The 115343-nt window shown below is 59.2% G+C and carries 88 protein-coding genes and 10 pseudogenes (2 of these 98 cut by a window edge); 62 read left to right on the forward strand and 36 right to left on the reverse strand.

From position 1 onward, the window contains the following. Together ACLBW8_RS04480 and ACLBW8_RS04485 are read left to right on the forward strand one after the other, a co-directional pair. Positions 1 to 404: the 3' portion of an autotransporter assembly complex protein TamA gene (locus ACLBW8_RS04480; RefSeq protein ID WP_447804686.1), read on the forward strand. The gene continues 1324 nt to the left of window position 1, outside the view; only the last 404 of its 1728 coding nucleotides appear in the window; its start codon lies off the left edge, out of view; it ends in the stop codon at positions 402 to 404. Then, the gene (locus ACLBW8_RS04485) at positions 404 to 4090 is read left to right on the forward strand and encodes a translocation/assembly module TamB domain-containing protein (protein WP_447804687.1); all 3687 of its coding nucleotides are present in this window, start codon (positions 404 to 406) and stop codon (positions 4088 to 4090) included. Before ACLBW8_RS04480 ends, ACLBW8_RS04485 begins: the two co-directional genes overlap by 1 nt. A 1324-nt stretch (positions 4091 to 5414) precedes the next feature. On the opposite strand, the gene ACLBW8_RS04490 is transcribed toward ACLBW8_RS04485, so the two are convergent. Further along, the gene (locus tag ACLBW8_RS04490; RefSeq protein ID WP_447804688.1) at positions 5415 to 6062 is read right to left on the reverse strand and encodes a TetR/AcrR family transcriptional regulator; all 648 of its coding nucleotides are present in this window, start codon (positions 6060 to 6062) and stop codon (positions 5415 to 5417) included. A gap of 159 nt (positions 6063 to 6221) precedes the next feature. Between ACLBW8_RS04490 and ggt the strand changes: the two genes are divergently transcribed. Beyond that, on the forward strand, positions 6222 to 7946 hold the full coding sequence (gene ggt, locus ACLBW8_RS04495; protein WP_447804689.1) for a gamma-glutamyltransferase: 1725 nt from the start codon (positions 6222 to 6224) through the stop codon (positions 7944 to 7946). A 10-nt stretch (positions 7947 to 7956) separates the two neighbouring features. Here the strand turns inward: ggt and ACLBW8_RS04500 are convergent, their stop codons facing one another. The 3 genes from ACLBW8_RS04500 to ACLBW8_RS04510 all read right to left on the reverse strand — a co-directional run bounded on the left by ACLBW8_RS04500 (position 7957) and on the right by ACLBW8_RS04510 (position 10798). Continuing rightward, positions 7957 to 8502 carry an AAA family ATPase gene (locus tag ACLBW8_RS04500; protein ID WP_447804690.1) on the reverse strand — a complete coding sequence of 182 codons (546 nt, stop codon included), beginning with the start codon at positions 8500 to 8502 and terminating at the stop codon, positions 7957 to 7959. Beyond that, positions 8499 to 9062 carry a nicotinamide riboside transporter PnuC gene (gene pnuC, locus ACLBW8_RS04505; protein WP_064452266.1) on the reverse strand — a complete coding sequence of 188 codons (564 nt, stop codon included), beginning with the start codon at positions 9060 to 9062 and terminating at the stop codon, positions 8499 to 8501. Before pnuC ends, ACLBW8_RS04500 begins: the two co-directional genes overlap by 4 nt. Before the next feature lie 101 nt (positions 9063 to 9163). Next, on the reverse strand, positions 9164 to 10798 hold the full coding sequence (locus ACLBW8_RS04510; protein ID WP_262667860.1) for a methyl-accepting chemotaxis protein: 1635 nt from the start codon (positions 10796 to 10798) through the stop codon (positions 9164 to 9166). 229 nt (positions 10799 to 11027) lie between these two features. Between ACLBW8_RS04510 and ACLBW8_RS04515 the strand changes: the two genes are divergently transcribed. From ACLBW8_RS04515 to ACLBW8_RS04525, 3 genes are all read left to right on the forward strand, one after another. After that, positions 11028 to 11858 (forward strand): undecaprenyl-diphosphate phosphatase, encoded by an 831-nt coding sequence (locus tag ACLBW8_RS04515; RefSeq protein WP_064454929.1) that lies wholly within the window; start codon positions 11028 to 11030, stop codon positions 11856 to 11858. Further along, positions 11855 to 12238: a DUF1294 domain-containing protein gene (locus ACLBW8_RS04520; RefSeq protein ID WP_221294641.1), complete on the forward strand. Its 384-nt coding sequence runs from the start codon at positions 11855 to 11857 to the stop codon at positions 12236 to 12238. Before ACLBW8_RS04515 ends, ACLBW8_RS04520 begins: the two co-directional genes overlap by 4 nt. A 120-nt stretch (positions 12239 to 12358) precedes the next feature. Further along, positions 12359 to 13645, forward strand: a complete 1287-nt coding sequence (locus ACLBW8_RS04525; RefSeq protein WP_447804691.1) for an amidase — start codon at positions 12359 to 12361, stop codon at positions 13643 to 13645. A gap of 4 nt (positions 13646 to 13649) precedes the next feature. Here ACLBW8_RS04525 and ACLBW8_RS04530 read toward each other — a convergent pair whose 3' ends face one another. The 3 genes from ACLBW8_RS04530 to ACLBW8_RS04540 all read right to left on the reverse strand — a co-directional run bounded on the left by ACLBW8_RS04530 (position 13650) and on the right by ACLBW8_RS04540 (position 16217). Beyond that, a complete protein-coding gene (locus ACLBW8_RS04530; protein ID WP_064452270.1) occupies positions 13650 to 14003 on the reverse strand; it encodes an MmcQ/YjbR family DNA-binding protein in 354 nt (117 codons plus the stop codon). Beyond that, entirely contained in the window at positions 14000 to 14908 is a 909-nt protein-coding gene (locus ACLBW8_RS04535) for a LysR substrate-binding domain-containing protein (RefSeq protein ID WP_064452271.1), read from the reverse strand. Before ACLBW8_RS04535 ends, ACLBW8_RS04530 begins: the two co-directional genes overlap by 4 nt. Before the next feature lie 136 nt (positions 14909 to 15044). Then, complete coding sequence (locus tag ACLBW8_RS04540) at positions 15045 to 16217, reverse strand: MFS transporter (RefSeq protein ID WP_447804692.1); 1173 nt, start codon at positions 16215 to 16217, stop codon at positions 15045 to 15047. A gap of 232 nt (positions 16218 to 16449) precedes the next feature. Between ACLBW8_RS04540 and ACLBW8_RS04545 the strand changes: the two genes are divergently transcribed. Both ACLBW8_RS04545 and ACLBW8_RS04550 read left to right on the forward strand, forming a co-directional pair. Continuing rightward, the gene (locus ACLBW8_RS04545) at positions 16450 to 17061 is read left to right on the forward strand and encodes an FMN-dependent NADH-azoreductase (RefSeq protein WP_447804693.1); all 612 of its coding nucleotides are present in this window, start codon (positions 16450 to 16452) and stop codon (positions 17059 to 17061) included. A gap of 241 nt (positions 17062 to 17302) precedes the next feature. Next, the gene (locus tag ACLBW8_RS04550) at positions 17303 to 18340 is read left to right on the forward strand and encodes an alpha/beta hydrolase family protein (RefSeq protein ID WP_064452274.1); all 1038 of its coding nucleotides are present in this window, start codon (positions 17303 to 17305) and stop codon (positions 18338 to 18340) included. Here the strand turns inward: ACLBW8_RS04550 and ACLBW8_RS04555 are convergent. The 3 genes and pseudogenes from ACLBW8_RS04555 to ACLBW8_RS04565 form a co-directional block, all read right to left on the reverse strand. Continuing rightward, positions 18334 to 19511 (reverse strand): annotated as a pseudogene (locus ACLBW8_RS04555) (MFS transporter). The gene ACLBW8_RS04550 and the pseudogene ACLBW8_RS04555 overlap by 7 nt on opposite strands. 264 nt (positions 19512 to 19775) lie before the next feature. Then, positions 19776 to 21362: an ABC-F family ATPase gene (locus tag ACLBW8_RS04560; RefSeq protein ID WP_074851754.1), complete on the reverse strand. Its 1587-nt coding sequence runs from the start codon at positions 21360 to 21362 to the stop codon at positions 19776 to 19778. A 142-nt stretch (positions 21363 to 21504) separates the two neighbouring features. Continuing rightward, positions 21505 to 22743 carry an MFS transporter gene (locus tag ACLBW8_RS04565; RefSeq protein ID WP_064454930.1) on the reverse strand — a complete coding sequence of 413 codons (1239 nt, stop codon included), beginning with the start codon at positions 22741 to 22743 and terminating at the stop codon, positions 21505 to 21507. 154 nt (positions 22744 to 22897) lie between these two features. Between ACLBW8_RS04565 and ACLBW8_RS04570 the strand changes: the two genes are divergently transcribed. Beyond that, positions 22898 to 23710 carry a class I SAM-dependent methyltransferase gene (locus ACLBW8_RS04570; protein ID WP_447804694.1) on the forward strand — a complete coding sequence of 271 codons (813 nt, stop codon included), beginning with the start codon at positions 22898 to 22900 and terminating at the stop codon, positions 23708 to 23710. A 137-nt stretch (positions 23711 to 23847) separates the two neighbouring features. Here the strand turns inward: ACLBW8_RS04570 and ACLBW8_RS04575 are convergent, their stop codons facing one another. Further along, on the reverse strand, positions 23848 to 24234 hold the full coding sequence (locus tag ACLBW8_RS04575) for a TIGR03067 domain-containing protein (RefSeq protein ID WP_447804695.1): 387 nt from the start codon (positions 24232 to 24234) through the stop codon (positions 23848 to 23850). A 238-nt stretch (positions 24235 to 24472) separates the two neighbouring features. Between ACLBW8_RS04575 and ACLBW8_RS04580 the strand changes: the two genes are divergently transcribed. The 3 genes and pseudogenes from ACLBW8_RS04580 to lpxO all read left to right on the forward strand — a co-directional run bounded on the left by ACLBW8_RS04580 (position 24473) and on the right by lpxO (position 26171). Beyond that, positions 24473 to 24619, forward strand: coding sequence for a Wzz/FepE/Etk N-terminal domain-containing protein (locus tag ACLBW8_RS04580; protein WP_447804696.1), 147 nt, complete (start codon positions 24473 to 24475; stop codon positions 24617 to 24619). Then, positions 24577 to 25019: pseudogene (locus ACLBW8_RS04585) on the forward strand (hypothetical protein); the annotation flags it as partial. The gene ACLBW8_RS04580 and the pseudogene ACLBW8_RS04585, both read left to right, overlap by 43 nt. A 252-nt stretch (positions 25020 to 25271) precedes the next feature. Further along, positions 25272 to 26171, forward strand: a complete 900-nt coding sequence (gene lpxO / locus ACLBW8_RS04590) for a lipid A hydroxylase LpxO (RefSeq protein ID WP_447804697.1) — start codon at positions 25272 to 25274, stop codon at positions 26169 to 26171. A gap of 19 nt (positions 26172 to 26190) precedes the next feature. Here the strand turns inward: lpxO and ligD are convergent, their stop codons facing one another. Both ligD and ku read right to left on the reverse strand, forming a co-directional pair. Then, entirely contained in the window at positions 26191 to 28665 is a 2475-nt protein-coding gene (ligD, locus tag ACLBW8_RS04595; RefSeq protein WP_447804698.1) for a DNA ligase D, read from the reverse strand. 18 nt (positions 28666 to 28683) lie between these two features. Next, complete coding sequence (gene ku / locus ACLBW8_RS04600; RefSeq protein WP_447804699.1) at positions 28684 to 29556, reverse strand: non-homologous end joining protein Ku; 873 nt, start codon at positions 29554 to 29556, stop codon at positions 28684 to 28686. Positions 29557 to 29739: 183 nt separating this feature from the next. On the opposite strand from ku, the gene ACLBW8_RS04605 reads away from it, so the two are divergent. Next, positions 29740 to 30054: a hypothetical protein gene (locus tag ACLBW8_RS04605; RefSeq protein WP_447804700.1), complete on the forward strand. Its 315-nt coding sequence runs from the start codon at positions 29740 to 29742 to the stop codon at positions 30052 to 30054. A 12-nt stretch (positions 30055 to 30066) separates the two neighbouring features. Beyond that, complete coding sequence (locus tag ACLBW8_RS04610; protein WP_447804701.1) at positions 30067 to 31224, forward strand: PQQ-dependent sugar dehydrogenase; 1158 nt, start codon at positions 30067 to 30069, stop codon at positions 31222 to 31224. 115 nt (positions 31225 to 31339) lie between these two features. On the opposite strand, the gene ACLBW8_RS04615 is transcribed toward ACLBW8_RS04610, so the two are convergent. Together ACLBW8_RS04615 and ACLBW8_RS04620 are read right to left on the reverse strand one after the other, a co-directional pair. After that, positions 31340 to 31819 (reverse strand): nuclear transport factor 2 family protein, encoded by a 480-nt coding sequence (locus tag ACLBW8_RS04615; protein ID WP_221294649.1) that lies wholly within the window; start codon positions 31817 to 31819, stop codon positions 31340 to 31342. A 53-nt stretch (positions 31820 to 31872) separates the two neighbouring features. After that, positions 31873 to 32436 (reverse strand): TetR/AcrR family transcriptional regulator, encoded by a 564-nt coding sequence (locus ACLBW8_RS04620; protein WP_447805017.1) that lies wholly within the window; start codon positions 32434 to 32436, stop codon positions 31873 to 31875. A gap of 124 nt (positions 32437 to 32560) precedes the next feature. Between ACLBW8_RS04620 and pssA the strand changes: the two genes are divergently transcribed. Both pssA and ACLBW8_RS04630 read left to right on the forward strand, forming a co-directional pair. Beyond that, entirely contained in the window at positions 32561 to 33904 is a 1344-nt protein-coding gene (gene pssA, locus ACLBW8_RS04625) for a CDP-diacylglycerol--serine O-phosphatidyltransferase (protein ID WP_447804702.1), read from the forward strand. Positions 33905 to 34053: 149 nt separating this feature from the next. Further along, on the forward strand, positions 34054 to 37926 hold the full coding sequence (locus tag ACLBW8_RS04630; protein WP_447804703.1) for a hypothetical protein: 3873 nt from the start codon (positions 34054 to 34056) through the stop codon (positions 37924 to 37926). Positions 37927 to 37992: 66 nt separating this feature from the next. Here ACLBW8_RS04630 and efeO (ACLBW8_RS04635) read toward each other — a convergent pair whose 3' ends face one another. From efeO (ACLBW8_RS04635) to efeU, 4 genes are read right to left on the reverse strand one after another with little or no spacing between them, the layout of a single operon-like run. Beyond that, the gene (gene efeO / locus ACLBW8_RS04635) at positions 37993 to 38811 is read right to left on the reverse strand and encodes an iron uptake system protein EfeO (RefSeq protein WP_447804704.1); all 819 of its coding nucleotides are present in this window, start codon (positions 38809 to 38811) and stop codon (positions 37993 to 37995) included. Positions 38812 to 38836: 25 nt separating this feature from the next. Beyond that, complete coding sequence (efeB, locus tag ACLBW8_RS04640) at positions 38837 to 40144, reverse strand: iron uptake transporter deferrochelatase/peroxidase subunit (protein ID WP_447804705.1); 1308 nt, start codon at positions 40142 to 40144, stop codon at positions 38837 to 38839. A 14-nt stretch (positions 40145 to 40158) separates the two neighbouring features. Further along, on the reverse strand, positions 40159 to 41361 hold the full coding sequence (gene efeO, locus ACLBW8_RS04645; RefSeq protein WP_447804706.1) for an iron uptake system protein EfeO: 1203 nt from the start codon (positions 41359 to 41361) through the stop codon (positions 40159 to 40161). A 10-nt stretch (positions 41362 to 41371) separates the two neighbouring features. Further along, positions 41372 to 42217 (reverse strand): iron uptake transporter permease EfeU, encoded by an 846-nt coding sequence (gene efeU / locus ACLBW8_RS04650; RefSeq protein ID WP_447804707.1) that lies wholly within the window; start codon positions 42215 to 42217, stop codon positions 41372 to 41374. Positions 42218 to 42384: 167 nt separating this feature from the next. Between efeU and ACLBW8_RS04655 the strand changes: the two genes are divergently transcribed. From ACLBW8_RS04655 to ACLBW8_RS04665, 3 genes are all read left to right on the forward strand, one after another. Next, positions 42385 to 43407, forward strand: a complete 1023-nt coding sequence (locus tag ACLBW8_RS04655) for an AraC family transcriptional regulator (protein WP_064452293.1) — start codon at positions 42385 to 42387, stop codon at positions 43405 to 43407. Positions 43408 to 43594: 187 nt separating this feature from the next. Beyond that, the gene (locus ACLBW8_RS04660; protein ID WP_447804708.1) at positions 43595 to 45025 is read left to right on the forward strand and encodes a glutamate decarboxylase; all 1431 of its coding nucleotides are present in this window, start codon (positions 43595 to 43597) and stop codon (positions 45023 to 45025) included. A gap of 68 nt (positions 45026 to 45093) precedes the next feature. After that, a complete protein-coding gene (locus ACLBW8_RS04665) occupies positions 45094 to 46794 on the forward strand; it encodes an aspartate:alanine exchanger family transporter (protein ID WP_262667880.1) in 1701 nt (566 codons plus the stop codon). A gap of 7 nt (positions 46795 to 46801) precedes the next feature. Here the strand turns inward: ACLBW8_RS04665 and ACLBW8_RS04670 are convergent, their stop codons facing one another. The 5 genes from ACLBW8_RS04670 to ACLBW8_RS04690 all read right to left on the reverse strand — a co-directional run bounded on the left by ACLBW8_RS04670 (position 46802) and on the right by ACLBW8_RS04690 (position 55241). Next, positions 46802 to 47704, reverse strand: coding sequence for a lipase family protein (locus ACLBW8_RS04670; RefSeq protein ID WP_447804709.1), 903 nt, complete (start codon positions 47702 to 47704; stop codon positions 46802 to 46804). 153 nt (positions 47705 to 47857) lie between these two features. Beyond that, complete coding sequence (locus ACLBW8_RS04675) at positions 47858 to 49273, reverse strand: efflux transporter outer membrane subunit (protein WP_447804710.1); 1416 nt, start codon at positions 49271 to 49273, stop codon at positions 47858 to 47860. Then, the gene (locus ACLBW8_RS04680; protein ID WP_447804711.1) at positions 49270 to 52449 is read right to left on the reverse strand and encodes an efflux RND transporter permease subunit; all 3180 of its coding nucleotides are present in this window, start codon (positions 52447 to 52449) and stop codon (positions 49270 to 49272) included. Before ACLBW8_RS04680 ends, ACLBW8_RS04675 begins: the two co-directional genes overlap by 4 nt. A 15-nt stretch (positions 52450 to 52464) precedes the next feature. Further along, entirely contained in the window at positions 52465 to 53706 is a 1242-nt protein-coding gene (gene mexE / locus ACLBW8_RS04685) for a multidrug efflux RND transporter periplasmic adaptor subunit MexE (protein WP_447804712.1), read from the reverse strand. 329 nt (positions 53707 to 54035) lie between these two features. After that, on the reverse strand, positions 54036 to 55241 hold the full coding sequence (locus ACLBW8_RS04690) for an MFS transporter (protein ID WP_447804713.1): 1206 nt from the start codon (positions 55239 to 55241) through the stop codon (positions 54036 to 54038). 141 nt (positions 55242 to 55382) lie between these two features. Here ACLBW8_RS04690 and ACLBW8_RS04695 point away from each other — a divergent pair, with 141 nt between their 5' ends. The 7 genes and pseudogenes from ACLBW8_RS04695 to ACLBW8_RS04725 form a co-directional block, all read left to right on the forward strand. Further along, entirely contained in the window at positions 55383 to 56294 is a 912-nt protein-coding gene (locus ACLBW8_RS04695) for a LysR family transcriptional regulator (protein ID WP_447804714.1), read from the forward strand. Positions 56295 to 56523: 229 nt separating this feature from the next. Further along, positions 56524 to 57177 (forward strand): cysteine hydrolase family protein, encoded by a 654-nt coding sequence (locus ACLBW8_RS04700; protein WP_447805018.1) that lies wholly within the window; start codon positions 56524 to 56526, stop codon positions 57175 to 57177. A gap of 36 nt (positions 57178 to 57213) precedes the next feature. Further along, positions 57214 to 58125 (forward strand): LysR substrate-binding domain-containing protein, encoded by a 912-nt coding sequence (locus ACLBW8_RS04705; RefSeq protein ID WP_447804715.1) that lies wholly within the window; start codon positions 57214 to 57216, stop codon positions 58123 to 58125. A 31-nt stretch (positions 58126 to 58156) separates the two neighbouring features. After that, positions 58157 to 60226, forward strand: coding sequence for a prolyl oligopeptidase family serine peptidase (locus ACLBW8_RS04710; protein ID WP_447804716.1), 2070 nt, complete (start codon positions 58157 to 58159; stop codon positions 60224 to 60226). A gap of 522 nt (positions 60227 to 60748) precedes the next feature. Further along, entirely contained in the window at positions 60749 to 62005 is a 1257-nt protein-coding gene (locus ACLBW8_RS04715; protein ID WP_447805019.1) for an HlyD family type I secretion periplasmic adaptor subunit, read from the forward strand. Between the two features lies 1 nt (position 62006). Beyond that, complete coding sequence (locus tag ACLBW8_RS04720) at positions 62007 to 62564, forward strand: hypothetical protein (RefSeq protein ID WP_447804717.1); 558 nt, start codon at positions 62007 to 62009, stop codon at positions 62562 to 62564. Between the two features lie 249 nt (positions 62565 to 62813). Continuing rightward, positions 62814 to 63023: pseudogene (locus ACLBW8_RS04725) on the forward strand (ADP-ribosylglycohydrolase family protein); the annotation flags it as partial. Positions 63024 to 63044: 21 nt separating this feature from the next. On the opposite strand, the pseudogene ACLBW8_RS04730 reads toward ACLBW8_RS04725, so the two are convergent. The 5 pseudogenes from ACLBW8_RS04730 to ACLBW8_RS04750 form a co-directional block, all read right to left on the reverse strand. Continuing rightward, positions 63045 to 63586, reverse strand: a pseudogene (locus ACLBW8_RS04730) (hypothetical protein); the annotation flags it as partial. Further along, positions 63583 to 64143: pseudogene (locus tag ACLBW8_RS04735) on the reverse strand (tyrosine-type recombinase/integrase); the annotation flags it as partial. The pseudogenes ACLBW8_RS04735 and ACLBW8_RS04730, both read right to left, overlap by 4 nt. A 746-nt stretch (positions 64144 to 64889) precedes the next feature. Further along, positions 64890 to 65033, reverse strand: a pseudogene (locus ACLBW8_RS04740) (type II toxin-antitoxin system RelE/ParE family toxin); the annotation flags it as partial. Beyond that, positions 65033 to 65209: pseudogene (locus tag ACLBW8_RS04745) on the reverse strand (type II toxin-antitoxin system ParD family antitoxin); the annotation flags it as partial. The pseudogenes ACLBW8_RS04740 and ACLBW8_RS04745, both read right to left, overlap by 1 nt. After that, positions 65199 to 65888: pseudogene (locus ACLBW8_RS04750) on the reverse strand (aminotransferase class I/II-fold pyridoxal phosphate-dependent enzyme); the annotation flags it as partial. The pseudogenes ACLBW8_RS04750 and ACLBW8_RS04745, both read right to left, overlap by 11 nt. A 58-nt stretch (positions 65889 to 65946) precedes the next feature. On the opposite strand from ACLBW8_RS04750, the pseudogene ACLBW8_RS04755 reads away from it, so the two are divergent. After that, a pseudogene (locus tag ACLBW8_RS04755) lies at positions 65947 to 66030 on the forward strand (DUF4113 domain-containing protein); the annotation flags it as partial. A 25-nt stretch (positions 66031 to 66055) separates the two neighbouring features. On the opposite strand, the gene ACLBW8_RS04760 reads toward ACLBW8_RS04755, so the two are convergent. The 3 genes from ACLBW8_RS04760 to ACLBW8_RS04770 are packed head-to-tail and all read right to left on the reverse strand — an operon-like array spanning position 66056 to position 68186. Further along, entirely contained in the window at positions 66056 to 66427 is a 372-nt protein-coding gene (locus ACLBW8_RS04760; RefSeq protein ID WP_447804718.1) for a hypothetical protein, read from the reverse strand. A gap of 2 nt (positions 66428 to 66429) precedes the next feature. Beyond that, positions 66430 to 66975, reverse strand: coding sequence for a tetratricopeptide repeat protein (locus tag ACLBW8_RS04765; protein WP_447804719.1), 546 nt, complete (start codon positions 66973 to 66975; stop codon positions 66430 to 66432). A gap of 26 nt (positions 66976 to 67001) precedes the next feature. Then, positions 67002 to 68186 carry a tetratricopeptide repeat protein gene (locus ACLBW8_RS04770; RefSeq protein ID WP_447804720.1) on the reverse strand — a complete coding sequence of 395 codons (1185 nt, stop codon included), beginning with the start codon at positions 68184 to 68186 and terminating at the stop codon, positions 67002 to 67004. A gap of 238 nt (positions 68187 to 68424) precedes the next feature. Between ACLBW8_RS04770 and ACLBW8_RS04775 the strand changes: the two genes are divergently transcribed. From ACLBW8_RS04775 to ACLBW8_RS04915, 29 genes are all read left to right on the forward strand, one after another. Then, positions 68425 to 79440 carry a LysM peptidoglycan-binding domain-containing protein gene (locus ACLBW8_RS04775; protein WP_447804721.1) on the forward strand — a complete coding sequence of 3672 codons (11016 nt, stop codon included), beginning with the start codon at positions 68425 to 68427 and terminating at the stop codon, positions 79438 to 79440. Positions 79441 to 79442: 2 nt separating this feature from the next. Next, the gene (locus ACLBW8_RS04780; protein WP_447804722.1) at positions 79443 to 80156 is read left to right on the forward strand and encodes a hypothetical protein; all 714 of its coding nucleotides are present in this window, start codon (positions 79443 to 79445) and stop codon (positions 80154 to 80156) included. Positions 80157 to 80683: 527 nt separating this feature from the next. Beyond that, positions 80684 to 81403 (forward strand): ankyrin repeat domain-containing protein, encoded by a 720-nt coding sequence (locus ACLBW8_RS04785; protein WP_447804723.1) that lies wholly within the window; start codon positions 80684 to 80686, stop codon positions 81401 to 81403. Between the two features lie 324 nt (positions 81404 to 81727). Further along, on the forward strand, positions 81728 to 82390 hold the full coding sequence (locus ACLBW8_RS04790; protein WP_447804724.1) for an ankyrin repeat domain-containing protein: 663 nt from the start codon (positions 81728 to 81730) through the stop codon (positions 82388 to 82390). A 243-nt stretch (positions 82391 to 82633) separates the two neighbouring features. Beyond that, complete coding sequence (locus ACLBW8_RS04795; protein ID WP_200624685.1) at positions 82634 to 82897, forward strand: flagellar biosynthetic protein FliQ; 264 nt, start codon at positions 82634 to 82636, stop codon at positions 82895 to 82897. A 2-nt stretch (positions 82898 to 82899) separates the two neighbouring features. Continuing rightward, positions 82900 to 83643, forward strand: a complete 744-nt coding sequence (locus tag ACLBW8_RS04800) for a flagellar biosynthetic protein FliR (RefSeq protein WP_447804725.1) — start codon at positions 82900 to 82902, stop codon at positions 83641 to 83643. Continuing rightward, positions 83640 to 84713, forward strand: a complete 1074-nt coding sequence (locus tag ACLBW8_RS04805; protein ID WP_447804726.1) for an EscU/YscU/HrcU family type III secretion system export apparatus switch protein — start codon at positions 83640 to 83642, stop codon at positions 84711 to 84713. The genes ACLBW8_RS04800 and ACLBW8_RS04805 overlap by 4 nt, the downstream gene beginning before the upstream one ends. Next, complete coding sequence (locus tag ACLBW8_RS04810) at positions 84710 to 86791, forward strand: FHIPEP family type III secretion protein (RefSeq protein WP_447804727.1); 2082 nt, start codon at positions 84710 to 84712, stop codon at positions 86789 to 86791. The genes ACLBW8_RS04805 and ACLBW8_RS04810 overlap by 4 nt, the downstream gene beginning before the upstream one ends. Next, positions 86788 to 87498 (forward strand): flagellar hook-basal body protein, encoded by a 711-nt coding sequence (locus tag ACLBW8_RS04815; RefSeq protein WP_447804728.1) that lies wholly within the window; start codon positions 86788 to 86790, stop codon positions 87496 to 87498. Before ACLBW8_RS04810 ends, ACLBW8_RS04815 begins: the two co-directional genes overlap by 4 nt. Positions 87499 to 87513: 15 nt before the next feature. Next, a complete protein-coding gene (locus ACLBW8_RS04820; protein ID WP_447804729.1) occupies positions 87514 to 88287 on the forward strand; it encodes a flagellar hook-basal body protein in 774 nt (257 codons plus the stop codon). Continuing rightward, positions 88287 to 88985, forward strand: a complete 699-nt coding sequence (gene flgA, locus ACLBW8_RS04825) for a flagellar basal body P-ring formation chaperone FlgA (RefSeq protein ID WP_447804730.1) — start codon at positions 88287 to 88289, stop codon at positions 88983 to 88985. Before ACLBW8_RS04820 ends, flgA begins: the two co-directional genes overlap by 1 nt. After that, positions 88972 to 89541 carry a flagellar basal body L-ring protein FlgH gene (locus ACLBW8_RS04830; protein WP_447804731.1) on the forward strand — a complete coding sequence of 190 codons (570 nt, stop codon included), beginning with the start codon at positions 88972 to 88974 and terminating at the stop codon, positions 89539 to 89541. The genes flgA and ACLBW8_RS04830 overlap by 14 nt, the downstream gene beginning before the upstream one ends. Next, positions 89523 to 90647: a flagellar basal body P-ring protein FlgI gene (locus ACLBW8_RS04835; RefSeq protein WP_447804732.1), complete on the forward strand. Its 1125-nt coding sequence runs from the start codon at positions 89523 to 89525 to the stop codon at positions 90645 to 90647. The genes ACLBW8_RS04830 and ACLBW8_RS04835 overlap by 19 nt, the downstream gene beginning before the upstream one ends. Before the next feature lie 9 nt (positions 90648 to 90656). Next, complete coding sequence (locus ACLBW8_RS04840; protein ID WP_200624694.1) at positions 90657 to 91034, forward strand: hypothetical protein; 378 nt, start codon at positions 90657 to 90659, stop codon at positions 91032 to 91034. Between the two features lie 2 nt (positions 91035 to 91036). Further along, complete coding sequence (locus ACLBW8_RS04845; RefSeq protein ID WP_200624695.1) at positions 91037 to 91432, forward strand: flagellar basal body rod protein FlgC; 396 nt, start codon at positions 91037 to 91039, stop codon at positions 91430 to 91432. Position 91433: 1 nt separating this feature from the next. Then, on the forward strand, positions 91434 to 91739 hold the full coding sequence (fliE, locus tag ACLBW8_RS04850; protein WP_447804733.1) for a flagellar hook-basal body complex protein FliE: 306 nt from the start codon (positions 91434 to 91436) through the stop codon (positions 91737 to 91739). Between the two features lie 3 nt (positions 91740 to 91742). After that, entirely contained in the window at positions 91743 to 93119 is a 1377-nt protein-coding gene (gene fliF, locus ACLBW8_RS04855; protein WP_447804734.1) for a flagellar basal-body MS-ring/collar protein FliF, read from the forward strand. Positions 93120 to 93122: 3 nt separating this feature from the next. Further along, positions 93123 to 93569: a hypothetical protein gene (locus ACLBW8_RS04860; protein ID WP_200624698.1), complete on the forward strand. Its 447-nt coding sequence runs from the start codon at positions 93123 to 93125 to the stop codon at positions 93567 to 93569. Continuing rightward, positions 93559 to 94269, forward strand: a complete 711-nt coding sequence (locus ACLBW8_RS04865) for a FliH/SctL family protein (RefSeq protein ID WP_200624699.1) — start codon at positions 93559 to 93561, stop codon at positions 94267 to 94269. Before ACLBW8_RS04860 ends, ACLBW8_RS04865 begins: the two co-directional genes overlap by 11 nt. Next, positions 94253 to 95599: a FliI/YscN family ATPase gene (locus tag ACLBW8_RS04870; protein WP_447804735.1), complete on the forward strand. Its 1347-nt coding sequence runs from the start codon at positions 94253 to 94255 to the stop codon at positions 95597 to 95599. The genes ACLBW8_RS04865 and ACLBW8_RS04870 overlap by 17 nt, the downstream gene beginning before the upstream one ends. Positions 95600 to 95604: 5 nt before the next feature. Then, complete coding sequence (locus tag ACLBW8_RS04875) at positions 95605 to 96066, forward strand: hypothetical protein (RefSeq protein ID WP_447804736.1); 462 nt, start codon at positions 95605 to 95607, stop codon at positions 96064 to 96066. Further along, positions 96056 to 96787, forward strand: coding sequence for a hypothetical protein (locus ACLBW8_RS04880; RefSeq protein WP_447804737.1), 732 nt, complete (start codon positions 96056 to 96058; stop codon positions 96785 to 96787). Before ACLBW8_RS04875 ends, ACLBW8_RS04880 begins: the two co-directional genes overlap by 11 nt. Beyond that, the gene (locus tag ACLBW8_RS04885; RefSeq protein ID WP_447804738.1) at positions 96777 to 97199 is read left to right on the forward strand and encodes a flagellar hook assembly protein FlgD; all 423 of its coding nucleotides are present in this window, start codon (positions 96777 to 96779) and stop codon (positions 97197 to 97199) included. Before ACLBW8_RS04880 ends, ACLBW8_RS04885 begins: the two co-directional genes overlap by 11 nt. After that, positions 97199 to 98377 carry a flagellar basal-body rod protein FlgF gene (flgF, locus tag ACLBW8_RS04890; RefSeq protein ID WP_447805020.1) on the forward strand — a complete coding sequence of 393 codons (1179 nt, stop codon included), beginning with the start codon at positions 97199 to 97201 and terminating at the stop codon, positions 98375 to 98377. Before ACLBW8_RS04885 ends, flgF begins: the two co-directional genes overlap by 1 nt. Before the next feature lie 3 nt (positions 98378 to 98380). After that, positions 98381 to 99121, forward strand: coding sequence for a FliM/FliN family flagellar motor C-terminal domain-containing protein (locus ACLBW8_RS04895; protein WP_447804739.1), 741 nt, complete (start codon positions 98381 to 98383; stop codon positions 99119 to 99121). Between the two features lie 16 nt (positions 99122 to 99137). Next, positions 99138 to 99443: a FliM/FliN family flagellar motor switch protein gene (locus tag ACLBW8_RS04900; RefSeq protein WP_200624706.1), complete on the forward strand. Its 306-nt coding sequence runs from the start codon at positions 99138 to 99140 to the stop codon at positions 99441 to 99443. After that, a complete protein-coding gene (locus ACLBW8_RS04905) occupies positions 99440 to 99790 on the forward strand; it encodes a hypothetical protein (protein ID WP_447804740.1) in 351 nt (116 codons plus the stop codon). The genes ACLBW8_RS04900 and ACLBW8_RS04905 overlap by 4 nt, the downstream gene beginning before the upstream one ends. Continuing rightward, entirely contained in the window at positions 99787 to 100512 is a 726-nt protein-coding gene (gene fliP, locus ACLBW8_RS04910; protein WP_447804741.1) for a flagellar type III secretion system pore protein FliP, read from the forward strand. The genes ACLBW8_RS04905 and fliP overlap by 4 nt, the downstream gene beginning before the upstream one ends. Before the next feature lie 18 nt (positions 100513 to 100530). Continuing rightward, positions 100531 to 101235, forward strand: coding sequence for a sigma-70 family RNA polymerase sigma factor (locus tag ACLBW8_RS04915; protein ID WP_447804742.1), 705 nt, complete (start codon positions 100531 to 100533; stop codon positions 101233 to 101235). Positions 101236 to 101287: 52 nt separating this feature from the next. Here the strand turns inward: ACLBW8_RS04915 and ACLBW8_RS04920 are convergent, their stop codons facing one another. Both ACLBW8_RS04920 and ACLBW8_RS04925 read right to left on the reverse strand, forming a co-directional pair. Beyond that, positions 101288 to 102064: a hypothetical protein gene (locus ACLBW8_RS04920; protein ID WP_447804743.1), complete on the reverse strand. Its 777-nt coding sequence runs from the start codon at positions 102062 to 102064 to the stop codon at positions 101288 to 101290. Positions 102065 to 102288: 224 nt separating this feature from the next. Continuing rightward, positions 102289 to 102606: pseudogene (locus tag ACLBW8_RS04925) on the reverse strand (Arm DNA-binding domain-containing protein); the annotation flags it as partial. 776 nt (positions 102607 to 103382) lie between these two features. Here ACLBW8_RS04925 and ACLBW8_RS04930 point away from each other — a divergent pair. Next, positions 103383 to 104882 carry a DUF6622 family protein gene (locus ACLBW8_RS04930; protein WP_447804744.1) on the forward strand — a complete coding sequence of 500 codons (1500 nt, stop codon included), beginning with the start codon at positions 103383 to 103385 and terminating at the stop codon, positions 104880 to 104882. Between the two features lie 33 nt (positions 104883 to 104915). Here the strand turns inward: ACLBW8_RS04930 and ACLBW8_RS04935 are convergent, their stop codons facing one another. After that, positions 104916 to 105830, reverse strand: a complete 915-nt coding sequence (locus tag ACLBW8_RS04935; protein ID WP_259745962.1) for a LysR family transcriptional regulator — start codon at positions 105828 to 105830, stop codon at positions 104916 to 104918. 268 nt (positions 105831 to 106098) lie between these two features. Between ACLBW8_RS04935 and ACLBW8_RS04940 the strand changes: the two genes are divergently transcribed. The 4 genes from ACLBW8_RS04940 to pgm all read left to right on the forward strand — a co-directional run bounded on the left by ACLBW8_RS04940 (position 106099) and on the right by pgm (position 112421). Beyond that, positions 106099 to 107121, forward strand: coding sequence for a zinc-dependent alcohol dehydrogenase family protein (locus ACLBW8_RS04940; protein WP_064452306.1), 1023 nt, complete (start codon positions 106099 to 106101; stop codon positions 107119 to 107121). Between the two features lie 716 nt (positions 107122 to 107837). Then, complete coding sequence (locus ACLBW8_RS04945) at positions 107838 to 109268, forward strand: hypothetical protein (RefSeq protein ID WP_447804745.1); 1431 nt, start codon at positions 107838 to 107840, stop codon at positions 109266 to 109268. Continuing rightward, the gene (locus ACLBW8_RS04950) at positions 109265 to 110671 is read left to right on the forward strand and encodes an aminotransferase-like domain-containing protein (RefSeq protein WP_447804746.1); all 1407 of its coding nucleotides are present in this window, start codon (positions 109265 to 109267) and stop codon (positions 110669 to 110671) included. The genes ACLBW8_RS04945 and ACLBW8_RS04950 overlap by 4 nt, the downstream gene beginning before the upstream one ends. A 106-nt stretch (positions 110672 to 110777) precedes the next feature. Next, positions 110778 to 112421: a phosphoglucomutase (alpha-D-glucose-1,6-bisphosphate-dependent) gene (gene pgm / locus ACLBW8_RS04955; protein ID WP_447804747.1), complete on the forward strand. Its 1644-nt coding sequence runs from the start codon at positions 110778 to 110780 to the stop codon at positions 112419 to 112421. Between the two features lie 67 nt (positions 112422 to 112488). Here the strand turns inward: pgm and ACLBW8_RS04960 are convergent, their stop codons facing one another. Next, positions 112489 to 113184, reverse strand: a complete 696-nt coding sequence (locus ACLBW8_RS04960) for a pirin family protein (protein WP_447804748.1) — start codon at positions 113182 to 113184, stop codon at positions 112489 to 112491. A gap of 218 nt (positions 113185 to 113402) precedes the next feature. Between ACLBW8_RS04960 and ACLBW8_RS04965 the strand changes: the two genes are divergently transcribed. Continuing rightward, positions 113403 to 115343, forward strand: the 5' portion of a protein-coding gene (locus ACLBW8_RS04965; protein ID WP_447804749.1) for a UvrD-helicase domain-containing protein. Its footprint extends 510 nt past the window's final position; only the first 1941 of its 2451 coding nucleotides appear in the window; it begins with the start codon at positions 113403 to 113405; its stop codon lies beyond the right edge, outside the window.

Here is a 115343-nt window from a genome sequence, read left to right on the forward strand (position 1 = left end):
ACCATCGTTTCCTGGGCCGTGCGCAGTTCGGCGGCAGCGCCACCAATGGCTACCAGTCCGTGCCCCCGTCGTTGCGCTTTTTTGCCGGTGGTGACCAGAGCGTGCGGGGCTATGAGTACCAGACGCTGTCGCCGGAAAATGACCGTGGCGACCGTATTGGCGGCCGCTACATGGTGGCGTTGAGCGCTGAGTATCAATATTCAATCGCCGAAAAATGGCGGATCGCGACCTTTATCGACCAGGGCAACTCCTTCAATACCCTGGAAATACCAAGCCTGAAAACCGGTGTCGGCGTGGGCATACGTTGGGTCTCGCCCGTCGGCCCGATTCGCCTTGACCTGGCCCATGCCCTGGAAGACCCGGGCGGTATTCGTTTGCACTTTTCCATGGGGCCTGAGCTGTGATGCGTGGTTTGAAAATAGCAGGGCTGGCCATCGTGGCTGTCCTCGTCTTAGCGTTGTTGGCGCTGTGGACCGTGCTCGGCACCCAGGCGGGCAGCCGCTGGGTCCTGAACCAAGTGCCGGGTTTGACGGTGGAGAATTTCCAGGGCCACTTGGGTGGCCAATGGAGTGCCGATCATCTGCTGTGGCAGCAGGACGCCAGCCGGGTCGAGCTCAATGCACCGAAGTTTGACTGGTCGCCGGCGTGCTTGCTGCGCATGACCTTGTGCATTAATCAGCTGGACGTGGAGCAGGTCAGCCTGCAGTTTCCACCCAGCGCAGAAGAAAGTAGCAGCGGGCCGATCCAATTGCCGGAGCTGAAACTGCCGGTAGCGATTCAGTTGGGCGACGTTCGCGTCGGCAGCCTGCTGTTTAATGGCAGCGAAGAGCTCAAAGGCCTGCAATTGGCCGCGCACTGGACGGCTGCCGGTATGCAGATCGACTCGGTGCACGTGCAGCGCGACGACCTGGTGCTGGACCTCGCCGGTCTGTTGCAACCCACCGGCAATTGGCCGCTGAATGCCACCGGCAACCTGAGCCTGCCTTACGCCCCCGGCGGCGCGCCGTGGAAGGTGGCCCTCAAGGTGGACGGCGACCTGCTCAAGACCCTCAAGCTCGATGCCGACAGCAGTGGCTACTTGCCCGCCAAACTCAGTGGCGAGCTGCAACCGCTGGCGGAGAACCTGCCCGCGCAGTTGCACATCACCGCCGACGGCTTCAAGCCCAGCGCCGAGTTGCCTGACACCCTGCAACTCAATCAACTGGACCTCACCGCCAAGGGCGACCTGAGCAACGGCTACCAACTGTTGGGCAAAGCCGTGCTGCCGGCGGACAAAGGTCCGGTGGACTTGCTGTTGCAAGGCAAAGTCGACGCCAAGGGCGCGCAGATCGCTGGCCTGGACTTGAGTGCCGGGGACAAGCAAAGCCTCAAACTCAGCGCCAATCTGGACTGGCAGCAAGGCTTCAGTGCCGACGCCAAGATCGACTGGCTGGATTTCCCCTGGCACCGCCTCTACCCCTTGATTGATGAACCGCAGGTTGCGTTACGCACCTTCAATGGCGAGATCGCCTATAAGGACGGCAACTACCTCGGCAACCTCAAGGCCGACCTCGACGGTCCGGCCGGTAAATTCAATGTGGTGACGCCGTTCAGTGGCGACCTCAAGCAGGTCTTCCTGCCCGAGTTGAAATTGACCGCAGGCCAAGGCAAAGCCGAAGGCCATCTGAACCTGCAATTTGCCGACGGCATTGCCTGGGACACGGCGCTGGACCTGTCGGCGCTGAACCCGGCGTACTGGGTGGCGGAATTACCCGGCACCTTGGCCGGTCCGCTGCGCAGCAAGGGCGAGTTCAAAAATGAACAACTCAAGCTGAACGCCGACCTCGACCTCAAGGGCCGTTTGCGCGGCCAAACCGCTGTGCTGGCGGCCAAGGCCGAAGGCGCGGGTGAGCAATGGACCCTCGCCAATCTGGATATCCGCCTGGGCGACAACCGCATCAATGGCAGCGGCAGCTTGCAACAACGCCTGGCCGGTCAGATCGATATCAAACTGGCGCGCCTGGCCCAGTTGTGGCCGCAGTTGCGTGGGCAAATCAATGGGCGGGTCGATGTGGCCGGGACGCTGAAGGCACCCCAAGGCAAGCTCGACCTTAAAGGTCAGCAACTGGCCTTCGCCGACAATCACCTGCAAAACCTCAACCTCGACGCAACGCTCGACAACGCCCAGCGCGCGAAGATCGACCTCAAGGGCACTGGCATCCAAGCCGGCGATACCCAGGTCGGCACCCTGACCGCCAGTGCCCAAGGCGATATTAAGAGCCAGAAGGTCCAGCTGGATCTGGCGGGGCCGCTGCTCAAGCTGGCCCTGGCGTTGGACGGCAATTTCGACAAAGGCAACTGGCGCGGGCGCCTGGCCAGCGGCGAGGTGCAAGCCGGTGGACAGGACTGGAAACTACAGGCCCCGGCGAAGATCGAGCGCCTGGCCGACGGCAAGCTGACTTTTGCAGCGCATTGCTGGGTGTCTGGCCCTGCCAGCTTGTGCGGCGAAGATCAGCGGCTGATGCCTGAGCCGAAACTGCGTTACCACCTCAAGCAATTCCCCATCGACAGCCTGGCGGCCTTCTTGCCTAAAGATTTCGCCTGGCAGGGCAAGCTCAACGCCGATGTGCAGCTCGACCTGCCCGCCAGCGGGCCTAAAGGCGTGGTGTCGGTAGACGCCAGCGGCGGCACGTTGCGCGTGAAAGACAAGGACCAGTGGCTGGATTTCCCCTACGACACCTTGAAGCTGGAAACCACCCTCAACCCCAAGCGCATCGACACTCAGCTCAACTTCCGCGGCGGCAAGCTCGGTGAATTACTGTTGCAGGCGCAGATCAATCCGCTGCCGAAGAACAAGCCGATTACCGGTAACTTCAGCCTCAACGGGCTGGATCTCGCAGTGGCGCGGCCGTTTGTGCCGATGGTGGAAAAACTCAACGGCAAGCTCAACGGCAACGGCCGCATCTCCGGTGGTTTGCTGGCGCCGCAGGTCAATGGCAGCGTGAACCTCGTCGGCGGGGAGATCGCCGGGCCTGAATTACCGATCAGCCTTGAAGGCTTGAACGTACAGGCGTTGATTGCCGGCGAAAGCGTGCAGTTGAACGGCGCCTGGCACAGTGGCAAAGCCGGGCAGGGTAGCCTCAAGGGGCAGGTCGACTGGGGCCAGGCCCTGGTGGTGGACCTCAGCCTGCAAGGCTCGCAACTGCCGGTTACGGTAGAGCCTTATGCCACGCTGGAAGTGGCACCCGACCTGAAGATCAGCCTCAAAAACGACAAGTTGGCGATTGCCGGCAAGGTGCACATCCCACGGGGCGACATCACCGTGCGCGAATTGCCGCCGTCGACAGTCAAGGTCTCGGATGACACGCTGATCGTCGGCAGCCAGACCGAGGAGGGCAAGCCGCCATTGGCGATGGCCATGGATATCGATGTGGAGGTGGGCGAAGACCAGCTTAACTTCGCGGGCTTTGGCCTGACTGCCAAAGTGCAGGGCCATGTGCATATCGGCGACAACATGGACACCCGTGGCGAGCTATGGCTCAACGACGGCCGCTACCGCGCCTATGGCCAAAGGCTCAACGTGCGCCGTGCGCGGCTGTTGTTCGCCGGGCCGCTGGACCAACCGTTCCTGGATATCGAAGCCGTGCGTGTCGTTACCGAACCTTCCAGAACAGTCACGGCCGGGATTCGCCTGAGCGGCAGCGCTGAACAGCCGACCACGCAGATTTTCTCCGAGCCGGCCATGCCCCAGGAGGATGCATTGTCGTACCTGGTGCTGGGGCGTTCGCGTAACAACACCGGTGAGGACAACAACATGCTCGCCGAAGCGGCCTTGGGCCTGGGCTTGATGGGCAGCGCCGGGGTGACCTCGGATATTGCCAACAAGCTGGGTATCCAGGACTTCGACCTCGATACCCAAGGCAGTGGTAACACCACCGCCGTGGTGGCCAGCGGCAAGATCACCGAAAAACTCAGCCTGCGTTACGGGGTAGGCGTGTTCGAGCCGGCCAGCACCATTGCCTTGCGCTACTTGTTGAGTAAGAAGGTCTACCTGGAAGTGGCCAGTGGCGTGGCCAGCTCGTTGGATATCTTCTACAAGCGGGATTTCTAAGCCCTCTACCCGGTAAACAATGTGGGAGCTGGGTTGCCTGCGATAGCCATAGGTATCTACACAGCTCTTTGTGTCGCTTTAGGCCTGTGAGGGGGTTAGGTAGATTGAGTACATATCCGTTGCTGCGGTAACGGCTGCTTAGGGTTCCGCCCTTACGGCGGGTCACTTTTGGCAACGCCCGGAATGCCGGCCCAGCCAAAAGTAACCAAAAGGTCTTTGCCCCACCACTCGGTGCCTCGCCAAGGCTTGGCATGCCCTCACTCCGGCTTGAATCCGTGGGCCGCCGCAATGGGCCATCCTTGGCCCAGTGCGGCTAACCCGGCGTCCTGCCGGGTTACCCACGGATTCAAGCCTGCGTTCGGCCATCGTGGTTAACGGGGCCTGTCAGATCAAGATCAACAGCAGATCAAGATCAAAAGCAGAGCACGGCGGCCTGACAGCCGGCCTGAGTGGTTGAAGCAAAAGCAGGGCAACAGCACAGCAACACCACTTTTACCGGATGAAATGAGTTTTAAATGTGGGAGCGGGCTTGCTCGCGAAGGCGGTGGGTCAGTCGGCTCATTTGTAACTGACCCACCGCCTTCGCGAGCAAGCCCGCTCCCACAATTTTGACCGAGTTTAGCTGCCTGCACCGCAGTGCTCTGCTTTTCTGTGGGAACTGGCTTGTCGGACCGCCGAACCGCTGCGATGCAGACACCTCGGTACATCAGGCAAACCCAGTCGCAGACCCCATGCCAGCTCCCAGATTGACCCAATACAGTCTGAAGAGCAGCCCACCCTTTGCCTGATGTACCCAGTTCCAAATGTGGGAGCGGGCTTGCTCGCGAATGCGGTGCACCATTCACCCACTCCATCAACTGGCACACCACTTCGCTTGCGCTTTTGATCTAACCACTCAGGTCGGCTGTCAGGCCGCCGTGCTCTGCTTTTGACTGTGATCTGTTTTTGATTTTGATCTTAGGCGCCCCGTTAACCACGCTGGCCGAACGCAGGCTTTGGAGCGTGGGTAACCCGGCAGGACGCCGGGTTAGCCGCGATGGGCCAAGGATGGCCCATGGCGGCGGCCCACGGTCCAAAGCCGGAGTGAGGGCACACCGAGCCCTGGCGAGGTGCCGAGTGGTGGGGCATGAGCCTTTTGGTTACTTTTGGGCTCTTTTCAAAAGTGACCCGCCGTAAGGGCGGAACCCATGTCAGCCGTGACCCAAACAACGGATATGCACTCAGCGCCCCCCCCCGACAACCACAGCACTCAACCCGTAAAAAAAGATGTGTAGATACCTATGGCTATCGCAGGCAACCCAGCTCCCACTGTTTGAGCCGGTTTCTACAGCGAGGTCGGCGTGACCCCACGCACTACCAAATCACTGATAAACCCCAGCCAATCCTGCTGCGGCCCTTTAGCCGACAGGTCTTCACCGAGGAAGGAACTGAGGGTGTGGCGATTGGAGTTATAGAAGTAGCACAGCGAGGCGATCATCAAGTACACGTGCTTGAGGTCGATGTCCTGACGGAACACGCCCTGGGCCTGGCCGGCTTCTATGATCGGCCGCAATACGCCGACGGCTTCTCCCGACAGCCGGCGCATCTCGCCGGACTGCTGGGCATGCTTGCCCTGGTGCAGATTCTCGATGCTCAGGATCGCCACGAACTCGGGGTGTTTGACGTAGTAATTCCAGATAAACGCCACCAAGTCGCGCAGCGCCTGCACCGGCGCATCCAGGTTCAGCTTGAGTTTGCTTTCGGCTTTATTGAACTGCTCGTAGATGTGCTCCAGCACGCAGATAAACAGGTGTTCCTTGCTGCCGAAATAGTAATAAAGCATGCGGTCGTTGGAGTCGGCCGCCTTGGAGATGGTATCGACGCGCCCACCGGAATAGCCGTCGCGGGTGAACACCTGGACCGCCGCCTGCAGAATGCGCGCACGTGTCTGGTCGGCCTGTTGGGCGCGAATACCGGTCTTCTTGATCACCATTAAAAAGCGCCTTACCGACAGTCAAGGCGCGAAATATAGCATGGGCATTTTTGCGGCCGTTCTGTGACCGACAAGTTCTGTAATAAAAACGCCATTGCGCTGGGGATTGGAATCCAGTCGGGCTATTTTGGTGCGTCTCAATAACTAGAGTAGCCATGGATGAAATACCAACCCTTCAGCTGTACCCTGATTGCCACCGCACTGGTGTTGACCGTCAGCGGTGTGCAAGCCGCTTCCCAGGCCCCGGTGGCCGGTGAAAATGGCATGGTGGTCACGGCCCAGCATTTGGCAACTCACGTGGGCGTCGATGTGCTCAAGGCCGGCGGTAACGCGGTCGATGCGGCTGTGGCCGTGGGCTACGCCCTGGCCGTGGTCTACCCGGCGGCGGGCAACCTGGGCGGCGGCGGCTTCATGACCGTGCAACTGGCGGATGGGCGCAAGACCTTCCTCGACTTCCGCGAAAAAGCCCCGTTGGCGGCGACGGCCGACATGTACCTGGACAAAGACGGCAAGGTCATCGACGGCCTGAGCGCCAAGGGCCATTTGGCGGTCGGCGTACCCGGCACGGTGTCCGGGATGGAAACGGCGCTGAGCCAATACGGCACCCTCAAGCGCGCCCAGGTGATTGCCCCGGCGATCAAGCTGGCGGAAAACGGTTTCGAACTGGAGCAGGGTGATATCGACCTGCTGCACACCGCCACCGGCGAGTTCGAAAAAGATCAGGACCTGCGCGCAATCTTCCTGCACAACGGCCAGCCGATGCAGGTCGGCCAGAAGCTGGTGCAGAAAGACCTGGCCAAGACCCTCAAGGAAATCTCCGCCAAGGGCGCCGACGGTTTCTATAAAGGCTGGGTCGCCAAGGCGCTGGTGGATTCCAGCCAGGCCGGCAAAGGCATCATCACCCAGGCTGACCTCGACAAGTACAAGACCCGTGAACTGGCGCCCATCGAGTGCGACTACCGAGGCTACCACGTGGTCTCGGCACCGCCGCCGAGCTCGGGTGGCGTGGTGATCTGCCAGATCATGAACATCCTTGAAGGCTACCCGATGGCCGACCTCGGCTATCACTCGGCCCAAGGCCTGCACTACCAGATCGAAGCGATGCGCCACGCCTACGTGGACCGTAACAGCTACCTGGGCGACCCGGACTTCGTGAAGAACCCGGTCGCTCATTTGCTGGACAAGGACTACGCCGCCAAGCTGCGCGCAGCTATCGAGCCGCAGAAAGCCGGGGATTCCCAGGCGATCAAGCCGGGTGTGTCGCCCCATGAAGGCAACAACACCACGCATTACTCCATCGTCGACAAGTGGGGCAACGCCGTTTCGGTGACCTACACCCTGAACGACTGGTTTGGTGCCGGCGTCATGGCGAGCAAGACCGGGGTGATTCTCAACGATGAAATGGACGACTTCACCGTCAAGGTCGGCGTACCGAACATGTACGGGCTGGTCCAGGGTGAGGCCAATGCCATCGCTCCGGGCAAGGCGCCTTTGTCGTCGATGAGCCCGACCATCGTGACCAAAGACGGCAAGGCCGTGATGGTGGTGGGTACGCCAGGAGGCAGCCGGATTATCACGGCGACCTTGCTGACCATCCTGAATGTCATCGACTACAAGATGAACATCCAGGAGGCCGTCGACGCCCCGCGTTTCCACCAGCAGTGGATGCCTGAGACCACCAACCTCGAGGCCTTCGCCGTCAGCCCGGACACCCAGAAGATCCTGGAAAGCTGGGGCCACAAGTTTGCCGGCCCACAGGACGCCAACCATTTGGCCGCGATCCTAGTGGGCGCGCCGTCACTGGGTGGCAAGCCGGTAGGCAACAACCGTTTCTACGGGGCTAACGACCCGCGTCGCAACACCGGCCTGTCTTTGGGCTACTAAACGCCGTCAATTACTGCAGGAGCGAGCCAGCTTGCTCCTGCAGTAGTTGTTCGACTGCGGCGAAGGCCTGGTCGCGGCGTGCCTGCCAACCCCCACGAATCACTACCACGGGCTGCCGGTGCTGTTGCAGCCAGTCCAGGCTGCCCTGGAAAAACGCCCGGCGGTCTGCCAGTTCCGGTTGGCAACGCTGGCCGTCGGCGGTCCATTCCACATCCTCGGGCGAAAGCAGAATGTGCAGGTCGTAATGCCGCGCCAGCAACTCGCTGTCGAGCCACGCCGGGCAGTCGCCGAACAGGGTCTGGCTCCACAGCGTGTTGGTCAGCAGGTGCGTGTCGAGGATCAGCAACCCGGGTTGCTCGGCGCGCGCGGCGTCCTCCCAGGCCAGTTGGCCCCGGGCGATGGCGGGGATATCCGCCAGGGTGGTGTCACGCTGATAGTGGTCGATGAAGTACCGCACGTATTCACCGACCATCAGCCCGCCGAAGTGTGCATGCAGTTCAGCCGCCAGCCAGCTTTTGCCGCTGGATTCAGGACCGGCCAGTACCACAACTTTCATGCGTGCAACGCCGGGTCGGCGCGCCATTCACGCCAGCCTTGCACGGCAATCACGGTGAACAGCGCGTAAAGCGCGGCCGTCAGGTACAGGCCTTTATAGAGGAACAGCCCGACGAAGATCACGTCCACCGCAATCCACAGCGGCCAGCATTGCACGCGTTTTTGCGCCATCCACATTTGTGCCACCAGGCTGAAGCCGGTGAGGGCGGCGTCAAGCCAGGGTTGGGCGGCATCGGTCCAGTGGGCCATGGCGGCGCCGAGCAGCAGGCTGAAGACTGCGCCGACGGCCAGGCTGGTCATGATCGAAGGCCAACCGAGGCTGCTGACCTGGCGCCCTTGCTTGACGTCACCGGCGCGGGTCCATTGCCACCAGCCGTAGAGTTGCAGGGCGGCGTAGACCACCTGCAGCAGCATGTCGGAATAGAGTTTCACGTCGAAGAACACCCAGGTGTAAAGCAGCACCATCACCAGCCCGATGGGCCAGCACCAGGGGTTCTGTTTGACCGTCAACCAGACAGCGATCACCCCCAGGGCGGCGGCGAACAGTTCAAGCCCGGACATGGCGGTTCCTTGGGGACGTGGGAGAGGGCGGGGATTGTAACTTCAAAATGTCGAAGGACCAAAGTGGGAGGGGCGAGCCGCCTCCCACCTGTTGAACGGTGCTAGACCTTGAATTGGCGCAGCAGCCCATTGAGCTGTTCACTCAACTCGCGCAGATGTGCACTCGCCACGCTGGACTGTTCCGCCGCCAGCGCTGTGCTGTGAGACAAACCGGCTGCCTGGGTGACGTTCTGGTTGATGTCTTCCACCACATGCGCCTGTTGCAAGGTCGCGCTGGCAATCGAGGCGTTCAAACCATTTAGGTTATGTAACGCCTGGCCGATGGCAGTCAGGCTGGCACCGGCCTGGCCGGCTTGCGCGATGGTGAGTTGCGAGGCGCTATGGCTGTCGCTGATCACCTTGACGGCCGCTTCCGAGTGACCTTGCAGGCGCTCGATCATCGCCTGGATCTCTGCGGTGGATTTTTGCGTGCGCTGGGCCAACAGCCGCACTTCATCGGCCACCACGGCAAACCCACGGCCTTGCTCACCGGCGCGTGCGGCTTCGATGGCGGCGTTGAGGGCCAACAGGTTGGTCTGGTCGGCGATGGAGCGAATCACTTCGAGCACGCCGCCGATCTGCGTGCTTTCACTGGACAGCGTGCGAATCACCTCCACGGCCTGGCTGATGGTGCCGGAGAGCTGGTCGATCTGCTGCAAGCTGCCGTCGATATTCACTTGGCCCTGCTGAGCCTGCGCCTGGGCATCACGCATTTCGCTGGCGGCGTGCTCGGCGTTTTTCGCCACGTCCTGCACGCCATACGTCACTTCATTGATCGCCGTCGCCACCAGCTCCATCTGTTGCGATTGTTGCTGGCTGCGGTCATGGGCCTGCTGGGCGTTGGTGCCCAGCTCCGTGGAGGACTGCCCCAGGGCGTTGGCGCACACCTGCAACTGGCTGACCACCTGGCGCAACTTGGCCGTAAAGCTGTTGAAGTGCTGCGACAGCTGGGTGACTTCATCGCGCCCGTGGGTATCGAGACTGCGGGTCAGGTCGCTTTCGCCACTGGCAATATTGGCCATCGCGTTCACCGCCGCCTGCAACGGCTGCACGATACTGCGGGCAATCAACGTGACCAGCACCGCCATCATCAGCGCAATGACCAGGCCAATCAGCGAGGTTTTCCACACCTGGCCTTTGAATTCGGCCTGCACATCATCCACGTACACGCCGGAGCCGATAATCCAGCCCCAGGGTTCGAACAGCTGGATATAGGAGGTCTTTTCCACCGGCGCTTCAGCGCCCGGTTTCGGCCAGCGGTAGTTAACGATGCCGGCGCCCTTGGCCTTGGCCAGGCTCACGAACTCGTTGAACACCGCAAAACCGTCCGGGTCGCGGATCGCCGAGAGGTTCTGGCCATCCAGCTTGGGGTTGGCCGCGTGCATGATCATCACGGGCGTCAGGTCGTTGATCCAGAAATAATCGTCGTGGTCGTAGCGCAGGCCGCGCACCGCGCTCAGGGCCTGCTTTTGCGCCGCTTCGCGGGTCAATACGCCGGTTTTCTCGAGGTTCTGGTAATAAGCCAATACACCGCTGGCCGTCTGCACCACGTGTTGTGTCTGCTGGCTTTTGGCTTGGTAGAGGTCACCATGGATCTGTTTGAGCATCAGCAACCCGAGGGTCAGCAGCATCAACACGGCGACTATCAGGATCAGCCAAAGACGGCGGCTGATCGACATGCTGCGCAAACTGTTCATCGTCCTGTCACTCCGTGCTTTTTATAATAATGGGCGCTGCATCGACATTTCCGGCTTGTCTGATAGGCTTTCGGCCTGTAATCGAAAAACCTGAGTACTCCCTGATTTTTCACGAAATTTTTGCGGCCCGATGGTGAAAATCCACACCGGGCCTTGAGTGTGCTCGTCGTCAGTGAACTATTAAAAAGACAGACAAGGCATGCCGCCGCGCATGACCTTTGGGGGAAATATGGACTTTTGGACCGCCATACAGGCATTGATTCTTGGCGTTGTGGAGGGGCTGACTGAGTTCCTGCCGATTTCCAGCACCGGGCACCAGATCATCGTCGCCGACTTGATCGGCTTCGGCGGCGAACGTTTTGAAGCGTTCAACATCATCATCCAGTTGGGTGCGATCCTGGCTGTGGTGTGGGAGTTTCGGCGCAAGATCCTCGACGTGGTGATCGGCTTGCCGACCCAGCGCAACGCGCAGCGCTTCACCGTCAACCTGATCATCGCGGTACTGCCGGCCGTGGTGTTGGGGGTGATTTTTGCCGACCTGATCAAGCACTACCTGTTCAACCCGATCACCGTTGCCACCGCCCTGGTGGTGGGTGGCGTGATCATGTTGTGGGCCGAGCGCCGCCAACATGCGGTCCACGCTGAAACAGTGGACGAAATCACCTGGAAAGACGCGCTCAAAGTCGGCGTTGCTCAATGCCTGGCGATGATTCCGGGCACCTCGCGCTCCGGCGCCACCATCATTGGCGGCCTGCTGTTCGGTCTGTCGCGCAAAACCGCTACCGAATTCTCGTTCTTCCTGGCCATGCCAACCATGGTCGGTGCGGCGGTGTACTCGGGCTACAAGTACCGTCATCTGTTCCAGCCCGATGATTTGCCGGTGTTTGCCATCGGTTTTGTCACTTCATTCATCTTCGCGATGATTGCGGTCAAGGCCTTGCTCAAGTTTATTGCCAGCCACAGCTATGCGGCCTTTGCCTGGTATCGGATCGCGTTCGGCCTGGTGATCCTGGCGACCTGGCAGTTTGGCTGGATCGACTGGACGGCGGTCAAGCCATGAACATTCAGCACCCGCGCCTGAAGGCGCTGATCTTTGTGTTGTTGTGCGCCGCGCCGCTGATTGGGGCGGCGTTGGTGTGGTATCGCGGCGAGACGGTGATTCCGCTGGCGGCCTACGGCGTCGTCAGTGTGGTGGCGTTTTTTCTGTACTGGGGTGACAAGCGCAAGGCGCAATCGGAGGGCCCGCGCGTTCGGGAAAATATCCTGCACGCCGTGGAGCTCGCGGGCGGATGGCCGGGGGCGCTGATTGCCCAGCAGGTGTTTCGCCACAAAACGCGCAAGGTGTCTTACCAGGTGCTGTTCTGGGTGATTGTGTTGCTGCACGAGGTGTTCTGGCTCGATCAGCTATTCCTGGGCGGCACGTTGCTGGCGGTTTTATAGGGTTGAGGCGCTTGGGATATACCCTACAAGCCTGCGGGAAGCGCCTCACTCAATCGACCATATGAATGGGCGGTACACCGGCGTTATGCTCAAAGCACTGAACGCAGTGGGGTAATACGGATGTCTTTATCGGATTCATTGCTACGCCATTCTGCTACCGAACTTGGCGCATTGATTCAACAGCGCAAGCTCTCATCTACCGCCATTGTTTGCGCCTACCTCGCACGTATCGAGGCGCTCAACCCTTCGGTTAACGCCTTGGTTCAAGTGTGTGCCGAGGCGGCGCTGGCCAGTGCGTGGGCGGCGGATCATGCAGTCGCCAACGGTGAGTATTGGGGCGCGTTACACGGCGTTCCCTTTACGGTCAAAGATGTTATCGACACGCGTGGCGTGGTGTCGGCGGTGGGTTTGACTGAGCGGGCTCACTACCTGCCGGAACAGGACGCCGTGGTGGTGACGCGCATGAAAGCCGCCGGCGGCATTTTGCTTGGCAAAAGCAACTGCCCGCCGGGTGGCGGCGGCGGTGTCACCCACAATCCTGTCTACGGCGCCACGCGCAACCCGCATGCGCTTGCCTATAGCCCCGGAGGGAGCAGTGGTGGCGAAGCGGCGGCGATTGCTGCTGGGCTTTCACCGTTGGGGCTGGGCAGCGACTCCGGTGGCAGCTTGCGCGTCCCCGCACATTTTTGTGGTGTCTGTACGTTGAAACCCACCAGCGGCCGTGTGCCTAACACTGGTGTTTTCGATCACCCGGGCGGGTTGAGTGACTATCGCAGTCAGATTGGCCCGATGGCCCGGCATGTCGAAGACCTGGCCCTGGTGCTGCAGGTCATTGCCGGTGAAGATGGGCGCGATGCCGGGGTGATTCCGATGCCGTTGGGCGGTATGCAGACTCAAGCGCTGAATGGTTTGCGAGTCGCCTGGTACAGCGATGGCGGCATTGAGCCCGTCGACGCAATCACGCAAGAAACACTGCAAGTGGTCGCCGCTCTGTTGGAACGCGCGGGCGCCTTGATCCGTCCGGCCTTTCCATCGGCGTTGAGCAATGCCCGCGACATTACCGAACGCTACTGGGCAATGAGTAAAGGCACCGGCGCGCAGGCGATACAGTTGCTTTCAGATTGGGATCAGTTTCGCACGGCCATGCTGGGGTTCATGGCCGACTACGACCTTATCCTGTGCCCTGTCGACGCGGCGCCGGCAACCCGCCTGGGAGAGACTCGGCCAGGGCTGTTCAGTCACACGTTGCCTTACAGCCTGGCGGGTTGGCCTTGTGTGGTGGTGCGCGCAGGAACTGATCACGCGGGTTTGCCGGTTGGCGTGCAGATTGTCGCGCGACCCTGGCACGAGCATGTCGCGTTGGCGGCGGCAGCGGCCATTGAGCGCGCGCTGCCGTTCCCGCTTTGAGCGGTCACTCCAGCTTGAGTCCCACTTGCGTGCGCTTGGGCAGCTTGCTCACCACTAACTGGTGCGAGCGTTGCAACAGGCCACGCAGTTCCTCGGCGTTCAGCGGGTAGGGCGTGTTCATGATGATCCATTGCGCCCGTGCCAGGTACGGCGCCGGGTGGATGCCGGGGCGGTCCACATGGCCCAGGAACAGTTCTTTGTCGACCTTGAACGCCAATGAATCGCCCCGCAGGTGCTGCACGGCGAACATCTTGTTGCCGGCGATGGAAAACACCCGCACGCCGCCCCATTTGTAGTCTTCCCGCGCGCCGGGCAGGCTCAGGCAGAAGGTGGCAACTTGTTCTTCGGTCATTTTCATAGCAAACGGTCTCCGCAACCCTTGAAGGCTTCTTCCAGGTAGTCGATCCAGGCTCGGATGGCCGGCAGTACGCCACGGCGGTGCGGGTAGACCGCCTGCAGCCAGCCGCCGGGTGACGACCACTGCGGCAACAATTGCACCAATTGACCGCTGGCCAATTCCTCTTCGCAATACATCATCGGCAGCACGGTAAAGCCCAGGCTCTTCATGGCGCAGGCTTTGCGCACGATGAAATCGTCGATGCCCAGGCGGGCTTCCAGCGCCAGGTCTTCGCTATTGCCTTGCGGGTCGATCAGGCGCAGGTGCACCAGGCGGTCAGCTTCAAGTGCGCCGAGCACCGGCAGTTGCTTGAGGTCTTCGAGGCTGTTGATTTGCCGTCCCTGGATGAATTCAGGGCTGGCGACGAGGATAGTCTGGGCCTGGCGCAGGCGCTTGGTCACCAGCAGTGGGTCTTCATCGCCTAACTCGCGCACGCGCAGGGCGACGTCGATGCCTTCGGCCACCAGGTCGACACGGCGGTTAACCAGGGTCATTTCCAGTTGCACAAGCGGGTGAGCCGCAAGGAAACCGGCGACCATGTCCGGCAGCATGTGCTGGGCCATGCCCACCGGGCAACTGACGCGTAAGCGCCCGCGCGGTTCGCTGGACATGCTCGCCACGGCTTCGTCGGCCATTTCCGCCTCCAGCAGCATGGCCTGGCAATGGCGCAGGTAGCGCTCGCCGACGGCGGTGAGGGTCAATTGGCGAGTGGTGCGCTGCAACAGGCGTGCACCGAGGCGTTCTTCCAGCTCGGCAATCCGTCGCGACAACCGTGACTTGGGAATCCCGAGCAGCCGCCCGGCGGCCGCAAAGCCGCCGGCTTCGACGACTTTGGCAAAATAGTAGAGGTCGTTGAGGTCTTGCATGGTCAACCTGTTGTCCTGTCAGTGGGACGAACTATCCGCGTCTGACGAGGGCAAATCCACTACAAAAAAGCCAGCGCCTTGTGGACGCTGGCTATGAAAGGCATGCAAGGCTCAGAACTGCAAGCCGGTCACAGGCTTATTCGCTTGTCCTGAACACCGTGAGCAACAGGGCCAGCCCGGCAAACGCCGCACCGGTGAGTGCCTGGCCCTGCCAGCCGTAGAGTTCCGAGGCGAAAGCACCGGCTGCGGAACCCAAGGCGCCACCGATAAAATAAACCACCATGAACACCGTGTTGAGGCGGCTGGTGGCTGACGGCTCCAGCGCCAATACGCGGGTCTGGTTAGCCAGTTGGTTGGTCCGGTTTCCCAAGTCGAGAAACGTCGCCGCGATCAGGATCGGCCACCACCAGCCTTGGGGGCCCAGGGTGTAAATCAGGATAAACGCCACGAGCACCGTGGTGATGCCGACGCGCTCCAGCAGACGGCCATGGCGGCGGGTTTGTTGGCCGATGGTCGAGGCGCAGAGAATGCCGACGATAGCTGATAGGCCCAGCAGCCCAGCCTGCGCGCTGGAAAACCCATACGGCGGCAAAGCCAGCAGCGCGGCCATAGAGCCCCAAAACACATTCAATGCGCCAAATACCAGGGCGCCCTTGATCGCCGATTGGCGCAGGGTCGGGTATTGCCTGGCCAGGCCCCACAGGGATTTGAGCAAGGCGCCATACGCAAGTTTGCTGGTGGACATCGACACGGGCATGCGCGTCAGGATCGCCAGGAACAGCACCACATCCAATGCCGCCGCCATCGCGAACATGCCGCGCCAGCCCAGCCAGCCGCTGACCGCACCGCTGACGGTCCTGGCCAGCAAACCACCCGCGGACAGGCCGCTGACCATCAGGCCCAGCACCGCGCCTTTCTGCTCGGGCGCGCTCAGGTCCGAGGCGGCGGGAATGATCACCTGCGCGCTGATGCCCGACAGCCCCAACAGCAAGCTCGCTATCAGCAGCCAGGTATAAGACGGCGCTGTGGCCGAGGCCAGCAGGCTGATGAAGTTGATGCACAGCACCGCCAGGATCAAGGTGCGCCGGCTGATGCGATCGCCCAGCGGTACAAACAGCAGCAGGCCGCAGGCGTAACCGATTTGCGTGAGCATGGCGATCTGCCCGACATGCGCGGTGGACACCTCGAAGGTGTTGGCAATCAGCGGCAGCATGGCCTGGTTGTAGTAGATCGTGGCGACCGAAAACCCGCAGCAGATGGCGAGAAGAAGGGTCAGCCCTTTGGTCAGGGTGGGGGAGTGTGCGTGCATGGCGTGCCCGGTGGCTGTCGAATCTGCGGCGAGAATGAAGTGAAGCGCGCGTTAAATCCAGCGTCGCAGAGGTTTGGGCAGCGACGGTGTGGGATTGGGTTTTTGCTGAATTTGGATTGTCCTGCTGGCAGGACAAACAATCGCATTTCAGCCCTCTAATCGAACATTGGGTTCATGTGTAGCATCAACCTCACTCGGTCGCCTCGTCGCGATCCTCACTTGGAGATCCCACATGAAACTGTTGCATATCGATTCCAGCATCCTCGGCGACAACTCGGCTTCCCGTCAGCTCAGCGCTGGTGTGGTCAAGGCCTGGCAAGCGGCTGAGCCGGGTGTGGAAGTGACTTACCGCGACCTGGCCAGCGAAGGCATCAGCCACTTTTCCGGCGTGACCCTCGGCGCACTGGGCACCGCTGCCGAGTTGCGTGACGCCGTACAAAAGCACGAAGCCGAGCTGAGCGCTTCGTCGCTGGCTGAATTCATCGCTGCCGACGCTGTGGTGATTGGCGCGCCGATGTACAACTTTTCGGTGCCTTCGCAGCTCAAGGCCTGGATCGACCGCATCGCGGTGGCCGGCCAGACGTTCCGTTACACCGAAGCCGGCCCTGAAGGCCTGTGCGGTGGCAAGAAACTGATCATTGTGTCCACAGCAGGTGGCCTGCACGCCGGTCAGGCGAGCAATGTCGGCCACGAAGACTACTTGAAGCTGGTGTTTGGCTTCCTCGGCATCACCGACATTGAGTTTGTCCAAGCCCAAGGCCTGGCCTACGGTGAGGAAGTGCGCAGCAAAGCGCTGAGCGACGCTAACGTCGTCATCAACGAACAATTGTTCGCCGCCGCGTAAGGCTTGTGTAAATTTCGCCTTTGCTCGGTTCCAATCTGAGCCCAGGCGCCTAAACTCTGTATTCTGATCGCCTCAAAACGATCGGAGTACGGAGTTTTTTCGTTTACCCGCTGTCACTACTTTGGCCCAGGTTATGCAGGTATGGGTTTATCACCCGGTGCGAGTGCCTTGAACCATGGACTTTTCAAATCGATATGCCGCGGGTGTTGATCGTGGTCGCGCAGCAAAGGTGGACATCCCCATGATGCGTCTTTGTGCCGTTTTGGTTCTTTCCCTGCTCGGTAGCCTGATTTCAGTGCACGCCGCGCCAGCACCGCACCCGCATTGGAGTGTGGGCTTCCACCGCATGAGTTTTCTCGACCCGCTGGATCAGCAGCCGATGAAAGCCATCGCGTTCTACCCGTCTACCGACGATGACCACAGCACGCAGATGGGGCCTTATCACGTCGCCGCCACGGAAGACTCCAAGGTCGCCATTGGCCGTTTCCCCATGCTGATGTTGTCCCACGGCAACACAGGCACACCGCTGGCGCTGCATGACCTGGCCACCTCGCTGGCGCGCAAAGGCTTTGTGGTGGTGGCTGTTTTGCACCCTGGCGACAACTACAAGGACCACAGCCGACTGGGCACGGTGAGCAACCTGTATGGGCGGCCGATCCAGATTTCCGCAGCGATCACGGCCACCCTCGGCGACCCGATGCTGTCGCCGTTCGTGAACGTTGATCAGGTAGGTGTTATCGGTTATTCCGCCGGCGGAGAAACTGCATTGATCCTCGCGGGTGCCAAGCCGGATTTTGACCGTCTGCGTCGCTATTGCCACGAACGCCCGGAAGACCGCGACGCCTGCACCACCAACGGCGAGTTAGTGGTCGACCGCGATGACTTGCAGCCGCAGGCCGATCCTCGGATCCACGCCTTGATGCTGATGGCGCCGTTAAGCCTGATGTTTGGCCGCCATACCCTGGCCGATGTGCATGTGCCAGTGCTGCTCTACAGTGGCGATGGCGACAAGTTGGTGGCGGTGGACAAGAATGCCGCCGCCCTGGCGCGCAAACTGCCGCAGCCGCCGGATTTCAAACTGTTGGCCGGAGCAGGGCACTTCGTGTTCATGGCGCCGTGTGACAGCGATCAATTGGCGACCATGCCGGCCATCTGTACAGATGCCGACGGTGTAGACCGCGAAGGCATCCACCGCGACCTTATTTCAGAGGCGGGGCGCTTCTTCGTCCACACCCTCGGGCAATCGACCCGCGCCGGTTTGCAGACGGCTGATCAGTAAGCTCGACGCTTGAGCAGTACGGTCAGGCCCAGCGCTGTGACGGACAATAGCGCCGCGCAAAAGAAGATCCAGCCGTAGCCGAGGTTCAGCGCTACGGCGCCCATCAATGGCCCGGCGATCGCCAGGGCCAAATCAAAAAACACGGCATAGGCACTCAACCCGGCGCCACGGCTGCTGTTGGGCACCTGTTTGATGGCTTCCACGCCCAACGCCGGGTAGACCAGCGACAAGCCGAAACCGGTCAGGCCGGCACCGATCAGAGCGACGCCTGTGGAGGGCGCCAGCCACAACAGGGTCAGGCCCATGGTTTCTATGGTCATGCAGGCAATCGCCGCCGTAAATCCACCAAAGCGGCTGATGGCCGAGATAAACACCAGGCGCGAGAGGATAAAACACACGCCAAACACTGTGAGGCAGTACGCCGCGCCGGCCCAGCCGCGATTGAGGTAATACAGGGTGATAAAGGTGGTCAGCGTGCCGTAGCCGATTGAGGCCAGGCACAGGCTGGCGCCAAACGGGGCGATGCGCCCGAACACCGCCCAGAATGGCAGCCGCTCGCCGCGCACCACCGGCACCGACGGTTTATTGCGGATCAGCACCAGGCCCACTGCCGCCAATACTGACAGGGCGATTCCGAGGCTGGTGTAGCCGTAGTCAGCCACCATCACCACGCCCAGCGGCGCGCCAATCGCAATGGCGCCGTAGGACGCGATGCCATTCCAGGAAATCGAGCGTGCTGTGTGTTCGACGCCTACCGCACCCATGCACCAACTGATGGTGCCCACGCCGATCAGGCCCTGGGCTACGCCGAGCAGCAACCGGGCGACGATCAGAATGCCCAGGCTCAAGGCAGGCAGGCTCTCGAGCAGTGTCGCGAAAAACGTCAGCGCGCCGCTGGCCAGGAGATGCCCGACAGGCCCAGCACAATCGCGCGTTTGGTGCCGACGTTGTCCGACATCCGCCCGGCCATTGGGCGGCTGAGCAGGGTCGCCAGGTATTGCGAGCCGATGGTAAGCCCGGCCACTACGGCGCTGAAGCCCAATTGCTCATGCACATAGCCCGGGATGACCGCGATCGGCAGGCCGATGCAGAGAAAGGCGATGAAGGTGTAGAGGACGATGGAGACAATCTGCCGGGTGATCGACAGGGACGTGGGGGCGGCGGCAGGCATGGTCACTCGTTCGCGGGCGGGCGGTGACGGCATGATGGCAAGGGCTTGGGGGAAAAGGAAGCAGGCTAACTAGTTTGTTTGATTCGCAGGGGAGTGTGCCCGGTCGGATTTTTGTGGCGAGCAGGCTTGCCCAGCGTTGGGCCGCGCAGCAGCCGCCATAAAAAACACCGCGTTCTGCCTGGCAGAACGCGGTGTCTGGTTTTAGGGCCGCTTCGCAACCCAACGCGGGGCAAGCCCGCTTGCCACAATGGCGCTCTAAGTGACTTAGAACACCACGCCTTGGCTACGCAGGTAGTCGTCGTAGGTGCCGCTGAAGTCGATCACGCCGCTTGGGCTCAACTCGATGATGCGGGTGGCCAGGGACGATACGAACTCACGGTCGTGGCTGACGAAGATCAGCGTGCCCGGGTAGTTTTCCAGCGCCAGGTTCAGCGCTTCGATGGATTCCATGTCCAAGTGGTTGGTCGGTTCGTCCATGATCAGCACGTTCGGCTTTTGCAGGATCAGCTTGCCGAACAGCATGCGACCTTGCTCACCACCGGAAATCACCTTGACCGACTTGAGGATCTCATCGTTGGAGAACAGCATGCGGCCCAGGGTGCCACGGATCACTTGCTCGCCTTGGGTCCATTGGCCCATCCAGTCGAACAGGCTCATGTCGTCTTCAAAGTCCGAAGCGTGGTCTTGGGCGTAGTAGCCCAATTCTGCGGCGTCGGTCCACTTGATGCTACCCGCATCCGGCGTCAGTTCGTTGACCAGGGTGCGCAGCAGGGTGGTCTTGCCGATGCCGTTCGGGCCGATGATCGCCACGCGCTCGCCGGCTTCAACCTGGAAGCTGAAGTCCTTGAACAGCGGCTTGCCATCGAAGCCTTTGGCCATACGATCGACGATGACCGCCTGGCGGTGCAGTTTCTTGGTTTGTTCGAAACGGATGAACGGGCTCACGCGGCTCGAAGGCTTGACCTCGGCCAGTTGGATCTTGTCGATCGCCTTGGCGCGGGAAGTGGCCTGCTTGGCTTTCGAGGCGTTGGCCGAGAAGCGGCTGACGAACGATTGCAGTTCGGAGATCTGCGCTTTCTTCTTGGCGTTGTCCGACAGCAGTTGCTCGCGGGACTGGGTCGCCACGGTCATGTACTCGTCGTAGTTGCCCGGGAACAGGCGCAGCTCGCCGTAGTCCAGGTCAGCCATGTGGGTGCACACGCTGTTCAGGAAGTGACGGTCGTGAGAGATGATGATCATCAGGCTGGAGCGCTGGGTCAGGATGTTTTCCAGCCAGCGGATGGTGTTGATGTCCAAGTGGTTGGTCGGTTCGTCGAGCAACAGCACTTCAGGGTCGGAGAACAACGCCTGGGCCAGCAATACGCGCAGTTTCCAGCCTGGCGACACTTCGCTCATCGGGCCGAAGTGTTGTTCCAGGGGAATACCCAGGCCCAGCAGCAGCTCACCGGCACGGGATTCGGCGGTGTAGCCGTCCATTTCGGCGAATTCGGTTTCCAGCTCGGCCACGGCCATGCCGTCGTCTTCGCTCATTTCCGGCAGCGAGTAGATGCGGTCGCGCTCGGCCTTGACCTTCCACAGTTCCTCGTGACCCATGATCACGGTGTCGAGTACGGTGAATTCTTCGTAGGCGAACTGGTCCTGGCGCAGTTTACCCAGGCGTACGTTCGGCTCCAGCATGACCTGGCCGCCGGACGGATCGAGGTCGCCGCCGAGGATTTTCATGAAGGTCGACTTGCCGCAACCGTTGGCACCGATCAAACCATAACGGTTGCCGGCGCCGAACTTGACCGAGACGTTCTCGAAGAGCGGCTTGGCGCCGAACTGCATGGTGATGTTAGCTGTGGAGATCAATTACTTTACCTATCAATGGGTTGCGAGCGTGGCGGCAGGAGCCTTCAGGCATGCGTCAACAGCGACATCAAGGCGCGAAACCCGGTCGCTGAGCAGAAAATTTTGGATGTGTGTTGGAATTTGGCGCGCATTGTCGCATATGTCAGGCGACAGTTGTATGGCGAGCGAGGGATGGTTTCATCAGCGTCTCCGGCATGGCCAGCCATAACAAGGCTAACGCCACCGCAGCGACGCCCGCCAGGGTCAGGAACGCCGCGTTATAGCCGGCCTGTTGCACGACGAAACCGGCCAGGCTGCTGCTCAGTGCGGCGCCCAGCCCAAACACAGTGGACAGCGCGCCGAGACTGACGTTGAAACGGCCAGTGCCCTGGGTCAGGTCTTTGACGATGACCGGGAACAGCGCGCCGAAAATCCCCGCGCCGATGCCATCGAGCATCTGCACGGCGACCAACCAATAGGGGTCGCTGGACAACGTATACAGCACGCCGCGCAGCGGCAAAATCATGAAACCGGCCAGCAGCAGCGGCTTGCGCCCCCACAGGTCTGCCTTGAGCCCAACCAGCCACGCCATCGGCACCATCACCAATTGTGCGGCGACGATGCACGCCGAGGTCAGCGGCGTGGCCATTTGCAGGTTGATCTGTGACAGCTTCTGGCTGACCAGCGGCAGCATGGCGGCATTGGCCAGGTGGAAAAGGGCGCAACAGATGGCGAACAGCAGCAGCGGGCGATTGCCCAGTAATACCTTCATGCCGGAGGGTTGTTCGTGATCGCGGGTGTGGGCCGGGTCAAAGCCCCGAGCGACCTCATGGTCTATCGCCTTGGCCGAGACGCAACTGACCGCCACAATACTGGCCAACGCCATAAAGGCCATCAGGTAGAACACCACCACCGGGCCGAACAGGTACGCCAACCCGCCGGCCAACAGCGCCGCCACGGCGTTGCCGGCGTGGTTGAAGGTTTCATTGCGCCCGGTACGGCGGGTGAAGGCGCGCGGCCCGGTAATCCCCAACGAAATCGCCGAAATCGCCGGGGCGAACACCGAGGCGGCGACGGCACTGGCGGCCTGGGTCAAGGCTACCCAACTGAAAGCGCTGACAAACGGCAGCGTCAGGCAACTGACCGTAACGAGGATAGCGGCCACGGCTATCACCGCACGTTTGCTGCGTGTGCGGTCAATCAGTGCGCCCGCCGGGCCCTGAGTAAGCAAGCCGGCGATGCCCGCGAGCGTCATCACCACACCGATGCTGGCCGGGTCCCATTTGTGGACGGCCAGCAGGTAGATCGCCAGGTAAGGTCCCAGCCCGTCGCGGACGTCGGCCAGGAAGAAATTCAGGCTGTCCAGGGATAAGGTATTACGCAGGTCAGCGTGATTGGCCACGGCGAACTCTTCGGGAGGGGCGTTCAAGGGCTGAACACTCATTGGCTTAGTGACCTGTTGGCTTGTGTAGAAGTTTCGCTTCCGCGGAGGGTTTCGTCCGACAGGTAATTGGCTTATTTTCCGCAGATTGCTTTAACAACTATCTGGAGACGCAATGGACATGCCCTCAGCCCAACAGGCCATCGCCAGCAACAAAGACGCCTGGGATGCATCCGCCACGCTGCACAAAGACAGCCCTCACTGGAACGCCCTGCTGGCCTCGATTGCCCACGCGGACTTTTCCTGCCTCGACCCGACCATCACTGCACTGCTGCAGGACGTCGGCGTTGCCGGCAAGGACGTGGTGCAATTGTGCTGCAACAACGGTCGCGAAAGCCTGTCGTTGTTCGCCTTGGGCGCGCGCGCCGTGGTGGGCATCGATCAATCCCGAGCCTTTCTCCTGCAAGCGCGGGAACTGGCCGATGTTTCGCCCCACAGCCCGGAGTTTATTGAAGCCGATATCCATCATCTGCCTGAGGGCTTGCAGGGGCGTTTCGATGTGGCCCTGGTGACGATTGGCGTACTGAACTGGATGCCGGATGTGGCGCTGTTTATGCGGCATGCGGCCAGTACGCTCAAACCCGGTGGCACCCTGGTGATCTACGAGACTCACCCGTTCCTCGAAGTGTTCGACCCGCGGGCCGCCAATCCGCTGTTGCCCACCAGTTCGTACTTCCAGCGCGATCCGTTCGTGTTACAGCAGTCGATTGTCTATGAAGGGCTGGACGAGGTTCCCGGACCGACGTCCTATTGGTACGTGCATACCCTGGGCAGCATCGTAAGCGGGTTGATCTCGGCGCAGTTGCAGGTTGACCATCTGCGAGAGTATCCGCATTCAAATCGTGAAGAGTTGTATGACCAATACGAGCACCAACCGGCCCAGCTGCCCCTGTGCTTCACCTTGACCGCCAGCAAACGTCCCGTCTGAGCCGGTTGGCCGCGCAAAAAAAAAGCCCGCGAGAAGAGGCGGGCCAAGTGATTCACTGGAGTAGGTAGGCCTCACCCTATAGGCCGGAAAGTGAAGGTCATGTGAAAACCGTGTCGCAAGTTCGGATGGCGCGCGGTTCAGGCTCGACGCACAAAAGTGCGCATGGTTTGCCCGGGCCCGGTGCTGAATACAGCCGGGCGCGGCATGCCTTCGTCCGCGGCGATAAACACAAAGTCATCCTTTTCCAGACGATAGCTGGCGGGCAAGGGCTTGCCGGCGTCATCGCCCATCGAGTCAACCCAGGTAATGCTTTTGGGTTGAGTGCTGCTGTCCAGAGAAAAGCTGCCGGCGAGCAATATTTCGCCACTGACGGTTCTCACTTCGAATTGATCCCCGCTAATCGTGGTAATCGCCCCTGGTGCGCTATGCGCATCAACAGGGTTGACCACGCCATTGTCTTCCAGGGATGTCTGCTCCCAAGCGCCCTGAAGCATTTGATAGTCCGGGTCTGACAGAGATTGCATGCAAATTCCTTATTGCTGAAGGTTGAGGTGCCGTGTAAGCACAACATTACGGGGAATGAATCGGCCAATGTGTAACTGTAACGCTACTGACAGGCGGCGCAAACGGCCTTTTTGCGTGGGCTGACTGCCATAGGTCATTCGTATTCAGGGCGTTGTCTCCGAGTTTTCATGCCTCTCGGGCTTCAAGTCCGAATTTCGGGAGGTGGCTTTCTATTGTCAACGTTAGAGTGTTCTCATTGTGAACCAAACTTCTCCGCGCAATTCGCCGGCAACGCCAGATGAAATTGACCTGTTTGAATTGTTCCATGCCCTGTGGCGGCAAAAAAAGCTGATAATGGGTTGTACGCCATTGCCGCGCAGCGTGAGCAAGTCGGCGCTGATCTGAAGGTGATCGTTAATAACCGCCTGAGTGAGCTCAAGGGGAAAAGTCGACGCCGCCCGTGCCAATTATGAAACGGAAAAGGAATCAAAAATCGCCACCTAGCGATGACTTCACCAATAGCCGTGTCGCTGAAATTGGCAAAGAGCTTCAACTGCTGGAATCCAACCGTGAAGTTGAAATTCTGCAAAAACGTGGGAACGAAGATATCTTCTTGCGGGATGTCGAACCGCTTCGGGCGGAAGCCACCAGGGTACGCGGCCTCAACATCGATATGAGCCATTTGAACCTGGTGGCGCTGATCCGTCACTTTACACTCGTGCACCACCAGGCTGAACCGTACGCCTTTGTTGGGAGTGGCCGTTTCCAACGTGGCGAGTGCACAGACGGTCAGCCGCCGCGGTAAACACGCCTGCAATGGGCCGGTAACCAGGCCGGTCCATACTTGCTTATGACGTTTAGTAGACAGCTTTTCACAATTCTTAGTTAACCTTTGGTTACAAACTGTGGCTAAATAACCACCAATGGCATTGGTCCGGACAGTAAACCCGCGACTCACCGCCAATGTGTAATCGTGATTTCAGGTGCTGCTTACTTATCCTCGGCCGTTGTGGGCATGCAGGAGCAGCCTGTTCTCTTCTGACTTGTGACGAATCCCTTGAAACTCATCATTGTTGTTCTCTACGTTGCCTCCATTGCGTATGTTCACCTGCGTGGCAGGGTGCGACACAAGCTGGGCCGCCAGCTTAGCGACCACTCGACGTTCCTCGCGCCGGTCAACTGCTTCCTCTACATGTTTTCCAAGCAGCCAAGCCGTCCCTTTCTGTCGCCCAGCGATTTTCCGGACCTGAGCCCGCTACAGGAGCATTGGGAGGAAATCCGCCAGGAAGGCCAGAACCTGATGCGGGCAGGCGAGATCAAGCGCTCTGACCAGTACAACGACGTGGGTTTCAACTCGTTCTTCAAGTCCGGCTGGAAGCGCTTTTACCTCAAGTGGTATGGCGACAGTCACCCGTCGGCGATGAAGCTGTGCCCGCGCACCACTGAACTGGTGCAAAGCATCGGCTCGATCAAGGCGGCGATGTTTGCCGAGTTGCCGCCGGGCTCCAAGCTGGTACGCCACCGTGATCCGTACGCCGGTTCCTACCGCTATCACTTGGGCCTGGATACACCCAACGACCCTGGCTGCTACATCAATGTGGATGGCGAAAGCTATTACTGGCGCGACGGCGAGCCGGTGATGTTTGATGAGACCTACATTCACTACGCGGAAAACACCACGGCGCACAACCGCATCATTTTGTTTTGCGACATCGAACGTCCAATGAAGTACCGCTGGGCGGCGGCGTTCAACCGCTGGTTCAGCCGTAACGTGATGGCGGCTGCCGGTTCGCCCAATGATGATGGCGACAAGACCGGCGGCTTGAACCGCGCGTTCACGCGCCTGTACAAGGTCCGTCTGCGTGGTAAAGAGCTCAAAAAGCGCAATCGTGCACGCTACTACCTGGAAAAATGGGCAATCTTCGCCGGTTTGGCGCTGATCTTTATCCTGATCTAAATCGCCCTGCGGGCGCGAATCACTGCGGTGGTTTCGCGCCCAGCTTGTCCCACATCGTCTTGCTGATCTTCTGCCGGTGCGCATAACCGGTCCACGGATCGCCCTTGAGGTTGTTCAACCGCAGGTGAAGGTTGGCGATCGTCCACTGTTGGGCTCCGCGTAACCCTTTCAATTCCTCTCGACTCACCGGTACCGATACCGGCAAGCCAGGTCGTGCCCTGACCGAATAGGCGGCGACGGTGCTCGCGCCACGCGCGTTGCGCAGGTAGTCGATAAAGATCTTGCCGATCCGGTTCTTTGGGCCCGAGGTAGCGCTAAAGCGTTCGGGCAATTGCAGCGCCATGAACTGCGCGATGGCTTTGGCAAACGCCTTCACGGTCTCCCAGCCATCCCGGCGCGCGAGCGGTACAACCAGGTGCAGACCTTTACCGCCGCTGGTCTTGACGAAGGCCTGGAGCCCAAGCTCATCCAATACCGACAGTGTCAGTTGCGCTGCCTCCAGCATGGTTTTCCAAGGCAGTGCCGGGTCCGGGTCCAGGTCAAGTACAAACAGGTCGGGGGTTTCGATGTGGTCCGAGGTGGCGCCCCAGGTATGCAGCTCGACCGTGCCCATCTGCACGGCGCCGATCAGGGCGCTCTCCGTGTCGATTTCCATCAGGCGTGCATGGCCCGGGTCGAGCTTCTGGTCCAGCTGTTTGATATGTGCAATGGCGAGTCGCTCAGAGTGCTTTTGGAAGAACTGCTCGCCCTCGATGCCTTGCGGTGCACGCAGCAGCGAGACGGGCCGGTGGCGCAGGAAGGGCAGGATCCATTCACTGATGCTCTCGTAGTAGGCGGCCAATTGCTGTTTTTGTGTACCACTTTGCGGGTCAATCACGCGGTCGGGGTGGGTGATGTTCACAGCGCTGCTGGCGCTTCTCGCCGGCGTAGCCTTCGTGAGGGACTTGGCCTTACGTGGCTGCTCACGAATGATCTGCGTCACCGGCTTATCGGTGCGCAACGCAACGAATGACGCCTGGCGCACCACGCCTTCGCGCGTCCATTCGGTGAAATTCACTTCGCCGACGAGCGAGGGTTCAACCCAGTGCACACCGCGTGCCTGAGTGCTGGTCAAGGGCTGTTCCAGCGGTGAGGTTGTGCGCTCCAGGGGTTTGAGCTGCGCATAGATCGACTTCAGCGCTGCCTGATCAAAGCCGGTGCCCACGCGTCCGGCATAGACCAGCCCGGCGTCGTCATTGACCGCCAGCAGCAGCGCGCCAAACCCGCTGCGTGAGCCTTGGGGTCGCGTGTAGCCGACAATCACGAACTCCTGGCGCAAGCGGCACTTGAGTTTGATCCAGTCGGCACTGCGGCTGGAAACATAAGGGCTGCCTGCGCGCTTGCCGATTACGCCTTCCAGTGCCAGGTCGCAAGCGCTTTCGAAGATGTCGCGCTGGTTGGCGGCAAAGGCTTCGGAGAACCGCAGCAATTTGCTGCGGCTGCCGGACAGTGCGGATTTGAGCGCGGCACGGCGCTCCTCCAAGGGGGTTTCGCGCAGATCTTGCCCTTGCAGAAAAGGCGCGTCGAACAGGTAATAGACGATGTCCAGGCTGCGGCCGATATCGAACGCATTTTGCAGCGCCTGGAAGTCTGGCAAGCCGTCGGCATTGAGGCTGACCACTTCGCCGTCCAGCCAGCTGTCCTTGAGCTTGAGGGCTTGCAGCGCTTTGACTTGACGCGGCAAGCGGTCGGTCCAGTCATTGCCGTTGCGGGTAAGCAGGCGCACCTCACCGTCGCGGATGCGTGTCAGCATGCGGTAACCGTCGAATTTGATTTCATACCGCCAGTCGCCGGGCGGTGCGCGGTCAACCAGGGTCGCCAATTGCGGGGTGAGTTGTTCGGGCAGGGCAGTGGGCGCTTTCTCGCGCTTCTTTGGCGGCTTGGGTGTACCGACCACGGCGCCGCTGAGCACACTTTTCGGCTGGTCCAGGACGATGTCGTAGTCAGCGGACGGCCTGGCCTGCGGGTCCTTTTCCTTGATCAGCAACCACTGTTCCTTATCGCCGCTGCCCTTGAGCCGAGTGCGGACCAGCGCCCAATCGCCGGAAAGTTTTTCACCGACCAGGGTGAACTTGAGTTTGCCGGCCGCATACGCCTTGTGCGGCTCGTCATGGGGTTGCCAGACACCGCGATCCCACACAATCACATCCCCGGCACCATATTGGCCGGGCGCAATACTGCCTTCAAAGGTGCCGTAGCTCAGAGGGTGGTCTTCGACGTGGACTGCCAGGCGTTTCTGGCTGGGGTCGAGGCTCGGCCCCTTCGGCACCGCCCAACTTTTAAGTACGCCATCGAGCTCCAGGCGAAAGTCGTAGTGCAGGTTGCGGGCGTCATGTTTTTGAATCACGAATGACAGGGCCGAAGCCTTGCGTTTACCCGCAGGCGCGTCGCCTGCGGGCTCTGCGGTGATCTCAAAATCGCGCTTGCGGTTGTATTCACTCAGGGGCTTCGCCATGACGTTCTCCGGCGGGTGTCAGGCTCTTGAGGCCTTTTTGGAGGACGTTTTCGCGGCAGGCTTTTTCGGCGCGGCCTTTTTCGTCGCGGGCTTGGCGGTGGCTTTGCCGGCAAGACTGCGTTTGAGCAGCTCTGTCAGGTCGATGACATCGGCCGATTTACGTTCCTCGCTGCCTTCCTGGCTTTCCACATCTTCGATCTTGCCGGCCTTGGCCTTTTTCGCGACCAGCGCCATGATCTTTTCCTGGAAGCTGTCGCGGTATTCGTCGGGCTGCCAGTCGGCACTCATGTCTTCCACCAGGCGCTTGGCCATGTCCAGCTCGCCCTTGGTCAAACTGGCTTTGGTCACGTCGCTGCCCAGCTCCAGTTCGTCCAGGCTGCGTACCTCGGCGGGCCAACGCAGCATCACCAGTACCAGCGCCGAGTCCAGTGGCATCAGCGCCGCCAGGTGCTGCTTGGTGTGCAGGACCACATTGGCCAGTGCCACCCTGGCGGTTTTCTTCAGCGTTTCGCGCAGCAGGGCGTAGACCTTGCCGCCGCGTTTGTCCGGGGCCAGGAAGTAGGGCGTGTCGATGTTTTGCAGAGGGATCTGGTCGGCGGCGACGAAGGCGATGATTTCTATGGTTTGGGTCGACTTAGGGTGAGCGGAGCGAATTTCTTCTTCGCTGAGCACCACATAGCGGCCTTTCTCGTAGGCCACGCCCTTGACGATATTGTCCTTGGTGATTTCCTTGCCGGTGGCCTTGTTGATGCGCTTGTAGCCCACCGGGTCCATGCTGCGCTTGTCCAGCCAGTCAAAATCGACGCCCTCGGAGGACGTCGCCGAGACCAGCGAGACCGGGATATGGACCAAGCCGAAACTGATGGCGCCTTTCCAGATTGCCCTTGGCATGGCTGCGTTCCTTGAGAAGAGTCAGTGTTCTGGTGACTCGCAGACGTTGGCAAAAGTTTCGACGGGCAGATGCGCGGACAGATTGTGTTACATCTGATGAGAAACTATTTAATGTCGAAAGCCGAACCCAAGGCGTAGCGTGTTATCGAAAGCAGGTATCACTCGCCCCAAAGAGGCTTTGTCATGAACAGCTGTGTGCGTCATCTCGCAGTGCTCGCGTTGGGCCTGGCGCTCGCGCCATTCACCCAGGCGCAGAACCTGCCCGGCAGCAACGATTCCAACAACAGCCCCATTCATCGGGCCAACCCCAACAGCATGCAGGGCACCCAGCCCAATACGCCGGCCGTTCGCGGTATCCAGACCGGGCCGACCAGCCCCGCGCCGACCGTGGAAAACGGTGGTATCGGCAATCGCTACCCGAAACGGGATGCCGCCCCGAGCCGTCCCGCGACCGACACCAAAGCGCCCACTTACGATGCCAACGGCAATCGCCGGTAAGGACTCTGTCTTATGTTTCTACGCAAAACCCTTCTAGCCGCGCTTTGCGCCACCACGCTGCTGCCCATGACGACCGTTTGGGCGGCGGATGCCCAGCAGTTCCCGAGCGAGCAAGGCAGCATCACGGCGACCCCGATCGCCAAAGGCCTGGACCACCCGTGGGCGGTGGCGTTTCTGCCGGACAAACAAGGCTTCCTGGTGACCGAGCGCCCGGGGCATCTGCGGTTTGTCAGCCCGGACGGCCAGCTTTCAGCGCCACTGACCGGTGTGCCGCAGGTGTGGGCCAAAGGGCAGGGCGGTTTGCTCGATGTGGTGCTCTCGCCGGACTTCAAGCAGGACCGTATGGTCTACCTGTCGTACGCCGAAGGCGGCGGCGAGGGTGGCAAAGCCGGCACCGCCGTCGGGCGCGGGCGTCTGGCCGACGACTTGAGCGGTTTGAAAGACTTCAAGGTGATCCTGCGCCAGGAGCCCAAGCTCTCGACCGGAAACCACTTCGGCTCACGTCTGGCTTTCGACCGCGATGGCTACCTGTTCGTGACGCTCGGTGAAAACAACGACCGGCCGACGGCCCAGGACCTGGACAAGTTGCAAGGCAAGGTGGTGCGGATCTTCCCGGATGGCCGCGTGCCGGATGACAACCCTTTCGTCGGTCAGGAGGGCGTACGCCCCGAAATCTGGTCCTATGGCCAGCGCAACCCGCAAGGGCTGGCGATGAACCCGTGGAGCGGCACGATCTGGGAAAATGAACATGGGCCGCGCGGAGGGGATGAAATCAATATCATTGAGCGTGGCAAGAATTACGGTTGGCCATTGGCAACCCATGGCATCAACTATTCTCTCACGCCAATTCCCGAGGCCAAGGGCAAGACCGTGGAGGGTACAGTGGCGCCCCATCACGTCTGGGAAAAATCGCCGGGCATCAGTGGCATGGCGTTTTATGACGCCGATCGTTTCAAGGCGTGGCAGCACAACCTGTTTATTGGCGCGTTATCCAGCCAGGAGCTGATCCGCCTGCAGTTCGATGGCGACAAGGTGATCCATGAGGAGCGCCTGCTGGGCGGGTTGCACGCGCGGATTCGCGATGTGCGCCAGGGCCCGGACGGCTACCTGTATGTGCTGACCGATGAGGACAAGGGCGTGCTGTATCGGGTAGGCCTGAATCAGGACTGAACAACCTCGGCATGTGGGAGCAGGCTTGCCTGCAATAACATCGCTTCGGTGAACCTGGTGCACCGAGTCGTCTGAATCGCAGGCAAGCCAGCTCCCACAGGTTGACAGCGTGGGTCTATAAACCCAGGTCAGACAAGCCTGGGTGATCATCCGGGCGCCGGCCCAGCGGCCAGTGGAACTTGCGCTCGCTTTCCTTGATCGGCAGGTCGTTGATGCAGGCAAAACGATTCGCCATCAAGCCGTTCTCGTCGAATTCCCAGTTCTCATTGCCATAGGACCGGAACCAGTTGCCGGAGTCGTCGTGCCACTCATAGGCATAACGCACGGCGATGCGGTTGCCGGTAAACGCCCACAACTCCTTGATCAGTCGATAGTCCAGCTCCTTGGCCCATTTACGGGTGAGGAAACCTTTGGCCTCTTCGCGGTTGTGCGCAAACTCGGCGCGGTTTCGCCACTGCGTGTCCGGCGTATAAGCCAGCGACACCCGCTGTGGGTCCCGGGAATTCCAGCCGTCTTCGGCCAGGCGGACTTTCTCGATGGCGGACTCACGGGTAAATGGAGGCAGCGGCGGACGTACTTCGGCGTTGGATGACATGGGGCAGCTCCTGAACACAAAAAGGGTTATCGAAAGTTGCAACGCATGTGCGTTCAAAGCCCCAATAACGTTCGCGCCATGCATTGCGCGTTATCAGCAGACGTTGAATCGCCCATCACCAAGGCAACGGTAATGGCGCCGTCGATCAGGATCAGCAGTTGCGCGGCCTGCTGTTCGGGGGCTGAGGTGCCATGGGCTTCACACAGTTCACGTGCGTACTCGAACAGTTTCTGTTTATGCGCCTTGGCCAGCAGGCGCACCGGGTCTTGCGCGTTGCCGGTTTCGCCACTGGTATTGATAAAGGCGCAACCGCGAAAGTCCGCCGAGCCGAACCAGGCCTTGAGGGCGCTGAACAGTGCCAGCAGGCGTTCGCCACTGCCTTCGCTGCGTTGCACTTCATCGCGCAGCCACTGCATCCAGCGTGCGTCGCGGCGTTGCAGCGCGGCGATCACCAGCTCATCTTTGTTGGCGAAGTAACGGTAAATACTGTTGCGCGAAACACCGGCCGTTTTCACCAGCAACTCCATGCCCGTGGCGGCGATGCCGTGGCGATAGATCAGCTTTTCGGTAACGTCGAGGATAATGTCGCGGGTTTCACTCAGGGTCATATCGTTCATGCCGGCTACAGTAGAACGATCGTTCTTCTTGGTCAATTACATTTTTCCCCTGTGTGACAGCGAGACCTGAGCACCCCCATGGTGTAAGCTCGGGGCCTCTTCGGATTCGACCATTGCGAGCCTTATGCCGTCGTTCTTCAAACGCTCCCTGTTGCCCAAGCTGCGCGGTTTCCCACTGTCTCCCGATGCCATCGACGTGCTGTCCGGTGCCGACGCATTTCGCCGTTGCCTGCTGGAAAAAATCTCCCAGGCCACGCAGCGTATCTACATTGTTGCGCTGTACTTGCAGCAGGACGAAGCAGGTCAGGAAATCTACGACGCCTTGCACGCCGCCAAGGCTGCGCGGCCCGCGCTGGACGTTGTGGTGGTGGTCGATTCACTGCGTGCCCAGCGCGGCTTGATCGGTGCCGGCAAGCAGCCGGGCAACAGCGCCTGGTACCAGGCCATGACCCAAACCCACGCCAGCGAAGTGCCGGTTTACGGCGTGCCGGTGCAAACCCGCGAACTGTTCGGCGTGTTGCACCTCAAGGGCTTTGTGATCGACGACAGTGTGCTGTACAGCGGCGCCAGCCTGAACAACGTGTACCTGCACAAGTTCGACAAGTACCGTTTTGACCGCTATCACCTGATCCACAACGCGCCGTTGGCTGACTCGATGCAACACCTGGTGGAGCACGGTCTGGTAGCGTCCAAGGCCGTACACCGCCTGGACTTGCCGAACCCGCCGACTACCCGCAGCCTGCGCAACGATATCGGCGACCTGCGCAGCCGTTTGAAGCACGCGGCCTATGACACCACCACGGGGCTGTTGCCCAATGGCCATTTGTCGGTGAGCCCATTGCTCGGTGTCGGCAAGAACAACCCGTTGAACCGGGTGATCCTCGAGCTGATCGCCAGTGCCCAGCATCAACTGACCATTTGCACGCCGTACTTCAACCTGCCGCTGCCGGTGACCCGGGAAATTAACCGGGCCCTGGCGCGCGGGGTGAAGGTCGACATCATCGTCGGCGACAAAACCGCCAACGATTTCTACATACCGCCCAGCGAGCCATTCAAGGTGATCTCGGCACTGCCTTACCTGTATGAAATCAGCCTGCGCCGCTTCGCCAAACGTCATCAGCCAATGATCGACAGCGGCCAGTTGAACCTGCACTTGTGGCGCGACGGTGACAACACCTACCACCTCAAGGGGATGTGGGTCGACCAGCGTTACACCTTGCTCACGGGCAATAACCTCAACCCGCGTGCGTTCCGCCTCGATCTGGAAAACGCCTTGCTGATTGATGACCCGAAAGGCCAGTGGCTGGCGCCGAGGCGTACGGAGCTGGCAGAGATTTTTCAGCACACCACGCGCATCGAACGTTACCAACAATTGCAGACGCTGTTGGAGTACCCGCCGGCCGTGGGCAAGTTCCTGCGGCGGGTCAGTCGGGTGCGGATCGAGCGGTTGCTTTACCGAATCTTGTAAAACAGCAGGAGTCCTACCACAAACTCTCTGACTGCCTTCGCAGTCTTGAGAGTTTGCTGGCACCCATATTGGGCGCACGTTCGTACATTTCTTCTCGACAGTTCTTAGGGACAAGAACTCTTACGATCTGAACCGTAAAGAGAACTTGAATGTCGACAGTGACTTTAAATCGTATGGGGACGCCTCCTTCAGTTGCCGCAAGAAGCACTGGCCACGTTGAACCCCATAATCCCCCGGTTGCGCCAAGGGGTCAGGACAAGACGGGCGAGATTGAAAGCTCGTCGCTGGCAGGCGCACCACGCCGCTTGGATGGACAGCTGACGCAACTCAAATTTGAGCAGCCTTCGGCGCGTGGTAAACGCCAGGTTTCGTCAGAAACTGGTGGCATGCCAACGTATGCCGAGCGCAAAACTGCGTTTTATCCAGCGTCGGTTGATGCAAAAAAAGCCGATAAGAGTCTGCAGCAAAACTTCACGCACTGGCTGATTACCGGCAAGCTCAAAGCCCACCCCTTTCCTCCAAGCGCGTCAATCACCCCTTTCATTGAGGCCTTCAGCCAGGCTGTGCGGGAACCACAGGTTCAAGCGTGGCTCAAGGCCAAAGGCTTGGATTTGTCGACTGTGCGTGTTTTCAGCGACGGGGTAGAAGGCACGGTGGTTGTCGACGGCAAGAAGGTCACACAAAGGTTCACCGCTACCGACGGGTCCGGCTGGTGGGAGGTCGGCGCTAAAGTGGCCGAAGCTGTGAACACGTTGTGCTCTGACTATCATGGGATTTTGCTGCCCGACGAAAAAACAGGTGATTTTCGTGATGTATACACAGTCCTTGAATTTTATGGTTTGAAGCCACACGGCAACCCAAAAGAAGGAGCGCAGCTTGGCAAACTGCTTAAGAAGAATGGCTGGCCGCTGATACCCGACGAAAAACGCAGCCACTGGCAACAGCAGTTCCAGCAGGTCGCACAGAAAAGCAGTGACAACGATGTTCGCGCGGCGCTGGCGTCGCACCTGCAGGCGATGGTTAACGATAAGTCCCCGGACGACACGATCAATCTGAGCGCCCAGCGCGCAGTCGTTTACCCTGAGTCGACACTGGCGCAAAAAAGCCAACTGCCCCGCGATCGCTTTATTGAATGGCTGGCGATGCCTGCTTTCAAGACCTTAATTGAAAAGGCGGGGCTTGGCGGCGCGGATAACGTTTACAGGATCTCTGATGGGAGCCTCGAAGTGCGCGACGCCGCTAATCAATGGGTGTCTTTACAAGTGTTTCTGGATGATGAGATCAGCAAGGTTTGGTCCGCCGGCAGTCCGGCTGAGCGAACTGCCATCAAGACGCTAAATGCGGGCTTCAATAAACTTGTAGAGATGAGCAAGGCGACCGGGAATACCCTGTATTCGAGCCCCCTGTATGACGTGCGCCAGCTTCTGGTGTTTTCCGGGTTGGGCTGCCCCGAAACGGTTGCGCAAGTGAACTCGGCTATCGGCTGGCTCACCACCAAGCTGCCACCATCGCCTGCGGCCGGTGATTATGCTGCCTTGACGCCTTATACCTGGACCCCTGGGGCGTTGTCACCAAGTGATTGGCCCGTGTTGAAGGCGCAGTCCACCGGCCCTGGCTCGGTCACTCAACTGTTGCTCAGTCATTTGGCCAGGAAAGACCTGCCGAACAACCCGGACCTGCAACTTCAACTGTTTTTCGATTCGCCCCACGCAATCACGAAGGCCCAGGAACTGGCACAGTTGCTAAATATGGCTGATGTGGCCGGCGACAAACCCATTTCAAGGGCTACCCGTCATCAACTCTTGGCAGCGGCCATCAAGGCCGGCGTCGAGGTTGCGGTTCCTGGCACGCCCGGGGTGGTTGCCGGCTACGACATTTATCAGCCCAACAATCTTGGCCGCACGTTGGACGAGGTACGCGGCGATATTGAAACCCAATTGGAAAGTAAAGTTGCCGACGCCAAGATGGCACCTCTGATCGCCCATCTGTTGTTGGCACAGGCGGCCCCCGAGTTTCTGGTTAAACCCGACCCCGGCGTGTCGGCACAGGTGCCTGAGTCGCTCAAGTTGTCACCCGGGCAAGTCAGCATGGGTTCGACCGCTTGGATGAACCTGCGCCTTGGTTGTGCCATGGCGGAAAAACTGGGTGGGGCGGGTAGTTCACGATCGTTGAATATCACCCAGGTTCAGGCCCTTACCCGGCGCAATCCCATGGGGCCGGAACACGAGACGTTGATAAAATGCCTCGGGGTACCGACGCTGCTGGATTGGGCCGTGATGAGTGGTGTATTTCCCAAGAGGTCCGATGGGTTTTACTCTGCTGGGGATTACAGCGCCGCCGCGCAGGCGTTCGCCGACCGAGAAAACAGTACTCACACAGCTTTCCAGAGCCTGACCAGTGAGCCGCCCAGCCAGACGAGCCTGTTGATCGATCAATTGGCGCTGCTGTTTCCTGAAATGACCCAAGAAGAAATCGCCAGCTTCAAACTCGAACTTGATACCGACACGCCGTACAACCCTAGAAATGAAGGGCACCTGGAGCCACGCCAGCTGCGCTTGACCGATGTGATCCTTACACAACAAGCGAGTCTGGACCCTCTGACGCTCCTGGGCGAGGTGTTGAACAAGGTATTTGCCCAAGACAAAAAATACAGATTCATCCACCCCAAGGTTTCTCAGGAAACCTTTGACGATAGGATCAGGAAGCTTGCGTCAATTGCATCGCTGGTGACGCCTGCTGTGGATCAATACCTGGCCGACAGTCGTCGTGCAGAAGAAACCGTGATCAAGCTGATGATCGCCAACGCACCGCTGGATGTGCGCCAGGGGTTGGAGTCCGATGATGTGGAGATCTTCACATTGCGTGAAGAGACCGGGGAGTCCCTGGAACGGGATCAGGGGAAGGACTCGAAGGTTGCCGACAAGAGGGCCAAGCGCGGCGTTCTGCTGCGTTACAAGAACAAAGGGGAGGAGGGGGGATACACCTATCTCGAAATGTTCCCAGGCTCAATGAAGGTGTCCAAACGCCACCTGCTGTTCTCTGAGCTCAAGTTGGACGGTGTGGTTGAAAAAAATTCGGTACCCTACGGTCCTTTCGCACACATATCTGTGGACTTTCGTAAGGCGGCACCGGTTGACTTTGACTTCCAGGCCTACCAGACGGGGAGCGAGCTGCGCCCCGGGGTGCGAACCAAGGCCATTATCGAAAAGTTCGGGCAAACGTTGCCGGGTCAGGCTGCGCCGAGGCGGTCCAACGTCACACCTGTTTATGTGCCCAACAGTTGGGCTTCGAGAAAAACCAACGATATAGCCAAGGCTATCGTCGCCGCCACGTTCGATGGCAAACGCCAGGCGTTGCTCGATTACGCCAACGAGCCGACAAAGCTGCGGAAAAGACGCACCTATCCGTTTGATTCCGGGAAAGTCTTTACCCATGAAAACCTGAGAACGGTGTTAAGCCTTATCCCGTTTGTGGGGGCTGTTGCCGATATCGGCGACGGCAACATTGGCGCAGGGTTCAAAGGGTTGTTGATCGACTTCGCTTCATTCGCATTTACTGGAGGGTTGGCCGTGGCAAGAAACTTTTTCAAGGGGCTCAAGGCGATTGTTCCGTTCAGCGGCACTGCATTCACCCTGCGGGCGGTGAAAGGCGTTGCGCCATTCTTTCGCAGTCTGTTCAATCCGCTCGACGGAGTTTCTGATGTCTTGAGGATCGGCCCCAAAGCAATCGGTGCAACCCGACAAGTACTGGCAGGTAAGTTGGTGCCTGTCGGGAAGGGTTTCTATCTGACGACCACGGCCTTTGAAAAGTGCCGATGGGGGCTTGGGGTCTATGACACGTTGTACCCTCAGCCCGTGGGGCAGGAGACCAGTATGTACCCGTCAAGCCAACTGGGAGTGAGTCAAAATTGCGCATTGCGCGCGGTGCAAATAGACACACTGTGGTACGCGATTGACCCGGTCACGCATCGGCCCACCGGGGCTCCACTGGAAGACTTCACGCCGGACTCGCCGGTGAGTTAAGCGTTCACAGGCCCCCGTACCATGCACTCTACGACTCGTCCAGGTGCATGGCGCGGGAGTTTGCTATCAGTTCAGACCCAGCTTGCCACGCAGGGTCGAAAGGTCTTCAGCCAAGGTATTGACCGGACCCACCAGGGCCTTGCGGTCGGTTTCCTTGACCTTGTCGTAGGTCTCATAGCAGCCATCCTTGGTCTTGTACTTGGCCAGGATTTTGTCCACGGTGGCGAAGTTCTTGTCGACCTTGGCCAGGAAGGCCTTGTCTTGCTTCTCGAGCTGGCCACGGAACAGGTCGACGATTTTCTTCGCGCCGTCGATGTTGCCCTGGAAGTCATACAGGTCGGTGTGGCTGTAGCGGTCTTCTTCACCGGAGATCTTGGTGGCGGCGACTTCTTCCAGCAATGCTGCGGCACCGCCGACGACTTTTTCGGGCGGGAAGGTCAGGCCATCGACCCGGGTTTTCAGGTCGTTGACGTCGGTGTTGAGCTTGGCGGTCAGCGTTTCCAGGCCTTTGGTGGTGTTCTGGGAGAACAGCACGTACTCGATGCGGTGGAAGCCGGTGAAGTCTTCGGCGGTCACGCCTTTTTCGTGGTCATCAACGCGTGAGTCGATCGAGGCATCGAGGTCGCTGAACAGCTCGGCTATCGGCTCGATGGACTCATAGTGCACGCGGGTTGGCGCGTAGAGCTTCTTTGCGGTGGCCAGGTCGCCTTGGTTGATAGCATCGGTGAACGCTTTGGTCTGGGTGACCAGCTCACCGATTTCTTCGGTGACGTAGATCTTGTAGTCCGATACCGGGCCTACCAGGTCCAGCGGCGCAGTCGCGGCGAACGCTGCCAGCGGCGAAAGGGTCATTAACAACGACAACGCGATAATCGACTTCTTCATGTGACGTATCCGCTCTGAGTTTGTTTTAAGTGTTGGCAGTGGTTTGAGGGTGCGTTGCAGCAAGTAGCGTGCGCCCAATGAAATCCTTGGGGCCCGCCACCCCCGGCAAGGTGAAGAAGTACCCGCCGCCGACCGGCTTGAGGTATTCCTCCAGGGGCTCGCCGTTGAGGCGGGTTTGCACGCTGATAAAGCCTTTCTCCAGGTCAGCCTGGTAGCAGATGAACAACAGCCCCATGTCCAGCTGACCGTTTTTGTTGACGCCGTTGGAGTAGTTGAACGGCCGACGCAGAATCAGGTTGGCCTGAGTCTGCGGGGTGCGTGGGTTGGCCAGGCGGATGTGGGCATCGAGCTTGGTCAACTTGCCTTCCGGGTCCTTGCTGTAGTCGGGGACCTGGGTTTCTTTGTCGCCATCCATCGGCGCGCCTGTGGGTTTGACGCGGCCGATGATGCTTTCCTGTTCTTGCAGCGGAGTACGGTCCCAGCGCTCGACAAAGTTGCGGATGATCCGCACGGCCTGATAGCTGCCGTTGGCGGCCCAGGCGGGTTCGTCGCTGCCGGGCTGCACCCAGACAATCTGGTCCATGGCCTTGTTGTCGTTGGAGTTCGGGTTGGCCGAACCGTCACGAAAGCCCAGGAAGTTACGCGCGCTCTGCGCAGGCTCACCCGGTTTGGCGGGGGCCTGGGGCGGTACGCTGCCTTCCTGCTTCCAGCGCACCAGCAGCAGGTCCGGCAGGTTCTTCACGATGTCGCGCAGGGCGTGGATATTGGTGTCCGGCGTGTTGGAGGAAAATTGCAGGCTCAGGTCGCCGTGGCACTGCGCCGGTTCCAACGCATCATTGGGGAAGCCGACCATGCGGATCAGGCGCTTGGGTTTGACGGCGGTGAGGCCGAAGCGCTCATCGAAGAGTGACTCGCCGACGGAGACGGTGATGGTCAGGTTATCCGGTGTCACGACCGGGCCGAGGATGCCGGAGTCGGTGGGCGGCAGTTTCGGGTCGACTTGCGGCACGGTGCCGCCGGTCATCAGGAAGCTGATGCGCTCATTCAACGTGCGGAACAGGCGCTCCAGGTCTTCGCGGTCGCTGGCCAGCACATCAAACGCTACCAGCATGCCGCAGGCCGGGCGCGGAGTGACGATGCCGCTCTGGTGCTTGCCGAAAAAGTCCTGATGGTCCTGGGTCTTGTCACTGCGCGGTGCGGTAGTGACCTGTTCGGCGGCGGCGGCCGCCATGGCCGGGCAGGTCAGGGTGCTGCCGGCAATCGCTGCGCCGGTGGCGGCCATGCCGAGCAGGACCCGGCGGCGTTGCGCGGAAAATTGTTCTGAATCACTCATGTGTTAGGTCGTCTTCACTGCAGGCCGGAAAGGCCAAGGGCGGGGTCGATTCCATCGAGTGCAACGGCCAGAGCCTTGGCCTTGTCGGCGATCTGCTTGCGCTGATCGGCGGTAACGCTGTCATACGCGCTGTAGCCGTTGTTGACCTTGAACCCATTGAGTTCGGCATCGAACGCTTCGAGGGCGCTGTCGATTTTCGGCAGCACGTCAGCAGCGGACTTGGTCAACAACGGTCGCATCAACTCCACCACCTTGTGGGCGGCTTCAAGGTTGGCGGCAAAGCCGTTCAAGTCGATATGGCTGTAGCGTTCCTCTTCACCGCTGGCGGCACGAACATCCGCCAGGCTATTGAGGTTGCGCACCACAATGCTCACCAGTTGCTCGGGTGGCAGCGACTGGGCCAGCAGTTGTTGCTTGAGCGCGGTGACGTCGCTGACCAGGCGTTGAGCAACCGGCGCCAGGCCATCCAGGCTGCGCTGCTTGAACAGGCTGTATTCAAGGCGGTGGAAGCCGCTGAAGGCAGGGTCTTGCTCGCGCTTTTCAAAGTAGTCGGCGCGGGCGTTGATCGCGTTATCCAATTCGGCCAGGCGTTGCGAGGCCGGCGCCAGTCGCTGATACGCCTCGCGGGCCGGCACATACAGTGCCTGGGCCTGGGCCAGGTCGCCGGCCTCAATGGCTTGCTGCAGCGCGGTCACCGCCTTGATCAGTGCACTGCCTTGGCTGCTCAGGTACACGCGGAACTCCGACAGCGGGCCGATAAAGGCCACCATCGACGGCTTGGCCTTGGCCTGGGCATCGGACGCCGCCGTCGGTGTGACGTGCAAGGTACCGCGCGGGTTGCTCAGCAAACCGCACGTGATCGCATAGTCGCCGGGCAGCAGGTTGGCGTTGATGATCTGGCTTAAACCCGGGGCGATATTTTCGCGCTCTTCTATCACCAGCACACCGTCGAGGATTTCCCATTCCACCGCGCGGTCGGAGCGGTTGATGATGCGAAAACTCGCGCGCCCGGCGGGCACGGTCAGTTCGTTGGGTTCGCAGGCGTGTCCATGGATGGTCACGGCAATTTCATCGTGGTTGGTCTGGCGTTTGGCCGCGGCCAACTGTGAGGCGTAATAGAACAGCGCGCCGGCGGCGATCATCACCACCACCGAGCCGGCCACCGCCCAGCGCAGGGCGCGGGAAGGCGGTACCGATTGAGGGGTTTGGTTGGACAAAAGGCGGTCCTTACTGGCTGGAAACGGAAGAGGGGTTGGCGACGGGCCTGGCGGGGGGCGAGGGCAGGAAGAACATCACCAGCGCCACCACCAGATAAATCAGATAGGCACCCAGGGTGCTGACCGTTGGCGCTTCCTGGTAACCGAACATACCGGCCAGGACTGAGCCCAGCGGGCTGTCCATCGGCAGCGCGGCACTGAAGTCGAACAGCACGGATTGCAGGTGGTTCCACACACCGGCTTCGTGCAGGGCCTGCACCGAATTGGCCAGAATGCCGGCGGCTACCACCAGGATGAACAGGCCGGTCCAGCGGAAAAACGCGCCGAGGTTCAGGCGCATGCTGCCGCTGTAGATCAGGAACCCAACGATGATCGCCAGGATCAGGCCGAGCAGGGCGCCAATCGGTGCGCCCGGGCCTTCGCTCTGCTGGAACACCGCCAGCAGGAAGAACACCGTCTCCAGGCCTTCGCGGGCCACGGCGAAAAACACCATGGCGATCAGCGCAATCACCTGATGCCTGGAGCCTGTGAGCGCGTGGTCCAGGGATGCATGCAGGGAATGTTTGATCGAGCGCGCTACTTTGCGCATCCAGAACACCATGGAACTGAGAATGCCCACGGCGACCAGGCCTACGACACCTTCGAACAGTTCCTGTTGTTTTTGCGGGAATTCAGCGCTGACCAACTCCAGGCCACCGCCTACCAGCAAGGCGAGGGCGGCGGCAAGGAACACGCCGATCCACACGGCGGGCATCCACTGGCCGCGACCGGTTTGTTGCAGGTAGCTGGCGATGATGCCAACGATCAATGCGGCTTCAATGCCTTCGCGCAGCATGATTAAAAAGGGAACGAGCATTCGGCACCGCATCAAGACTGTAGAAGATGCTAATTTGTAACATAATGATACTCATTACTAAACACTGAATGTCGACCTTTGCTGAACTGCGGCTGAACGGTGGTGGCGAATCGCAACCGCCTTTATGATGCTCATCCTCTTTTGTAGCGTTGAATAGCCCAACCCCCATGGCGGAAAAAGACACCATCTCCATCCATCTTGTCCGTGAGGCCTTACTGCAAAGTTGCGCCCCCGGCGCGGCCACGGTTGAAGCGTTGAGCAAGGTCGGGATCGCCCCGGCATGGCTGCAGCAGCCCAATGCTCGGGTGCCGGCAACGGCGTACGCGCGCCTGTGGCGCTTGTTGGCGCGGCGCCTGGATGATGAGTTCTTCGGCATGGACCCGCGCAAGCTCAAGTCCGGCAGCCTGGCGTTCCTGTGCCGCGCCGCAATGGCGCAGCCCAGTTTGGACACAAGTCTGGAAACCGGCCTGGGTTTTCTGTCGCTGATGCTTGAGCAGATGCCCGCTCAACTGGTGCGCCAGCAAAGCCTGGCAGAAATTGTGTTGCTGGAGCCCGAGTTGGAGCCCAAGCGGGCGTTTACCTATTTCACTTATTGGATGATCGTCCATGGCGTCGCCTGCTGGCTGGCGGGGCGACGCATTCCGATCCTGGCCATTGAGCTGCGTTGCTCGCAGCCCGACTTCTGTGACGATTATCGGGTGATGTTCTCCGACAACCTGCGGTTTGACCGGCCGCGCACGCGCATGATCTTTTCTGCCGACTGCCTGGACCTGCCGATCAAGCGCAGCCCGGAGGACCTCAAGCGTTTTCTCGCGCATGCGCCGGCCAACATCCTGGTCAAATACCGTGATCCGGATAGCCTGGCTACTCGCATCAAGAACGACCTGCGCCAGATGCCGCCTGACATGTGGCCGGAAACCGACGGCCTGGCCGCCAGCCTGTGTATCTCGGCGTCGACCCTGCGCCGCCGCCTGGCGGATGAAGGCCAGACCTATCAGGGCCTTAAAGACAGCGTGCGCAAGGAACTGGCGATTGTCTGGCTGGCTGAGCCACAGGTCAGTTTTGCCGAAATCGCCGGGCGGTTGGGGTTTGCCGACACCAGTTCGTTCTACAAGGCGTTTCGCAAGTGGTCGGGGTCCAACCCCGGGCATTACCGCAGTTTGATATTGAACGAAGCGATAAGCCAATAGGTCACTTGCAAGCGACCGACCCTCTCTGACCGCAGACCCATGGTTTCAATGATCTGGGGCACTTTCCGGCGCCGGATTATGTGTGATAGTCGGCGCGACCGTTCCATCGCTTGCCCCTGACGCAGCCTGATCGGCACTTGTCGCGATCAACGTCTACGCCATTTCCCTCATTCAAGAGCAGGATTTCATGGCACTTCACAAAACCGTAGAAACTCAAGACCAAGCCATCGAAGATGTGTATTCGAGCGGCTCGTCCCAGCACACCTTGCCCAAGTACCGTTTGCCTGATCACTCGACTACGCCGTCGGCGGCCTACAACCTGGTGCGCGATGAGCTGTTGCTTGACGGCAACTCGCGGCAGAACCTGGCGACCTTCTGCACCACGTGGGTCGAGCCCGAAGTGAAGCAGTTGATGGCCGATGCCCTCGACAAGAACATGATCGACAAGGACGAGTACCCGCAAACCGCCGAGATTGAAAACCGTTGCGTGCACATCATTGCCGACCTCTGGCATGCCCCCAAATCCTGGCAAACCGTTGGCTGTTCGACCACAGGTTCCAGCGAAGCCGCCATGCTCGGTGGCCTGGCCCTGAAGTGGAGCTGGAAGAAGCGTCGTGAATCCGCTGGCCTGCCGACCGACAAACCGAACTTCGTGTGCGGCCCGGTGCAGATTTGCTGGAAAAAATTCGCGCGTTATTTTGATGTGGAAATTCGTGAAGTGCCCTTGCGCGGTGACGCCTTGGGCCTGCTCCCGGCCGACCTGCGAGAATATTGCGACGAGAACACCATCGGCGTGGTCGCGACCTTGGGCGTGACCTTCACGGGTATCTACGAGCCTGTCGCCGCGTTGGCCGCCGAGCTGGATTCGATGCAGCGCGATCTCGGCCTGGATATCCCGATACATGTTGATGCGGCGAGTGGCGGGTTTATCGCCCCGTTCATCCAGCAGACGCTGCAATGGGACTTTGTGATCGAACGGGTCAAATCGATCAACGCGTCGGGCCACAAGTACGGGCTGGCGCCGCTTGGCGTGGGCTGGGTCATTTGGCGTTCCACCGCCGACTTGCCGGAAGAGCTGATCTTCTACGTGGATTATCTGGGCGGCAATATGGCGACCTTCGCCCTGAATTTCAGCCGGCCGGGCGGTGAAATCATTGCCCAGTACTACAACTTCCTGCGGCTCGGGCGTGATGGCTATACGCGTATTCAGCAGGCCTGCTCCGACACGGCGCAATGGCTCGCCTCGGAAATCGTCAAATTCGCCCCGCTGGAGTTGGTGTACGACGGCAAAGACGGGCTGCCGGCGGTCTGTTACAAACTCAAGGACGGCATTGACCATGGATTCAGCCTGTATGACCTGTCCGAGCGCGTGCGCATGCGCGGTTGGCAGATCGCGTCGTACCCGCTGCCATCAGATCGCCAAAGCGTCGTGGTGCAGCGCATCCTGGTTCGCCATGGCGTGAGCCGTGACCTGGTGGCGCTGTTGCTTGAAGACCTGCGCAAGGCCATTGCCTACTTGCAGAAAAACCCGGTGTTGAATTCCGACGCCGGGCCGAGCTTCAGCCACGGTGCGATTGCTGAGCCGGTCATCCCGGCCGACACCCCGAACCTCGCCTGAACGCACTGCATCTTCGCCGGGCCTGAGGCCCGGTGCCTTTAGCGTTTCATCGCAAGGTACGAATCATCGTGACAGCCTTCTTCAATTTCCTGCACGACAACCCCTATATTCTGCTGTTCCTGGTGGTCGGCCTGTCCGTCTGGGTCGGGCGCGGCACCATCAAAGGTTACGGCTTGGGGGCGGTGGCCGGGGCTATCGTCATAGGCTGCGCCATTGCGACGTGGGCGTCTTACTACGGCGTGCATTTCGAGCTCGATAACTTCACCAAGAGCCTGTTTTATTACCTGTTCATGTACGGCGTAGGGTTGCGGGTCGGTCCCTCGTTTATCAATAGCCTGAAGGGCGATGGGCTGAAATTCACCTTTCTGGCGATTCTTTCGTCGTTCCTCGGCTTGGGCATCGTGGTGTTGGGGGTGAAGCTGTTGTCGCTGCCGGTGGGTGCGGCCGGCGGTATTCTTGCCGGTTCTCAAACCATGTCGGCGGCCATCGGTTCGGCGGAGCAAGCCATCACTTCCGGCGTCGTGCCGCTGCCACCGGGCACCACCGCCGCAGCGGCGACGGCCATGATCGCGCTGTCCTATGGCATCACTTACATCTGGGGCACGGTCGGCATCATCCTGATCTGCAAATACCTGCCGCGCTGGTGGGGAGTGGATGCACGCAAGGCGGCCAAGGCGTATGAGGTGGAGCATGGCGTGCCGAACGTTGACGACGCGGGGCTCAGTGGCTATCGGCCTTTTGACCTGCGCGCCTATCGATTGGTAAACAGTGAATGGGTGGGGCAAACCATCGCGCAGTTTCGCCAACAATTTGAGCTGTACCAGATCGAGAATGTCGAGCGCGGCGACCAGTTGCTCGGGGCCGATCCGGCACTGGTGCTGCAACTGGGCGATATCATTGCGCTGGGGGGCAGTCTTGATGCGCTGACGGATCACATGGGCCTGATCGGGCCAGAAGTGCCGGATGCCCGGGCGCTTAATATCCCGTTGGATGAGGCGGTGATTCTGGTGACCCACCGCGACGCGATCGGCAAGCAGCTCAAGCAGTTCAGCCAGTCGTCGATTGCCGGACAAGTGCAACTGGTGGGTATCGAGCGCGGCGGCGCGCCCATTCCCGTGGGGCTGGAAACACGCCTGCAACGCTTGGATGTGATGCACCTGATCGGCCTGCGTACGGCCATCGACAAAGCCACGGCGTTACTGGGCAAGGCAGGGCGGCCGAGTACCGCGACCGATTTGCTGACGCTATCGCTGGGCATGGTATTGGGCTTGCTGATCGGTCTGATCCAAGTGCCGGCGTTCGGTGCAGCGGTGGGCTTGGGCAACGCGGGCGGCTTACTGGTGTCGGGGATTATCGTGTCGTCACTGGTGTCGCGAGTACGCTTCTTTGGCAATACACCCAACGCGGCACGCAACATTCTTGAGGACATGGGGCTGATTTTCTTTGTCGCGATCGTAGGGGTGAATGCCGGGGCTAATCTGGTTTCACAAATCAGCCCGATCATCGCGTTGAAAATCTTTGTGCTGGGCTTTGTGGCCTGCACCATTCCGCCGTTTATCGTATGGGCGGTGGGGTTTCACGTGTTCAAGATCAACCCGGCGATCCTCATGGGCGGTGTGGCGGGGGCACGTAGCCATTCCGGGCCGGCACGTGAAGCCGCCAAGGAGATTGATAGCAGCGTGCCCTGGATCGGTTTTCCAGTGGCGTATGCGGTGTCGGGGATTTTGCTGACGGTGTTTGGCTACTTCGCGATGGTTCTCGCACGCTGACGCCGGTTCAGGAGGCTCCAGGCACAACACACTGTGCGCACTGTCGGTCGTCGGCGGTGCAGCCGGGGTCCGCCATGGCTTGCTTATAGGCCAAAGGATCAAGCAGCGCCGTATAGCAAATCAGGTGGTGATTGCACAGGGGGTTGTCTTTAATCCCGAGACTTGAAGCACCGGCGGGAATTGTCTTGGCCTGCAACAACGCGTAGTAGGCGGAGAAATGCAATATGTCACTCTTTGGGACGGTCGGCACAACATCGCGTGCATAGTTGAAGAGGTCGTAGTTGCCGACTTGAGTCTCGAAGAAGTCCACGAACGTCTTGTTACCGGTTTTTGGCGAGGCAAACAGGCAGGCACTCGCCTTACAGCCTTGCAGGTTCAGGTCGAGGGTCAAGTAGGTTGCGAGGGCCGACCCCAGGCTGTGTCCCAACACCATCGGCGGGTTGGCCGTCGTCAGTTGGCTGATGCCGAGCGCGAGCGGCACCGGCGACGCACCGTCCGCACCGTGGAATTGCATCGTCCGGTAGATGTCCCAAAAACCCTGATCCACCAGCCCGGCTTTCGGGTTGGGGTGGTTCATCATCAGGAAGTCGAGGTCGTCACCCCATTCCTGCGCACCGTCGGTGCCGCGTATCGCCACCACGTACTGGTCCTGGCCCTGGACGTTACGCTGGGCGACATAGCCGTAGCAGACGCGACTGCGCTGGTCGTCAGAGGCGCCGAGCATGGTCGACCTCAAGCCAAGGCCAGATATCAGGATGTCGTCCGAGCCTGAGATAAATCCCACTACGTTCCATCCCGTTTCATTGATGCGTGGGTCGATTCGTGGCGGAATCTGGCGAGGGTTGATGTCGCACAGGTCCCAGGCGTACATCACCAGTAATGCGTAGGGGGCAGCAGAAAGTCGATCCATCTCGGGCTCCTTGTGAAGTCATCACTGTGAATGAGTGAAGCACAAGATCCGTGTTAAACCTGCTGAATCCGCTATAAAAAAAAGCCCCGCGACCGAATGGACCGCAGGGCTAAAAAATTGGCTGGATGCGACCAACCAAAGGAGCTCTTTACCTCACTTGCTGCTGGCGACGACGGTGTCCGGCTGCCAGCCACCACCGAGGGCTTTGTAGATCGCGACAATCCCGCGATACAAATCCACTTCGGCCTGTGCCTGTGAGTCTTCCGCCGCCAGGCGCTCACGTTGCGCGTCGAGCAGCACCAGGAAGTCCACCGTCCCTTCGCGATAACGGATCGCGGCAAGGTCGGCGGCGGCGCGGCTGGATTCACTTTGACGAATCAGCGAGACCAGACGCTGCTGGCGTTTGCCGTAATCACTGAATGCATTTTCCGATTCTTCCAGCGCCAGCAATACTTGCTGCTCATACGTCGCCAGGGCGCCATCGGCCTCGGCATTCGCGCCGCGCAAACGGGCGCGCACGCTGCCCAGGTCAAACGCCGCCCAGGTGATGCTCGGGCCGAGGGACCAGGCATTCGCGGCCGCCGAGCCGATCTGCGAACCGCGCCCGGCGGTAAAGCCGAGGAAGCCGCTGAGGCTGACCCGCGGGAACAGGTCCGCCTTGGCCACGCCGATACGGGCAGTAGCGGCGGCCAGTTTGCGTTCGGCACTGAGAATGTCCGGGCGACGTTGCAGCAGTTGCCCCGGGTCACCGATTGGCAACGCCTTGGCAATCGCCGGCAGGTCTTTCGGGCTCAGGTCCACGGTCAGCTTGTCGGGGCGCTGGCCGAGGAGGGTGGCGATGCGGTTACGCTCGCGCACTTGCTCGGCTTGCAGTTGCGGCACGCTGGCTTCAACCGCCGCCAGGCGGGCATCGGCGCGTTCCACGTCGAGCTGGTCGCCGACGCCGGCATCACGCAGGCTGACGGTGATGGTGCGCGATTCCTGCTGGTTCTTCAGGTTGTCCAGGGCGATGCGTTCGCGCAGTTGAGCGCCGCGCAGTTGGCCGTAGGCGTCCACCAACTCGGCAATCATGGTGACTTGCAGTTGGTACAGGTCGGCTTCTGCCACCTGTTGGTCAGCGTCGCTGGCTTCGAGGTTGCGGCGGATGCGGCCGAACAAATCGACTTCCCAGGCCATGTCCAGGCCCAGGTCGTAGCGTTCGCTGTTGACACGCTTGGTGGTCTGGCCGGGAATCTGACCTTTACCCACGTCGCTGCTGCCACGGCTGGTCACCACCGGCATGATGTCGTTGGCCGCGTCATCGCGAATCGCGCGGGCGGCTCGCAGACGGGCGAACGCTACACGCAGGTCGCGGTTACCGCTCAGCGACTGGGTCACCAGTTGGTTGAGGGTAGGGTCCTCGAACTGCTGCCACCAGATGCCTTCGTACTGGGCATGGTCGTAGCTTTTGGTGTCGGCGGCGGCCGTGATATTGGCAGCCGCAAGTTTCTCGGTTTTGTAGTCCGGGCCCACGGCACAGGCGCTCAGCGCCAATACCAGCAAGCTCGGCAGGAATACTTTCACGCTCATTGCTGTGTCTCCAGCTTCAAGGCCTTGGCCGCTTTGCGCGCTTCGCTGCGCTCTACATAGCGACGGATCAGTACGTAGAACACTGGCGTCAACAACAGACCGAAGAAGGTCACACCGATCATCCCGGAGAACACCGCCACACCCATGGCATGACGCATCTCGGCACCGGCACCGCTGGACAACACCAGCGGCACCACACCCATGATGAAGGCGAACGAGGTCATCAGGATCGGCCGCAGACGCAAGCGGCAGGCTTCCAAGACCGCAGCCAGCGGATCGAGCCCCTCGGCCTGTTTATCCTTGGCAAACTCGACGATCAGAATCGCGTTCTTACAGGCCAGGCCCACCAGTACGATCAAGCCGATCTGGGTGAAGATGTTGTTGTCGCCGCCCGAGATGATCACCCCGGTAATGGCCGACAGCAGCGTCATCGGTACGATCAGGATCACCGCCAATGGCAGGCTCCAGCTTTCGTACTGGGCCGCCAGTACCAGGAACGCCAGCAGTACGCAGAGCGGGAACACGAACAGTGCAGTGTTGCCCGAGAGGATTTGCTGATAAGTCAGGTCGGTCCACTCGTAGGTCATGCCGTTGGGCAGTTCCTCTTTGAGCAGCTTTTCAATCGCCGCCTGGGCCTGGCCGGAGCTGTAGCCCGGTGCGGCGTTGCCGTTGATTTCGGCGGTGATAAAGCCGTTGTAGTGCATCACGCGGTCCGGGCCCGAGGTGTCGCTGACCTTGATGAAGGTCGCCAGCGGAATCATCTCGCCTTTGTTGTTACGCACTTTCAACTGGCCGATCTGGTCTTCATCCTGGCGGAACTGTTGCTCAGCCTGCACGTTGACTTGATAGGTACGGCCGAAGCGGTTGAAGTCGTTGGCATACAACGAACCCAGGTAGATCTGCATGGTGTCGAAGATGTCGCTGACCGCCACGCCGTGGGTCTTGGCCTTTTCGCGGTCGATGGCGGCATCGACCTGGGGCACGTTGACCGTGTAGCTGGTGAACAGGCCGAACAACTCCGGCGTGGTGCGGCTCTTGGTGATGATGTTCTGTACTTCTTTGTACAACTCGTCATACCCCAGGTTGCCACGGTCTTCGATTTGCAGGCGGAACCCGCCAATCGTGCCCAGGCCCTGTACCGGCGGCGGTGGGAAGATCGCCATGTAGGCTTCTTCGATGCCGCTGTACTTGCCGTTCAGTGCACCGGCAATCGCACCTGCAGACATGCTCGGGTCTTTACGTTCGTCGAACGGCTTCAAGGTCACGAACACGATGCCGCTGTTCGGGCTGTTGGTGAAACCGTTGATCGACAGGCCCGGGAACGCTACGGCGCTTTCCACGCCCGGTTGCTTCAGCGCGATGTCGGACATGCGCTTGATCACATCTTCAGTGCGGTCCAGGCTCGCCGCGTCCGGCAATTGCGCGAAGGCCACCAGGTATTGCTTGTCCTGGGCCGGCACGAAACCGGTCGGGGTGTGGGCAAAACCGAACCAGGTCAGCACCATCAAACCGGCGTAAAGGAACAACGCGATACCGCTGCCACGAATCACCCGGCGTACGGTGCCGACGTAACCGTTGCTGGCCTTGACGAAGAAGCGGTTGAAGGGCCGGAACAACCAGCCGCCGAAAATCTTGTCGAGCACCTTGGAGAAGCGATCCTTCGGCGCATCATGACCGCGCAGCAACACGGCAGCGAGGGCAGGGGACAAGGTCAGCGAGTTGAAGGCCGAAATCACCGTCGAGATCGCAATGGTCAACGCGAACTGCTTATAGAACTGCCCGGTCAAGCCGCTGATAAAGGCTGCTGGAATGAACACCGCACACAGCACTAACGCGGTGGCGATGATCGGGCCGGTCACTTCGCTCATGGCTTTTTCAGTGGCCTGGAACGGTTCCAATCCCAACTCGATATTACGCTCGACGTTCTCCACCACCACGATGGCGTCGTCCACCACGATACCGATCGCCAGTACCAGGCCAAACAGCGACAGCGCGTTAAGCGAGAAGCCAAACAGGTGCATCACCGCAAACGTACCGATCAACGAGACCGGCACCGCCACCAATGGAATGATCGAGGCGCGCCAGGTTTGCAGGAACAGAATCACCACCAGCACCACGAGGATCAGTGCTTCGAACAGGGTGTGCACCACCGCTTCGATGGAGCCACGCACGAAGATGGTCGGGTCATAGACGATGCTGTAGTCCATCCCTTGCGGGAAGTTCTTTTTCAGCTCTTCCATCTTGCCGCGCACTTCGTTGGAGATCTCGATGGCGTTGGAGCCTGGGCGCTGGAAGATCGGGATCGCCACGGCCGGCTGGTTGTTGAGCAATGAACGCAGGGCGTATTGGCTGGAACCCAGCTCGACCCGTGCGATGTCCTTCAGGCGCGTGATTTCACCGTTATCGCCTGCGCGAATGATGATGTTCTCGAACTCTTCTTCCGTCACCAGACGGCCCTGAGTGTTCACCGACAACTGGAAGCTGGTGGCATTCGGCGCAGGTTGCGCACCCAGGGCACCGGCGGCCACTTGACGGTTCTGTTCGCGGATCGCATTCACGACATCAGTGGCGGTCAGGTTGCGCGACGCGGTCTTGTTCGGGTCCAGCCATACACGCAGGGAGTAGTCGCCCATGCCGAACAGTTGCACATCACCCACACCGCCCAGGCGTGCCAGCTCATCCTTCACATTGAGCAAGGCGTAGTTGGACAGGTACAGCATGTCGTAACGCTGATCCGGTGAGGTCAAGTGCACCACCATGGTCAGGTCGGGGGAGGCCTTGTCCACGGTAATACCGATGCGGGTCACTTCCTCAGGCAGTTTCGGCTGAGTCCGCGTCACACGGTTTTGCACCTGCACCTGCGCGTTGTCCAGGTCGGTGCCCAGGGCGAAGGTGATGGTCAGGGTCAGCTTGCCGTCGGCGGTGGACTGCGAGGACATGTACAGCATGTTCTCGACGCCGGTGATGGCTTGCTCCAGGGGAGCGGCCACGGTTTCACCGATGACTTTGGGGTTGGCACCCGGGAAGTTGGCACGGACCACGACGGTCGGTGGCACCACTTCCGGGTATTCGCTGATCGGCAGTTGGAACAGCGAGATTGCACCGGCGATCAGGATCAACAGCGACAGCACCGCTGCGAAGATCGGCCGTGAAATGAAGAACTTGGAAAAATTCATCTTGAGTTGTATCCCTTAACCGCGTGGAGTCGCGACGCTGGCAACTTTGGGCGCGGCTTTATCCGGCGCCACTTGCTCCAGGTTGCTGGCTTCAAGCGCTTGTCGTTGTTGTGCCAAGGCGGCGAGGGTTTCCTTGCTGGCCATCGGGATCGTTTCCGGTGCAACCGGCGACCCCGGACGAATGCGCTGCAAGCCCTTCACGACGATGGTGTCGTCCTTGTTCAAACCGCTGCGTACGATGCGCAAGCCTTCGATCTTCGGCCCCAGTTCCACCGAGCGATAAGCCGGTTTGTCGCCGTCCATCACCAGCACGAACTTCTTGCCCAGGTCGGTGCCGACCGCTTCGTCGTTGATCAACACAGCGGAGTAGGTGCCGCTGCCAACCAGCTTCAAGCGGGCATACAGACCAGGGGTGTATTCGTCCTTGCTGTTATCGAACACGGCGCGGCCACGGATGGTGCCGGTGGCCGGGTTGACCTGGTTGTCGACGAAGTTCATCTGGCCCAGGTGCGGGTTGCCGGTTTCGTTGGACAGGCCCAGGTACACAGGCGTTGTTGCGCCACGACGGCCTTGGCGGGCCAGCTCGGTGTACTTGAGGTACACGCGCTCATCGGCGTCGAAGTAGGCGTAGACCTTGTCGGTGGAGACCACGCTGGTCAGCGCGGTGACGTCGGCGGTCACCAGGTTGCCGGCGGTAATTTCGGCACGGCTGACGCGGCCACTGATCGGCGAGGTGACGCGGGTAAAGCTCAGGTTGAGCTTGGCCAGGTCCAGCTGCGCCTGAATCCCGGCGACAGCGGCGCGGGCTTCCTGGGCAGCGGTGGTGCGCGAGTCGGCCAGTTCGGCGGAAATCGCGTTGCTCTGACGCAGGCGTTCGCCCCGTTGCGCTTCATTATCGCTACGGCTGGCGGCGGCTTTGGTTTGGGCAAGCTGGGCTTCGAGGCGGCGCACTTCGGCCTGGAACGGACGGGGGTCGATCTGGAACAGCACATCGCCTTTCTTCACCAGGGCGCCTTCGATGAACGCCACTTGGTCGATCTGGCCGGACACGCGCGGACGAATCTGCACGGTTTCCGGCGCTTCCAGGCGACCGGTGAATTCATCCCACTCGTTGACCGGTTGTTCGAGCACCTTGGCCACACTGATTTTTGCAGGGGGCATGGCGGCCGCTTGTTCCGGCGTTTTGCCGCACGCGCTCATCACCACCACGGCCAAAATCGCCAAGGGGAAGCGCAAATGTTTGAGTGACTGTTCCATGAGGTGCATCCGCCAATGTATTTGAGATGGGCGGATCATGCGCGGCGAGGTGCTATGTCACGAATCGAATGAAGCAAAGGTAACTATCATTCGGAATGATATAAGCGCGATATTAGCCCTCTAGGATGCGGGTTTCGTTAGGGAGCTATCAATGGGCTTGATGACAAAGGTGTATTGCGCAGCTTGCAAGGAACACGGCCAACGTCGCGCTGTCGCTGGCCAGCTTGCGTTGCAAGCCGCTTGAACAGTATCAACCTGGCCTCAGGCGTCAGCCTAGGTGGTAATTTGACGCAACCGATCGTATACCCCGCCAGGACGCTCGAAGGCGCTCACTTCACCGGTTTGGCGGTGAGGGCACCTGACAGGGAAACGCCCAGCAGATACAGCATCCCACCGCCGATTATAAAAAGTACCAGCATGTAGAAAATGTAGTGAGCCGGCTGCGTTGCCAGCACCCATCCGCACAGCACGGGGCCCAATGCTGCGCCGACGTTGCTGAGGTTCTGCGCGGCGTAATACATGCCGCGCAGATGATTCGGCGCAATGTTGTCGATGAACATGTATTCGGCGGGGAACACGATAATTTCACCCAGGGTGAAAATGGCCATGGACAGCACCCACATCAACAGTGTGGTGGACAGCGCGAACCCGCCCAGCCCGACGATAAACAGGCTGAGGCCGGCCGCCAGCCACACGTTCAAGTACCGATGGGTAATCCGTTTGCCCAGGCCGTATTGCAAGCTGATCACCATCAGGGCATTGGTTGCCACAACCGTGCTGATAATCCGGTAGGTCGCCTGGGGCGTGGAGGTGACTATCAGGTACTGCGAGAGATAGGCAGTGAATTGGCCGAACACCACCGCACTCAATAGCCCGCCCAAGGTAAAGCACACCAGGCGGTAATCACGCAGCAGCAGTTTGCCGACTGCCAGGAACGGCGTGGGCGGCTGGTTTGCCTCGACCGTTACCAGGCACCTGTCGCCCCACACGAAATAGATAAAAAAGAACCCGGCGCCAAGCCCTGCTGACATCAGAAAGGGCAGGCTGGTATCCACGGCGGCCAACCCCGCGCCCAGAAATGGCCCGACGGCATAACCGATATTGGTCAGCGTGTATTTGATCGAAAACACTTCGCTGCGCTGATCGACGGGGAGCAGGCTGCCAAATCCGGCCTTCACTGCAATATCAATCACGGCATAGGCCAGGTTGACTGACACCAGGCACAGGTAAAACAGCCAGAGCGCGGGCGCGACATACGCGCCGAGAAAGCTCAGCGTGAACACGCCGCAGAACGTGAGAATAAGCCGGTAACTGGACATTCTGTCCACTAGAAAACCGCCATACAGGCTCAGCAGCGAGCCAATGATGAGCGTGCTGCCAATGACCAGGCCGATGTCGGCGATGCTCAATTCAAAGTGGCCCGATAAATAGATGACCAGGTAGGGCAGCGTAATTGCGCGGGCGAGGGTTAATACCAGCGAGGCACACAGCAGCAGGTTGAGGGTGAGCGGGTAGTTTTTCAGCGTTGCCAGCATTCGAGCCTCATCGTCCACTTATAAGGTGCGAGTGTCATGGTTCGCTCGCTCGGAAAGGTGCAGCTTACTTTTGATCCTGGTTCTGATTTAGGATGCTTTTTATCAATATATTGGAAATGAATTCATGAATAAGGAACGTCTGTGTATTCCTCCGAACGCTTGAAGGGCATCGATGTGTTTGTCTGTGTCGCGCAGTACGGCAGCTTCACGGCAGCGGCCGAGAAAATGCACCTGACGGCCTCTGCCATCAGTAAAAACATCGCGCGCCTGGAAACGCGCCTGGGCGCCAGACTGTTCGAGCGCACCACGCGCACGTTATCGCTGACGGATGCCGGTGTTGCGTTTCTGCGCACCTGCACCGGCGTACTGGCCGACCTGGAAGAAGCGGAGTTATCACTTCAGGCAGAAAACACCGAGCCTCGCGGGCGTGTGCGCATTGACCTGCCCAGCGCATTTGGCCGCGCACAGGTGTTACCGATCCTTCTGCAGTGGGTGAAGGATCATCCATTGCTGATACCGCATATCTCTTTCTCAGATGGCTTTATCGACCCGCTCAAGGAAGGCGTGGACATCGTGGTGCGCATTGGCGATGCACACGCCTGGCCGGAGACGGTGGAACACCGGCTGCTCAGCCGTGAACGGCATGTTTTGTGTGCATCCCCTGCGTATCTGGCTCGCCATGGCACCCCACACGCGGAGCGCGACCTTGAGCACCATCGGTGCATTGCCTATGGCTGGATTGACGGGAGCATCAGCCCGTGGCGTTACGCCGGCGAGCAGGGCGAAACACGCCACAGGCAAATCGCTGCGCACCTGGTGATGGGGAATGGTGACGGATTGCTGATGGCCGCACTGGCAGGCTGCGGTATCGCACAGTTGCCGTCATGGCTGATCGAGCAACCATTGCGGGACGGGACGCTGGTTGAGGTGTTGCCGAAACTGGCAATCACGGGAATGGAGATCAATGTGGCCTGGGTTAAAAATCGCCAGGCGCTGCCCAAGATTCGCGCGGTAGTTGATGCGCTCGTGACAGGGCTGGGCGCGCGTAAGTGAGCGCCCGCTTGGCTTCAAATATGTGCGGAAATAGCACAGGTATTGTTTGCTTATGTGCGTGGATCAAACAGTAGGGCCTGCTTAAGCTAACCTCGTCAACCCGACGACTGCTTAAGGAAACCCGCTCATGTCCCACGCCATTGCTACTTCTCAATTGACCCTGCGCGCCGCAAACGCCGTCGCCGTGCCGCACGTGCTTAAATCCGTCATCGCCGGCCTTGGCCTGCTGATGAGCCTCGGCCAATGTGCCGTGGCCGCTGAGGCTCAGGCCAATCCGCAGCCGACCATCCGCGCCATGTTCGGTGCCAAACCGACCGACCAGTTGGACCCGAAAACCACCGCGCTGCTGGTGATCGACTTCCAGAACGAATACTTCACGGGCCGCATGCCGATCCCGGATGGCATGAAAGCCCTGGACAACGCCCAGCGCCTGATTGCGTTTGCCGACAAGCAACATATCCCGGTGATCCACGTGCAACACGTGGCTCCGGAGGGCGCAGCGGTGTTTGCCAAGGACGGTAAAACGGTGAACTTCCACCCGTTGATGCAGCCGCGTCCACAGGACAAAGTCATTCAAAAAACCACCGTGAGTGTGTTCGCCAGCACCGATATCGACGCCCAGTTGAAGAAAGCCGGAATCAAGACACTGATCATTTCCGGCCTGATGACCCACGCCTGTGTCGCCGGTGCCGCGCGTGACGCGGTGCCGTTGGGTTACGACGTTGTGGTAGCATCCGATGCCACTGCAACCCGCGCAATCACTCGCGCCAATGGGGATTCGGTGTCCAAGGACGCGTTGCACAATGCGGCGCTGGCGGAAATCGAAGACACCTTCGGTTCGGTGCTGACCACCGCGCAAATCGTTGCCTTGCCCGTGCACTGATCCACCGGACTGCTCGCCTGGAGTCATATTCGCTTCATGAACCAGTTATCTGCCATGCGCGCCTTTCGGTGCATCGTCGAGGCCAAGGGCTTTTCTGCGGCGGCAGAGCGGCTCGACACAACCCACTCGACGATTTCCCGGCAATTGCAGCAACTGGAAGTTGAACTGGGCGTTCAGTTGATCAACCGCAACACCCGGCGTTTCAGCCTGACCCGCCCCGGAGAGCACTACTTCGCAGCGTGCGTCGATATTCTCGATCGCCTTGATGCGGCCGCCATGGCCATGGCGCAGGGGCATCAGCAACCCAACGGCCTGTTGCGGGTCAGCGTGCCCCTGGTGGTCGGCACGCTGGACCTGCCGCACTGGCTGCCGGGTTTCCAGAAGCGCTACCCCGATATCGAACTTGAGCTGTGCTGCGACGATCAGTTCGTTGATCTGGTCGCCGAAGGGTTCGATGTGGCTATCCGTATCGCCAGTGCACTGGCTGACACCACGCTGGTCGCGCGCACCCTGACGGTTTCAAAGCTGGTCCTGGTGGCTTCTCCGGCCTATGTAAACAGCCACGGTTTGCCACGCACAGCCCAGGAACTCGACGGCCATCGCTTGCTGGCGTTTATCGGCGCCTCATCCGACTGGGAGCTGTGCCCGCCACGTGGTGCACCGGTCAAGGTCACGCCAACGGGGCAGTTCAAGACCAACACCCTCAGCGCCTTGCACGCCGCCGCACTGGCCGGCGCCGGCATCGCGTGTTTTACCCAGGCCACCGTGCGCGCTAATTTTGCGCAAGGGCAACTCGTCTCCATTCTGCCCAACTATTCGCTGGGCCAACGGCATTACTTCGCGCTCTATCCGCAATCGCGGTATCTGGCGCCCAACGTCAGGGCGTTTGTCGATTACATGGCCGACTTCTACGCGTCCCAAGGGCAAGCCGTAAGCGGTCACGGATAATTTTCAATACAGCTTTCGACAGGATTCGACCATGTCAAACCTCCCAACAGAACCCACCACGCTCCACGATCGGTACCTATGGCTTGAAGAGGTCGACAGTGCCAGGGCGCTGGACTGGGTGCGGGCGCAGAACCTGAAAACCGATACGCGCCTCGCGCAATCGGACACCTTCAAGGCGCTGCAGGCCGACCTGCTGGCGGTGCTGGATAGCGACAGCAATATCCCTTTCGTGGAAAAAATCGGCGCGCACTATTACAACTTCTGGATTGACGCCGCGCACCCACGTGGCCTTTGGCGTCGCACCACGCTGGAGGAGTACCGCAAGGCCCAACCCGCCTGGGAAACCGTGCTGGATATCGATGCCTTGAACACCCTTGAGGGCGAGAACTGGGTATGGCATGGCGCCAACTGTCTGCGACCGGGCCATTCGCAACCGGGCTATCAGCGCTGCCTGATCGAACTGTCCCGTGGCGGGGCGGATGCCAGCGTGACGCGCGAATTTGATCTGGTCTGCAAAGCCTGGGTCGAAGACGGCTTCCAACTGCCCGAGTCCAAGGGTGGAATGGACTGGATCGACCAGGACAGCGTGTACGTGTTCACCGATTTCGGTGCGGCCAGCATGACGCGCTCGGGCTACCCGCGCATCGTCAAGCAGTGGCAGCGCGGAACGCCGCTGAGCGCGGCCAGTGTTGTGTACGAAGGCCAGCACGACGATATGTATATCGCGGCAATGCACGACAGTACGCCAGGCTACGAACGTGATTTCGTCAGCCGTACGCTGGCGTTCTACAACGATGAGCTGTACCTGCGGGTCGGCGACGGCAAACTGAGCAAAATCGACGCGCCTAACTCGGCCGAAAAATCGCTGCACAAAGACTGGCTGCTGCTGAAACTACGTGACGACTGGCCAGTGGGTGACGGCTATGTGGCCGGCTCGTTGTTGGCAATCAAGTTTGAACATTTCATGGCCGGCGCGCGCGATTTCGACGTGTTGTTCGTGCCGTCTGACAGCACCTCGCTGGCAGACATGGACTGGACGCGCAACCACTTGGTGCTGAACGTGCTGGATGACGTCAGGAACCGTCTCAGCGTGCTGACGCCTGGCGCCGAAGGTTGGACGCGCAGTGCATTTATCGGTGCGCCGCCGATGGCGACTGTGGACGTGAGTGCGGTCGACAGCGATGACAGCGACGCGGTTTGGCTGATCACGCGGGACTACCTCACGCCGGTCACGCTTTCACTGGCTCAAATCGGCGCTCAACCGCTCGTGCTGAAAGCCATGCCGGCGTTCTTCGATTCGAGTCGTCACGTGGTGCAACAGCATTTTGCAGCGTCCAGGGATGGCACCCGTGTGCCGTATTTCCTGGTGCATGAGCAAGGGTTGCAGTACGACGGCAGTGCGCCAACCTTGCTGTATGGCTACGGCGGTTTCGAGTATTCGCTGTGCCCGGAGTACTCCGGCGGGCTTGGCCGCGCCTGGCTTGCCAAAGGCGGGGTGTATGCCGTCGCCAACATTCGCGGCGGTGGCGAATACGGCCCGCGTTGGCATCAGGCCGCACTCAAGCACAATCGCGCGCGCGCCTACGAAGATTTTGCTGCGGTCGCGCAAGACCTGATCAGCCGAAAAATCACCGCGCCCCGGCATTTGGGCGTGCAAGGTGGCAGCAATGGCGGCCTGTTGGTCGGCAATATGCTGACCCAGTACCCTGAACTGTTAGGCGCCGTTGTCGTGCAGGTGCCATTGCTCGATATGCAGCGCTATCACCACTTACTGGCCGGGGCTTCCTGGATGGAGGAGTACGGCAACCCGGACGTGCCCGAAGAGTGGGCCTACATCCAGACCTTTTCGCCTTACCACCTGTTCGACCCGGCGCAGACCTACCCGCCGGTGCTGTTCACCACCTCCACCCGTGATGACCGTGTACACCCGGCCCACGCCCGCAAGCTGGCGGCCAGGATGATCGAGGCCAACCAGGACGTGACCTATTACGAGAACATCGAAGGGGGCCATGGTGGAGCGGCGGATAACGCGCAGAGTGCGTACATGAAAGCGTTGGTGTACAGCTTTTTGTGGGAGCAGTTGAGCGTCGGCGGGGATTGACCGAGGCCGGCGGGTCAGAGGCTGTCAGGGTCGTTCGCCTGCTGGGTGCTCTCAAAAAAAACGGTAGCCTCGCTTCGATTTGCTCACAGATCACTACATACCGAGCCCAAAGATGCACTCTCGTATGCTGAGAGGCCTCGCATCACGCACCCGAGGCAGGAGCCGTATGCGGTAGTTTCGCACCGGGGGAGGGAACTGCCATTCCTACCGCGACCGATTGATCAACACTGACTTCATTCGAAATTGGCTATTGTTCTGCCTGCGGTACATGACGCTATGAGGTTTCGTTCCTGAGGAAACTCGCTATGTTTTGGCGTCTTTATTTTAATAAAGTATTCCGGGGATAGCATTTTGATCTATAAAAAAGGCGGCCGCCTGAAATTCCTCGTCTACGCTCGCTTCAACGGCCCTTAAACCTTGGGTTAACCCGCTCAGTATTCATATGGAAATGATGATGGGTGTAAAGGAAGACACGGTCGTAGAACAGTCACTTGGGGTCATGCCTGGGGGCAGCGCAAGCTACTGGATACACCACGGCGCCTGCGGCACGAAGTCCAGTTTTTGCCCGCTGCCCTGGCGTTGCAGGAGCAACCAGTACACCCGGCCCCGCGCTACATTCTCTTTTCAATCATGCTATTCGCAGCTCTAGCCTTCCTCTGGGCCTGCCTGGGTGAGATTGATGTCGTGGCGACCGCCACCGGCAAAGTTGTCGCAAGTGGCAAGAGCAAAACCATCCAGCCCAGCGAGGTGGCGGTAGTCAAAGCGATCCATGTATACGACGGTGAACAAGTAAAGGTCGGGGATGTATTGATAGAGCTGGATGCCAGCGTGACCGGTGCGGATGTCAGGCGTTTGAACAGCGATTTGATGGCCGCCAAGGTCGACAGCACCCGGGCTGGAGCCATGCTTGAAGCAATCCAGAACCATAAAGAACCAGGATCGCTACAGGGCAAAATTAATGATGCCGGCCCTGTTCAACAACTCGCTGCTGAGCGTTGGTTGCAGGGGCAATATTTCGAACTTAAAAGTGCCCTGTACCAAGCGGAAGCGGAGATCGATCAACGCACGGCAGAAATCGCTTCAGCCAATATCAACGTCGGTACTTTGCAGAAAACATTACCCATCTCTCGAAGACTTGCAGAGGACTACGAGACGCTGTTAGAGCAACAGTATGTTCCGCGTCATGCCTACCTGGAGAAAGAACAAGCGCTGCTGGATCTAGAACGTGAGCTGGCATTGCAGCGTGGGCGAGTGAACGAACTCAAGGCTGCGAAGAAGGAGGCTGAAGGACGCTGGGTAGGCATCCTCGCCCAGACCCGTCGGGCCATGCTGGATTTGCAGCAGCAGTCGGAACAGAAAGTTGCCTCGCTCACTCAAGAGGTCAGCAAAGCTGAGCAGCGTGATCATCTGATGCGATTGACTGCGCCGGTAGATGGGATGGTGCAGCAGTTGGCTGTTCACACAATCGGCGGAGTTGTCACCGCCGCTCAACCCTTGATGGTTGTCGTGCCGACTGACCGGCCAGTAGAAGTTGAGGCAATGCTGGAGAATGAGGTAATTAGCGTCTCCAATGATGCCATTGAAGATGAGAAACGAGGTTTGCTTTACAGTGTCAGAGTTCGCTTGTTTAGCGATTTTGTGACTGTAAAGGGCAAGGATATTAGTTTGGTGTCCGGTATGTCAGTGAGTTCTAACGTAAAGACTGATCATCGACGAATAATTGACTACTTGCTGAGCCCGCTAGAGCGCCATATCGCTGAAAGTATGATGGAGTATTAATATGAAAGGTGTTTTATTGTTTTTGGCTATTTGTGTAGTTAGTTGCGGTGCTGTTATGGCATGGGCAGAGCGGATTATGTATTTTAAAGTGGGGGAGTCGAAGTATTATGTGAATTCATCGGTTTCAGAAAGAGGTGTCATGACTGATGGTGAAAATCAAATTTTAATCATTCATGATCTGGATGTCGTAAATATGGGGAAGGTCTCCGTATATGTAGAGCGAAATCAGGCCAAAAAAAACGATACGGGGCGCCTTGCTTATGAATTTGTAAAGCCGACGTTGACGGTGGCGGAGTCTAACTCAAAGTTTGTAGTGTATAAGTCGAGCGATGAGGTAAGGAGTAATGATTTAATATTTAACGACTTGATTTCGGGTGAGTATATTTATTTTGATTGTCGACTTCAAAGTCTTTGTACTATTAGAGGTACTTATAAAGGAGAGCTTGGGGTTAGAGTCGACTTTAGACCGTCAGAAAAAAAATTGACCTATAGCGAAATACTGAAAGGGTACTGGGATGTAAAACGGCTAATTTTTATAGGTCAACGTGATGGAAACTAACGTGGTTTTGTCCGCTGATCAAAGAGTCGCTGTCCAAAACCTTGTGTCTCAAAAAAATTACGCTTCAGGTTATCTTTATGTGGCTAATATCGTCTCTGGTCAGGCAGGAGGGGATCCTAGGACTGCTAGATGGTTGGAAACGGCCGCGAGTATTAACTCTAATGATGGTAGTTGGCATAGTGACTTCGTGCATTATGCAACTTATCAGGCGCTGCGAGATCAGGGTTTGCCTGTGAGTCCGGATGTATTTTCCACAAGACGGATAGCTTTGCCGAGGCCGTGCTAATGGCTGCGAATCTGGGGGATGACGCGGACACTACCGCGGCAATCGTTGGCCAGGTTGCCGGTGCATATTATGGCGTGCAAAGTATTCCAGAGGATTGGTTAGGCAAGTTGTGGATGCGTGAGCGGATCCAGGCCACTGCCGATGCGTTGATGCAGATGGGCGAGCCTCACTAAGACACGCGCCATCGCCCGGGATTAATCCTCGATCACTAAGCCGATGGCAGGAACAATCAACAGCGTACTGATCGTCATCGACAGCACATTGCCAATATACGGATGCAGGTAACTCGGCAACCGGCCGACAATCGCGCACGCCAACGGCGGCGCAATCAGCGCGCCCAGCACCGAGCTGAGCACAATAACCGTCACGCTACCGCCATAAGTCAGCACAGCGGCCGGCACCACCGACACTAGTGGCACATAGGTCGGGTACCAACCCCGTATTCGCCATTGCTGTCGCCATAGGAGGATGCCCAGCAGTGAGGTCAGCGCCTGGCCTGCCACCAGATGCAGTACCCAGCCCGACCCATCGGCGGGGCTCAGAGGATTAAAGGGTAGGCCAGCAACACGCGTGCGAGCAAACCCAGGCTGGCCCACTCATTGCCAAAAAACGGCGCTTCGGAAAAGTCTGCCAGCACATGACGTAGCGTCCAGCGTAGGCCGTAATTGGGTGTTTTCAGAGGCGCGGTGGGAGGGTCGTTGGCCTTGGCTTCAGGCGCACGGCTTACCAGTATCGGCACTGCGTGCGTACACGGCTTGCCATAGCCAGAATGCGCTGGCGGCGCATCATCGGTGATGATCGTGGTGATGTACTCGAGCTTGATTTCGCTGACCTGTTTTTTGCCAATGACAGGGAAGATGTCGTTGTTCAGGGTGCCGCGAAACCCCGCAACAGATTTGCTCACCAGATCGGGGGACTTGAAAGCCAACCTTCGCTCAGCCACGTATACGAAAGTTCGTTCTTCGTTAAGTAGCTGCGCTTCTACCTTGGCGGTCTTGGCCTTGAGCGGGGCTATGTGGTTGGGCACGTCGCGGCGTGCACCGCGAGCAATGTGGCTTGCCTCTCTCAGGCTGATGTCGGGGTAAGTCCCAATCGTGAAACAGTTTTCCTTGCCAAGCAGCCGATATTTCAGGCGCCACGATTTGGAAGGGTGGTTCCGAGCATGCTCGACAGCCTGACCTGCAAGTAAAGGCCTGGGACTTCGCCGTCGACGTACTTGCCGGGTTCGGTCAGCGAACGGATGAAGGCATTGCTGAGTTTTCGTCTGAAAACAGGGGCGTTTTCTGGAGGCATCGGTGGGGGTGGGCAATTTTTATTAGCCGGAATTTACCCCCAGTTTTGTCCCCCATCAGCCCAAGAATTCAGTGGAAATAGACGGACGGCCATAGACTAATAATGTTCATAACACGATGTTTAAAAAGCTTTTTTGGATGTCAATGGAATTTTGTTACAGACTGTCCGGGCCCCAAAAAACATTTTGACTAGGCTCTAGGACGGTGTTTACAGCCCCAAAAAAAATAATTGTGCCCCCAATTGTGCCCCCAATTTTGCCCCCATTCGCACCGGGTTCGCGAGCGATCGCGAATGGCGATTTCTGATGCGGATCTGGGTGGTCGTGGCTGGTATTCAATGCTCCCCCGTATACTCGATGACCAAATCCGGCAAATCCTTGGTGGTTCGATGAGTCGATATCCTTAATCGGAGTTGTCCGGGATGTCTTTCAGCACCTGTCCTGAAATTGGCATCGCCAAATACTCATGCTCTGCGCGATGTTGCAACGGCGCTGGTCGCCAGAGGGGTCAATCCACGTGCCCATCGGAAGTTGAGGCCCAATGCCAGGCGTCTAGATACGCAATCGGCGTTAAAAGTGCGGGGCAAAGTTGAGCATCGTGTTTGTGGTCGTGGATCTCGATAGTCCAGTCGGGCCTAAAACCTCGTGCTTCAATCGGCCGTCGAGTCGGCTGGCAGCGTTGGGGGCTAGAGGGAGCGTCTGTCCTACGTTATTCCTGGCCGGTCATGTCTGTGTCCTGAGTCGCTGATCAGTCATCAGGCAAGTGCAACTGCACTTCCATGGCGTCATGAAGAAGTCGGACAACCTCGATCAGATCGTCGTTTACCATACGATAGAAGACGATATGGCGTGGGCTTTTGACCGTCCCATTGGGATGTTTGGCCTGCTGCCGAACTGCTCTAGATTACCTTCGTTCAGCTGAGTAAAGCGCCCGTGTTCAAGATCCATGATGCCGATCGAGGTTGCCTGACGCAGCACCTCAATTTTGGCAGTGTCTTCGGCGACGCGCTGCTCCAGTAAACGCAAACCTTCTCGCATCACTATGGGAAGGGACTGATTAACGTAGCGAGGTGCAGAAGGTACGGATCGCCTCGCACGCCCGGCGCAATGAAGCGTCATCCAGGGCGTAGGCGATCCGAATGTAAGGGCCAAGACCAAAGGCGCTACCATGCACTACGGCCACATCCGCTTCTTCGAGCAGTGCATGCGCGACATCTTCGTCGGTGTGCAGTACCCGGCCACCCGCTGAGGTACGCCCGATCAATCCGGCACAGGACGCAAACGCGCAGAACGCCCCGGCTGGACTGACGCATTCAAGGCCTGGGGTATCGTTCAGCAGCGCCACCATCAAATAGCGACGACTCTGGAATGCTACCCGGCTTTCACGGATGAAACCCTTGGGACCTTCAAGTGCCGCGAGCGCGGCCTGTTGCGACACAGGGCTGGCGCCAGAGGTTTGCTGACCTTGCAGTTTTTCCATGGCGTCCAGCAACCAGCGCGGCCCTGTGGCGAAACCGATTCGCCAGCCGGTCATGGCATAGGCCTTGGACACCCAGTTCATGGTCAGGGTGCGCGGTGCCAGTCGTGGTTCAACCTGGGGCAGGGTATGGAACGCTTGATCATCAAAAATCAGATGCTCGTAGATGTCATCGGCCAGAATCAGCACGTGAGGGTGAGCCAACAACACCTCGGCCAGGGCGTGCAGTTCTTCCTGGCTGTACACCGCGCCGGTCGGGTTGGACGGCGCCCATTGCTGCTGGGAAGCCTGGTGCTGTACGGGCTGGGGACGCTGGGCTGTCCTACTGAACCTGGACTGGGGCATGCGACGAGAGATGATGAGTCAAAGCTATACGACCAGACTGAATGAACTGTGGACGGTGTCTTGCTAGTAGTCGGTCACTTCAAAAAACGGTCTTATTTTTCAGATAGGGCCTGATCAACAATGGCATGAATCGCTTTTTCCACTTTTGGGTCACCCATCATTGTCTCCGTTACCTTCTGCGCAATTTGCTTGAATTCGCCATGCCCAAGAATCCCATCCCCAAACTCCCAGCACAGAATCTCCTGAACTGTGACGACAGGCGCAGCGTCACGAAAGCCTTCTGCGTGTTGATTCAAACTATTCAGGCGGCTGTGCAGGCGGGTGCGCAGCGTCTCCATGTTTTTGCCGGACTTTTGGTTTTTGCTGGGAGACGCTGGGTTGCTTGCGCTCGATGTCACTCGCTCTTTGGGTTTGGCCAAAGCAGCCAGGACGTGGGAGAGGCGAGTGGGATCGATCTTGCTCATTGTTACGGAGTCTCGAGATTGTCACGGTAGGCGCCAAGAAATACGCTGGGCTTGGTGATGGTATCGTCTTTTGCGGGAACGGCTGTATTCGTCAGACTGGCCAGCACGCGAGTCATGTCGGCCTTCAAGGCAGGATTCACGCATTCGGCCAGGCCACGTGACAGCTTATCAATGGCGCCCTCAGGCTGTTCATTGAGCAAGTCCAGGTAGGCGGTGGCAAACCATTTGAGGCCAGGGTCTTGTGCATGGCTCTGCAGTTGGTCGAATGCAGCGCGAGCCTCTTCGAGTTTTTGCAGTTGCAGGTTCAAGAGGCCCAGTTGGAAGCGAGCGATATCCATGCGCGGATCCAGCTCTAATGCTTGGGTCATACCTGCATGGGCACGATCCATTAACCCAAGTTCGGCGTGTTCGGCTGCCAGGAAGTAGCGAACGGCCGCATTGTCCGGCTGTTGTTCCAATGCGGTATTGAGATAGTTCAGGGCGGCGTGGTGATTACCGTCCTGGCTGGCGTGAATTGCCAAGTGCAGGTATTCAGTTGCATCCAGCATAGTGTGGGTCTCCTGGGGCTATGACTTCAATGTTGGCCGGGGTTGGGAGGCGCGGTACCTTGCTGGTGAAGCTGTAGCCATTGATTGACCAGCATGCGCCCGGTGATGTTGGTGCCCGGACGATTGTTCTCCAGAAGCCCGCTGATCAGTCGCTGAGCTTCCTCGGCTCGACCGGCCTGTTGCAGTAGTAGTGCTTGTGCGTAATGAGCGGCCAAGCTGTCGGGCTTGAGCATGAGCGCTCGACGGATACCCTTGCGAGCCAGGTCTGAATGCCCCTCCATGATATCGATGACCGCCAACCCACCATGGGTATCTCCAAAACTGCGGTCCAGCGCGTAGGACTTATCCAGCGCAGCACGTGCTTGAGCGCTGTCTTTGCGCAAGATGTAAATCCAAGCCAACAGATGCCAAGTCCCGATATGGTTGGGCATCCATTGGACGGCAGTCTTCAGATGACTTTCTGCCAATTCGAATTCGAGTTCGCTGAACTCTAATAGGCCCAGTCCCGACCACGCTCGACCGCAGTCCGGATAGACCTTGAGGGTGTGGTGCCAAGCTTTGCGGGCGGCAGCTACGTTGTGCTGTTCAAACTGAACCGTAGCGCATGCAATCAGTGCATCCCTCTGGTCCGGGTCAACGGCCAGGGTGTCATGCGCCGTACTCAACGCCTGAGGAAGCTTGTCGTTTTCATAGCGTAAAAGTGCCAGCAGGCCGCGAATGTCGAGGTTGTCGGGTTCGAGCTGTTGAGCACGAATAACCAGGGCTTCTGCTTCTTCAGTCTGCTCCAGTTGGTGCAAGGCACGAGCGTGCATCAGCAGCGTTACGGCGGGGCAATCGTCGTGCTGGGTCAGATGCGTCAGTAGGGTGGTCGCAGCTTCGAAATCAGCGCTATAGAAGTGACCGAGCGCGGTGTTGTACATCACTGCGGGATCGCTGATTCCCGCTGTTATGGCCCTATCTCCAAAGGCGCCTGCTGCCGAATAGTCGCCTGCCTGGAGCAATAGGTGGGCGCCATGGGCGAAGACTCTCGGGTCTTCTATACGGTGGTTGTTCACATGCTCGATCAACTTTCGCCCCGAAACCTGGTCGCCCAACTCGATGGCTAGGCCCATGGCATCGCAGAGCAAGGTCAGGTTGCCTGGGTCGTGCCCCAGAAACGTCAATAGACGTACCAAGCGTTGTTGCTCGGCGAGTGCGCTGTCTGTGCTCATCGATCAATTCTTCCCTGGGACATGCGTGGTATTACCCCGGATTATTGCCTCAGCGTTCACTCAATGTCATGGGTTAAAAGGCGATTTTGGATTGAAATAAAAATAATTCCATTAGCCCTAAACATTTCTCGAAATCGACGCATAAGTACTGACAGAGGGGCTGATTTACCGCGTTCGCGGACAGCCAAATTGTCTTGGAACCGCCACGTCGGTTCAGTTGGGTCGGGGAGTCAGGGAAATGGTAGCGATCGTTGCTGGCAATGGATTGGGTCTGTTCAACACCTCGCTCAACTTGCTGGGCGGCGGTTCGCTGGGTCAGGGCAGCCTCGGTCAGGCGAGTGGACAGGCACTTGTCAATATCAGCAACGGTAACTTGGTCCTGCGATTTACCGATGAGCAATTATCCGGCCTTGGCCAGGATCTGCTGCATACCCGGACCTACAACACCCGAGGCGATTTCAGCGACGGAGATGGCGATGGCTGGCGGTGGGATGCCGAGCGCAGCGTGAAGTTGGTCGGCGCGTTGAACACGGCCGGTAGTCAAATGGTCCGCGTCACCGGCGATGGCCACAAAACGCTCTATCGCTGGGACGGGACGCGTTATCAGTCGGCCGAGGGTGATGGTGCGCATGACACCCTCACGTGGGACGACCCAGCAGGGCAGGTGGTATGGACCGATGGTTCACGGCGCACCACTGAACGTTACAACTGGAACGGCCAACTGGTATCCACCACCGATGCAAATGGCACCCGCATCAGTTACAGCTATGACCCCCAGGGACGTTTGAACAACGTCGAGGACAGCTCCGGTCAGGAGCTGGTGCTCAACTATAACGCCGCCGGCAAGCTGGAGCGCCTGGACACGCGGCGTTCGACCGGTGAGGCATTGACGCGCCAGGTGTATTACACCTATGACGGCCTGGGCCGTCTGACCAGTGTCAGCACCGACCTTAGCCCGCAAGACAACAGCATCGCCGATGGCAATGTCTATACCACGTCGTATACGTACTTTGAGTCGAGTTTCTACATTGCTGGTATCACACAGAGCGATGGAACCACTGTTAACTTCGGCTATGAACAAGTGGGTTCTGATTACCGCGTCAGCATCGTCAGTGACGCTTCCGGCATTACACGTTTGAGCTATGACACGGCCAATCGTCGCACCGATGTGCTCAACGGGCTGGGGCAGCAGTGGAGCTATTACTACGACTCTGAGGACCAACTGATCGAGGTACGCACGCCGGCCATCAATGGCCAGCGTCTGTCCACGCGCTACAGCTACGACGCCGACGGCAATGTCACCCAGGTCGTCGATGGGCGTGGCAACTCGGTGAGCTATGGCTACGACGCCAATGGCAACCGGATCCTGGAGCGCGACAGCGCAGGTAACACCCTCACGCGCAGCTACAGCGCCGACAACCAACTGCTCAACGAGGTGCGCTATCGCGTGCCGGCCATCTGGAATGGCAGCGGCTGGACCGAACCGCCAGCGAGCAGCGCCCAGGTCACGCGTTACGCCTATGACAGCAGCAACCGTCTGCGCTTTACCGTGAATGGCGCGGGCCAAGTGGTGGAATACCGCTATAACGCCAATGGTCTGCGTACCCAGGAAATCAGCTACGCGGATGCGTCGTTCGTGCTGTCGGGGCTGGCGCCCACCGATGGGCTGTCCGAGTCTGCGTTGAACACCTGGGCGGCGGCACGCGATAAAACCCGTTCGACGCTGACCGAACTCAGTTACGACTATCGCGGCAACCTCAGCCGCCGCGTGGTGTATGCCGCTGTCGCCGCCAATGGCGCGGGCCTGCTCGATGGTGCCGCGAACGTGACCGAGTTCATTTACAGCGAATACGGCCAATTACTGCAGACGCTGGCGGTGCGTGGGGCGGATCGAAACGCCAAGGCACTGCTCACCTCGCTGGTGTATGACGGCATGGGCCGTGTGCTCAGCCAGACCGATGCAACCGGTACGCGTACCACGGTGTATAACGGCCTCAATCGCACGGTCACCACTACTAACAGCGCAGGGCTGACCGTCAGCCAGTCCTACGACACCCTGGGCCGGCTGATCACCCAAAACGAGACCGCCGCCGATGCGACGCCGCGTTCGACGCTGTATGTGTACGACGCAGCGGGCCGGCAAACCATGGTCCAGGACGCCACGGGCGTACGCTCTTACGTGCTGTACGACGAAGCGGGGCGGGTCAGCGCACAGATCAATGGCCTGGGGGCCGTCACCGAGTTTGTCTACAACGAAGCCGGGCAGCGGATTCAGGAAAAACGCTACGCTACTTTGATCGACACCACCGGCGGGTACGACGGTACGTACGTCTTTGTGACCCTGGTGGCGCAAGTGCGGCCTGCGGCCCATGGTGATGATCGAATCACCACATTCACCTACGACTCCGCCGGGCGTTTGAGCACCACCACCGCGCCGTCGGGCTTGGTGACAACTCTGAGCTACGACGGCCTTGGCCAGTTGGTGAAGCAGCAGAGCGCGGATCGCATCACGCGGTTTTTCTATGATGCCGGCGGGCGCCAGACCGGGCAGTTGGATGCCGAAGGCTACCTGCGGGAGAACCGCTATGACGCCGCTGGCCGGCTGGTTCAGACCGTTCGTTACGCCACCGCCACCGCTGCCGCCAGCCGCGACACCGGCACGCTCGACCAACTAAGGCCGGGTGACGGTGGCGGCCTGTCGAGCTGGTATTTCTATGATGCGGCTGGCCGGCAGATCGGCAGCCTCGATGAACAGCAGTTCGTCACCGAAACAGTCTTCGACGAAGCCGCCAATACCCAGCAAACCGTCCGCTATGCGGCCGTCTATACCGCGACGGTCACCGGCAACACCGGGTTCTCCACGCTCAAGGCCGCCGTGTCGGGCAGCGCGCGGCAAACCACTACCACCGCGTTTGACGGCCAGGGGCGCGTGGCCCAGCGCACGGCCACCGACGGCACGGTAACGGCCTATGAGTATGACGCCGCCGGGCGCCTGGTGCGCGAAACCCAGGCGCAGGGTACACCTGAAGCGCGCAGCACGCTCACGCGTTATGACGCCTTTGGGCAAACCCTTGGCAAGCTGCTGGGCGAGGCGTCTGGCCGTATCACAGTCGGCATGACCGATGCCCAAGTGACTGCGGTTTACGCGCAATACGGCCTCACCTATCGCTATGACGCTGCCGGCCGGGTGGCCAGCGCCAGTGATGCATTGGGCAACCGCACGCTGTCCTATTACGACGCGGCGGGGCGCCTGACCCACGTGATCAACGCTTTGGGCGAAGTCAGTGAAACCCGCTACACCGCCTTCGGCGATGCCAGCGAACGCTCGACCCTCACCAGCCGGCTCAGTGCGGCCACCACTGCGTCACTGTCGGGAGGCTTGTTGACGCTGCAAGTGAATGCACTGGTGCAGGCCATTCGCGATGCCAACAACGATAACCGCAGCTTTTACGCCTACACCACCTCCGGTTCGCTGGCAGGCAGCATCGATGCGCTGGGCAATGCCGTTGGCTACGGCTACAACCTGTTTGGCGAACAGACCGGCAGCCTGCGCATCAGCGCCAGCGGCGCGACGATCGTTGAAAACCGCTCCTACAACAAGCGCGGTGAAATGATCTGGCGTGCAGAAGATGTCGACGGCTTATCGCGCGGCACCGGCAGCGTCTACGACGCCTTTGGGCACGTCATCCACCGCATGGATGCGCGAGGGCAGATCAGCAGCACCGACTACCTCGACAATGGCCGTGTGATCGTTGAACGCGACCCTCTCGGCCAGACCCAGGGCCGTGAATATGACGCCTTTGGGCGAGTGCTGCGCGAGCAGGACGCGCGCGGGCTGATCACCACTTACAGCTACAACGACAGCACCCGCACACTGGTGGTGACCACGCCGGACGGCCTGGCCATGACCACCGTGCGCAATCGTCATGGCCAAACCCTGACCGTCACCGACAGCCAAGGCATCACCCAGGCCTTCAGCTACGACAAAAACGGCCAACAGCTCACCAGTACCGACGGCCTCGGTCGTACCACCAGCAGTGCTTACGATGGTGTCGGGCATTTGTTGAGCGTGACGGATGCGGCGGGCCGGGTGACGTCCTACGGCTACGACGCGGCGAACCGCATGATCAGCCGCACCGATGCCGCTGGGGTGGCGACGCAGTATGTGTTTGATGGCCAGGGGCGCAAAGTGCGCATGACCGAGGCCGGTCAACGTATCACCGACTATGCCTACGACCGCAAGGGGCAGTTGCTGACGGTGGTGCAAGACCCCAACGGCCTCAAACTGACCACCACCTATACCTATGACGGCTTTGGTCGGCAGGTCCAGGTGGCACGCGGCACCACTGCCAATTCGTACCAGCAAGTCATCCTGTATGTGTTCGATAACCTCGGCCGCCGCACGGCCGAGCGCATCGATCCCAACGGCTACAACCTCACCACGCAATACCTCTACAACGCCAATGACCAAGTCACGCGCAAGCTGGATGCCGGTGGCAACAGCACCTGGTATGTGTATGACAGTGCCGGGCATTTGACAGACACCGTGGATGCCCTTGGCGGCGTCACCCGCAACACTTATGACCCCGATGGCCGGCTGGCCAGCACCACCCGCTTCGCCACCGCGCTGAGCCCTGCCACCTTGGCCGCCCTGGGCAACGCGCCGGCCAGTATTCCAGTCGGCGCCAGTGCCAAGGACCAGGTCACCAGCTATCTCTATGACCAGATGGGCCGGGTGCGGGCTACCATTGACGCGCTCAACCAGGTCACCGAAACCCTGTATGACCAACAGGGGCGTATCACCGAAAGCCGCATTTACGACAAGGCCATGCCCACTGGCACGCCCCGCACCTTCGACGGCGTGACAGCGGCGCTGACCAGCCTCGGGGCGCTGGCCTACGCGACACGTTCGGTCTACGACGCCGCCGGGCAACTGAGCAGCGTGACCGATGTGGCCGGCAAGACCGAGTCCTACACCTACGATGCGGTGGGCAATCGGGCCACCTTGACCAACAAGAATGGCGCGGTGTGGAACTATCGCTACGACAGCGTGAACCGTCTGATCGAGGAAATAACCCCGGCCGTTGCGGTGTCGAGCATCGATATCAACGGAGTGGTCAGCACCCGCTCGGTACTGCAAGTCACGCGTATCACCTATGACGCGTTGAGTAATGTCACCAGTCGCACCGTAGGGCGCTTGCGCGGTGCATTGGCGGCCGACCCGGCGGCGGATGACCTGAGCCAGGCCAGGACCACCGGGTATGCCTACGACGCGGTCGGCCACCAGGTGCAGGTCACCGCGCCGGGCTGGTACAACAAAGTCACCGGGGCCTATCAGCAAGCCTGGGACGGCACCGGCAATACACTGCAGGTCACCACGGACGTGACCTACGATGCCTTGGGCAATGCCGTGCGCAATCGCGTGCGGGTCAACAACACCGGCGCGCCGGGCACTGACTTTGTGGACAGCTACAAGGTCTACGACAGCCTCGGGCGGCTGACCCATGACGTTGATCCGCTCAAGGGCGTGACGGCCTACACCTACGACGCCCAAGGCAATCGCTTGACCACTAAACGCTATGCCAATGCCCTGGCAGCCGCGGTGCCGGCGGTCGGGTTTTACACGGCCAGCGACCTCACCAGCGCCACCCTGACAGCCAGCCCCGCGCAAGACCGCACGCTGACCACCACCTACGACGCCTTGGGGCGCAAAACAGCGGTGCAGCAGGATGCGGTAGGTATTTACACCTTCACCGGCAACAGTGCCACGTCGAGCCTGATCACCGCATCGCCCACCACGCTGTACAGCTACAACGCCCTGGGCCAATTGGTGCGCGAAACCCTGATCGCGCGCAACGCCAACGGCGTGACCGTACAGATCGGCGCCAGCAATGTGTACTACTATGACCAGGCCGGCCAACGCATCGGCAGCATCGATGGCCAAGGCAACTACACCCGCCTGGAATACAACATCCTGGGCAAGGTCAGCCGCCAGGTCGAGTACGCCAACGGCCTGAGCGGCTGGGACGACACCACCCCGCCAAGCCCGCCGCCGGCCAGCGCCAACGACCGCAGCACACGTTTTGAATACGACGCCATGGGCCGCTTGAACCAAGTGACCCAGGAAGGCGTGCGGTACTGGCAGCAGATCATCAATGGCCAGTCCGGCGCGGCGTCGGCCGTGGCGGTGGTGGGCAACCTGATGGTCAGCCAGATGCACTACGACGGCGTGGGCAACGTACGTGCAGTGGTGGACGCGGCAGGCAACGTCACTTCCACGGAATACAACGCCCTGGGGCAAACCGTGCGGCTGGTCGAACCCGCCCGCGCCACGGCGAAAAACGGCGCAGTGGACCCTTTTGCGGCCGGGATCGTCTATGCGTCACCCACCACCACCTACGCCCTCAATGCGTTCGGCCAGGTCGTGAGCGAAACCGAAAGTGCCGGTGTGGATTCGACGGGCAACCAGCAAGCCGGTGCCACCCGTGTCACCCGCACACGCTTTGACGCGGCGGGTTACGAGGTGCAAAACATCGATGCCAGCGGCTCGGCGCAGTCCTACAAGGTCGACGCGGCGGGCCGGCGCGTGGAAGAAAGCCGCCAGATCAACATCACACTCAGTGGCTGGACGGTGGGCGGCGCGGCCGTCACGCGCATCCAGACCATTCGCCGTGGCTACACCTACGATGCGCTGGGCCAGCAACTGTCCACCACCGACTGGTACACCGCCGCCGACAACAACCAGAAAACCACCAACAACTCAGCGGTGTACAACCGTTTTGGCGAGGTTACCAGCCAGTTGTTGAATGGCTACCTGCAAGCGGCCTATTACTACGACCAGGCCGGGCGCGTGACCCAGCAGCAAAATGCCCAGGGCATCACCCAAGTCGACTACGACCTCAATGCCAAGGCCAGCCGCAGCAACCAACTCGGCGACGTCAATACCGCCGCCGATGATCGCATTACCTACACCCGCTACGACGTGCTCGGTCGTGCACTGGAACAACACCTGCCGGCGTTTGAAGCCAACATCAACGCCGACACCCTCAACAACATCAACCTCACACTGGCCACGCCGATCATTCGCCAGAGCTACGACCGCTGGGGCAACCTGCTGACCCGCACCGACGCGCGCGGCTACGTCACCACCTACACCTACGATCACAACAACAAGCAACTGACGGAAACCTTGCCGGTCACCGACATCCTGCGTGAAAACGGCACCAGCTACCGCGCCAGTCTGATCCATGAAAAGCGCTACGACGTGCAGGGGCTGTTGATCCAGGAGGTGGACTTGGTGGGGCCTTATGCCGGTGTGCCTGCCAGCACCGTCTTGCGCACACGCCAGCATCAGTACAACCAAGTCGGCGAGTTGCTGCGCGATTTCGACGCACTGGGGTACATGCGCACCTACCTGATGGACGTACACGGCAACCGTGTGGCCACCCAGGATGCACTGGGCGTGGTGCTGGTGGACGGTTATGACGCGATGAATCGTCAGGTCAGCCATGGGATTGTGCGCGATGGTGCCGCCGTGACGTTGTTGACTAATCAGTATGACCAGGCGGGGCGGTTGGTTGGGGAGATCAGTGGGAGCAGTGCGGTTGAGGAGACGTTGGCGAGTGCCAGTGGGTCCGGTGTGACGACGGGTGTGGCGGGGAATGTGCGGTATACGTTGTTTGATGAACGGGGGAATACGGTTAGAACTCGAAACGAGTCTAAAATCGAAAAAGTGTATGAGTACAGTGAGAGCAATCGTAAAACCAAAGAGATAGATGGGCTGGGCAACGCTCTGTCTTGGGTGTTTGATGAAGGTGCCTATGGCCGCCTGGTCAGTCGGAAAAATTTGGCGGGGGCTAATTATAACTATACGTACAATTTATTCGGTCAGGTTGTTAGAGAAGTCACTCCTTGGCTACTCGAAATAAGTCCAGGCGTTTATCAAGATACGGGGCTTTCGCAGATCGTAAACTATAAATATTACGCTAACGGTCTGTCGAAATCGGTGGAGGATACATCCGAGGGGTGGGGGCCAAACGAAATTGATTCTTCGGTTTCAACCAGCGAATATAATTTGGCTGGAGAGAAAGTTCGCGCTATAGAGACTCGCAGGTCGAAAAGTGCAATGGTATTTGTTTGGGATTACAGTGCAAGCACAGAGACACGCTATTTTATTGATGAACGATCCAGGCTGAAAGAAACACGGTCGCCAGTCGGTACGACTTTGTATGGTGTGATGCCGTCACCGGCCTATACCGCACGTATTGATTCTCTGCGCTACGACTTTGATGAGTACGGCAATCGTCGTCGTACGTACATGGATGCAACCAACCAGGCAGGGGGTCGGACAGTCATTGATAATTGGAATAGATTCGATCTTGAAGATCGGGTCTTGGTGGGCGATGGTTTTCTATCCGGCGGGCAAATAGTTGCTGGTAAGCAAGGTGTAAAAGCCAAGGGCTACGCCAATATATATGACGGTGGCGGGCGTCGGATTGCCTCCGAGCAGTGGAGCAGTACCAGTGGTGCCAATGAGGTCTTTCGTCGTGATGAATATGCCTACAACGATGTAGGTCAGGTAAATAGTTCGAGTAGTAGAAGCCTCTATCGTGCGGCGGCAGCGGACACGTCCAAGGCTATTATTTCTCAAGGGAATGCGACGCTTGATTTTTCGAATCTTTATGACCTGCAACAAAATCGCACCAACCAAATTGCTTTTGCGGGCGGCGCGGTTTCAACTGTGATCTCTTACACCTATCGTGGCGATGGGAAGATTTTGGCGCAGACCAATTACAAGGTCTCAGGGGGCGTGCAAAGGTTATCCCAAGCGACCTATTATGGTGAAGCCGCCATGATGGATGCTGCGGGTAATCAAAGATCCTATCGTTACGTAGTTTATAATGGTGACGGTGCAAGTGTGAGTTATACGGGCGCTTATACCAAGTCCTATTACCTGGCTGACTCATATAAAGAGCGTGAAACAGTCGCGACATGGAGCTTGGGCGGGCAGCCAGGCACTAACTCGTTCCTTTACACCCAGCGAGGTACGCTGGACAGTATATTTAACGGTGTGGGGTATCGTACGTTTACGTCAAATCGTGATGGCCAAATTATAGCGCGGTATGAGCCAGGCTATGAGAACAATAAAATTGGCCAGAATTACTATTATTATGATGGAAAGGCACTGGCTAACGTAGGCACTGCAAGCGTTGCAGAAGTCAGTGATACGTTTACGCCAATATCTACCGACTACCCAGGTTTGAACCCAACCGTTTATATCGTCAATCAGGGCGATACCCTTGAACGTATCGCCCAAACGGTATGGGGTGATCCAGGGATGTGGTATCTCATTGCAGATGCCAACGGCTTGGATTTAAATAAGACTTTGCTGACAGGAGACACCCTAAGAATACCTAACGTCGTCGGCAGTACGCATAATAATTCACAAACATTTAAACCCTATAGTGTTGACGATATTATTGGCAATACTACGCCAAACCCCACACTTCCGCCGCCGCCGAAGCCCAAGAAAAAGAAAAGTAGCGGCTTGGCGAGTGTTGTCATGGTTGTGGTGGCAGTCGTAGCCACTGTCCTAACCGCTGGTGCAGCCGCCCCTGTGGCCGCTGCCGTTGCAAGTTCAACCACTGTCGGCAGCCTTGCGTTGACCGGCGCGGCAGTACTTTCGGGCGCTGCTGGATGGGCGGGTTTAGGGGCGGCAGTGCTTGGTGGCGTTGTCGGAAGCGCTGCATCGCAATTGGCCGGCAAAGCCTTGGGAGTAGTCGATGAGTTTTCCTGGAAGCAAGTCGCTGTTGGTGGGTTGACATCGGGGTTAACTGCAGGGTTTGGCACGTTGGCGCAGGCTGGCACTCTGGGCTCATGGGCTGGCACTGCGGCAGAAGCCATGAAGTCTGGAGGTGCCTACGGCACTGGCTACGCGGCACTGGGAACGTTCAACTATGCCAACAGCCAGATCGCCAGCCGGGTGGTGGGGCTGGATAACTCGTTCAGTTGGCGCAATGTTGCGGCGTCTGCGGTCGGAGCTGCCGTTGCCGGGTACGTCGGTGGTAACGGCCCGGCATTAGTGAGTTCAACGGTGCGTGGGCAAATCAGTGCTTATGCTTCAGCGGTTTTGAAAGATAAGTGGTTTGGTGGCGGGCGAGTTGATTTCGGGCAAGTGGCCGCTGATGCGTTTGGGAACACACTCGGCGGCTATATGCTAAATCAGGTTGGCGTCACTCAGAAACCTACTGCTTTAACGGCGTCACTGGCGACTAACCAATTCCAACAAATGCTAGACAGGGGAGAACTTCCCGACACACTTACAAGCGCGGAACTAAAATACCTGTCTCGTAAGGCTGATGAAAATGGTGGAGTGTTGCCCAGTGACTTGCGGCGACTCGTATTCAAAGAATCTCAGCCCTTATTTTCGGCCGGTATATATGCGGATACTGACCTGATGAGTACATACACTACTCATTTCGATACAGGTGATGCTATACGCGATTCGGCCTATGGTCTGAATGCAATCATTCATAATAGCGTCGCGTTGGGTGTGAATACGCTGTGGGCAGGGTTGAATGTGGCGCCGATCTCATTGGCTGAGATCGGCGACCGTAGCTTCGACCAAGCGGCTACCGATATCATGGTTATGGGAATGCAGATGTTTGGCAATGCCGGCCGGGTTGGAGGAGGCCTCGCCACGCTGGGTGCATTCACTTCTCGAGCCGACCTGCTGGCCTCGCGCGCACAAACCCTTGCGCGGTTTGCCTTTAAGATTGACGATGAAGTCCCCGTTGTTGTTACCGATATGCGGCGGGAAATTTTGCTAAAACAGGTTTCTGCGACGCAAACCTTAAGCGAGGCCAAAGGCGTGGTTTTCGCAACAAAGGAGATGAGGCGGCTAGGCTATGAATTGGAAGACGTCTCACTTCATTACAAGGGCAACCAAGGTGTCGATTTGGTGTTCTCTCAAGAGGATAAATTTGCGATAGTAGAGGCCAAGGCGAGTAAGTACCTATCCAGCTTGAAAACTGATGCGGGCGGGTTGCGTCAGGGAAGCATGGATTATAATCTAAGCCGATTAAGTCGTTATCTGCGCTATGGTGATGGTGGGCATGATGCGTTTGTTAACAAGCTGATCATCGACGGGTCGAAGGGGCAGCTTGAAAGCTTTACATCACTTTATAAATCCCGTTCTACCTATGAGTTACCTGTCGGGTGGCCGGATCCAAGTGTTCCAGCAATTAAGAGATGAAAATGAATTCTACAGAAAGTGTTCAGTTTTTCGCTAAGCAAACCGCTACTTTTGAAGACGGATTTGCGCACGCCAGAAAAAGTGGTAATTACCACTTGCTTTCGCTTAATGCTCGGCAAGTTTTTCTGAATCGACTCATGCAGGCGTTAATAACATGGCGAATGCGGGAGAACCCTCATGCGCTCATTGAGGAAGTCGTAGACCGAGGTCTAGAAAGTCTGAACGCTTTGTGTGAGCTAAAACCTGAAGCTAATGTAGCGAACGCTTTTCCTATCGAGAAATTACGGATGGTTGCATTTTTGATTGATCGAGAAGTGAAAACAAAGAAAGAGTGGCAGCCGATTGAATCCCCAGATCGAAATTTAGATTACCTGTTGGGGATGATTTTGACGGGGCATCCGTTGAACTCACTGAATAATGCTATCGATGTTGATCTGGGTAAGTTGTTCGCAACGAATAGATCGGTACTTGCTGCGAAAAGCTACCAACTCTACTTGGATATATTGAGCGTTGGCGAGGTGACGGAAGAGGTGGGTGGTTTAGTCGACGAGGCTGACGATCTTTATCGGCAGCGCGCAGGGGATGCATTTTATACCAGTGGGTATGAGGTTGAAGGCGGAGGGCTGGATAACGGACTTATAGTTGATTATAGGCTGGGTGCTGTTTTGAAATACCTTAATTATTCAGGCTCTAGCGCTCATGCGTGGCGGTGGTAGAGGGAGCGGATATGTTAGGGTCGGTGGCGCGCAAGACCATAAAGGGTAGTTATAAGTACTTTGAATAGATAAATATATTTAATTGAGTATTAAAGAGTTGAGCGGTTAATGGAGTTTGGAACTGGTGCTTCCGAATACGATCTTCAGGGGTTAGAGCGGCAGTTAGGCAAAAAGCATTCCATATAAGTATAGGTTGCTTTTGCATCAGTCTAATGGTCTGCGGCACAAAAATGGACTGGTTGTTTATGCTGTTGAGGACGTTTTTGAAGGAAGTGAAACTATGGGGGCGATAAAGTATGCGACAGGGTATCTCGCTGTCGGAAATGATAGTGGGGGCAGAGCTGTTTTGATTCCGTATGAGGGAGTGGGTGTGTATATAGTCAATCAAGGAAGCATGGATCCAGATGATGTTGATCGCGTGGGTGCTTCTCTAACAGATTGGGTTGATAATGGTTGTGTTCTTCCTTGATTTTAGGGTGTTGTAGCTACTGACATAATGTTTTCATAAAAATACAGTCAGGTGGCAAATGAAAGTCATCAGCCTTGTCTACGTAATGTGTTTTCCGTTGCTTTTTTTGGATTCCATTGCCTATGCCGGATTGCAGTTGGCAGGGAAAACTGTGGAACAGGTCTACGAGGACCCTAAGGTCGCGAGCTTGGTCAACGCTGCAATTGATGGTCGCGTGGCCGAAGTTGAAAGGCTCGTCGCCTCAGGAGCAAACCCGAATACTGTGGGTAAGGACGGCACAACACCACTCTTTTGGGCCTTGAATTCAAAGAGTGCTTCTGGTGTTGAAGCGTTGCTCAAAGCTGGCGCCGATACAGAAAAAGTAACGCCACAATCACGAGGTTTTTCTCCAATGGCTCTCGTTTCGGGGGGCAATAATCCCGACTTATTAGCGCTGATGCTGCGCTACAAATCTGACGCTAATGGCGTTAATGCCGCCACAATAAAGACAAAACCTCTGTACCTGGCGGCGGCGCAGGGTCGTTTACAGAATGTTAAATTGATTCTGGATGCGGGGGCGGATGTTAATGTCCATGATGACACCGGATTGTCTGCTGCGACAGTTGCAGCAGCCATGGGTAACTTTGAAATTGTCGCTTTTCTTTTAGATCGGGGATATACCTACGACTTGAGTGGCCTTGCTAAAGATACCCATATTGTTAAAGCATTCTCAATAGCTGAAGGCCCGGCTTGGAAGGCGAAAGTCATTGATAAGCTGAAGGCCAAGGGTGTGAATTAACTCGTAATGTCAAACGCGCTTCATCGATTGAGCTTTATGTCGTCGAATTGAATATGCGAAAGAGAAAATAGGGCGCGCTAGAGTTATTATGAAAACTTGTCTGCCGGGAAGGGTTGAGCAGTGATTAAGGTGCGCGCAATCATTGTTGAGCTATTGTGATAGGCGTGCGGTTACTTTAAGAGAGGGTGTTTTTATAACGATATGCTCATTGTTTAGATTTTGCTTTTTATTGGGTGCGTATTGGTTGGTAGGGGTTGGAGGTGATAGTTGAGTATGTATAGAAAGATAAGCCTATTTATTTTTACTATAGTAATGAGTGTGTCAATGGCGCAAGCAGCGGTGACGATGGCGGGGCGTACTGTTGAGCAGGTGTATGAGGACCCCAAGGTGATTAGTTTGATAAACGCCGCTATGGAAGGAAAGGCTGACGATGTGAAAAAATTAGCTGCAAGTGGTGTTGATGTGAATGCAGTGGGGCGAGACGGTAGCCTACCGTTGTTTTGGGCACTTAAGTCACGAAATAGTGTGGGGGTTGAGTCGTTGTTGAAAGCGGGAGCTGACACTGAGAAAATGACTCCGCAATTCGACCCATTCTCACCCATGGCACTGGTTTCTGAAGGCGATAATAGTGGTTTGTCAAGCTTACTATTACGCTATGGAGGTGATGCTAAAGGAGTTAAAGCGACTAGTATAGATGGAAATCCCTTATATCTTGCTGCAACTGAGGGGCGCTTAGAGAACGTAAAACTGTTGGTAGAAGCAGGTGCAGACATAAACTTTCATGACGAGTACGGTTCGTCGGCGGCAGGGGGAGCAGCTACCACAGGAAATTTCGAAGTGGTTTTTTGGCTGTTGGAACGCGGTTATAACTACGATCTTCAAAATCTCGCGAAAACCGTAAATGTAATCAAGGCATATCCTAATCCGGATGGAGCGCAATGGAAGGCTAAAGTCATCGATAAATTGAAGGCCAAGGGTGTGAATTAACCATGCTGTCAAGCGCGCCATTAACTGCTAAAACAAGGCGCGCAACGCCTTAATCTAAATCCCCCCCAACGCCTCGTCCTATCCGGTGTGTTCAAAAATATTTTTTATTTTCCAGTTCACCCCCTTGCCGCCCGGTTTCCGATCTGGCTATGATCCGCCGACAAAACAATAGTGGCCACTAGCCACGGACGCCGAGTGACACACTCATTCCGGTAGATCCATACGCATCACCTGGGGACATGGATGACACAGGACTTCATGCTGTACGCGCTCAAGGAAGCGCTGCTCACTGCAGCCATGGTTGCCGCGCCTTTGCTCTTGGCGATCCTGATCGTTGGCCTGTTGGTCAGCATTCTTCAGGTGGCCACGCAGATCCAGGAAATGACCCTCACCTTCATTCCTAAACTGATCATCACCGTGGTGATGCTGTTGGTGCTGGGCAGTTGGATGCTGACGATGCTCAAGCAGTTCGCGCTCAGTGCCCTTACTCAAGCCGCTGGTTTCTAGCTGTGTTGACGCCGTACCTGGCCAGCCTGTTCCTCATCTCCATGAGGCTGGCGCCGTTGGTGGTTGTTGCCCCGATTATCTTTTTCTCACGCTTGCCCATGACGGTTCGGGTGTTGCTTGCATTGGTGTTGTCAGCCGTCCTGGCCAGTTCCTTGACTGGGGGGGGCATGCCGCTCCTGAGCCTGTCGTCAGTGCTGGGTGAGCTGATGCTGGGCACGTTGATGGCCTTTGCTTTTCACGCGGCCCATGCCGGGCTGGACATGGCCGGCAAGCTTATCGACACGCAGATCGGCTTGAACGCCGCCGGCGTTTTCGACCCGGGTACTTCGAACATGACCGGCCTGGTCGCCGAAGTGCTGGTGTGGACCCTGGGCATTCTGTTTGTGACCTTGAACCTGCATCACGACTTGCTGCGTGTGTTCAGCCTGATCCTGGTCGCGGTGCCACCGGGCAGTGTCTCGCTGTTGAATTTTTCCGGCCCGGTGATGGGCGTGCTCACCCAGCAATTTTTACTGGCGTTCATGATTGTGGTGCCCGTGATCCTTGGGTTGTGGTTGATCGACATGGCGTTTGCGCTGCTCTCACGTTCTATGCCGCAGGCGAATGTGTATTTCCTGTCGCTGCCGATCAAACTTGGCGTTGGCATTTTTATCCTGATCCTGACCTTGCCGATCATTGTCCAGCGCGTGCCGCTGTTGGTCGAAAACGCCTTGCACTTTGCGCTGTCACCCGCAGGTGCGCCATGAGCGATCAACAGGACAAGAGTGAAGAGGCCACGCCCTACAAACTCGAAGAGGCGCGCAAGAAAGGCCAGGTGCCGCGCAGCCCCGACCTGTTGTCGTTTGCCATGATCATGACCTTTCTGATGGTGTTCTCGGCCATCGCCGCGCCGCTTGCCGGCGTGATTGCGGCCCACACCCATTGGTGGCTGGGCAACGCCGGGCAGATGGGCACAAGCTTTGGTTACCTGGGCGAGCAGGGTGGCTACAGCGTGCGGCAAGTGCTGTACGCCTTTTTGCCACTGATCGGCGCGCTGTTACTGGTGGCGGTGTTGACCAATCTGTTGTTCAGCGGGCCAGTGTTTTCGGCGTTTGCGATCAAGCCCGACTTCAAGCGGCTTAACCCTATCCAGGGGCTCAAGCGCATTTTTTCGCGGCGTATGTTTGTCGAACTGCTCAAGGTGCTGGTCAAGGGCGGGCTGTTTGCGCTGGTGCTGTATTACCTGTTCCAGAGCCTGCTGCCGCGCCTGTTGAGTATGGCCAGCGTTTCACCGATGGAGCTGCCCCTGGCCGGCAAGCAATTGCTGATGCAGTTGGGCTTTACCGTGCTGTCGATCATGGCCGCCGCCGCGCTGTTTGATGTGTGGTATTCGCGGCGCGAGTTCGGCCGGCAAATGCGCATGAGCAAGCGTGAAACCAAGGATGAGCACAAGCGTCGCGAAGGCGACCCCGAGGTGCGAGCCAAGCGCAAAGGCATTCAGCAGGCGCTGCTGAAAAAGGCCTCTGCCCTGGGGCAGGTCCAGGACGCCGATGTGATCATCACCAACCCGGCGCACTACGCCGTGGCCCTGCAGTACCGTCCGGCAAGCATGCTGGCGCCCAAGGTGTTGGCCATCGGGCGCGGCTTGCATGCCTGGCGCATCTGCCAGATGGCGCGCAAGCACCGGGTGCCGATCCTGCGCCGGCCGCCACTGGCGCGTACCCTGCACGCACTGGCGCGGGTTGACTCGGCGATTCCGGACAGCACGCAAACCGATGTGGCGCGGGTCTATCGTTGGGTGATTGCGCTGCCCGGCAACAAGGTGCTGAGCCCATGAAGCCGTTCTTCACGCGCGCCTTGGCGGAAAGTAGCGACCTGCTGTTGGCCGTCGCCGTCATCGGCGTTTTGCTGGTGCTGTTCACGCCTATTCCAACCTGGTTGCTCGACCTGTTGCTGCTGACCAACTTTGCCGTCGCACTGTTGGTGTTGCTGGTGACTTTTGATATCGACAAGCCCTTGAGCTTCTCGACGTTTCCTTCGCTGCTGCTGATGACCACCTTGTTTCGCCTGGCGCTGAACATCTCCGCGACACGCCTGATTCTGGCGGACGGCGATGCCGGCCAGGTGATCGCCGCGATCGGCACGCACGTGGTGGGCGGCAATTATGTAATCGGTTTTGTGGTGTTCCTGATTCTGGTGGTGGTGCAATACGTGGTGGTCACCAGCGGAGCGCAACGGGTCGCGGAGGTGGCCGCGCGTTTTACCCTGGACTCGCTGCCGGGCAAGCAGATGAGCATCGATGCCGATCTGAACATGGGCATCATCGATCAGGACGAGGCCAAGCGCCGGCGCAGCCAGTTGGAGCGCGAATCAAATTTTTACGGCGCCATGGACGGCGCCTCCAAATTCGTCAAAGGCGATGCGATTGCAGGGATTGTGATCATTGCGATCAACATCATCGGCGGCCTGTCGGTGGGCATTTTGCAAAAGGGCCAGAGCTGGGGCGATGCATTGCATCACTACACCTTGCTGACCGTGGGCGACGGTATCGTCACGCAGATCCCGTCGCTGATAATTGCGGTGGCCGCCGGCATCATCATTACCCGCGCGGCCACTGATGCGCGCCTGGGGCCGGAGCTGGGCCGGCAAGTCTCGGCTTACCCCAAGACGCTGGTGGTGGTGGCGCTCGTAACGTTGCTGCTGGCCATGCTGCCGGGCTTGCCCCTGGTGCCGTTGTTGATGCTGTTTCTGGCCTTTGCCGCCGCGGCCGCCTATTCGTTTCGCCAGTTGCAGCGCAAAGCCAAGGGCGAATCAGTGCCTGGCGACACGCCGGCCAAAGCCGAGACGGCCTCGGATGATATCTACGCATTGATGAACAATGACGCCTTTGAACTGCGCCTGAGCAATGACTTGGCCGCGCAGGTGTTGGCCGCCACCAGCACCTTGAGCCTGCGGATCGACAACTTGCGCAAACAGTTCGCCCGCGATTACGGTTTTGCCTTGCCGCAACTCAGTGTGCACGCAGACAAAAAACTTTCAGCCGGCACTTATCAGGTGTGCGTCCAAGGCGCGGTGGTGGCCAACGGCGAGCTGGAGTTTGACAAGTTACTGGCCATCAACCCCGGCGGAGGGGCGGTGACGCTTGAAGGGCGTGAGACCAAAGAACCGACCTATGGCCTCAAGGCGCTCTGGATCGATCAAGCCTTGCGCAACCCGGCGCGCATGGGCGGCTACACCCTGGTTGAGCCGGACACTGTGTTGCTCACTCACCTTTCCGAACTGGCCCGCCGCTACGCGCCGGACTTTCTGACCCGCGCCGAGACCGAGCGGTTGGTCGAGAGCAAGCGTGCCGGGCTGGGCAGCCTGGTGGATGAGTTGATTCCCCAAGTACTCAGCTATTCCGATATTCAGCGCGTGCTGCAGTTGCTCCTGCGCGAGCAAGTGCCGGTGCGCAACCTGGAAACCATCCTCGAGGTGCTGGTGGACGCCGGGCGCACGCAAAAAAACGCCGAAGACTTGGCCGAGCGCGTCCGTGAGCGACTGGGCGCTGCGTTGTACGAGCGGTTGGTGGATAAGAATGGCGAGCTCAATGTGCTCACGATCGCCCCGCAACTGGAAGGCTATATGCTTGCCGCCTCCCGCCCGCGTGAGGGCCAGCAGAGCGCATTGCTGCCGGCCCAGGAACTGGAGCGCTTTGTGACCACGGTAGCCCGCGAAGCCGAGCGCCAACTGAGCGACAACCAGCAGCCGGTGTTGCTGTGTGCCGCGCCATTACGACGCGTGTTGCGCGCCTTCATGTCACGGGCGGTGCCGCACATGGCGGTGCTGTCGGTGAATGAAGTCGGCCAGCATGCGCGTGTGACCTCGGCCGGCATGATTGATTTGCCTGGGTTCCCCAGCCTGGAGACGGCATGAGCGACATGATCATGCAACTGGCCGGAGTGATCCAGCGCGATATTGATACCTTGAAAGAGGTGTCGCAAAACGTCGCCAATGCCAACACCACCGGCTACAAGGCCGGGCGCGCGTTCAGCGTCCAGGCCTTGGAACAACCGGCCTCGGGTGTGGCCGTCGGGCTGGATGGCCTGCACACCCAGACCTCGATCAACACCGACGGTGGTGCGTTGCAGTACACCGGGCGGGTCACGGACCTGGCGTTGTCGGGCGACGCCTGGTTCGCCGTGAATACCCCGCAAGGCGCGGCGCTCACCCGTGACGGCCGTTTTTGCGTGGATAACCAGGGCTTGCTGGTGAGCAATGCGGGCTTCCAGGTGCTCGGCCAGGGCGGCCCCATCCAGGTGGGCGGCGGCGTGATCAAGGTGAGCAGCCAGGGGGAAGTGAGCGTGGATGACGCGCCGGTAGGGCAGCTCAACCTGGTGCATATTGCGCGCGCGGGTGATCTGGTTTCGCGTGGCGCCGGGCTCTATTCGGCAGACGGCGCCTGGCAACCGGCCACGCAGTATGTGGTGCACCAAGGCTCGCTGGAGCGTTCCAACGCGGCCATGGGTACCGATATGGTGAAGATGATGGAAGTGTCGCGACACGTCGAAACCCTGCAGCGCGCCTTGTCGGCCTACGACGGGTTGCTGAACAGCGGGATCAATCAATTGGGCAAGGACTGACCAGGGAGTGCGGGTGTGATTGATGCATTGAGTATTGCCAGTTCCGGCTTATCCGCGAACCAGGCCTGGATCGACAGCATTTCCAATAACGTGGCCAATATGCAGACCATCGGCTACAAGCGCAGCCAGGTCAATTTTCACGACCAGGTGCGTGAAGTCGGCACGCGCGATGATGGCGGCGGCATGACCGAAAGGCTGCTTTCCGGTGCGGGCATCCAGGCGTCCGAGCCGACTCAGGTGTTCAGCCCAGGCACGGTGCGTGAGACCGGCAATGAGCTGGACCTGGCAATCCAGGGCGACGGCTTTTTTGAGGTTGAGTTGCCCACCGGCGAGTTGGCCTATAGCCGCGCCGGGCGCTTTCATTTGAACACCGACGGCCAGTTGGCGATGAGCACGGGCCAGGTGCTGACCGCCGATCTTCGCGTGCCGCCGGATGCGCGCAATCTGGTGATCAAACAGGACGGCTCAGTGCAGGCCAAGATCGTCGAGACCGGCGAAGTCATCACGGTCGGCCAGGTGCAACTGGCCAAGTTTGCCAGCGCCGAGGGCCTGAAAAAACTCAGTGATGGCCTGTACCGGCCTTCTCAAGTCAGTGGTGAAGCGATCTATGCCGAGCCCGGCCGTGATGGCCAGGGCGTGCTGTTGCAGGGGTATGTCGAGATGTCCAACGTCAACCTGATCGATGAGATGAGCAACCTGGTACTGGCCCAGCGTGCCTACCAAATGAACGCGCGCTTGCTGCAGGCCGGCGATCAGATCCTTGAAACCATCAATAACCTGCGCCGCTGATGAGTATCAAGAGCGCTTGTGTCGGCCTGCTTGTCAGCGGCGTTTGGTGCGCCCAGGCGAGTGCGCTTGAGTGTGCCGCAGCGCCAACGCCCAGCCAGTTGGCCCAGACCATCGCCGAGCGCGTGCGCCCGGCCTTGGCCAACGATCAATTGGATATCCAGCTGACGCCCATCGGTGAACTGCCGGCCATGGCCTCACCCCAGGTGCGACTGTTGTCGACCCAACTGCGCAGCCGCGTGGCGGTTGAGCTTAAAGGCACGTTGTGTGGGCAGGCACACGCCAGCCAGGTCACGGTATGGTTCAAGGTTCAAGCCTGGGGCGAGGTGTGGGTGTATGGCCGCAATGGGCGCACAGACCAGGCGCTGGGCGATACCCAGCCACGCCGTGAGCGCCTGGACCTGGCCGCCGCGCAAGTCTCGCCGGACGATTTGGCCAGTCACCTGGAGGGTGCGTGGCTAGGGCAAAGGGTCAACGCGGGCATGCCGATCCTTACTCGGCACTTGAAAGCCGAACCGCTGGTGCTGCGTGATGCCACCGTGACGGTGGTGGTCTTTGGCCCAGGCTTGATGCTACGTACCGAAGGCAAGGCGATGCGCCCCGGTGTAATGGGCGAACAGGTGCCGGTATTGGTCAACGGCGCGCAGTCGAGTCTGTTGGCGGTGGTGGCCGGTAAAGGGGAAGTGCATGTGCAACGTTAAGGCGCTGTGGCTGGTTGCACTGCTGCCCCTGTGCGCCAGTGCGCAAAGCCTGATCAACCCCGATGGCTACCGCTCGCTCACGGGGGATCGGCGCGGCTACCACGTGGGCGACACCTTGACGATTCTGGTAGTGGAATCCACCACCGCGCAAAGCGCTGCCGGCACCGGTGCCGACAGCAGCACGGATATTTCCGCGCGCCTGGGCTGGGACCGCGACAGCCATCAAGGCCGCCTCGGCCTGCAAGGTGATACCAGCGGCAAAGGCCAGACCAACCGCAGCGGGCAGATCCGCACCAATGTGTCGGTGCGCATCATTGACCAGTTGCCTGAAGGCTTGCTGCGGGTCAGCGGTGAGCAACTGGTGACTGTCAATGATGAGAAGCAGCAGGTGCGTATCAGCGGCCTGGTGCGCCCCGATGATATTGCCTACAACAACACCGTGCTGTCCTACCGCCTGGCCGATGCACAAATCGACATCGTGGGCGATGGGGTGATCACCGATGCGCAAAAGCAAAATATCGTGTTTAGAACCCTCAAATGGCTGCGGATCCTATGAAGCGGCTGACGGTGGCATTAGTCGGCCTGTTGCTCAGCCTCGGGTTGCCAGCGGCGTGGGCCGATGTACGCATCAAGGAACTGACACGCATCCAGGGGGTGCGTGACTACGCCATGATCGGCTACGGGCTGGTGGTGGGCCTGGCCGGTACCGGGGACACCGACCGAAACCGGGCCACGCGCCAGTCGCTGGTCAATACCCTGAAAAATTTCAACGTGAACGTGGCGGACACCGACCTCAATGCCCGCAACACGGCGGCGGTGATGGTCACCGGCAACTTGCGCTCGTTCAGTGAGACGGGTGACAAGGTGGACGTCGAGGTGTCGTCCTTGGGGGATGCACGCAGCCTGTTGGGCGGCACCTTGCTGATGACGCCGCTGTATGGCCCCGATGAGAAACTCTACGCCTTGGCCCAAGGCCCGATGTCGGTGGGTGGGTATGTGTTTGAAGCCAACCAGAACTCGGTGCAGAAAAACCATCCTACGGTCGGCCGCATTCCACGTGGCGCCAGCGTCGAGCGCTCGGCCTTCACCGAAAATGATGCCGCCGCACGCAACCTGGTGCTGGTGCTCAACGAGCCGGACTACACCACGGCGCAGCGCATTGCCGATGCGTTGACCCGTGAGCTGGGCTTGCCCGGCGTGCGCGTGGTGCATGCAGCAAAAGTTGAAGTGCCCTTGAGCAGCGCGGCAGGCTTGCCGCGGCTGATCTCGCGCATCGAAAACGTCTCCGTAGCGCCGGATTATTCCGCCCGCGTGGTGGTTAACGAGCGCACCGGCACGGTGGTGGCGGGCGCGCATGTGCGGTTGGGTGAGGTGAGCATTTCCCAAGGCTCGCTCAGTGTGGTGATCAGCACCAAGTACCAGGTGTCCCAGCCGTCCTGGATTGGGCGCACCGGCCCGAGCGTGGGCACGGTGGTGGTGCCGGATACCGAGCTGAATGTAAACGAGGAGCAGCATGGCCCGGTCAAGCTGGCAGAGGGCGCGACCGTGGGCGACCTGGTGCAGGCGCTCAATCAGGTGCGCCTGAGCACCCGTGAAGTGATCACCGTGTTGCAAGCCATCAAACAAGCCGGCGCCTTGCACGCCGAGCTGATTGTTCAATAAGGAGCGTTGATGTCTGCGGATATGAGTCTGGCGGTTGAGACCGTACGTTTTGCCATGAGCCTGGAGCATCTGCGGGCCAAGGTCGCAGCGCACAATATTGCCATGGCCAGCGTGCCCGGCGGCCAGGCCATGCGCGTCAACAGCCATGAGCCGCTGGCAGCGTTGCGCGGTGCCCAGGGTGACGCGCAACTGTTCGCGCAGTCGTTGCGCGCCCTGCAAGACAGTGAGCTGGCGCCTTATCTGCAGCACTACACGCCGATTACGCCGCTGTCACCTGACGCCGGGGTAGCCGAGTTGTCCGCTGCCAGCGGTCGCTACCAGGCGTTGGCCGATGGTGTTTCGCGCCAGTTCGGCTTGATGCAATTGGCGATCAAGGGAGGCCGCTGAGTATGCCGTTGGACAATATCAGTGAGGTGATTCGCGGCAGCATGGCCTACGAGCGCACACGGGTCGAGGTCGCCAGCTACAACCTGGCGATTGCCAATGTGGCACTCAGCCCAGGCCAGGATTCACCGCTGCTGCGCGTCGCGCCGCCCGGCAGTTTTGCCAGCCAGGTGGGTTTGCATGCGCCACGGGTGCAGGCTTATCAGGGCAACGAAACCCGTGTGGTACACGACCCAGGGCACCCCATGGCCGATCAGGACGGCATGGTCCATTACCCCAATATCGAAGCCGCCCGAGAGATGGCCACACTGGTTTCGGCAACCCGCGCCTACGAGGCGAATATCCGTTCCTACAACAGCTTGCGCGCCATGACGCTCAAAGCCTTCGAAATCGGGAAGTGACATGACCACAGCGATTACACCTATTGGGCTGAACTCACCGTTGTCGTCGGCAAATGCGCTGGCCTTTGATACGAATAACGTGACGGGCACTGACTTTCTTGGCCAATTGAAATCCGGCGCCGTGCAACTCAACGAGCAGACCGACCAGGCCACCGCCTTGCTGTCCTCCTATGCCGTGGGAGAAAACGTGGCGCCCCATGACTTGGTGATGGCCATGGAACAGGCAAAGTTGTCACTGCAATTGGCGGTCGAGGTGCGTAATCGTCTGGTGGATGCCTACCAGGAATTGGCGCGGTTGCAGATTTAACCCATGGAAGACAAACTCGTGTCGAAGCTTTTCAGTGGTCGTTCCAGCGTATTTCTCGCTGGCGTGGTGGTGATCATCGCGCTGTTGGCCGTGTCTGCCTGGTGGGTGTTGCGGCCCAGCTATGTGGCGCTCTACAAGGACGCCAGCGAAGCTTCGCAAGCCGAGATCCTGGCGATTCTGAGCCAGCGCCAGGTGCCGTATCGCATCAACGCCAAGGAAGGCGTGATCGAGGTGGCCGCCGAAGAAGCCGCCACCGCGCGCATGTACCTTGCGCAGGCGGGCATACCGAGCCGCAGCAGCAGCGGGTTCGAGCTGTTCGACAAGGCCGACTATGGCATGTCGGAGTTCAGCCAGAAGATCAACTACCAACGGGCGATGGAAGGCGAGCTGGCGCGCTCGATCATGAGCATGTCGGAGGTCGAGTACGCCCGTGTGCATCTGACTTTCAAGAAAACCAGCCTGTACCAGCAAGCCGAAGAGCCGCCCAAGGCCTCGGTGATTGTGCGCCCACGGGCGCAAGGCGCCTTGAACCCCCAGCGCGTGCGCGGCATTCAACAAGTGGTGGCCTCGGCGGTGGAGGGCATGGCCGTGGAGCGCGTTGCCGTGCTCAATGAAGACGGCCTGGTGTTGAGCAGTTCAGACGGCGCAGCGGCGGCGCCCGAGCATCAGCAACTGACGGCGCAGGTCGAGCAGGCGCTCAAGCAAAAAGCCGAACAACTGCTGTTGCGCCCATTAGGCAGCAATGGCGCTGATGTATCGGTGCGGGTGCAGATGAATTTTGACCGGGTCAAGTCCATCAGCGAACAGCCGCTGGCGGACAAGCGCTCCATCCGCCGTGAAAAGACCACGGCGTCCACCGACAACTCGACGGGTGAGAGCAATTCCAAACGCGCGCAAAACAACCGTGAGGTGGACTACGAGGTGGGTAAGGAGCGCGCCGAAACCGAACACGCCGCCGGCAAGATCGAACGGATCACCGTCGGCATCGTGCTCAACACGCCGGCGGCCAATGCCCAGCTCAAGGAAATCCAGAACTTACTGGAGGCGGCCCTGGGGCTGGATATGGCGCGTGGTGATCGGTTGGTGATTGCCTATATACCGCCGCTGGCGGTGACGTCGGCGGCGAAAGTCGCCGCCACCTCCAGCACAATCCTGGCAGTGGTCTCTTCCGATCCGCAGGGCGCGCCAGAGGCTTCAATCCCCTGGATGCGCTGGGGTATTGCTGCCCTGGCCGCGGCGCTGTCGATCCTGTTGTTGCTGCTGTGGATGGGCACTCGCAAGCGCGAGGCCCGCACAGCCAATAGCCTGCCGCGCCTGTCTTCGATGGAGCGTGAACAATTGCTCGGCGACTTGCGTCGCTGGCTGGTGGAGGGGCGCTGAACCATGCACATTTCCCCACTGCGCAAGGCGGCGGTGCGCCTGGCCTGCCTGCACGCTGATGATCGTCAATGGATCCTGGCCAATCTCGCGGCTGACGAACGCCGAAAAATCGACGCACTGCTGGGGGAAATCCACGAGTTGGGGCTGGCCAGCGAGCCCTCGGTGTTGGCTGGCTTGATCAACGAACTGGCCGCCCAGCCCCAAGCCCAGGCCAGTGCCCACAGCCAGGGTGTACATGCGCGCTTGCTCCAGGCCGACCACCCGTTTTGGGCCGGCCTGGCTTTGCAATTGGAAACGCCTGCGCAGCGGCGCGACGCGTTGAGCACCTTGGCCAATAGTGCATCCATCAGGCGCTGGGACGCGGCGTTTGCCAAGTACACCTTGCCGCCGGCTCTGGTCACCAGCTTGCGTGGTTATCTGGAGCGCTCGGGAGGCACGGATGAGCACTAAGGCGCCCGGGCAAACCACGGTGCTGCGCCAGCCTGAGCAGGGCAACGGTGGGCGGCGTCTGCCGGTGGGTAGCAACGTGGCTCCCACGCCACCGGCACCAGCACTGGACGTTCTGCGCGTGACCTTTGCGCAGGAACTGGCCGAGTTGCATCAGCAAGCCCATGCGCAAGGCTTGGCTCAAGCGCGCGAGGCATTCGCCAAGCAGGCCGCTGCGGAACTGGCACAGCAGCAGCAGGCCTGGCTCAAGCAAGAAGCGGCGTTGCGCGAGGCCTTGGCGTCACAACGAGCGCAACTGGTGGAACTGGCCAGCCAGCTGGAGCAGCAACGCGTGCAAATGACGGCCTCGATGACCCCGGTGATTGGCCGGTTGGCATTGGCAGTGGTCGTGCGTCTGTTGGGCCAGCATGCACCCAGCCGCTCGCTGGTGGCGGACATGGCCGGGCAAGCGATTGAAGCGTACCAATTGCAGACGCCGCTGCGCATTCGCGTGGCGGCTGCCGACTACGCCACGCTACAGGCGCGCATGCCGGCTGATCCGCTGCTGGCGCTGTTTCAATCCGACCCGGCAGCCACGCCGGGCAGTTGCCTGATCGACCACGGCATAGGCCAACTGGACGCGAGTCTGGACACCCAGCTGGCAGCCCTTAAAGCGCTATTGGCCGCCGACACCGGAGGTGACGCCCATGTGGCAGGCGTATGAGCAGCAACAACTCGCGCAGCTGGCGCGGGCCACGCTGTGTCGGCGTGTGGGGCGCTTGATTTCAATCCAGGGCTTGGTACTGCAAGCGACCGGGTTGGAAGTGAAACTGGGCGAGCTGGTGGACATAGTGCCGGCTGCCGAGGGCGCTGCGCTGGTAGCTGAAGTGGTTGGCTTACGCCGTGAATGTGTGTTGCTCATGCCCTATGGGCCGGTGGACGGGCTGTGCCTGGCGAGTGAAGTGGTCGCGCGTGGCGAGGCTTATCGGGTGCCGGTCGGGCAGGGCTTGCTGGGGCGCGTACTGGACGCCACGTGCCGGCCTTTGGACGATAAACCCGCGCCGGTGGGCCTGGTGCTGATGCCGCGGTTTGTCACGCCGATCAACCCGTTGCACCGCTCGCCGATTAGCCAGGTGTTGGCCACCGGCGTCAAGGCAGTCGATGTGTTTATGCCGCTGGGGCGTGGGCAACGCGTGGGCATTTTTGCGGGGAGCGGCGTGGGTAAAAGCACCTTGCTGGGGATGATGAGCCAGTACGCCGACGCTGAGGTGATTGTCATTGCCCTGATTGGTGAGCGTGGCCGTGAAGTGGGTGATTTCATTCGCGAGAGCCTTGGCCCCGAGGGGTTGAAAAGGGCGGTGGTGATTGCCGCCGCCGCCGAACAACCTGCCGTGCTGCGACGTCAGGCGGCCTACACGGCGACCACCATCGCCGAGTGGTTCCGCGCCCAGGGCCAGCACGTATTGTTGATCATGGACTCGATCACCCGTTTTGCCCTGGCGCAGCGTGAAATTGGTTTGGCCACCGGCGAACCGATGGGCAGTCGCGGCTACACGCCCTCGGTATTCGCACTGCTGCCGCCGTTGATGGAGCGCGCCGGCGGGCTAAATGGCCAAGGTTCGATTACCGGCGTCTATACCGTGCTGGTGGAAGGTGACGATATGAATGAGCCAGTGGCCGACCATATGCGCGCAATTCTCGACGGGCATATTGTTTTGAGTCGCAGCATCGCCGCTCGCGGGCATTGGCCGGCAATCGATGTGCTGCACAGCGTCAGCCGCCTCGCCAATGCCTTGCGCACCGACACGCAAAAAGCCCAGGTCGAGTCGTTGCGTGCGGGGCTGGGGGCTTACCAGAACAGTGCGGACCTGATTGAGTTGGGCGCCTATGAAAAGGGCTCCAGCCCCGTGCTGGATACCATGATCAGGTTGAAGCCGCAGTTTGATGAGCTGCTCCAACAGCGCTCGAGCGAGTCCGTACCTGTGGCAGACGCCTGGAATACCGCGGGGCGTTTGGCGCAGCAACTGACCACCGGAACCGCCTATGCAGGGTGAACAGCATGCAGGATGAACAGCGCAAGCTGCGGCAACTGGCCGCCGCGACGCGCTTGCGGGCGTTGCAGCGCGAAAAAGTTGCATTGAGTCACGCCGCCTGTTTACGCGAAGTGAGCGCGGCCGAGCGCCTGTTGGAAGCGGAACAGCAGCGCTATGGGCAACTGCAATCGGCGTTTGAACAACAAGGCCGCCCAGGCGCGGTGTTGGACCCGGCGCAATACGAGCAGCGCCTGCTGGCCCAGTCACACAGTTTTACCTCGTTGCAGGCGCGGGTGCAGGCCTTGGACGCAATGCAGCAAGAGGAGCGCGCGTGCCGGGCGCTGTTAGGGCGCCGCACGCTGGAAGTGCAAGTGACTGAAAAGGCCTTCAACGCGGTGCTGCGTGACGTGCAGCAGTCCCTGAGGGATCAGGAGTCCATCGACATCTTTGATGCGCAGCAGGCGCAGGGAGCGGGGCATGGGGCTTAACGTCGGAGTATCGCTGTGGGTTGCGCCTCCGGATGCGCAGGCGCCAGTGCCGCGTGACAATCCGCCCAAGGGGCAGACGTTCGCGCAAAGGGCGGGAGTTGAGCCGCAGGCGGCCAGGGCGGAGCAAGCGTTGACGACCACCAATGAGTCTTCGGCTCGCACGGCGGACCTGCTTGGCACCCAGCGCCTGCTGCAGACGAGTGTGGGGGCGCCTGAGCGTGGCGTGCTGTCGCTCTATGGTCTGGGGCTTCGCGCCGGAAACCATCTGTCGTATGTGCCGTCAGCTTTTGCGGCGACGACTCTCGCTGAACGCTGGACACCTACGGCGGATAACGCCCCCGCGCTGTATCAAACCGCAGGTCGCATGCAGATCCAAACGCTGCTGCCCTCAGTTGATGGCAACAACGCCCCTGAACGTACCGCCTTGCGGGTTGCCAGCGATGAGTTGGCTGAGGGCAACCCTGAGCTGCCTGGTAGTGCGCAGGTGTCGGCCTACCTGATGCGCAAGTGGCCCGAGCGGCATCTGCAGGTGCTGCCACGCGGTAAAGGCATCGAAGTGATCATCCGCGACTACCACCTGGGCCAGGAGGAACAGCAGGCCCTGGTGCAAGACCTGACGCGCCAGGCGCTGTGCCCGCAAAGCATCTGGATCAATGGCCGGCCCGTGTGGCAGGCCCCATCTCTCTCGCGGCATTCAACAGGCGACGCCCATGGCCATTGAAGCGATTGGCAATGAACTGAGTACCACCACCTCGGAGTTGGCGCAGAGCCGCCTGGGGCAGGAGGACTTCATCAAGCTGTTCCTCACCGAGTTGACCTTCCAGGACCCTCTGGAGCCGATCAACAACCGGGAATTTCTGGCGCAGATGGCGCAGTTCGCAAACCTTGAGCAAACCCGCGTCACCAATGAAAACACCAACAACCTGGTGTCCATGAGCGCCACGTCACAGTCGCTTGGGCTGCTGGGGCGTCAGGTGGAAATCAACATGACCACCGGCGGCAGCGTCATCGGCGCGGTATCGGCGATTGCGTTTTCCTCGACGGGACCGGTGCTCTCGATCAAAAAAGCCGACGGCTCCGTGTTGACGGACGTGCGTCTATCGCAAATCAAACTGGTCAGGCAGGGGGCGTGATGCTGCAAGCTTTCTATAACGGAATGAGTGGCCTGTTTTCCTTTTCCAAGGGGTTGGACAACGTTTCCAATAACGTCTCCAACATGAACACCCCTGGGTACCGCGGTAGCGACACGTTTTACCGCAGCGTCAACGGCCAGAACGGGCAGAGTTTCGGCGCCGGTATCGCCGGTACCGAGGTGCGGATCAAACCCGGCGAAAACCGCCAGACCGGCAACAACACCAACGTGGCCGTCAACGGTGCAGGTTACTTCGTGCTGCGCGACGCGCAAGGTGAACTGTCCTACACCCGCGCCGGGCAGTTCCAGGTGGACCAGGACGGCTATCTGGTAGACACCGTGACCCAGCTGAAAGTGGCCGGCATCGACTCGGCGGGCAACCTGCGCGATATCAACATCAAGGGCCAGCGCACCTTGCCGCCCCAGGCGACGACGCGCATCGAAATGGTCGGCGCGTTGGCGCGCAGCGGCCCCACCGATTCCACACACCAGATCAATTCGATCCAAGTGTTTGATGCGACGGGCGCCAGCCACACCCTGAGCGTCAAGTTCGAGCCGCAAGCCACACCGCCCAATAGCTGGAAAGTCAGCGTATCCGAGGCCAGTGGTGCGTTGCTGCAAAGCGGCACCATTGCCTTCGGCCCCGACGGCAGCCCCGTGGCAGGCTCCAATACTCTCAACTTCACCCTCACGGCCAATGGCGCCGCGCAGAGCATTCAGCTGGATTTTGGTACGCCCGGCAGTTTCAACCTGGCCTCACAAGTGGCCAGCGGTCCGAGCCATACCCTGGGCGCGCGGGTGGTCGACGGCAGTGCGATTGCAGGGTTGAGCAGTTACGCCTTCGATGAAAAAGGCGTGGTGCAATTTACCTATGCCAACGGTGAGAAGCGCAGCGGCGACCAATTGGCCCTGGCCGATTTTGCCGACGAGACCGCGCTGATTGCCGGCGCCAACTCGCAGTACAAAACACCTTCCACTCTGCGTGCCGAGTTTGGCCGGGCAGGTCAGGCGCAGTTCGGACGCATCCAGGGCGGTTACCTTGAGTTGTCCAACGTCGACCTGGCGCAGGAGTTCGGTGACATCCTCATTATCCAGCGCGGTTATCAGGCCAGTTCCCGGGTCATGACGGTCTCCAACGAGATGTTGGAGCAACTCTACAACGGCACTCGGGGTGGTTAATCAATGAGAACGTTGGGGTTTGTGGGTAAGCGTCGCTGGCACGAGGCGGCGCAAAAACTGCCACCGGCGGTGCAGGCATGGCGCGAGCAATGGTGCTTGAACCCAGTGGCAAAACCCTGGGTGGTCGAGTGCCTGGCGCTTGTCGAGGCAGATGACCCGGCGCGTGCACAAGGCCTGGAGTGGTTCAAGGCCGATGCCGCAGGCGCAGCGGTGTATGTGGCAGGCGACTGGGTGTCGTTGGTGTTTGGCGCGTTCGCCCAGGAGTTGCCCGCAGGCGAGACCGCGAATTATTTGCTGCACGAGGCCCGGCAAGCGCTGGTCAACGGCGTATTGGCGTCCATCGGCCACGTGCCCTCCACAGGGTTGGTCGCGACCGCTGCACACGCGCTCGGCAAACCGCTCAGCAGCGACATTGTAGTGCGTGTGCGTGTCGAGTCGTTTTGGGCTTATGTGGTGCTGGACGCTGCGTTGTTGAGCAGCGCGCTGGGGCCGCACGAGGTGAAACCGCCGCTGTTTCCCCGTCAGCAAGCGTTGGGCAATGCCAAGGTCAGGCTTTCCCTGCAGTTACCGCTGGCCAGCCTGTCTATTGGTGAGATGAACGACCTGCAGCCGGGAGACACCTTGCGCGCCCAGGCCCTGCTTTCCCAAGCCCTGCAATTGCGGGTGGGCCAGAGGGTGGTGGCGTCGGGGTATCTGGCCCGGCAGCAGGACCATCTCGCCGTACAACTGATTTCCGGCCAATAGCCCAAGGAATTTACGCATGACAGTGACAGTTGATTCAATCGAGTTGGAAGAGGCAAAAAGCGTCGCCAATGAAGGCATGCCAACGCTGATCAAGCGGGACATGAACCTGATCAAGCACGTGGTGGTGGAACTGGTGGTTGAATTGGGCAATGCGTCGATGAGTGTCGACGAACTGTTTGCGCTCAAAAGTGGCGATATCGTCAAGCTGTTGCAGCAAGTGCATGAACCCGCGTCGTTGTGCCTGGATGGCAAGGCCGTGGCACGCGGCAATCTGGTGGCGGTCGACGATAATTTTGGCATTCAGTTGACGCACATACTGTGACCACGCCAATCACTAGCCAGCCTTTAGGGTTGCCGCTGCGCCAGGACGACCCGCTGTCGTTTGTGCTCATGATCAAGGTGCTGTTGGTCACGGCGTTGTTATTGGCCATCGTGTACGGGGTCATGCGTTGGTACGCCAAGCGCCAGGCCCCAGGCAATGCCAGTGTTGCCTGCGCGCCATTGAACTGCACCCGGGCGCTGCGGTTGTCGAGCAAAACCAAGGTCTATCTGCTGAGCGCCGAGGGCGCTCAGGTATTGGTCACGGAGTCCTCCAACGGGGCCACAGTGACCGTGCTCGGTCAATCGGTCTCTGCACCCGCTGCACCCGCTGCGGATGTTCAATCGTGAAGGGCCGCGGCCTGGCGCTGGTGCTGCTGGGGTTATTGCCACTGAAGGCGCTGGCCGTCGACGACTTTTCTGAGTGGGGTAGCCTGCACATCAATCAGATCCAGTCGCCGACCAGTATTGTGGTACTGCTGACGGCACTTTCGTTTGTGCCCTTTATGGTGATTGCCCTCACCACCTTCACGCGAAATATCGTGGTGCTGTCACTGACGCGCCAAGCGCTTGGCCTGCAGCAAACGCCACCCAACATTGTGTTGATCGTGCTGTCGATGTTTCTGACCTTGTTTGCCATGGCGCCGACCCTGGAAAAAACCTACGACGTCGGCGTGCGACCGTTTCTGGCCAGCAAGCTGGGGTTGGAGGGCGCCGCGCAGCAGGGCTGGGTGCCGATTCGTGATTTTATGGTGCGCCAGACCCACGAGTCGGATCTGCGACTGGTCTACGAGCTGGCCAAGGCGCCGCTGCCCACAAGCCCGGATGGCCTGTCGCCAGTCAAACTGGTGCCGGCCTTCATGCTCAGCGAGCTGAAGGTGGCCTTTCAGATTGGCTTTATGATTTTCCTGCCTTTTCTGATCATTGACTTGGTGGTGGCGTCCATCCTGATGTCCCTTGGCATGATCATGGTGCCGCCTATCACCATTTCACTGCCGCTTAAAATCATGTTGTTCCTGCTCATCGATGGTTGGGGATTGATCGCCCAGACATTGATGCGTGGTTTGGGTTAGCCCGAGTCGACCCACTCCATGGAACCGGAAAAAGATTCTGACAAAACCGATGAGCTTTCTCTCTGGCAGGCTTGGCTGAGCGAAAAATCCAGCGATGCCCGCAGCCATCTGTTTTTCTTTTACGGGCAGTGGTTGCGCATGATTACGCGCTTGCTTTACGTGCGATATCCCCACCCGCTCGCCGAGTGGCACGACTACGTGAATTTGGCGTCTGTCGGCTTGCTGCAAGCCATCGACCGATTTAACCCGATATTGAAGACCCGCTTTCAGGCCTATGCCGAACCCTATGTGAAAGGCAGCGTACTCAAAGGCCTGGCGTGTTACGTACGTGATAGCCGAAAAATGTACCAGGACCGTCTTGTGAGCCTGTCTGGTAGTGAGGACGAAGACGCGAGCGATCTGGAGCGCGTTGCCAACGTAGCGATAGGATTAGCGTTTGGACTGTTCTTGGAGTCAGGCATCATTGATCATGAGCCTGAGGCCAGTAACCCTTTGAATGTGTATGAGGCGGAGCAAAACCATGACCACCTTAATGAATGCGTGAAACAGTTGCCGCCCAACGAACAGCGGGTAATCGTTGCTCATTACTATCAACACTTGAGCTTCACGGAGATCAGTGAGCTGATGGGCCTTTCAAAAGGAAGGATTTCACAGTTGCATGCTCAAGCGCTGAAACGTGTGCGGCAAAATCATGAGCATTTCATGAGCGGTGTCCGGTGGTAGGCATAAAGGGCGCTGGCCTTGAGAACCTCCCTGGCCAGCGCGCTGTACATCGTCAGGCGGTAGGTCTGACCCGGAAGGCCAGGAACACCGGACCGGCCGGGAAGGTGCTGACTTCCAGCTCATCCAGCGGGTTAAGCGTGCGCGTACGGCCTCCAGCGTTGCTGTAGATCGTATGGCTGCTCGATGTTGCGATGTTGATCCTGCCGGCGGCTGCCTGGATCAGAGTGACCTTGAAACCTTCAGCCACATCGTCACCCAGCGTAAGTGTGACGTCAGTGTTGCTGATGACCAGAATCGACTTACCTGAATCCGCCATGGTCAAGGGCCTGCTGGCCGTGATCGACACATTGGTGTGCACATGACCGCCGGCGTGGTAAGTGACCATCCTGGGGTCGGCGAAGACACGGGCGAAAGCGCCAACATAGTTGACACTGGTGCGCATGTCATCGAATTGCTCCACCACGAAGGTACCGACGCTACCGGAGACTTCAGAGCCAGGATCCAGTACCCATTTGCGTCCGATCATCAGCCCGATCTGGGTGTTGTCGCGTACACCTGCACGCATCTCTTCCAGAAACAGCGCACTGATCTGACCTCCACCTTTGCCCTGTGCATAGGTAAACCGTGCAATTGAGTGGCTGTCACCTGTCGGATTGGCCAGCGACGTATCGACTTTGTAATCGACAAAATCTGCCGAGACAACGGTGCTCGTGGTGTTGAGGTTGGGTAACCAAGAGAAATCCAGGACCCGTCCTGTTTTCACCTGCTCCAGTGAGGTGGTGGGTTGCGAAGTTGTGGTAGATCCTGAGTGCTTCAAATCATCGTTCATAATACTCATCCTTAAGTAAAATTCGTGCTTGAGTGCGGGTCGAAATAACCCTAGGCATATGACTGCCGTCATACAGCCACTTCACTACAGCGTAACGTCGCTTCATTTGATCCGGATCGAATGCGACTTCAGCGGCCATTACAAGTAGTGACTGTATATATATACAGTGCTCGTGGTTTGTCGTCACTCTTTTTTCGAGGGGCTGCTGGAGATTCAGGTTTGATGTTCAGCGCTCCGGTAAAGCCCGAGATGGATTTGGTCACCAGTTCGGCAGACTTGAATGCCAACCATTGCTCGGCCACGTAAGCGAAGGTGCGCTCTTCATTGAGCAACTGTGCCTCGATCTTGGCCTTGAGCGGAGCGGTGTGGTTAGCCACGTCGCGGCGTGCGCCGCGGGCAATGTCGCGCGCCTCCTTGAGACCAATGTCGGGGTAAGCGCCGATAGAGAAGCGGTTTTCCTTGCCATGCAGGCGATACTTCAATCGCCAGACCTTGCAAGGGGATTTGCCGACCTTGCTCGACGCCCTTACCTCCAAGTAGAGCCAAAAAACATTTTGACTGGGCTCTAGCGCAGTATTTTCAGGTCGGAAAAACTAAAATATGCCCCCAGTTTTGCCCCCAGTAGCGCGGGATATGCGGGCGATCGAGATTGGCGATCTCTGAGGCGGAGCAGGGTGGTCGTCGATGGCTTTCAGTGTAACTCCTCATCGGATCTGGCGGGGGGGCAGGGCGCATCAAGGACCAGCTAATCCGCTCTCGGTCGAGAACAGCTACTCCGATCGACTGTGTTCAACCTAATATTTGCATCCGCCTAATTGGTTTGCTGGGCTTGGAGGTATCTACGAAACCAAGAGCGATTCATTTTGAGCGCAGTGGTCTTCCTCTTTTGTCCAAGGCTGACGCGAACTTTGAGGGAGCGGATTTACCCGCGAACGCCAACAAAGCAGGTGCCATTAACCTCGGCTGCTTTGGGCTCGCGTTCTAGCAATAATCGACAGCTAATTCCGTCGTCAGCCGACTGTGGTTCTCCATACAAGCGCATCTGCGCACTCACTCCAGCGTGTTTCGCGTCAGGACGTGTGTCGCGCAATGACCCATTGCTTGAACATTCCGAAGGAGTGCTACGAACCTACGCATTGATAACGGTAAGGTTTGTATCGTCATTTCGTAACGAGACCGTCGGCAAAATAGGTTGCCAGTCAATCTCAGATTCCAAAATCTGAGTTTGATTGACAGGCTAGGGCTGAAAGTTCTCTCGATCTTTTTGATATCAAGGATGGATATGGTGAGGCGGTGGTTATCCCTGCTGGCAGTTTTTATGCTGCCACTGCTGTCGATGGTGTGCAGCGGGCAGGTCCGAGAAGTGCAGAGAGACCTCGATGCATTGAATGCTGAGCGTCCGATGCATGTGGCTATTTGGTATCCGGAAGGCGTCTGCACCGCAGGTGCGCAAGAGCTGTGCCTTGATAAGTCAGCGATTACTCATAAAGTCATCGTTGTTTCACATGGCAGCATGGGGGCGTCAGACGATTACGCCTGGGTTGGTAATGGCTTGGCATCCAAGGGGTACATTGTCGTTGGTCTGAATCATTTCGGTGAATCCCGGGTATACGGGAAGCACACACAGAGCTTGCGTGCCACGGGTATGGTGTGGGAGCGGGCGCTGGATGTGTCGCGGGTGCTGGATGCCCTGGCCAAACTGAATCTCTTTAAAAAAAGCGTCGCCTGGGACGACGCCATCGTCATTGGTCACTCCGCCGGCGGCCAGACTGCCGCGCTTCTGGCGGGAGCACGCTTTGATCTTCATGCGTTCGCCAAGTACTGCGAGTCCCTGCCAGACGGTGTTGATCGTTCGTGTTTTTACGCGCTGGATATCAAGCGAGCACCAAGCGCCTATATCGCGTTGTTCAACGGCAGCTACCGCGACCCGCGGGTCAGAAAAATAGTATTGCTTGACCCCGCCCTGGGCCCTGCATTGGTTGAGCAGTCCATGGCGGGTTCGCATATTCCAGCACTGGTGGTGGGGGCGCTGCACGATGACTTCCTGCCGTGGAGCCATTACGGTGCTCGCTATGCGTCGGCCATACCGGATGCAAAAACCCTGTTGCTGGAAGGCAACGAGGGGCACTTTGTGTTTCTTTCCGTTTGCCATTATGACGACAAGGTCAACGGTATCCCGCTCTGTACCGACAAAGCGGGAGTGGACCGCAAAGTCGTGCATGAGCGTTTGTTGTCTGGGCTGCTTGCTTTTGTTGCACCCGATGACGAGATCCCTCTGTCTGGAAAACGCGTAGTGCCCGCAATTGCCGATGTCCCGGCTGCAAAACTGACCGTGCTGGAAATCCTCAGCTACACCCCGCATTGGGTATTTGGTTTATTGTTCGCTCTTTGCGTATTGGGACTGATGCAGACACGTACGCGACAGGTGCGGTTCAGTCTCGCTTTGCTGCTCCCCATCGGGATGCTGATGTTGTCGGTGGCGGGAGTGTTTCAGTACACCGATTATTGGGGCGCCGGCTTTGGGTTCTGGCTTGCTGGCCTTGTTGCTATCGGTACGATCGCCTCGCGTTTTATGGATGCCAACTTCGTGACAAGGGAAAAGGCTTCGGGTCGACTGGTAATGCGCGGTAGTTGGGTCCCACTACTGGTCATCCTTGGCATTTTCATCACACGCTATCTGCTAGGTGTGGCCCAGGCCCTGCAGTTTCCGGCACTCAATCATTGGTCAGTGCAGATGCTGGTCGCAACTGGGTTGGGGGCGTGGAGCAGCTATTTCGCTTGTCGGGGTTGGAGCTGCTGGAGAGCAGCTCGCCTATAGCCTTGCATCTGAATGGACCCTGCCAGACGACGCCTAAAGACTCTCAGGGTCCCCAAAAAACATCTGAATCCGCGACCGCAGCCACCGCTCTCCCGGGTCGTTATCCTGCGACCCGCGCCAGGCCATATGCAGTTCAAAGCTACGCACCGGCAACGGCGGGTCTTCGGCCCGAAGGCCGCCCGCCGCTGTCAGGGCCTCGGCTGCATAATCCGGCACGGTGGCCAGAATGTCGGTGCCCGCCAGCAAGGTGCCCAGCCCATTGAACTGCGGCACAGCCAGTACCACGTGGCGTTTTCGATTGAGCTTTTCCAACTCTTCGTCAATAAACCCGCTCAGGTCGCCCGCGAAGGACACCAGGGCGTGGGGGCGCGCGCAGAAGTCGTCCAGGCTCAGCGAGCCGGGCACGCTGTCGGCACGCAGCAGTTTTGGCAGGCTGCGACGCAGCACTTTGCGCTTGGCATTGGCCGGCAGGTCGGCGGTGTAGCTGACGCCGATGGAGATCTCACCGGAGGCCAGGAGGCCCGGCATCAGGATGTAGTTGACGCGGCGCACCACCAGCACGATGCCGGGGGCTTCGGCACGCAGGCGTTTGAGCAATTGGGGAAGCAGGGCGAATTCGACGTCGTCGGACAGGCCGATACGGAACACGGCGGTGCTGGTGGCCGGGTCGAACTCGGCGGCACGGCTCACGGCGGTGGAAATCGAGTCCAGGGCCGGGGAGAGCAGGGCGAAGATTTCTACAGCGCGTGCCGACGGCTCCATGCTGCGCCCGGTGCGCACAAACAGCGGGTCATCAAACAGCCCGCGCAGACGCGACAAGGCCGCACTGATGGCCGGCTGGCCGAGGAACAGCTTCTCGGCGGCGCGGGTCACGCTGCGCTCATGCATCAAGGTTTCGAATACGATCAAGAGGTTAAGGTCGACACGACGCAGGTCGTTACGGTTCATCTTGTGTCCTGGAAGAGTCAGCAAACTTGACGTGAACGGCCATATTCAGAACCCTCAGGTTCCACTTAGACGCATGACCGGCATGAATCTTACGGGGAAAGGCTGGTACTCTGCACAAGATAATTGAGTTTTCCTACAGGAGTTGAGGTCTATTCCTCGGTTGCGGAATCAATGACAGGCATGTCGACTATTAACGCCGACCGATGGCCTTAGCTGGAAAGCCCAGATAGAGTTCATGGCATTAGAGGTTACTTTGACGAGGTTTGCGATGTCCCGCACGATCCGTTTTCACAAGTTTGGTCCGGCCGAGGTGCTCAAATGCGAAGAGCATGCAGCCGCACAGCCCGCACCGGGCGAAGTGCAGGTGCGTGTCGAAGCGATTGGCATCAGCTGGTATGACATTTTGTGGCGCCAGAACCTGGCGTCCTCGCATGCACGTTTGCCGTCCGGCCTTGGTCATGAAATGGCCGGTGTGGTCGTCGCCCTCGGTGAGGGCGTGGATGATTTGGCTGTGGGCGATAAAGTGGCCAGTTTTCCGGCCGAGAGCCCCAATGATTACCCGGTGTATGGCGAGCAGATCGTCTTGCCCCGTTCGGCCTTGACCCGCTACCCGGACGTCTTGAGCCCGATTCAAGCCAGCGTGCACTACACGCCGCTGCTGATTGCCTACTTTGCGTACATGGATCTGGCGCGGGTCAAGCCCGGTCAATTTGCCTTGGTGACCGACGCCAGCCACTGCGCCGGTCCCTCGTTCGTACAGCTGGGCAAGGCCTTGGGTGTGCGGGTGATTGCCGCGACCAAGGACAGCGCGGAGCGTGAGTACTTACTGTCCCTGGGGGCGGAGAAGGTCATCGTCACCGAAGAGCAGGACTTGCTCATGCAAATCAACAAGTACACCGATAACCGCGGCGTGGATGTGGTGTTCGATGGCTTGGGCGGCCCGCAGATGTCATTGCTGGGCGATGTCCTGGCGCCGCGTGGCAGCCTGGTGCTCTATGGCCTGCAAGGCGGCAACCAGACGCCATTCCCGGCGTGCGCAGCCTTCCAGAAGAACATTCAATTCTTCGTGCACTGTATCGGTAACTTCACCGGAAAGCCGGAACTGGGCATCATTCAGGACCATGTGGCGTTGCAACGTGCGTTGCGCGATATCAACCAACTGACGGCCGATCGGGTGTTGGTGCCACTGAAAACCACGGTGTTTGCGTTCAACCAGTTCGTGGAAGCGCACCGTTATATGGACGAATGTCCGTGCCGTGAGCGTGTTGCGTTGCAGGTTGAAGCTGTTTGAGATGTAGGAATATTCGCAAATAAGTCTTCAAAACCCCGGGCGCATGGGGCAAATGCGCCATTTGAAAGGGTTTAACCCGCGCGGTGGCTGAAACGCGCAGGTGCCCGTCAGTCCTGTAAACGATACCTTTCTCCCCGGCGCCGCCCTGAAATTCAGCGCGGCGTTCTTGTGTGTGCCGCTTCAACGTAATTCCTGATAACTGTCTGAACTGGTTTTCGGCCAGGTTCTGTATCTGTTATTCATTATTTCAGTCCTGATAATTGGTGCTTCACTTTCAACTCAAGGACTGAGTAATGAATGACAATCTGATACGGCGGCCGGTACTTCCCGCCATGACGCGTGATGCAGTGCTTATCCAGCTCCGAGGAAGCGGGGCCTTTCACGGCGGATATCAATCAATACGCAAACGAAGATCAAAGTTTAGTGGTTTTTATTTGTCGGATGGCTCTTTTAAGCCATGGTTAAAGGGTTGTAGGAGTTTGTCTGAATATTCCTAGGAGCACTGCTGTAATGGGCTGGATGCTTGTTGCACAGGCTTTCGGCGCCGCGAGTGCTCTCGGACGTGCGAAGTACGCAGTCCATCGGTTTGTTGCAAGATGCTAGTGTTTTTTATCGCGAACACTTCGCCACGGGCAACGTCATTACACATGCAAGAGATCGGGCAACTACGCTCGGTAGTTGTTTGAAACTGATATTTCAACTCAGGTAGTAGAGCTATGAGCGCTATTCACGAACAGGCTATGAATTATGTTTACCAGCAAGTTCAACAACGCTTAGTCGGGTATTTCACACGTGCGGAGCGCACAGCACTTCAATTGTTGATTCAGCGTATCGTCGTGGCCGCAGGCGGAATGGAGCAAGTGGGGGATTACAAAGTGCTGGTGGCCCACGGCGGCGGCGAAGTCAGCAGCTACACCCTGGCACTGCTGCGTGCCGCACAACTGAGTATTGCCGGGCGATCGCCCAGGACGTTCCAGCTACGGGTCGCCACGCTGTGCCACGCAGGCATGACTCAAGACACCCTCGACGCGATTCACCGCGGTTACAGCCGATTGTTTTTCCACGATGACCACCGCGTCGAGCTGCTGATGGTCGACAACGAACAGGTGCTGCCCTTCAATCACCAGCGTCCGGTATCCGGCCATGCCTGTGAAACCCACCAGCGCAACATGTTGATGGTGGGGCATCTGACCTCCGGCGATATTCGCGCCACCCTGTGCAACGAGACCTACTTGGCCCTGGGTGATTTCTATCAGCGTGTCACGGCCTGGAAAGGCGGCGTGCATGCATTGGTCAGCGGCGATTCCACGCGTAAACAGAGCCAGCTCCTCGCCTGGCTGAAAAAGGCCGCCCAAGCCAGGGGTGTCAGCCCCCCGAAGGGCCAGCCTTCCTCACTCAACGGGCTGTTCAAGCGCATGGATGAATGGAGCGGCGACTTCTACCGCGACCTGTACGGCGAGCACTACGTGCCAAAGGCCGACATCAGCTCGGGTGGGCACCGCAACTTGGCGTACATCGGAATGGCCGACCTGCTCGAGGGTATCGAGCGCGCTCGTGCACCGTTGCTCACCGAGTTCATGGACTACACACCGGACCCGCTGGGCTTTCATTTCAGCCACCCAGCCTTTGCCAATCCGTTGTTGATGGCGCACCTGCGAGGCCTGCAGGCCGAATGCCTGCGTGAGTTGCGTTACGAGGAGGGCGTCGATGAGTTCCTGGTGCTCGCGCGTGAGTACCTGCGGCGTCGGCATGTTCCCGAAGAGCTGGTGACCCGGGCCGTCAACCGCGAGGAGCGCGTCGTGTCGAGCACTTACGCCCAGCAGTTCTTCGGCCTGGATGAAAGCCAACTGACCTGCCTGTTGTTTTCACCCTTTATCCATCACGGTGAGCGACTGGAAGGTTACTTGCGTCAGTGCCACCCCGGAATGCTGGTGGCGTTGCCCGAACTGCACAAGATGCTGCAGGGCAAGCCCGCCGCCGAGATGCTGCAGCAATGGGTGGCCGACGCCAGTGGGCTGCCGCTGTCCTTGCTTCAACACCTGTACCGCAAGCGGCCGATGACGCTTGCCCCTGGTGGCATACGTAGCGGTTTAACGCAAAGGCCGATGGCCAGTGGCAGCATGGCCTGTCAGCTGTCCGGCCGATGACGCTGCGAGGGGCGCGGCAAGTAGACTTCGCTTATCAGGCGGTCTATCGCTACATGATCAACTTGATCAATGAGGTCAGTAGCGATGCTCGGGTGAAACTGCCGTCGTTGCGCCAGTTATCCCAGCGTCTGAATGTATCGATCTCCACCATTCAATACGCGTACTCGCTGTTGGAGAAAGAGGGCCGGGTGTATTCGGTGGCCAAGTCGGGCTATTACGCTTGGCCGCTGGCGGGTAGCCCGGACACATGGCCCAGTGGGGATTTACTCGAACGCCTCTATGTGGCGGCTCGCCGCCCAGGCATGGTGGTACTCAGCGGCGATGAACCTGCGTTGCTGGCGTCGCTGGACGGCACCATGCTGGGGCTGGAGCGCGAGCTGGTGCGCCAGTATCCGCGTCATTTGCAGCCGTGGTCCCAGCCATGTGGCGTTTGGGAACTGAGAGCGGCGCTGGCGGCACGCTATACCACATCGCCGACGCGTTGCTGGCACGCCGACGACGTGTATATCGGTGCTGACCTGCGAGGCGTGCTCGACATTCTCATCGAGGTGTTGGGCTTGCGGGGCTCCACGGTGATCGTCGAGTCGCCCTGCGACTGGCTGATCCTGCGCGTGCTGCAGGATGCCGGGGTGCGCATCCTCGAGTGGCCCTGGGGCGACGATGGCAGCCTGGACCTGGTGACGCTCGAAGGGATGCTGCGCAGTGAGCCGGTGCAGCTGGTGTTGCTGTCATCGTCGGTCAGCCTGCCGTCGGCGGTTGCGATGCAGCCTCGCGACCGCCTGGGCGTGGCGAAACTGCTTGACCAGTACGATTGCTGGCTGCTCGAAAACGACACCTGCGGTGAGCTGGGTTTCAAGCCGCCCCAGGCGGCACTGCGCGACCTCGTCAACCCTGAACGGTTGGTGGTGTTTTCCTCATTCGAGAAAATACTCGGGCCAGAGGCGCCTTTTGGTTATGCGCTGTCGCGGCACCGGAGCGGCGAATTGCAGCGCCAGTTCCTGTTGCGTTCGTTCCGGTTGTCCTCCATTCGCCAACGCGCGATTGCACGCTTGTATCAGAGTGGGCGAATCGACCAGCACCTGCACGACTTGCGCCGGTTGCTGCGTGAACAGGCGAGCGAAATGAGCCAGTACCTGGACCGGCATCTGGGTGATCAAGTGAGCTATCGGATGCCCGCAGGGGGTGGCGCGTTCTGGTTAAGCTCTACTCAAACAGTGGACATGCGCCAGGTATTCCAGCACTTGCTGGCGCGGCAGGTGGTGATTGCGCCCGGAGAACTGTTCAGCATCGGCGGCTTGCATCATCAGCACCTGCGTTTAAGCCATACTTTCCATGGCCAGCCCAACCTGGAGATTGCCCTGGCGACACTGGGCGAGGCGCTGCGACAGGCACAGATTGCCTAAGCGCATGAAATTTCTCTTGCCGCTGTAGGATCGATACCGTCGCGCAGTAGTCCAACTCTCAGTAAACTGTCATTTTTTCCGAATCCTTCTTTATCGAGGTTTATGCATGACAATCAGTCCTTTTGCGGGCAAGCCGGCCCCAGCTCAGTTGCTGGTGGATATCCCGCGACTGGTCACGGCCTATTACACAGGCCAGCCTGATGCAGCGATCTCCACACAGCGTGTGGCCTTTGGTACCTCCGGGCACCGCGGTAGCTCGTTTGAGCTGAGCTTCAACGAATGGCATGTGCTTGCCATCAGCCAGGCCATCTGCCTGTACCGTGAAGCCCAAGGTATCAATGGTCCTTTGTTCGTCGGCCTGGACACCCACGCGCTGTCGACACCTGCCGGTGCCAGCGCCCTGGAAGTCCTGGCGGCCAACGGTGTGCACGTCATGCTGGCCGAAGGCGATGAATACACACCAACCCCGGCCATTTCTCACGCCATCATTTGCTACAACCGTGGCCGTACCACTGGCCTGGGGGACGGCATCGTGATTACGCCGTCGCACAACCCGCCACAAAGCGGTGGCTACAAGTACAACCCACCCAACGGCGGCCCGGCCGATACCCACGTGACCAAGTGGATCGAAGCCAAGGCCAACGAGCTGCTGGCCAACAAACTGGCCGGGGTCAAACGCATCACCCACGCCCAGGCGCTCAAGGCGGATACCACGCACCGCCACGACTACCTCAACAGCTACGTGGCCGACCTGGTCAATGTGATCGACATGGACGCCATCCGCAGCGCCGATCTGCGTCTGGGTGTCGATCCGCTGGGTGGTGCAGGGGTGCGCTACTGGTCGGCGATTGCCGAGCACTACCGTTTGAACCTGGATGTGGTGAACACCGAAGTGGACGCCACGTTCCGTTTCATGAGCGTCGATTGGGACGGCCAGATCCGCATGGACCCGTCCTCCAGCTATGCCATGCAAGGCTTGATCGGCCTCAAAGAGCGCTTTGACGTGGCCTTCGCCTGCGACCCGGACCACGACCGCCACGGCATCGTCACTCCGTCCGGTGGCCTGCTGGCACCGAACAACTACCTGGCAGTGTCCATTGATTACCTGTTCCAGAACCGTCCTGACTGGCGTGCTGACGCGGCCGTGGGCAAGACCGTGGTCAGCAGCGGCTTGATTGATCGCGTCGCCGCCCGTATCGGTCGTCGCCTGTACGAAGTGCCGGTCGGCTTCAAGTGGTTTGCCGATGGCTTGTTCGAAGGTTCGCTGGGCTTTGGCGGCGAAGAAAGCGCTGGCGCCTCGTTCCTGCGTAAAGACGGCACCGTGTGGAGCACCGACAAGGACGGCCTGATCCCAGCTTTGTTGGCGGCGGAGATGACCTCGCGCAAAGGCCAGGACCCAAGCCAGATCTACCGTGGCCTGACCGACGCCCTGGGCGAGCCGTTCGCGATTCGTGTGGATGCCAAGGCCACCCCGGCGCAGAAGGCCTTGTTGGGCAAACTGTCGCCGGAGCAGGTCACGTCCACGCAATTGGCCGGGGAGAGCATCCAACAAATCCTTAGCCATGCGCCGGGTAATAACCAGGCCATTGGCGGTTTGAAAGTGATGACCGAAAACGGCTGGTTCGCCGCGCGGCCATCGGGCACCGAGGACATCTACAAGATCTACGCCGAGAGCTTTATTGGCGAAGATCACCTCAAGCAGTTGGTGGAAGAAGCACAGGTGCTGGTAGACGGCGCCATCAGCCAGTAATTACGCCAAACCAAAAGTGGGAGGGGCTTGCTCCCTCCCACTTTTTTGCTTGGCGCAAAGCGTCACATCAGGCCAGGTCGACCAACACGATTTCGCTGTCTTCAATCGCCGTCACCCGCAACACCTGCTCATCCTCAACCGCCACACCGTCTCGAGCTTGCGCCCGTAAGCCATTGACCTCAATCACCCCCGTCGCTGGCACCAGATACGCCCGACGTCCGCTGTCCAGCCGATACTCGGCACTCTCACCCGCTTTCAGGTTGGCTGCCACCAGGCGTGCATCGGCACGAATGCGCAGGCTTTCACTGTCACCGGCTTTGCCGCTGGCCAATGTCACAAACCCCTCGCGATCACCCTTCGGAAAAGGTTTGGCACCCCAGGAGGGCGGCAAGCCGGCTTCATTCGGGATGATCCAGATCTGGAAAATCTTGGTCGGCGTGGCTTCCAGGTTGTATTCGCTGTGGGCAATCCCGGTGCCGGCACTCATTACCTGCACGTCGCCGGCCTCGGTACGGCCCTTGTTGCCCAGGTTGTCGGCATGGCTGATGGCGCCTTCACGCACATAAGTGATGATTTCCATGTCGCGGTGCGGGTGCTGCGGGAAGCCGGTACCTGGCGCGATGATGTCATCGTTCCACACCCGCAGATTGCCCCAGTGCATGCGCCTGGGGTCGTGGTATTCGGCGAATGAAAAGTGATGATGAGCGTCGAGCCAGCCATGATGTGCGCCGCCCAGGGTATTGAAAGGTCGAAGTTCAAGCATGATCGTCTCCTGTTGATGCGCCCATCATCCTGCAGTTCAAGATCGATAAAAAGCGTAAAAAATGCCTGATTCCTATCAGTTGATTCGATTGGTTGCTGGGGTTTTGACTTTTACTTCGTCGCCTAACTGCATGACGTCAAAGCAATTGGCTGGAACTGAGCGCCGATTCCGGCGACCATGGCGCCTTCGCCAAAACCAACCTCATCGCTGGAGTCCGCGTGCCGCAACAAACGCCTGATCTGCCCCCCGAACTGCGCCCGATAAACGAAATGCCTTGGCTCAAACGCCTTGCCGCGCATTTGTTTGGCCATGGCCTCACGCGCCTGCGTGCGCAGCATCGGTTTTCGTGGCTGCACGGTCAGGCTGATGGGTTCCGCAGCGGGCATGAGGCGGGTGTGGAGTATGGTTATCGCGAGGGCAAGGCCGACGGTATAGAGGAAGGTCGGCAGGTGTTGCTGATCCGCGACTTCCGCCCTGATGAGCACCGTGCACCGGGTGTGGATGACAGTTTGTTCGACGACTGGCGGCTGCCACTCACCGCCGAGGTGAAGAAGCGCATGAAGGCTGATGTGGCGCGCTTGCTGCCGGCCCATGCACAGCCAAGTGCCGCGCAATGGAAGATGATCTTCAGCGACACACCCTCGACCTCAGTGATTGCGGGCGCGGGTGCTGGCAAGTCCACCTCGCTGGTGCTGCGCATACTGCTGCTGACCCATTACTTGGGCTTTGAGCTGAGCTCGATGACCGTGGTGACGTTCACCCGCGAGTCGCGCAAGGACTTCATCAACAAACTCATGGAAATTCTCGGCCTGTGGGGCCAACCCCTTGGCTTTAAAGACGCTCAGGCGGTGGTGCGCACCTTTCACTCGCGCATTCTGCCGATGGTCCGCAGCCTGCCGGGGTTTGAACGGCTGCAAGCCTTCGAAAACCTCAGCAGCGGTGTCGAGGACGCCGACAGCAACCCATTCGACCTGCGTATCAGCGACGCCCAGCGCCAACAGATGAATGCCTGTTATCACCGGCTGCATGGCCGCCATGAGCGCTTTCGCGAGCTGATTACCCCGTTGGCGCGTCACGGCCTGCAACTCAAGGAGTTGGAGCGCGATCACCCGGACGTACAGAAGCGGGTGGCCGTGACCGAGCTGGCAGCCAAGCGCGATGAAGAACTCTGCGATGTGATCGAGGACCTGTGGTTTCGCGCTGGCGCCTGGCCGATCAAGGGCATTGAGCCCAGCCGCCAGACGTTCGAAATCAACGGCGCGCAGTTTCATTGCCACGGTTATATCCCGGAACTGGATGCCTGGGTCATGCTGGGTTTCGATTCGCGGGAAAATGCCCAGGTCAGTCGCCAAAACGCGAAACTATCGGTACGCGCGGAGTGGGCGGTAAAGCGCACCCTGTTTCAAGCTTTCTGCCGTAAGCCTTTGATATGGATAGATAGTTACGAATCGTCAAAGCGTCTTTTAAGCAGCCTTGCCGGTGACGCCGCCGCCGGGCCCGGTTTTGATTACAAGGTCAAAGGTGAGCTGTCGTCGGCGCCGCTGTTGGACAGTTTTGTCATGGCGGCCGGGTTTATTGAGAACCTCGGGTTGGACGTACCGACGGCTGTTGGCCAAATGAGCTTCGCCAAGGACGACCCGGACCGGTTCTTCTTTGAAGCCCTGAGTATTTTCTGGAAGGCCCTGGAAGACCACCTGCTGGATCAATCCCCGCCAATCATGACCTACAACCGGATGTTCTCGCTGTTCGGCGAAAACACCCCGGAGAACCTCAAGTTGCTCAGCGACCCGCTGCTGCGGCCGATGTCGCACCTCATGATTGATGAGTTTCAGGATGTCTCACCGCAGATCGTCTCCTGGCTGCGGGCCAGCCTGCGCGAGGTCCGTAGCCGTGGCCCGGCGATGCACGTGGGCCGTGGCGCACAACGCTCTTCCTTGTTGTGCGTGGGCGATGACTGGCAGTCGATCTATGGCTGGCGCGGTAGCTCGCCCAAGTATTTTATGGCGTTCAACAAGGAATTCCCGTCGCCGAGCACCACCCGCGTGATGCTCAGTGAGAATTACCGCAGCCATCAGCACATCATCGACGCCGCCGAGCATATCGTGCGTGCCGCACCGGCGATCCCCGGCAAGAAGGCCAAAGCCAGTGGCGAACCCAAG

The organism is Pseudomonas sp. M5A4_2d (genome assembly GCF_053345295.1).

What these genes read in the sequence shown, in the direction of transcription:
- ACLBW8_RS04605 (WP_447804700.1), top strand. Translation starts at nt 29,740, where the DNA reads ATGAACAGCTGTGTGCGTCATCTCGCAGTGCTCGCGTTGGGCCTGGCG.
- ACLBW8_RS04610 (WP_447804701.1), top strand. Translation starts at nt 30,067, where the DNA reads ATGTTTCTACGCAAAACCCTTCTAGCCGCGCTTTGCGCCACCACGCTG.
- ACLBW8_RS04835 (WP_447804732.1), top strand. Translation starts at nt 89,523, where the DNA reads ATGGCTGCGGATCCTATGAAGCGGCTGACGGTGGCATTAGTCGGCCTG.
- efeB (WP_447804705.1), bottom strand. Translation starts at nt 40,144, where the DNA reads ATGAGTGATTCAGAACAATTTTCCGCGCAACGCCGCCGGGTCCTGCTC.
- ggt (WP_447804689.1), top strand. Translation starts at nt 6,222, where the DNA reads ATGAAATACCAACCCTTCAGCTGTACCCTGATTGCCACCGCACTGGTG.
- ACLBW8_RS04680 (WP_447804711.1), bottom strand. Translation starts at nt 52,449, where the DNA reads ATGAATTTTTCCAAGTTCTTCATTTCACGGCCGATCTTCGCAGCGGTG.
- ACLBW8_RS04845 (WP_200624695.1), top strand. Translation starts at nt 91,037, where the DNA reads ATGCCGTTGGACAATATCAGTGAGGTGATTCGCGGCAGCATGGCCTAC.
- flgA (WP_447804730.1), top strand. Translation starts at nt 88,287, where the DNA reads ATGAGTATCAAGAGCGCTTGTGTCGGCCTGCTTGTCAGCGGCGTTTGG.
- ACLBW8_RS04815 (WP_447804728.1), top strand. Translation starts at nt 86,788, where the DNA reads ATGAGCGACATGATCATGCAACTGGCCGGAGTGATCCAGCGCGATATT.
- ACLBW8_RS04865 (WP_200624699.1), top strand. Translation starts at nt 93,559, where the DNA reads ATGAGCACTAAGGCGCCCGGGCAAACCACGGTGCTGCGCCAGCCTGAG.
- ACLBW8_RS04930 (WP_447804744.1), top strand. Translation starts at nt 103,383, where the DNA reads ATGCTGCCACTGCTGTCGATGGTGTGCAGCGGGCAGGTCCGAGAAGTG.
- ACLBW8_RS04950 (WP_447804746.1), top strand. Translation starts at nt 109,265, where the DNA reads ATGACGCTGCGAGGGGCGCGGCAAGTAGACTTCGCTTATCAGGCGGTC.
- ACLBW8_RS04760 (WP_447804718.1), bottom strand. Translation starts at nt 66,427, where the DNA reads ATGAGCAAGATCGATCCCACTCGCCTCTCCCACGTCCTGGCTGCTTTG.
- ACLBW8_RS04785 (WP_447804723.1), top strand. Translation starts at nt 80,684, where the DNA reads ATGAAAGTCATCAGCCTTGTCTACGTAATGTGTTTTCCGTTGCTTTTT.
- ACLBW8_RS04895 (WP_447804739.1), top strand. Translation starts at nt 98,381, where the DNA reads ATGAGAACGTTGGGGTTTGTGGGTAAGCGTCGCTGGCACGAGGCGGCG.
- ACLBW8_RS04485 (WP_447804687.1), top strand. Translation starts at nt 404, where the DNA reads ATGCGTGGTTTGAAAATAGCAGGGCTGGCCATCGTGGCTGTCCTCGTC.
- ACLBW8_RS04490 (WP_447804688.1), bottom strand. Translation starts at nt 6,062, where the DNA reads ATGGTGATCAAGAAGACCGGTATTCGCGCCCAACAGGCCGACCAGACA.
- fliF (WP_447804734.1), top strand. Translation starts at nt 91,743, where the DNA reads ATGGAAGACAAACTCGTGTCGAAGCTTTTCAGTGGTCGTTCCAGCGTA.
- ACLBW8_RS04870 (WP_447804735.1), top strand. Translation starts at nt 94,253, where the DNA reads ATGTGGCAGGCGTATGAGCAGCAACAACTCGCGCAGCTGGCGCGGGCC.
- ACLBW8_RS04860 (WP_200624698.1), top strand. Translation starts at nt 93,123, where the DNA reads ATGCACATTTCCCCACTGCGCAAGGCGGCGGTGCGCCTGGCCTGCCTG.
- ACLBW8_RS04960 (WP_447804748.1), bottom strand. Translation starts at nt 113,184, where the DNA reads ATGCTTGAACTTCGACCTTTCAATACCCTGGGCGGCGCACATCATGGC.
- ACLBW8_RS04790 (WP_447804724.1), top strand. Translation starts at nt 81,728, where the DNA reads ATGGCGCAAGCAGCGGTGACGATGGCGGGGCGTACTGTTGAGCAGGTG.
- ACLBW8_RS04935 (WP_259745962.1), bottom strand. Translation starts at nt 105,830, where the DNA reads ATGAACCGTAACGACCTGCGTCGTGTCGACCTTAACCTCTTGATCGTA.
- ACLBW8_RS04660 (WP_447804708.1), top strand. Translation starts at nt 43,595, where the DNA reads ATGGCACTTCACAAAACCGTAGAAACTCAAGACCAAGCCATCGAAGAT.
- ACLBW8_RS04700 (WP_447805018.1), top strand. Translation starts at nt 56,524, where the DNA reads ATGAGCCTCGGCCAATGTGCCGTGGCCGCTGAGGCTCAGGCCAATCCG.
- ACLBW8_RS04540 (WP_447804692.1), bottom strand. Translation starts at nt 16,217, where the DNA reads ATGCACGCACACTCCCCCACCCTGACCAAAGGGCTGACCCTTCTTCTC.
- ACLBW8_RS04770 (WP_447804720.1), bottom strand. Translation starts at nt 68,186, where the DNA reads ATGAGCACAGACAGCGCACTCGCCGAGCAACAACGCTTGGTACGTCTA.
- ACLBW8_RS04775 (WP_447804721.1), top strand. Translation starts at nt 68,425, where the DNA reads ATGGTAGCGATCGTTGCTGGCAATGGATTGGGTCTGTTCAACACCTCG.
- mexE (WP_447804712.1), bottom strand. Translation starts at nt 53,706, where the DNA reads ATGGAACAGTCACTCAAACATTTGCGCTTCCCCTTGGCGATTTTGGCC.
- ACLBW8_RS04795 (WP_200624685.1), top strand. Translation starts at nt 82,634, where the DNA reads ATGACACAGGACTTCATGCTGTACGCGCTCAAGGAAGCGCTGCTCACT.
- ACLBW8_RS04900 (WP_200624706.1), top strand. Translation starts at nt 99,138, where the DNA reads ATGACAGTGACAGTTGATTCAATCGAGTTGGAAGAGGCAAAAAGCGTC.
- ACLBW8_RS04780 (WP_447804722.1), top strand. Translation starts at nt 79,443, where the DNA reads ATGAATTCTACAGAAAGTGTTCAGTTTTTCGCTAAGCAAACCGCTACT.
- ACLBW8_RS04535 (WP_064452271.1), bottom strand. Translation starts at nt 14,908, where the DNA reads ATGCAAGACCTCAACGACCTCTACTATTTTGCCAAAGTCGTCGAAGCC.
- ACLBW8_RS04710 (WP_447804716.1), top strand. Translation starts at nt 58,157, where the DNA reads ATGTCAAACCTCCCAACAGAACCCACCACGCTCCACGATCGGTACCTA.
- ACLBW8_RS04880 (WP_447804737.1), top strand. Translation starts at nt 96,056, where the DNA reads ATGGGGCTTAACGTCGGAGTATCGCTGTGGGTTGCGCCTCCGGATGCG.
- ACLBW8_RS04655 (WP_064452293.1), top strand. Translation starts at nt 42,385, where the DNA reads ATGGCGGAAAAAGACACCATCTCCATCCATCTTGTCCGTGAGGCCTTA.
- ACLBW8_RS04675 (WP_447804710.1), bottom strand. Translation starts at nt 49,273, where the DNA reads ATGAGCGTGAAAGTATTCCTGCCGAGCTTGCTGGTATTGGCGCTGAGC.
- ACLBW8_RS04765 (WP_447804719.1), bottom strand. Translation starts at nt 66,975, where the DNA reads ATGCTGGATGCAACTGAATACCTGCACTTGGCAATTCACGCCAGCCAG.
- ACLBW8_RS04875 (WP_447804736.1), top strand. Translation starts at nt 95,605, where the DNA reads ATGCAGGATGAACAGCGCAAGCTGCGGCAACTGGCCGCCGCGACGCGC.
- ACLBW8_RS04670 (WP_447804709.1), bottom strand. Translation starts at nt 47,704, where the DNA reads ATGGATCGACTTTCTGCTGCCCCCTACGCATTACTGGTGATGTACGCC.
- ACLBW8_RS04525 (WP_447804691.1), top strand. Translation starts at nt 12,359, where the DNA reads ATGTCTTTATCGGATTCATTGCTACGCCATTCTGCTACCGAACTTGGC.
- ACLBW8_RS04840 (WP_200624694.1), top strand. Translation starts at nt 90,657, where the DNA reads ATGTCTGCGGATATGAGTCTGGCGGTTGAGACCGTACGTTTTGCCATG.
- ACLBW8_RS04615 (WP_221294649.1), bottom strand. Translation starts at nt 31,819, where the DNA reads ATGTCATCCAACGCCGAAGTACGTCCGCCGCTGCCTCCATTTACCCGT.
- efeU (WP_447804707.1), bottom strand. Translation starts at nt 42,217, where the DNA reads ATGCTCGTTCCCTTTTTAATCATGCTGCGCGAAGGCATTGAAGCCGCA.
- ACLBW8_RS04530 (WP_064452270.1), bottom strand. Translation starts at nt 14,003, where the DNA reads ATGAAAATGACCGAAGAACAAGTTGCCACCTTCTGCCTGAGCCTGCCC.
- ACLBW8_RS04570 (WP_447804694.1), top strand. Translation starts at nt 22,898, where the DNA reads ATGGACATGCCCTCAGCCCAACAGGCCATCGCCAGCAACAAAGACGCC.
- ACLBW8_RS04920 (WP_447804743.1), bottom strand. Translation starts at nt 102,064, where the DNA reads ATGAACGATGATTTGAAGCACTCAGGATCTACCACAACTTCGCAACCC.
- ACLBW8_RS04720 (WP_447804717.1), top strand. Translation starts at nt 62,007, where the DNA reads ATGAAAGGTGTTTTATTGTTTTTGGCTATTTGTGTAGTTAGTTGCGGT.
- ACLBW8_RS04940 (WP_064452306.1), top strand. Translation starts at nt 106,099, where the DNA reads ATGTCCCGCACGATCCGTTTTCACAAGTTTGGTCCGGCCGAGGTGCTC.
- ACLBW8_RS04705 (WP_447804715.1), top strand. Translation starts at nt 57,214, where the DNA reads ATGAACCAGTTATCTGCCATGCGCGCCTTTCGGTGCATCGTCGAGGCC.
- ACLBW8_RS04810 (WP_447804727.1), top strand. Translation starts at nt 84,710, where the DNA reads ATGAAGCCGTTCTTCACGCGCGCCTTGGCGGAAAGTAGCGACCTGCTG.
- ligD (WP_447804698.1), bottom strand. Translation starts at nt 28,665, where the DNA reads ATGGCGAAGCCCCTGAGTGAATACAACCGCAAGCGCGATTTTGAGATC.
- pgm (WP_447804747.1), top strand. Translation starts at nt 110,778, where the DNA reads ATGACAATCAGTCCTTTTGCGGGCAAGCCGGCCCCAGCTCAGTTGCTG.
- ACLBW8_RS04630 (WP_447804703.1), top strand. Translation starts at nt 34,054, where the DNA reads ATGTCGACAGTGACTTTAAATCGTATGGGGACGCCTCCTTCAGTTGCC.
- ACLBW8_RS04915 (WP_447804742.1), top strand. Translation starts at nt 100,531, where the DNA reads ATGGAACCGGAAAAAGATTCTGACAAAACCGATGAGCTTTCTCTCTGG.
- pssA (WP_447804702.1), top strand. Translation starts at nt 32,561, where the DNA reads ATGCCGTCGTTCTTCAAACGCTCCCTGTTGCCCAAGCTGCGCGGTTTC.
- ACLBW8_RS04805 (WP_447804726.1), top strand. Translation starts at nt 83,640, where the DNA reads ATGAGCGATCAACAGGACAAGAGTGAAGAGGCCACGCCCTACAAACTC.
- ACLBW8_RS04620 (WP_447805017.1), bottom strand. Translation starts at nt 32,436, where the DNA reads ATGAACGATATGACCCTGAGTGAAACCCGCGACATTATCCTCGACGTT.
- ACLBW8_RS04520 (WP_221294641.1), top strand. Translation starts at nt 11,855, where the DNA reads ATGAACATTCAGCACCCGCGCCTGAAGGCGCTGATCTTTGTGTTGTTG.
- ACLBW8_RS04575 (WP_447804695.1), bottom strand. Translation starts at nt 24,234, where the DNA reads ATGCAATCTCTGTCAGACCCGGACTATCAAATGCTTCAGGGCGCTTGG.
- efeO (WP_447804704.1), bottom strand. Translation starts at nt 38,811, where the DNA reads ATGAAGAAGTCGATTATCGCGTTGTCGTTGTTAATGACCCTTTCGCCG.
- ACLBW8_RS04510 (WP_262667860.1), bottom strand. Translation starts at nt 10,798, where the DNA reads ATGAACAGTTTGCGCAGCATGTCGATCAGCCGCCGTCTTTGGCTGATC.
- ku (WP_447804699.1), bottom strand. Translation starts at nt 29,556, where the DNA reads ATGCCAAGGGCAATCTGGAAAGGCGCCATCAGTTTCGGCTTGGTCCAT.
- ACLBW8_RS04550 (WP_064452274.1), top strand. Translation starts at nt 17,303, where the DNA reads ATGATGCGTCTTTGTGCCGTTTTGGTTCTTTCCCTGCTCGGTAGCCTG.
- ACLBW8_RS04545 (WP_447804693.1), top strand. Translation starts at nt 16,450, where the DNA reads ATGAAACTGTTGCATATCGATTCCAGCATCCTCGGCGACAACTCGGCT.
- ACLBW8_RS04830 (WP_447804731.1), top strand. Translation starts at nt 88,972, where the DNA reads ATGTGCAACGTTAAGGCGCTGTGGCTGGTTGCACTGCTGCCCCTGTGC.
- ACLBW8_RS04690 (WP_447804713.1), bottom strand. Translation starts at nt 55,241, where the DNA reads ATGCTGGCAACGCTGAAAAACTACCCGCTCACCCTCAACCTGCTGCTG.
- fliE (WP_447804733.1), top strand. Translation starts at nt 91,434, where the DNA reads ATGACCACAGCGATTACACCTATTGGGCTGAACTCACCGTTGTCGTCG.
- ACLBW8_RS04500 (WP_447804690.1), bottom strand. Translation starts at nt 8,502, where the DNA reads ATGAAAGTTGTGGTACTGGCCGGTCCTGAATCCAGCGGCAAAAGCTGG.
- pnuC (WP_064452266.1), bottom strand. Translation starts at nt 9,062, where the DNA reads ATGTCCGGGCTTGAACTGTTCGCCGCCGCCCTGGGGGTGATCGCTGTC.
- ACLBW8_RS04945 (WP_447804745.1), top strand. Translation starts at nt 107,838, where the DNA reads ATGAGCGCTATTCACGAACAGGCTATGAATTATGTTTACCAGCAAGTT.
- ACLBW8_RS04515 (WP_064454929.1), top strand. Translation starts at nt 11,028, where the DNA reads ATGGACTTTTGGACCGCCATACAGGCATTGATTCTTGGCGTTGTGGAG.
- flgF (WP_447805020.1), top strand. Translation starts at nt 97,199, where the DNA reads ATGCTGCAAGCTTTCTATAACGGAATGAGTGGCCTGTTTTCCTTTTCC.
- ACLBW8_RS04885 (WP_447804738.1), top strand. Translation starts at nt 96,777, where the DNA reads ATGGCCATTGAAGCGATTGGCAATGAACTGAGTACCACCACCTCGGAG.